The 115,343-nt window shown below is 72.1% G+C and carries 74 protein-coding genes, 1 tRNA gene and 1 pseudogene (1 of these 76 running past the window's edge); 47 read left to right on the forward strand and 29 right to left on the reverse strand.

Annotation, left to right across the window (positions count from 1 at the left end):
• The first annotated feature begins 283 nt into the window (after positions 1-283).
• Positions 284-1,168, forward strand: coding sequence for a tetratricopeptide repeat protein (locus QWJ13_RS12960; protein ID WP_316525137.1), 885 nt, complete (start codon positions 284-286; stop codon positions 1,166-1,168).
• Positions 1,169-1,258: 90 nt separating this feature from the next.
• Here the strand turns inward: QWJ13_RS12960 and QWJ13_RS12965 are convergent, their stop codons facing one another.
• The gene (locus tag QWJ13_RS12965; RefSeq protein ID WP_316524029.1) at positions 1,259-2,638 is read right to left on the reverse strand and encodes a DUF1015 family protein; all 1,380 of its coding nucleotides are present in this window, start codon (positions 2,636-2,638) and stop codon (positions 1,259-1,261) included.
• Positions 2,639-2,731: 93 nt separating this feature from the next.
• Here QWJ13_RS12965 and QWJ13_RS12970 point away from each other — a divergent pair, with 93 nt between their 5' ends.
• Both QWJ13_RS12970 and QWJ13_RS12975 read left to right on the forward strand, forming a co-directional pair.
• Positions 2,732-3,364 carry a tetratricopeptide repeat protein gene (locus QWJ13_RS12970; protein ID WP_316524031.1) on the forward strand — a complete coding sequence of 211 codons (633 nt, stop codon included), beginning with the start codon at positions 2,732-2,734 and terminating at the stop codon, positions 3,362-3,364.
• 123 nt (positions 3,365-3,487) lie between these two features.
• Positions 3,488-4,525 (forward strand): HAD-IIA family hydrolase, encoded by a 1,038-nt coding sequence (locus QWJ13_RS12975; protein ID WP_316524033.1) that lies wholly within the window; start codon positions 3,488-3,490, stop codon positions 4,523-4,525.
• Between the two features lie 155 nt (positions 4,526-4,680).
• On the opposite strand, the gene QWJ13_RS12980 is transcribed toward QWJ13_RS12975, so the two are convergent.
• Positions 4,681-5,028, reverse strand: a complete 348-nt coding sequence (locus QWJ13_RS12980; RefSeq protein WP_316524035.1) for an SCP2 sterol-binding domain-containing protein — start codon at positions 5,026-5,028, stop codon at positions 4,681-4,683.
• Between the two features lie 177 nt (positions 5,029-5,205).
• Between QWJ13_RS12980 and QWJ13_RS12985 the strand changes: the two genes are divergently transcribed.
• The 4 genes from QWJ13_RS12985 to QWJ13_RS13000 all read left to right on the forward strand — a co-directional run bounded on the left by QWJ13_RS12985 (position 5,206) and on the right by QWJ13_RS13000 (position 8,047).
• Positions 5,206-6,027, forward strand: a complete 822-nt coding sequence (locus QWJ13_RS12985; protein WP_316524036.1) for a histone H1-like repetitive region-containing protein — start codon at positions 5,206-5,208, stop codon at positions 6,025-6,027.
• A gap of 28 nt (positions 6,028-6,055) precedes the next feature.
• Positions 6,056-6,208, forward strand: coding sequence for a hypothetical protein (locus QWJ13_RS12990; RefSeq protein WP_316524038.1), 153 nt, complete (start codon positions 6,056-6,058; stop codon positions 6,206-6,208).
• A gap of 36 nt (positions 6,209-6,244) precedes the next feature.
• Positions 6,245-7,051, forward strand: coding sequence for a TlyA family RNA methyltransferase (locus QWJ13_RS12995; RefSeq protein ID WP_316524039.1), 807 nt, complete (start codon positions 6,245-6,247; stop codon positions 7,049-7,051).
• Between the two features lie 93 nt (positions 7,052-7,144).
• A complete protein-coding gene (locus QWJ13_RS13000; RefSeq protein WP_316524040.1) occupies positions 7,145-8,047 on the forward strand; it encodes an NAD kinase in 903 nt (300 codons plus the stop codon).
• Positions 8,048-8,070: 23 nt separating this feature from the next.
• On the opposite strand, the gene yczR is transcribed toward QWJ13_RS13000, so the two are convergent.
• A complete protein-coding gene (gene yczR, locus QWJ13_RS13005; RefSeq protein ID WP_316524041.1) occupies positions 8,071-9,570 on the reverse strand; it encodes a MocR-like transcription factor YczR in 1,500 nt (499 codons plus the stop codon).
• A gap of 212 nt (positions 9,571-9,782) precedes the next feature.
• Here yczR and yczE point away from each other — a divergent pair, with 212 nt between their 5' ends.
• From yczE to QWJ13_RS13020, 3 genes are all read left to right on the forward strand, one after another.
• Positions 9,783-10,403 carry a membrane protein YczE gene (gene yczE, locus QWJ13_RS13010; RefSeq protein ID WP_316525139.1) on the forward strand — a complete coding sequence of 207 codons (621 nt, stop codon included), beginning with the start codon at positions 9,783-9,785 and terminating at the stop codon, positions 10,401-10,403.
• Positions 10,404-10,491: 88 nt separating this feature from the next.
• The gene (gene recN, locus QWJ13_RS13015) at positions 10,492-12,225 is read left to right on the forward strand and encodes a DNA repair protein RecN (protein ID WP_316525141.1); all 1,734 of its coding nucleotides are present in this window, start codon (positions 10,492-10,494) and stop codon (positions 12,223-12,225) included.
• Between the two features lie 178 nt (positions 12,226-12,403).
• The gene (locus QWJ13_RS13020) at positions 12,404-13,630 is read left to right on the forward strand and encodes a glycosyltransferase family 4 protein (protein ID WP_316524042.1); all 1,227 of its coding nucleotides are present in this window, start codon (positions 12,404-12,406) and stop codon (positions 13,628-13,630) included.
• Positions 13,631-13,654: 24 nt separating this feature from the next.
• On the opposite strand, the gene QWJ13_RS13025 is transcribed toward QWJ13_RS13020, so the two are convergent.
• Positions 13,655-15,655: a glycoside hydrolase family 15 protein gene (locus QWJ13_RS13025; RefSeq protein ID WP_316524043.1), complete on the reverse strand. Its 2,001-nt coding sequence runs from the start codon at positions 15,653-15,655 to the stop codon at positions 13,655-13,657.
• 719 nt (positions 15,656-16,374) lie between these two features.
• Between QWJ13_RS13025 and pyrG the strand changes: the two genes are divergently transcribed.
• From pyrG to scpB, 8 genes are all read left to right on the forward strand, one after another.
• Positions 16,375-18,054 carry a CTP synthase gene (gene pyrG, locus QWJ13_RS13030; protein WP_316524044.1) on the forward strand — a complete coding sequence of 560 codons (1,680 nt, stop codon included), beginning with the start codon at positions 16,375-16,377 and terminating at the stop codon, positions 18,052-18,054.
• A gap of 124 nt (positions 18,055-18,178) precedes the next feature.
• Entirely contained in the window at positions 18,179-18,826 is a 648-nt protein-coding gene (locus tag QWJ13_RS13035) for an NUDIX domain-containing protein (RefSeq protein WP_316524046.1), read from the forward strand.
• 203 nt (positions 18,827-19,029) lie between these two features.
• Entirely contained in the window at positions 19,030-21,132 is a 2,103-nt protein-coding gene (locus QWJ13_RS13040; RefSeq protein ID WP_316524047.1) for a tetratricopeptide repeat protein, read from the forward strand.
• 261 nt (positions 21,133-21,393) lie between these two features.
• On the forward strand, positions 21,394-22,509 hold the full coding sequence (gene ald / locus QWJ13_RS13045; protein ID WP_316524048.1) for an alanine dehydrogenase: 1,116 nt from the start codon (positions 21,394-21,396) through the stop codon (positions 22,507-22,509).
• A gap of 425 nt (positions 22,510-22,934) precedes the next feature.
• Positions 22,935-24,002, forward strand: coding sequence for a ParA family protein (locus QWJ13_RS13050; protein WP_030245868.1), 1,068 nt, complete (start codon positions 22,935-22,937; stop codon positions 24,000-24,002).
• Positions 23,999-24,610: a hypothetical protein gene (locus QWJ13_RS13055; RefSeq protein ID WP_316524051.1), complete on the forward strand. Its 612-nt coding sequence runs from the start codon at positions 23,999-24,001 to the stop codon at positions 24,608-24,610. The genes QWJ13_RS13050 and QWJ13_RS13055 overlap by 4 nt, the downstream gene beginning before the upstream one ends.
• A gap of 221 nt (positions 24,611-24,831) precedes the next feature.
• Entirely contained in the window at positions 24,832-25,740 is a 909-nt protein-coding gene (locus QWJ13_RS13060; RefSeq protein ID WP_316524053.1) for a segregation and condensation protein A, read from the forward strand.
• A complete protein-coding gene (gene scpB / locus QWJ13_RS13065; protein WP_316524055.1) occupies positions 25,737-26,570 on the forward strand; it encodes an SMC-Scp complex subunit ScpB in 834 nt (277 codons plus the stop codon). The genes QWJ13_RS13060 and scpB overlap by 4 nt, the downstream gene beginning before the upstream one ends.
• Before the next feature lie 336 nt (positions 26,571-26,906).
• Here scpB and QWJ13_RS34345 read toward each other — a convergent pair.
• A pseudogene (locus QWJ13_RS34345) lies at positions 26,907-27,080 on the reverse strand (23S ribosomal RNA methyltransferase Erm); the annotation flags it as partial.
• 92 nt (positions 27,081-27,172) lie between these two features.
• Here QWJ13_RS34345 and QWJ13_RS34350 point away from each other — a divergent pair.
• Both QWJ13_RS34350 and QWJ13_RS13075 read left to right on the forward strand, forming a co-directional pair.
• Positions 27,173-27,916, forward strand: coding sequence for a pseudouridine synthase (locus tag QWJ13_RS34350; RefSeq protein ID WP_432277517.1), 744 nt, complete (start codon positions 27,173-27,175; stop codon positions 27,914-27,916).
• 268 nt (positions 27,917-28,184) lie between these two features.
• The gene (locus QWJ13_RS13075) at positions 28,185-29,192 is read left to right on the forward strand and encodes a helix-turn-helix domain-containing protein (protein WP_316524058.1); all 1,008 of its coding nucleotides are present in this window, start codon (positions 28,185-28,187) and stop codon (positions 29,190-29,192) included.
• Positions 29,193-29,215: 23 nt separating this feature from the next.
• Here QWJ13_RS13075 and QWJ13_RS13080 read toward each other — a convergent pair whose 3' ends face one another.
• The 3 genes from QWJ13_RS13080 to QWJ13_RS13090 all read right to left on the reverse strand — a co-directional run bounded on the left by QWJ13_RS13080 (position 29,216) and on the right by QWJ13_RS13090 (position 33,432).
• A complete protein-coding gene (locus QWJ13_RS13080) occupies positions 29,216-29,578 on the reverse strand; it encodes a DUF952 domain-containing protein (protein ID WP_316524060.1) in 363 nt (120 codons plus the stop codon).
• A gap of 128 nt (positions 29,579-29,706) precedes the next feature.
• Positions 29,707-31,254: a mucoidy inhibitor MuiA family protein gene (locus QWJ13_RS13085; RefSeq protein ID WP_316524062.1), complete on the reverse strand. Its 1,548-nt coding sequence runs from the start codon at positions 31,252-31,254 to the stop codon at positions 29,707-29,709.
• Between the two features lie 3 nt (positions 31,255-31,257).
• On the reverse strand, positions 31,258-33,432 hold the full coding sequence (locus tag QWJ13_RS13090) for a mucoidy inhibitor MuiA family protein (protein ID WP_316524064.1): 2,175 nt from the start codon (positions 33,430-33,432) through the stop codon (positions 31,258-31,260).
• Between the two features lie 327 nt (positions 33,433-33,759).
• On the opposite strand from QWJ13_RS13090, the gene QWJ13_RS13095 reads away from it, so the two are divergent.
• The 3 genes from QWJ13_RS13095 to der all read left to right on the forward strand — a co-directional run bounded on the left by QWJ13_RS13095 (position 33,760) and on the right by der (position 37,430).
• Positions 33,760-34,845 (forward strand): prephenate dehydrogenase, encoded by a 1,086-nt coding sequence (locus QWJ13_RS13095; protein ID WP_316524066.1) that lies wholly within the window; start codon positions 33,760-33,762, stop codon positions 34,843-34,845.
• Between the two features lie 199 nt (positions 34,846-35,044).
• Entirely contained in the window at positions 35,045-35,758 is a 714-nt protein-coding gene (cmk, locus tag QWJ13_RS13100; RefSeq protein WP_316524068.1) for a (d)CMP kinase, read from the forward strand.
• Between the two features lie 217 nt (positions 35,759-35,975).
• Positions 35,976-37,430 (forward strand): ribosome biogenesis GTPase Der, encoded by a 1,455-nt coding sequence (der, locus tag QWJ13_RS13105; RefSeq protein ID WP_316524070.1) that lies wholly within the window; start codon positions 35,976-35,978, stop codon positions 37,428-37,430.
• A gap of 141 nt (positions 37,431-37,571) precedes the next feature.
• Here the strand turns inward: der and QWJ13_RS13110 are convergent, their stop codons facing one another.
• Both QWJ13_RS13110 and QWJ13_RS13115 read right to left on the reverse strand, forming a co-directional pair.
• A complete protein-coding gene (locus QWJ13_RS13110; RefSeq protein WP_316524072.1) occupies positions 37,572-38,471 on the reverse strand; it encodes a hypothetical protein in 900 nt (299 codons plus the stop codon).
• Between the two features lie 253 nt (positions 38,472-38,724).
• On the reverse strand, positions 38,725-39,579 hold the full coding sequence (locus QWJ13_RS13115) for a DUF8842 C-terminal domain-containing protein (RefSeq protein ID WP_316524073.1): 855 nt from the start codon (positions 39,577-39,579) through the stop codon (positions 38,725-38,727).
• A gap of 591 nt (positions 39,580-40,170) precedes the next feature.
• Here QWJ13_RS13115 and QWJ13_RS13120 point away from each other — a divergent pair.
• From QWJ13_RS13120 to QWJ13_RS13145, 6 genes are all read left to right on the forward strand, one after another.
• On the forward strand, positions 40,171-40,965 hold the full coding sequence (locus tag QWJ13_RS13120) for a transglycosylase family protein (protein WP_316524076.1): 795 nt from the start codon (positions 40,171-40,173) through the stop codon (positions 40,963-40,965).
• A gap of 199 nt (positions 40,966-41,164) precedes the next feature.
• The gene (locus tag QWJ13_RS13125; RefSeq protein ID WP_432277518.1) at positions 41,165-41,854 is read left to right on the forward strand and encodes an alpha-ketoglutarate-dependent dioxygenase AlkB family protein; all 690 of its coding nucleotides are present in this window, start codon (positions 41,165-41,167) and stop codon (positions 41,852-41,854) included.
• Positions 41,855-41,996: 142 nt separating this feature from the next.
• Positions 41,997-42,866, forward strand: coding sequence for an acyl-CoA thioesterase (locus QWJ13_RS13130; RefSeq protein ID WP_316524078.1), 870 nt, complete (start codon positions 41,997-41,999; stop codon positions 42,864-42,866).
• A 182-nt stretch (positions 42,867-43,048) separates the two neighbouring features.
• Entirely contained in the window at positions 43,049-43,840 is a 792-nt protein-coding gene (locus tag QWJ13_RS13135; RefSeq protein WP_316524080.1) for a DUF1684 domain-containing protein, read from the forward strand.
• A gap of 75 nt (positions 43,841-43,915) precedes the next feature.
• Positions 43,916-45,274, forward strand: a complete 1,359-nt coding sequence (locus QWJ13_RS13140; RefSeq protein ID WP_316524081.1) for an MFS transporter — start codon at positions 43,916-43,918, stop codon at positions 45,272-45,274.
• A gap of 142 nt (positions 45,275-45,416) precedes the next feature.
• Positions 45,417-45,490 (forward strand) — tRNA-Pro (locus tag QWJ13_RS13145).
• Here the strand turns inward: QWJ13_RS13145 and QWJ13_RS13150 are convergent.
• Complete coding sequence (locus QWJ13_RS13150; RefSeq protein ID WP_316524083.1) at positions 45,456-46,898, reverse strand: tyrosine-type recombinase/integrase; 1,443 nt, start codon at positions 46,896-46,898, stop codon at positions 45,456-45,458. The two genes, QWJ13_RS13145 and QWJ13_RS13150, sit on opposite strands and share 35 nt — an antisense overlap.
• A gap of 254 nt (positions 46,899-47,152) precedes the next feature.
• Here QWJ13_RS13150 and QWJ13_RS13155 point away from each other — a divergent pair, with 254 nt between their 5' ends.
• Complete coding sequence (locus tag QWJ13_RS13155) at positions 47,153-48,007, forward strand: methyltransferase domain-containing protein (RefSeq protein WP_316524086.1); 855 nt, start codon at positions 47,153-47,155, stop codon at positions 48,005-48,007.
• Between the two features lie 352 nt (positions 48,008-48,359).
• Positions 48,360-48,719 (forward strand): hypothetical protein, encoded by a 360-nt coding sequence (locus QWJ13_RS13160; protein WP_316524088.1) that lies wholly within the window; start codon positions 48,360-48,362, stop codon positions 48,717-48,719.
• Positions 48,720-48,753: 34 nt separating this feature from the next.
• Here the strand turns inward: QWJ13_RS13160 and QWJ13_RS13165 are convergent, their stop codons facing one another.
• The 8 genes from QWJ13_RS13165 to QWJ13_RS13200 are packed head-to-tail and all read right to left on the reverse strand — an operon-like array spanning position 48,754 to position 58,573.
• Positions 48,754-49,287 (reverse strand): adenylyl-sulfate kinase, encoded by a 534-nt coding sequence (locus tag QWJ13_RS13165; protein ID WP_316524090.1) that lies wholly within the window; start codon positions 49,285-49,287, stop codon positions 48,754-48,756.
• Positions 49,284-50,018 (reverse strand): sulfotransferase family protein, encoded by a 735-nt coding sequence (locus QWJ13_RS13170; RefSeq protein ID WP_316524092.1) that lies wholly within the window; start codon positions 50,016-50,018, stop codon positions 49,284-49,286. Before QWJ13_RS13170 ends, QWJ13_RS13165 begins: the two co-directional genes overlap by 4 nt.
• Positions 50,011-50,808: a hypothetical protein gene (locus QWJ13_RS13175; protein WP_316524093.1), complete on the reverse strand. Its 798-nt coding sequence runs from the start codon at positions 50,806-50,808 to the stop codon at positions 50,011-50,013. The genes QWJ13_RS13170 and QWJ13_RS13175 overlap by 8 nt, the downstream gene beginning before the upstream one ends.
• 5 nt (positions 50,809-50,813) lie before the next feature.
• Complete coding sequence (locus tag QWJ13_RS13180; protein WP_316524095.1) at positions 50,814-52,466, reverse strand: pyridoxal phosphate-dependent decarboxylase family protein; 1,653 nt, start codon at positions 52,464-52,466, stop codon at positions 50,814-50,816.
• Positions 52,459-53,490, reverse strand: coding sequence for a radical SAM protein (locus QWJ13_RS13185; RefSeq protein ID WP_316524097.1), 1,032 nt, complete (start codon positions 53,488-53,490; stop codon positions 52,459-52,461). The genes QWJ13_RS13180 and QWJ13_RS13185 overlap by 8 nt, the downstream gene beginning before the upstream one ends.
• An 11-nt stretch (positions 53,491-53,501) precedes the next feature.
• Positions 53,502-54,701: a glycosyltransferase gene (locus QWJ13_RS13190; RefSeq protein ID WP_316524099.1), complete on the reverse strand. Its 1,200-nt coding sequence runs from the start codon at positions 54,699-54,701 to the stop codon at positions 53,502-53,504.
• An 11-nt stretch (positions 54,702-54,712) separates the two neighbouring features.
• Positions 54,713-56,725 carry a radical SAM/SPASM domain-containing protein gene (locus QWJ13_RS13195; RefSeq protein WP_316524102.1) on the reverse strand — a complete coding sequence of 671 codons (2,013 nt, stop codon included), beginning with the start codon at positions 56,723-56,725 and terminating at the stop codon, positions 54,713-54,715.
• A 48-nt stretch (positions 56,726-56,773) separates the two neighbouring features.
• Positions 56,774-58,573: a hypothetical protein gene (locus tag QWJ13_RS13200; protein ID WP_316524104.1), complete on the reverse strand. Its 1,800-nt coding sequence runs from the start codon at positions 58,571-58,573 to the stop codon at positions 56,774-56,776.
• Between the two features lie 353 nt (positions 58,574-58,926).
• On the opposite strand from QWJ13_RS13200, the gene argS reads away from it, so the two are divergent.
• Positions 58,927-60,687, forward strand: coding sequence for an arginine--tRNA ligase (gene argS, locus QWJ13_RS13205; protein ID WP_316524106.1), 1,761 nt, complete (start codon positions 58,927-58,929; stop codon positions 60,685-60,687).
• A gap of 181 nt (positions 60,688-60,868) precedes the next feature.
• Here argS and QWJ13_RS13210 read toward each other — a convergent pair whose 3' ends face one another.
• Positions 60,869-63,187 carry a GmrSD restriction endonuclease domain-containing protein gene (locus QWJ13_RS13210; RefSeq protein ID WP_316524108.1) on the reverse strand — a complete coding sequence of 773 codons (2,319 nt, stop codon included), beginning with the start codon at positions 63,185-63,187 and terminating at the stop codon, positions 60,869-60,871.
• Between the two features lie 552 nt (positions 63,188-63,739).
• Here QWJ13_RS13210 and QWJ13_RS13215 point away from each other — a divergent pair.
• The 5 genes from QWJ13_RS13215 (at position 63,740) to QWJ13_RS13235 (ending at position 71,237) form a co-directional block, all read left to right on the forward strand.
• Complete coding sequence (locus tag QWJ13_RS13215) at positions 63,740-64,918, forward strand: cysteine desulfurase family protein (RefSeq protein ID WP_316524110.1); 1,179 nt, start codon at positions 63,740-63,742, stop codon at positions 64,916-64,918.
• Between the two features lie 60 nt (positions 64,919-64,978).
• Positions 64,979-66,085: a DUF4007 family protein gene (locus QWJ13_RS13220; protein WP_316524112.1), complete on the forward strand. Its 1,107-nt coding sequence runs from the start codon at positions 64,979-64,981 to the stop codon at positions 66,083-66,085.
• Positions 66,086-66,087: 2 nt separating this feature from the next.
• Positions 66,088-69,699: an ATP-binding protein gene (locus QWJ13_RS13225; RefSeq protein WP_316524114.1), complete on the forward strand. Its 3,612-nt coding sequence runs from the start codon at positions 66,088-66,090 to the stop codon at positions 69,697-69,699.
• On the forward strand, positions 69,696-70,529 hold the full coding sequence (locus QWJ13_RS13230) for a phosphoadenosine phosphosulfate reductase domain-containing protein (RefSeq protein ID WP_316524115.1): 834 nt from the start codon (positions 69,696-69,698) through the stop codon (positions 70,527-70,529). The genes QWJ13_RS13225 and QWJ13_RS13230 overlap by 4 nt, the downstream gene beginning before the upstream one ends.
• A gap of 189 nt (positions 70,530-70,718) precedes the next feature.
• Positions 70,719-71,237, forward strand: a complete 519-nt coding sequence (locus QWJ13_RS13235) for a hypothetical protein (RefSeq protein WP_316524116.1) — start codon at positions 70,719-70,721, stop codon at positions 71,235-71,237.
• Positions 71,238-71,274: 37 nt separating this feature from the next.
• Here the strand turns inward: QWJ13_RS13235 and QWJ13_RS13240 are convergent, their stop codons facing one another.
• The 6 genes from QWJ13_RS13240 to QWJ13_RS13260 form a co-directional block, all read right to left on the reverse strand.
• On the reverse strand, positions 71,275-72,063 hold the full coding sequence (locus QWJ13_RS13240) for an adenine nucleotide alpha hydrolase family protein (RefSeq protein WP_432277519.1): 789 nt from the start codon (positions 72,061-72,063) through the stop codon (positions 71,275-71,277).
• A 482-nt stretch (positions 72,064-72,545) separates the two neighbouring features.
• Positions 72,546-73,373, reverse strand: coding sequence for a helix-turn-helix domain-containing protein (locus tag QWJ13_RS34355; RefSeq protein WP_432277520.1), 828 nt, complete (start codon positions 73,371-73,373; stop codon positions 72,546-72,548).
• Between the two features lie 10 nt (positions 73,374-73,383).
• Positions 73,384-73,632, reverse strand: a complete 249-nt coding sequence (locus QWJ13_RS13245) for a hypothetical protein (RefSeq protein WP_316524120.1) — start codon at positions 73,630-73,632, stop codon at positions 73,384-73,386.
• A gap of 411 nt (positions 73,633-74,043) precedes the next feature.
• Positions 74,044-75,405, reverse strand: coding sequence for a site-specific integrase (locus tag QWJ13_RS13250; RefSeq protein WP_316524121.1), 1,362 nt, complete (start codon positions 75,403-75,405; stop codon positions 74,044-74,046).
• 790 nt (positions 75,406-76,195) lie between these two features.
• A complete protein-coding gene (locus QWJ13_RS13255) occupies positions 76,196-76,711 on the reverse strand; it encodes a tyrosine-type recombinase/integrase (protein ID WP_316524123.1) in 516 nt (171 codons plus the stop codon).
• Between the two features lie 21 nt (positions 76,712-76,732).
• Entirely contained in the window at positions 76,733-80,104 is a 3,372-nt protein-coding gene (locus QWJ13_RS13260) for a S8 family serine peptidase (RefSeq protein ID WP_316524125.1), read from the reverse strand.
• Positions 80,105-80,416: 312 nt separating this feature from the next.
• Between QWJ13_RS13260 and QWJ13_RS13265 the strand changes: the two genes are divergently transcribed.
• From QWJ13_RS13265 to QWJ13_RS13275, 3 genes are all read left to right on the forward strand, one after another.
• Positions 80,417-80,950: a SigE family RNA polymerase sigma factor gene (locus QWJ13_RS13265; RefSeq protein WP_316524127.1), complete on the forward strand. Its 534-nt coding sequence runs from the start codon at positions 80,417-80,419 to the stop codon at positions 80,948-80,950.
• Positions 80,947-81,750: a hypothetical protein gene (locus QWJ13_RS13270; protein ID WP_316524129.1), complete on the forward strand. Its 804-nt coding sequence runs from the start codon at positions 80,947-80,949 to the stop codon at positions 81,748-81,750. The genes QWJ13_RS13265 and QWJ13_RS13270 overlap by 4 nt, the downstream gene beginning before the upstream one ends.
• A gap of 720 nt (positions 81,751-82,470) precedes the next feature.
• A complete protein-coding gene (locus QWJ13_RS13275) occupies positions 82,471-83,004 on the forward strand; it encodes a PH domain-containing protein (protein WP_316524131.1) in 534 nt (177 codons plus the stop codon).
• Positions 83,005-83,025: 21 nt separating this feature from the next.
• Here QWJ13_RS13275 and QWJ13_RS13280 read toward each other — a convergent pair whose 3' ends face one another.
• Complete coding sequence (locus QWJ13_RS13280; protein WP_316524133.1) at positions 83,026-83,172, reverse strand: hypothetical protein; 147 nt, start codon at positions 83,170-83,172, stop codon at positions 83,026-83,028.
• A gap of 251 nt (positions 83,173-83,423) precedes the next feature.
• Here QWJ13_RS13280 and QWJ13_RS13285 point away from each other — a divergent pair, with 251 nt between their 5' ends.
• Positions 83,424-88,787 (forward strand): sacsin N-terminal ATP-binding-like domain-containing protein, encoded by a 5,364-nt coding sequence (locus QWJ13_RS13285; RefSeq protein WP_316524134.1) that lies wholly within the window; start codon positions 83,424-83,426, stop codon positions 88,785-88,787.
• Positions 88,788-89,449: 662 nt separating this feature from the next.
• Here the strand turns inward: QWJ13_RS13285 and QWJ13_RS13290 are convergent.
• A complete protein-coding gene (locus QWJ13_RS13290; RefSeq protein ID WP_316524135.1) occupies positions 89,450-90,310 on the reverse strand; it encodes a pyrroline-5-carboxylate reductase family protein in 861 nt (286 codons plus the stop codon).
• 474 nt (positions 90,311-90,784) lie between these two features.
• Here QWJ13_RS13290 and QWJ13_RS13295 point away from each other — a divergent pair, with 474 nt between their 5' ends.
• The gene (locus QWJ13_RS13295; RefSeq protein WP_316524136.1) at positions 90,785-91,423 is read left to right on the forward strand and encodes a sugar O-acetyltransferase; all 639 of its coding nucleotides are present in this window, start codon (positions 90,785-90,787) and stop codon (positions 91,421-91,423) included.
• Positions 91,424-91,602: 179 nt separating this feature from the next.
• Here QWJ13_RS13295 and QWJ13_RS13300 read toward each other — a convergent pair whose 3' ends face one another.
• Positions 91,603-93,648, reverse strand: coding sequence for a dehydrogenase E1 component subunit alpha/beta (locus QWJ13_RS13300; protein ID WP_316524137.1), 2,046 nt, complete (start codon positions 93,646-93,648; stop codon positions 91,603-91,605).
• Here QWJ13_RS13300 and QWJ13_RS13305 point away from each other — a divergent pair.
• The 5 genes from QWJ13_RS13305 to QWJ13_RS13325 all read left to right on the forward strand — a co-directional run.
• Positions 93,631-93,993 (forward strand): hypothetical protein, encoded by a 363-nt coding sequence (locus QWJ13_RS13305; RefSeq protein WP_316524138.1) that lies wholly within the window; start codon positions 93,631-93,633, stop codon positions 93,991-93,993. The two genes, QWJ13_RS13300 and QWJ13_RS13305, sit on opposite strands and share 18 nt — an antisense overlap.
• Positions 93,994-94,857: 864 nt before the next feature.
• Positions 94,858-103,407, forward strand: a complete 8,550-nt coding sequence (locus QWJ13_RS13310; protein ID WP_316524139.1) for an SDR family NAD(P)-dependent oxidoreductase — start codon at positions 94,858-94,860, stop codon at positions 103,405-103,407.
• On the forward strand, positions 103,404-112,472 hold the full coding sequence (locus tag QWJ13_RS13315) for a non-ribosomal peptide synthetase (RefSeq protein WP_316524140.1): 9,069 nt from the start codon (positions 103,404-103,406) through the stop codon (positions 112,470-112,472). The genes QWJ13_RS13310 and QWJ13_RS13315 overlap by 4 nt, the downstream gene beginning before the upstream one ends.
• Positions 112,473-112,567: 95 nt before the next feature.
• Entirely contained in the window at positions 112,568-113,932 is a 1,365-nt protein-coding gene (locus QWJ13_RS13320) for a cytochrome P450 (RefSeq protein WP_316524141.1), read from the forward strand.
• Between the two features lie 509 nt (positions 113,933-114,441).
• Positions 114,442-115,343, forward strand: partial view of an SDR family NAD(P)-dependent oxidoreductase gene (locus QWJ13_RS13325; RefSeq protein WP_316524142.1) — the 5' portion only. The gene runs 13,945 nt beyond the window's last position; the window shows 902 of its 14,847 coding nt (coding positions 1-902); it begins with the start codon at positions 114,442-114,444; the stop codon falls past the right edge of the window.

The raw sequence follows: 115,343 nt of genomic DNA on the forward strand, positions 1-115,343 counted from the left end.
GTACGGCCGCGACCGTGACGACCGCGGTGGCGACCGTGGTGGTTTCCGTCGCGACGACCGTCCGGCCGGCGGCTTCAACCGCGACCGCGGCGACCGCGGTGGCGACCGTGGCGGTTTCCGCCGTGACGACCGCCAGGGTGGCGGCTACCGGGGTGGCGAGCGCCGGGACGACCGTCGTGACGACCGCGGCCGCCGGGACTACGACGACCGCCGGGGCAACTACGAGCCCGTCAAGCGGCTGCCGATCCCGGAGGACGTCACCGGCTTCGAGCTGGACGCGGACGTGCGCCAGGAGCTCAAGAGCCTGCCCAAGACCCTTGCGGACGATGTCGCCCGCAACCTGGTGATGGTCGCCCGCCTGCTCGACAGCGAGCCGGAGGAGGCCTACCAGTACTCGCGCGTCGCGCTCCGTCTGGCCTCCCGCGTGGCGGCCGTCCGTGAGGCGGCCGGGTTCGCCTCGTACATGACCCAGCGTTACTCCGAGGCGCTGACCGAGTTCCGCGCCGCCCGTCGGATGACCGGCCGGGCGGACCTGTGGCCGGTGATGGCCGACTGCGAGCGCGGTCTGGGCCGTCCGGAGCGGGCGCTGGCGATGGCCGGTGAGCCCGAGGTGAAGCAGCTGGACAAGGGCGGCCAGGTCGAGATGCGCCTGGTCGCGGCCGGTGCCCGCACCGACATGGAGCAGTACGACGCGGCCGTGGTCACGCTGCAGAGCCCGGAGCTGGCTTCCAGCGCCGTGCACCCGTGGACCGCGCGCCTGCGGTACGCCTACGCCGAGGCCCTGATCGCGGCCGGCCGGGCCGACGAGGCCCGTGACTGGTTCGCCAAGGCGGCCGAGGCCGACACCGATGGCACCACCAACGCCTCCGAGCGGCTGGCCGAGATCGACGGCGTGGAGTTCACCGACGCTCTCGACCCGGAGCTGGCCGAGGACGAGGCCGAGTCCGCCGACGCCCCGGCGAAGAAGCGCACCGGCGGCGACAACGCCGACGACCGCGTGATCTTCGAGGACGAGGAGGACGTCGAGGAGTACTACGACGAGGACGACCTCGAGATCGACGAGGACTTCGACGGCGTGGTCCCCGAGCGTGCCGAGAGCACCGAGGCGGAGGACGCCAAGGCTGACGAGACCAAGGCCGAGGCCGAGGCTGACGCCGACAAGAGCTGAGCACCCCCCTCGGCAACGCCGTGAGGCCCTGCCGTTCCCCGGGAATACCGGGAACGGCAGGGCCTCACGGCGTTCGGGCCCGTGGCCGGGTCAGCCCAGCGCGAGGTTGCGCAGCACCAGCCCGGTGGCCGGCTTCGGTCCGAACGACGTGGACTTGCGCGGCATGGTGACGCCCTGCTCGGCGAGCCGGCGCACCACCGATTCCCGGACCGGGTGGAGCAGGACGGCGGTGCCGCCGGTGCGCGCGGCCTCCTGTTCGGCGGCCACGGCGGTGTGCAGGTAGCCGATGTCGTCCGGGCCGTCGGGGACGTGCCAGGTGTGGTCCAGCAGGGTGGCGTGCAGGACGGTGGCGTCCAGGTGCCGCCACTCCTCGGGCCTGCCGTGCGGCACGGTCGCGTCGAGCAGGGACTCCTCGGGTTCGCCGAGCAGCCAGTAGACGCCGTCGCCGCCGGTCAGCACGAAGCCGTTGCCACCGTGCCGCTTCTGTTCGGCGAGTGCCTGGAGCGCGGCGGGCAGCGGGCCGGGGACCTCCTTGACCTTCCACTGGTCGCCGAGCCGGTCCAGTGCCTCGGCCACCGGGAGCCGGTACAGCACGCGGTGGATGGCGCGGACCCGCAGCGGGTAGCGGGCCGTGTCCACCAGGAGCACCATGCCGCGGTCCCACGGGCTGCGCGGCAGGTGGCGGTGCTCGCGCTGGAGGCGAAGGTACATCTCCCAGCGGTGGTGGCCGTCCGCGATCAGCGCCCGGCAGGTGGCGAGGTCGCGGCTGATCTCGGCGATCTCGGCCGGATCGGTGACCGCCCACAGGCGGTGGTGGGTGCCGTCGCTGGTCGCGGTGGAGAGCAGCGGGTCGTGCTCGACCGTGCGCTCGATCACGCCGGAGGCGCCGCCGTTGCCCCGGTAGGTGAGCAGTAGCGGTTCCAGGTTGGCCCGGGTGGTGCGCATCAGGCCGACCCGGTCGGCGACCGGCCGCGGCATCACGTCCTCGTGTGGGAGCACCACGCCGCCCTCGCGCCCGCTCACCGCGAGGGCGCCGATCAGGCCGCGCTGGAGCACCTCGGGGGAGTCGGCGGTGGCCGGTACCCGCTGCTCGTAGACGTAGAGCGCGGGCTGGGGGTCGGCGGCGAGGACGCCGTCGCGCTGCCAGGCGGCCAGCAGCCGGGCGGCGTGCCGGTAGCGGGTGTCGCGGTCGGGGCGGTGGGGGCGGTCGCCGGCGTCCTCGGGCTCGGGCCTGGGCAGGATCAGCCGGACCACGTTGTGCGGGTCGGCGGTCTCCAGGTCGAGCCGGCGGTTCGGGTCGACGACGTCGTACGGCGGGGACATCACGGCGGCCAGGGCGCCGACCCGGTCAGGGACGTAGCGCAGGCCGCGGAACGGGGACAGGGACAGGCCGGCGGTGGCGACGTGCCCGGGATCGCCGGGGCCGCCCTCGGGAGTCTCGACTCCGTTTTCTGCACTGGGTGTGCTCATTCTGGGCATCGTAACCGGGTACGCGTTGTTGAGAGATCGGAATGCCCGTGCTGAGCGGCGAGGACGGGTGTGCGACCGAGGGCGAGGTACGTCATGGAGGACGGGCAGGAACGGGTGGACGGCGGCGGCCCGGCCGATTCGGGCGGACCCGTCGGCGGCGCCCTCGGTGGTGCGTCGGGTGACGCTCCGGCGGACGGCGCGGTGGTCGGCGGGGTGCCCCGGCAGAGCCGTTCCGGGGAGCCCGTCGGGGACGTGTACGACTGGTTCCGCCGGGGAGCGCAGCTGCTGGCGCAGGGGCATCCCGGGGCCGCCGCGCAGCTGCTGGCCCGGGCGTCGGAGGCCGAGCCGCACTCGCGCAGCATCCGGGAGGCGCTGGCGCGGGCCCAGTTCGACGCGGGTTCGTACGCGGCGGCGCTGGAGAACTTCCGGGCCGTGGCGCTGGCGGATCCGGCGGACGACTACGCTCAGTTCGGGTGGGGTGTCGCGGCGGCCCGGCTGGGCGACTTCGAGACCTCCGCCGAGCACCTGGCGCTGGCCGTGGCGATGCGGCCGGAGGCCGACCACTACCGGCAGGCGCTGCGGCAGACCCGGGCGACCCTGGCGGCCCGCGCCGGGGCGTACGGTCCGCTGCTGCCGGGAGCACCCGGGTACCTGGCACCTCCGGCGGGCGCCGAGGACCGGGCCGAAGGCCCGTCGGAGGGCACCGGAGCCGACGGCGGCGCCTGACCGGCGACGGCGCCCGACCGGTCGCGGCACCCGACCGGTGACGAACGCCGTGACGCACGACGCGGTGCGTGCGCGGCACGACGACGCAGCGAATGACGACGCAGTGAATGAGGTAGCGCAGCCATGACCCAGACGGCCACCCCCGTGCGACGGACCGCCCCCGGCGGCAGCGAGCGTCCGCTGACCGACGCGTACGACACCGCGCTGCTGGACCTGGACGGCGTCGTCTACGCGGGCGCGCACGCGATCGAGCACGCGGTGGAGGCGCTGGACGCGGCCCGGACGGCCGGGATGCGCCTCGCCTACGTGACCAACAACGCCTCCCGCCCGCCGCGTGTGGTGGCCGAGCACCTGACCGAGCTGGGCGTCCCGGCCGAGCCGGCCGACGTGATCAACTCGGCCCAGGCCGCCGCCCGGCTGATCGCCGAGAAGGTGCCGGCCGGATCGAAGGTGTTGGTCGTGGGCGGTCTCGGGCTGGAGGAGGCGCTGGCCGAGCTGGGGCTGGTCGCGGTCCGCTCGCTGGCCGACGGGCCGCTCGCGGTGGTCCAGGGCTTCGATCCCTCGGTGGGGTGGTCGGACCTGGCGGAAGCCTCGTACGCGGTGCAGAGCGGCCTGCCGTGGGTGGCGTCCAACCTGGACCTGACGGTGCCGAGGGCCCGTGGCATCGCGCCCGGCAACGGCACCCTGGTCGCGGCGGTACGGGCGGCGACCGGTGTGGAGCCGGAGGTGGCGGGCAAGCCGCAGCCGCCGATGCACCGGGAGACCGTGCTGCGTACCGGAGCCAAGCGGCCGCTGGTGGTCGGGGACCGGCTGGACACCGACATCGAGGGCGCGTTCAACGGGGGCGTGGACAGCCTGCTGGTCTTCACCGGGGTGACCACCCCGGAGCTGTTGCTGGCGGCCCCGGTCGAGCACCGGCCGACCTACCTCGCCGCCGACCTGCGCGGACTGCTCGTCCCGCACCCGGCGGTGACGGCCGCGGACGGCGGCTTCGCGTGCGGCGGCTGGGTCGCCGGCGTCGAGGCGGGCGTGCTGGGGCTGTCCGGGACCGGGGACCGCTGGGACGGCCTGCGGGCGCTGTGCGCGGCGGCGTGGGCGGTGCTGGACGCGGGCGGCGCTCCGGTGGACGGGCGGAAGGCGCTGGCCGAGCTGGGGTTCTGAGAGCCAGCCGACGGTACCGGGTCCAAAAACGGGCCAGGTCCAAAAACGGGCCGAGCCTAAAAGCGTGTCGGGTGCAAAACCATGCCGAGCCTAAAAGCGTGCCCGGTCCAAAACCGTGCCGGGTCCAAAGTAGTACGGGGTCCGGCGGGACTGCTTCAGAGCAGGGTGCGTAGCCGCAGCAGGTCGCGGAAGCCCGCCTCCAGCCTGACTCGGCCGCCGGCCCACGCGGAGGCGAAGTTGAGCCGTCCGTCGACCAGCGCGACCAGATCGTCACTGCTCATGGTGAGCCGGATCGCCGCCTTCGTCGTGGGCGCGCCGGGGGCGGCCGAGACGTCGTGGATCCGGCCGTCGCGCAGCTGCCCGGTGAAGGTCAGGTCGAGGTCGGTGATCCGGCAGCTCAGGGAGCGGTCGAGGGCCGCGGCCTTGCGGACGTCGCCGGTGGACTTCGCCATGTTCCGGCTGAGCTGCTCCAGTGCCTCCCGGCACTCCTCGGCGTTCGCCATGGGGCGGCTCCCTCCCCTGGTCGCTACGGTCCTGACTGCGGGCCACGGTACCTCAGGATGGTTTTGGCGGTAGCGTCGTCCGTGGGGTGCCCGGAAACGCTCGGGTACTGAGGGCGACGGAGCGACGCGCGTAGGCGATTGGGAGGCACCCGGATGCTGTCGAGGACGGTTCGGGGAGTGGTGGAGACCGCGACCGGGGTGGTCGAGGAGGTCGGCAAGCGGGTCGTCGGGACGGCGGCCTCGCTCCTGGAGAAGGCCGGGGTCGACGTCGCCGAGGTCGAGCGTCGCCTGGGCGGCCAGTTCCCACCCTCGGTGGAGACCTTGCAGACCCTGGCCGGGGAGGCGGTCACCGCCGGGCGGGCCGGGGTGGACCTGGCGGTCGGTGTGGCGCGCAGCGAGGCGGAGAAGGTCTTCGAGAAGGTCGGCGACCAGGTGACCAAGGTCGGCGTGGTGCTGGCGTACCTGGAGACCAAGCTGCGTGAGGTCGAGGAGGAGTCTCCGGCGGCGACGTTCGGGCCGGAGTCGGACGAGGCCGAGGGGCCGGTGCCGGCGCCGCGGGCGGGCGACCTGTTCGGGCGCGGCTGGGAGTTCGAGGACGAGCGGTCGACGGGTGAGCCGATAGTCGCCGAGCGGGTGGAGGTGGACGAGCCGGTCGAGGTCGATCCGCCGGTTCCGCCCGTCTCGTCGGCCCCGTCGGCGTCCGTGGCCTCCCCGGTTCGGCGTGAGGAGCCCGCCGTCGAGAGCGGGTCGGCGCCGGCCGGGAAGCCCGCGGCGAAGAAGAGCACCGCGAAGAAGAGCACCGCGAAGACGGGCGCGGCCGAGAAGAGCGCGGTGGAGACGACTGCGGCGAAGAGGACCGCCGCGAAGAAGACCACGGTGAAGAAGACGGCCGCCAAGAAGACGGCGGCGAAGAAGACGGCCGCGAAGAGCGCCACCGCCAGGAAGACCACCGTCCGCAAGACCAGCAGCACGAAGAAGCCCGATGCCCGAGACGAGTGAACCGCCCCGGCGGCCCGAGCCTCTGGGGGTGGCGCCGACCCTCACCGGCCACCCCGGAGTGGATGCCGGGCTGGCCCGGCTGGAGGCGCTGGACGGGGTCCCGGCGGAGGCGCACGTCGCGGTGTACGAAGATGTTCACCAGCGGCTCGTCGACACGCTGGCCGCGCTCGACCAGGAATGATCCGTAGGACCCGTAGGAGCTGAAACACCAGTGGCAGTGGCACGACGTCGACTCGACGCGGAACTGGTCCGTCGCAAGCTGGCCCGGTCGCGTGAGCACGCGTCCGAGTTGATCGCGGCCGGCCGGGTGACCGTCGGCGGCACCACAGCGACCAAGCCGGCCACCCAGGTGGAGACCTCGGCGGCGCTCGTGGTGGCGAAGGACGAGAACGATCCCGACTACGTCTCGCGCGGCGGCCACAAGCTCGCCGGGGCGTTCGCGGCCTTCGTGCCGCAGGGCCTGGTGGTCGAGGGCCGCCGGGCGCTGGACGCGGGCGCCTCCACCGGCGGCTTCACCGACGTGCTGCTGCGGTCCGGGGCCGCGCACGTGCTGGCGGTGGACGTCGGCTACGGGCAGCTCGCGTGGTCGTTGCAGAGCGACGAGCGGGTCACCGTGATGGACCGCACCAATGTGCGAGAGCTGACCCTGGAGCTGATCGGCGGCACCCCGGTGGACTTGGTGGTGGGCGACCTGTCGTTCATCTCGCTGGGCCTGGTGCTCCCGGCCCTGGCCTCCTGCGCGGCCGCGGACGCGGACCTGGTGCTGATGGTCAAGCCCCAGTTCGAGATCGGCAAGGAGCGCCTGGGCAGCGGCGGGGTGGTGCGCAGCCCGGAGCTGCGCGCCGAGATGGTGCGCCAGGTCGCCGGGCAGGCGTGGGCACTCGGGCTGGGCGTGCGCGCGGTCACCGCGAGCCCCCTGCCGGGGCCGTCCGGCAATGTCGAGTACTTCCTCTGGCTGCGCCGGGACGCTCCGCAGCTGGACCCCGCGGACGCGGACCGGGCCGTCGCGGAGGGGCCCCGGTAGGGTGCCTTGCGAGCGTCCGGCCCGTCATGTTGTATGGCGCGGCCGCACCGGGGCCGAAGGCGACCCGGCAGGCGTTAGGGAGAGGGCAGCGGCATGAGTGGAGAACGTACGGTCTTCCTGATCGCGCACACCGGCCGGGAGGCGGCGCTGCGCAGCGTCGAGGCCCTGGTGCACGGGCTGCTGAAGGCGGGGCTCCGGATCAGACTGCTGGAGGCCGAGGCGGTGGACCTGGATCTGCCGGAGGGCGTCGAGAAGGTGGCCGAGGGCCCCGGGGCGGCGGACGGCTGTGAGTTGATCCTGGTGGCCGGCGGGGACGGGACGCTGCTGCGCGGGGCGGAGCTGGCGCGCTCGCACGGGCTGCCGATGCTCGGGATCAACCTGGGCCGGGTGGGTTTCCTCGCGGAGGCCGAGCGGGACGACCTGGCGGTGGTGGTCGAGCGGGTGGTGGACGCCGACTACGAGGTCGAGGAGCGGATGACGATCGATGTCATCGTCCGCACCAACGGCGATGTGGTGCACGAGGACTGGGCGCTGAACGAGGCTTCGATCGAGAAGGCGTCCCGGGAGCGGATGCTGGAGGTGGTGACCGAGGTGGACGGCCGTCCGGTCTCCAACTTCGGTTGTGACGGCGTGGTGTGCGCGACGCCGACCGGTTCCACCGCGTACGCGTTCTCCGGTGGCGGGCCGGTGGTGTGGCCGGAGGTGGAGGCGCTGTTGATGGTGCCGATCTCCGCGCACGCGCTGTTCGCCCGTCCGCTGGTGACGTCGCCGGAGTCGGTGCTGGCGGTCGAGGTGCAGCCCAAGACCCCGCACGGGATGCTCTGGTGCGACGGGCGGCGTTCGGTCGAACTGCCCGCCGGGGCGAGGGTGGAGGTCCGTCGGGGCCGGACGCCGGTGCGGTTGGCCAGACTGCACCGGGCGCCGTTCACCGACCGGCTGGTGGCCAAGTTCGCGCTGCCGGTGACGGGTTGGCGCGGTCGGGCCGACCATCACTAGGGCGTCCAGCCACTGACTGGCCGTCAGACCGCCAGCGGCTGGGCCTCGTCGGCCGGTTCGAGCCGCCCGCCGGACGCCGCCTGCGCGGCCAGTGCGGCGAGGCGTTCGACGGCGGCGGGGACGGTCGCGGCGGGCACGGTGAGCGGGATGCGGATGTGGTGCTCGAAGGCGCCGTCCGAGCCGAAGCGGTTGCCCGAGGCGATCCGGACCCCGCCGCGCTCCCCGGCCCGGGCCAGCGCCGCGCCGGACAGGCCGTCGGTGGAGACCCAGAGGGAGAGGCCGCCGGGCGGCATCGTGAAGCTCCACTCGGGCAGCCGCTCGGGCAGCGCGGTGGCGAAGGCCCGGGCGGCGGCCCGCAGCCGGGACAGCTGGTGCTCGCGGACGTCGGGCAGCGGCTCTCCCAGCAGCTCGGTGGCGATCAGCTGGTCCAGCACCGGGGTGCCGACGTCGCTGTAGACCCGCTCGCTGGCCAGCCGGCGCACCAGCGCGGGTGCGGCCCGCACCCAGCCGATCCGCAGCCCGCCCCAGAGCAGCTTGCCCGCCGAGCCGACGGTGACGACCTGGGCGGCGCGGTCCAGCGCCGCGGTCGGCCGCGGCAGCGGGGTGGACGGCGGCACGCCCCAGCCGAGCTCGGCGGTGGTCTCGTCGGCCAGCACGATGCTCCCGGCGGCCCGGGCTGCGGCCAGCAGCTCCCGGCGCTGTTCTTCGTCGATCAGCGCCCCGGTCGGGTTGTGGAAGTCCGGGATCACGTAGGCGATCTTGGGTCCGGCGCCGCGCAGCACCCGCCGCCACTCGTCGAGGTCCCAGGCGGGCCGCGGCGTCCAGGCGTACGGCACCGGGACCAGGCGCGCGCCGGTGAGCCGCAGCGACTGGAGGGTGTGGGCGTAGCTGGGCGCCTCGACGGCGACCCGGTCGCCGCGGCCGACCAGCGCGCGCTGGAGCAGGTGCAGGCCGCCCATGGCGCCGGTGGTGATCAGGATCTGGTCGGGGGTGGTGGGCAGTCCGCGCTCGGTGAAGCGGCGGGCGACGGCCTCGCGCAGCACCGGGACGCCGGTGGGGTAGTGGCCGTGCCCGGCGGCGTAGTACGGCAGCTGTTCGACGGCCCGGGCGGCGGCCTGGCCGACCCAGGGCTGCGGGGCGGGCGGGGCGGCGACGCCGAGGTCGAGGGTGCGGCCCTGTTCGTCCGGCGGGACGGGGTGCAGGGCTTCGCCGGGTGGCGGGGCGCCTTCGGGCAGGGCGGTCCAGCTGCCCGCGCCGCGTCGGCTGCGCAGGTAGCCGTCGCCGCGCAGGGTCTCGTACGCGGTGGCGACGGTGGTGCGGCTCATCGAGAGGACGGTGGCCAGCTCGCGTTCGGCGGGCAGCCGGGCGCCGACCGGCAGCCGGCCCTCGGTGACCAGCAGCCGGATCTGCCCGGCCAGGGTGCGGTACGCGGGGCGGCGGGTGGTGGCGGGCTCGGGGAGCCGGGCGGTGCTGAGCAGTCGCGCCAGTGCGGGCGGGGTGACGGTGGTGTGCCAGTCGACCATGGCCGAATCAGTCCACTTGCTCGGAATTGGCCCTGGAGTGGGCCGCTTTGGCCTGGCCATCATGGCAGGGCGGCCGGGTCGGCCGCCACCACCGGGAGCCCCGGTGGTGCAGCACCACCCCAGGAGCAGCCGTGGCCACCACGACCACACCGGGACCAGCCGCCACCGACGAACCGACATCCGCCACCGCTCGACCCGGCCTCGCCGTCCGGGTGTTCGGCGACACCCACGCCCTGGGCCGCCGGATCCCGCAACTCTTCGCCGGCCTCGCCCTGTACGGCGCGAGCATGGCGCTGATGCTCCGCTCCGGCCTCGGCCTCGACCCCTGGGACGTCCTGCACCAGGGCCTGCAGCGCACCGTCGGACTGTCGGTCGGCGCCTGGGTGACGATCTGCGGCGCCCTCGTCCTGCTGCTGTGGATACCGCTGCGCCAGCGCCCGGGCCTGGGCACCGTCGCCAACGTGCTGGTGATCGGCGCCTCCATGGACCTCACCCTGCGGGTGGTCGGCGACGTCACCGCCCTGCCCGTCCGGATCGCGCTGTCGGTCGGGGCGATCGCCCTCAACGGCCTGGCCACCGGCCTCTACATCGGCGCCCGGCTCGGCCCCGGCCCGCGCGACGGCCTGATGACCGGCCTGCACCGGCGCACCGGCCGCTCGCTGCGGCTGCTGCGCACCGGCATCGAGGTGACGGTCCTCACCGCCGGTCTGCTGCTCGGCGGCACCGCCGGGGTCGGCACCGTGGCGTACGCGCTGGCCATCGGCCCGATGGCGCAGTTCTTCCTGCGCTGGTGCACCGTGCCGGTGGCCGCCGGGGACTCCCGAAAGGAATGAACTTCCGGGCACGGAGTTGCCGCGCGCCGTTGCCGCTCGTCGCGCGCCCGGGGCGGAACCTCGTAAGGTCGTCTCCGTGTTGGACGAGATGCGGATACGGGATCTTGGGGTCATCGACGACGCGGTGGTCGAACTCGCCCCCGGCTTCACCGCCGTGACCGGTGAGACCGGCGCAGGCAAGACCATGGTCGTGACCAGCCTGGGCCTGCTGCTCGGCGGGCGAGCCGACCCGGGACTGGTACGCAACGGCACCGGGCGCGCCGTCGTGGAGGGCCGGCTGGAGCTGCCCGTCGGCTCCCCGGCGGCGGCCCGCGCGATCGAGGCCGGGGCCGAACTGGACGACGGCGCGCTGCTGATCAGCCGGACGGTGTCCGCCGAGGGCCGCTCCCGGGCGCACGTCGGCGGCCGCTCCGTGCCGGTCGGACTGCTCGCCGAACTCGGCGAGGACCTGATCGCCGTGCACGGCCAGACCGATCAGCAGCGCCTGCTGCGCCCGGCCCGCCAGCGCGGCGCGCTGGACCGGTACGCGGGCGCCTCGGTGGCCGAGCCGCTGGCCCGCTACCGGGAGACCTACCGCACCCTGCGCGAGGTCTCCGCGACGCTGGAGGAGCTGACCACCCGGGCCCGCGAGCGCGCCCAGGAGGCCGACCTGCTGCGCTTCGGCCTGGACGAGATCGCCGCCGCCGAGCCGGTGGCCGACGAGGACGTGGAGCTGGCCGCCGAGGCCGAGCGGCTCGGCCACGCCGACGCGCTGTCCTCAGCCGCGACCCTCGCCCACGCCGCCCTGGCCGGCGACCCGGCCGACCCGGAGGCGCTGGACGCGGGCACCCTGCTCGGCCAGTCCCGCCGCGCCCTGGACGCCGTGCGCCACCACGACGAGCGCCTCGCCGCCCTGGGCGACCGCCTCAACGAGGTCGGCTACCTGCTCGCCGACGTGGCCGGCGACCTGGCCGGCTACGCCGACGACCTGGACGCCGACCCGGTGCGCCTGGCCGCCGTCGAGGACCGCCGGGCCGTGCTGTCCCAGCTGCTGCGCAAGTACGGCGGCGAGGAGAACTCCCTCGCCGAGGTGCTCGCCTGGGCCGAGGCCGGGTCGGCCCGGCTCGCCGAGCTGGACGGCGACGACGACCGGATCGACGAGCTCGGCGCCCGGGAGACCGAGCTGCGGGCCGAACTGGCCGAGCTCGCCGCCGAGGTGTCGCGGGCCCGCCACACCGCGGCCGGGCGGTTCGCCGAGGCGGTCTCCGCCGAGCTCGCCGAACTGGCCATGCCGCACGCCCGGGTGACCTTCTCGATCGGCCGGGTCGACGACCTGGCCGGGATCGAGGTCGACGGGCGCACCGTCGCGTACGGCCCGCACGGCGTGGACGAGGTCGAGGTGCTGCTCGCCCCGCACCCGGGCGCCCAGCCCCGCCCGATCGCCAAGGGCGCCTCCGGCGGTGAGCTGTCCCGCGTGATGCTCGCCGTCGAGGTGGTCTTCGCCGGCGCCGACCCCGTCCCCACCTATCTGTTCGACGAGGTGGACGCGGGCGTCGGCGGCAAGGCCGCGGTCGAGATCGGCCGCCGGCTCGCCAAGCTGGCCGAGTCCGCCCAGGTCGTGGTGGTCACCCACCTCCCGCAGGTCGCCGCGTTCGCCGACCGGCACCTGGTGGTGGAGAAGACCCACGACGGCACGGTGACCCGCAGCGGCGTCAAGGTGCTGAACGACGAGGAGCGGGTGCGCGAACTCTCCCGGATGCTGGCCGGCCTGGAGGACTCGGAGCTGGGCCGCGCCCACGCCGAGGAACTGCTGGCCGCCGCCCGGGCCCCGCGCCGCCGGTAGCCGCCGCCCGCCGCCGGCCTCGGCGGCCCCTCGGATGTCGGCGACGCGCCCCGGCGGCGCCGACTGTCCAAGAGGGCCGCCGACCTGGCATGGTGGCGGCTGGACACTGGCTTCCCAGCCCCGAGCGCCGCCGGGCGGGCAATCCTCGCGAAGCGGCGCGCGAACCTGATCGAGTCGGATGCGAGACGACGTGGACCATTCCGCCGCCCGGGCCACCGCGGCCGTCCCCGAACCGGGGCAGCTGCACGTGGTACTCGTCCTGGCCGCCAGCACCGGCGGCATCGGTGCGCACGTGCGCTCCCTGGCCCAGGGCCTGGTCGCGCACGGGGTGACCGTCACGGTCTGCGCGCCGGACGGCACGGACGCGCTGTTCGGCTTCTCCCGTACCGGCGCCAGGTTCCACACCGTCGACATCACCCCCACCGCGGGCGCCCGCAGCGACGCCGCCGCGATCGGCGAGCTGCGCCGGGCCTTCACCGGCGCCGACGTGGTGCACGCCCACGGGTTGCGCGCCGGGCTGCTGTCCGACCTCGCGCTGCGCACCGCGGGCCGCTTCCCCGGGCTGCGCCCGGAGACCCCGCTGGTGGTCACCTCGCACCACGCGCTGCTGGCCACCGGCATGGAGCGCCGGCTGCAGCGGCTGATGGAGCGCCGGGTGGCGCGCGCCGCCGACCTGGTCCTCGGCGCCTCCTCCGATCTGGTCGCCCGGGCCCGCGAACTGGGCGCCACCGACGCCCGGCTGGGCCCGGTGGCCGCCCCGCCGATGCCCGAGGGCCGGCTCGGCCGCGCCGAGGCCCGCGCCGCACTGCTCGGCGACGGCGACGGCGGTGGCAACGGCGGCGCTGGCGCTGGCGCGGGTGACAGCGGTGTGGACCGTCCGCTGGTGCTGGCGGTCGGTCGGCTCGTCCCGCAGAAGGCCTTCGGACTGCTGCTGGACGCCACCCGGGAGCTGTCCGCGCTGGACCCGCAGCCGCTGGTGCTGCTCGCCGGGGACGGCCCGGAGGCGGGCGCGCTGCGTGAGCGGGCGGCCGCCGAGAAGCTGCCGGTGCGGCTGCTCGGCTACCGCACCGACGTGCCCGACCTGCTGGCCGCCGCCGACCTGGTGGTGCTCTCCAGCCGCTGGGAGGCCCGCTCGCTGGTGGTGCAGGAGGCGATGCGGGCCGGTGTGCCGGTGGTCGCCACCGCCGTCGGCGGCATCCCCGAACTGGTCGGCGACGCCGCCGTGCTGGTCCCGCCCGGCGACCCGGCCGCGCTCGGCCGCGAGGTGCGCGCCCTGCTGGCCGACCCGGCCCGGCGCGAGCGGCTGGTGGCGGCCGGCCGGCAGCAGGCCGAGACCTGGCCGGACGAGGCCGCCACCGTCGCCCAGGTGCTCAGCACCTACGACGAGCTGGTGCAGCGCGGGTAGCGCGCCCCCTCCTGACGGCCGGGGTCAGACGGTGGCCTGCTCGACCCGGTCGGCGGCCGGTCCGTCCGGCTGGGCGGACAGGTACGCGGCGCCGCAGGCCGTCAGCCGCAGGGCGGTGTCGATCAGCGGCACATGGCTGAAGGCCTGGGGGAAGTTGCCGACCTGGCGCTTGAGCCGCGGGTCCCACTCCTCGGCGAGCAGGCCCAGGTCGTTGCGCAGCGACAGCAGCCGGTCGAACAGCTCGCGGGCCTCCTGCACCCGGCCGATCATGGCGAGGTCGTCGGCCAGCCAGAACGAGCAGGCCAGGAAGGCGCCCTCGTGGCCGGAGAGGCCGTCGACGTTGTTCCCGGACTCGTCGTGGGTGGGGTAGCGGAGCACGAAGCCGTCCTCGGTGGACAGTTCGCGCTGGATCGCCTCGATGGTGCCGATCACCCGCTTGTCGTCCGGCGGCAGGAAGCCGACCTGGGGGATCAGCAGCAGCGAGGCGTCCAGCTCCCGGCCGCCGTAGTACTGGGTGAAGGTGTTGCGCTCCGGGTCGTAGCCCTTCTCGCAGACGTCCCGGTGGATGGTGTCGCGCAGCTCGCGCCAGCGCTCCAGGTGGCCGCCGGAGGGGTCGTCCTCGGGGGTCTGCTCCAGCAGCTTGATGGTCCGGTCGACGGCGACCCAGGCCATCACCTTGGAGTGGACGAAGTGCCGGCGCGGGCCGCGGACCTCCCAGATGCCCTCGTCCGGCTCCTGCCAGTGCTCCTCCAGGTACTCGATCAGGCGCAGCTGGAGGTGGTGGGCGTGGTCGTTGCGGACCAGGCCGGTCATGTGGGCCAGGTGCAGGGCCTCGACGACCTCGCCGTAGACGTCGAGCTGGAGCTGCCCGGCGGCGCCGTTGCCGACCCGTACGGGCTGGGAGCCCTCGTAGCCGGGCAGCCAGTCCAGCGAGGACTCGGTGAGCTCGCGCTCGCCCGCGATGCCGTACATGATCTGGAGGTTCTCCGGGTCCCCGGCGACGGCCCGCAGCAGCCACTCGCGCCAGGCGCGGGCCTCCTCGCGGTAGCCGGTGCGCAGCAGGGAGGAGAGGGTGATCGCGGCGTCGCGCAGCCAGGTGTAGCGGTAGTCCCAGTTGCGCTCGCCTCCGATGTCCTCCGGGAGGGAGGTGGTGGGGGCGGCGACGATGCCGCCGGTGGGGGCGTAGGTGAGGCCCTTGAGGGTGATCAGGGAGCGGATCACGGCCTCGCGGTAGGGGCCCTGGTAGGTGCACTGGTCGGCCCACTCGTGCCAGAAGTCGGCGGTGGCGTCCAGCAGCTCCTCGGCGGCCGGGGTCCTGGGCGGGTCGAGGTGGGAGGCCTGCCAGGTGAGGGCGAAGGCGATCCGCTCGCCGGCGCCGACGGTGAAGTCGGCGTAGGTGGTGAGGTTGCGGCCGTAGGTCTCGGCCTCGCCGTCCAGCCAGACCGAGTCGGGGCCGGCCATGGCGACGGTGCGGTGGGTGCCGTCGGCCTGTTCGACGCGGTGCACCCAGGGCACGATCCGGCCGTAGGAGAAGCGCATCCGCACCGCCGAGCGCATCCGTACGGTGCCCGAGACGCCCTCGACGATCCGGATCACCTGGGGGACGGCGTCCTTGCCGGCCAGTGGGCGCGGCGGCATGAAGTCGATCACCCGGACGGTGCCGCCCTGGGTGTCCCACTCCTGTTCCAGGATCAGCGAGTCGCCCCGGTAGCGGCGGCGGTCGGCGGGCAGCGCGGGGGCGGCGGCGGTGGGCGGGGGCACTCGCAGGTCGGCGGTGTCGGCCAGGCGGGGGCGGCCCGGATCGGAGGGCAGTGCGGCGGTGGCCGGGGCGGGGACCTCGGTCGGCACGGCCTCGGCCGGGCCGATCCGCCAGAAGCCGTGTTCATCGGTGCCGAGCAGGCCGGCGAACACGGCCGGCGAGTCGAAGCGGGGCAGGCAGAGCCAGTCCACCGCCCCGTCCCTGCTGACCAGGGCAGCGGTCTGCATGTCCCCGATGAGTGCGTAGTCCTCGATACGGCCGGCCACGTGGATCTCCAGTTCGCAATGTGGTCAGGGCATCGGCGAGCGGAGGGAGCGAGCGGTCTGCGGGGCCGGGAGTCCACCCCCGGGACGTCCGGCCCGCCGAGGGTGGTGGCGGGCCTTGCTGGAGTGTCCGCGGGGCTCGGTCGAGCCCCTGGAGTGGGTGGGGGAGGAGCGGGAATGACGAGGAGGTCCGGTCGCGCATCGGGGACCGGGAGTGTCCTGACCTCCCACGCCCTCCGCGTGCTCGTGCTGTCGGCGATGCGTCCGTGCAGCTTACGACGGACGAAAGGGGCGAAGCACGCGGGCGCAGCCCGGAGTGGCGCCGCAATTCGGCGGAAATGCGGCGCATCGCGAGGGCGCGGCGCAGGATGGTCCGGAAGGATCAGCTCCGTCTGGTCCGGCCGGATGAGTCGGCATGGTCCGTACGGAAGTCGCGTTCTGGCCCGGTCCGGCCGGTAGTGCGACCGGTGTGACGCGTGCGGCGGATGATGCGCCGGTGGTGCGCCCGGCGCGCGCTCCGGGTGAGGCGCGCGCGGGCCGAACGGCGTCCGGGTCGCGTCACTGATACCCTGGTATCCCGTGGACCGGCGGGATCAAACGCCCCGGACCAGCCGAACCGACGACCCCAAGAGCGCCGCGCACCGACGCCGGCCTCCGTCGCCCGGCGACCCCCGAGCTCCCGCCCACGTCTTCTTCGACACGCGACCCACGGGAGCCCCCTCTTGGCACAGCCCCATTCCGGCAAGGCAGCGAACGGCCGCGCCGTGACGACCAAGCACCTCTTCGTCACCGGGGGTGTCGCCTCTTCGCTCGGCAAGGGGCTGACCGCCTCCAGCCTCGGCGCGCTTCTCAAGGCCCGCGGCCTGCGCGTGACGATGCAGAAGCTCGACCCGTACCTGAACGTGGACCCGGGCACCATGAACCCGTTCCAGCACGGTGAGGTGTTCGTCACGGACGACGGCGCCGAGACCGACCTGGACATCGGCCACTACGAGCGGTTCCTCGACACCAACCTGCACGGTTCGGCGAACGTCACCACCGGCCAGGTGTACTCGACCGTCATCGCCAAGGAGCGCCGCGGCGAGTACCTGGGCGACACCGTCCAGGTCATCCCGCACATCACCAACGAGATCAAGTCCCGGATCCGCCGGATGGCGACCGAGGACGTCGACGTGGTGATCACCGAGGTCGGCGGCACCGTCGGCGATATCGAGTCGCTGCCGTTCCTGGAGGCCGTCCGCCAGGTCCGCCACGAGGTCGGCCGGGACAACGTGTTCTTCGTGCACGTCTCCCTGCTGCCGTACATCGGCCCCTCGGGCGAGCTGAAGACCAAGCCGACCCAGCACTCCGTCGCCGCCCTGCGCAACATCGGCATCCAGCCCGACGCGATCGTGCTGCGCGCCGACCGCGAGGTCCCGAAGGCGATCAAGCGCAAGATCTCGATGATGTGCGACGTGGACGAGGAGGCCGTGGTCGCGGCCATCGATGCCAAGTCGATCTACGACATCCCCAAGGTGCTGCACGGCGAGGGCCTGGACGCCTACGTGGTGCGCCGCCTGGACCTGCCGTTCCGCGACGTCGACTGGACCACCTGGGACGACCTGCTGCGCCGCGTCCACGAGCCGCAGCACATCGTCAAGGTCGCCCTGGTCGGCAAGTACATCGACCTGCCGGACGCCTACCTGTCGGTGACCGAGGCGCTGCGCGCCGGCGGCTTCGCCAACAACGCCCGCGTCGAGATCAAGTGGGTCACCTCGGACGACTGCGAGACCCCCGAGGGCGCCCAGGCGCAGCTCGGCGACGTCGACGCGATCTGCATCCCGGGCGGCTTCGGCGACCGCGGCGTCAACGGCAAGGTCGGCGCCATCACCTACGCCCGTGAGAACAAGGTCCCGCTGCTGGGCCTGTGCCTGGGCCTCCAGTGCGTGGTCATCGAGGCGGCCCGCAACCTGGCCGGCCTGCCGGAGGCCAACTCCACCGAGTTCGACGCCGCCGCCAAGCACCCGGTCATCTCCACCATGGCCGAGCAGCTGGCCATCGTCGACGGCAAGGGCGACCTGGGCGGCACCATGCGCCTGGGTCTGTACCCGGCCAAGCTCGCCGAGGGCTCGATCGTCCGTGAGGTCTACGGCGGCGAGCAGTACGTCGACGAGCGCCACCGCCACCGCTACGAGGTCAACAACGCGTACCGCGCGGACCTGGAGAAGACCGGCCTGGTGTTCTCCGGCCTCTCGCCGAAGGGCGACCTGGTCGAGTACGTCGAGTACCCGCGCGAGGTGCACCCCTACCTGGTGGCCACCCAGGCCCACCCGGAGCTGAAGTCCCGCCCGACCCGCCCGCACCCGCTGTTCGCGGGCCTGGTCAAGGCGGCCATCGAGATCAAGACCGCGGCCTCCGAGTAATCCCCGGACGTCATAGTCGGCTGTCGGTACCGACAGCGGTCGTTCACCGGACGGCGGCCCCGCGATTCCCGCGGGGCCGCCGTCCGGCGTTAGATTGTGTCGTACTGACGAAAAGGGGAGAGCGATGGACGAGCAGGGCCGGCAGGGGATCGCCGACGTGGCCGAGGAGTGGGAGGTCCGGGCGAGCGGGACGCCGTTCCAGGGCAAGGTCACCGGGGTGCGCAGCGAGGAGGTCCGGATGCCCGACGGCAGCTGGGCCCGCCGCGACTACCAGACCCACCCCGGGTCGGTCTCGGTGCTCGCGCTGGACGACCGGCAGCGGGTGCTGGTGCTGCGCCAGTACCGCCACCCGGTGCGCCAGCGGCTGTGGGAGCTGCCGGCCGGCCTGCTCGACGTGCCCGGCGAGAACCCGTGGCACGCCGCGCAGCGCGAGCTGTACGAGGAGGCGTACTGCAAGGCCGGCAGCTGGCGGATCCTCGCCGACTACTACACCTCCCCGGGCGGCACCGACGAGGCGCTGCGGATGTTCCTGGCGACCGACCTGGCGCCGGCCGAGGGCGAGCGCTTCGCGGCCCAGGGTGAGGAGCAGGAGATCGAGGTGGCCTGGGTGCCGGTGCCCGAGCTGATCGCGCTGATCCAGGCCGGGAAGCTGCACAACCCGACGCTGATCACCGGAACCCTCGCCGTGCACGCCGCGCTCACCTGCCCGGACGGGCTGGACGCGCTGCGCCCGGCGGACTCGCCCTGGCCGGCCCGGCCCTTCGAGGGCTGATCGGGCCTTTCGTCGGGTCGTTGAGTCGTTGGGGTGATTTGCGGATTCGTACGACCGGATGTCACCTCGGCTGAGCCGGACGGTCGAACTACGCTTCGCAGACAGGGCGCACGTCCCGGGCCGTCTCCGTCGATCCGCGGAGGCCGGGCACCGGAAGCCGAGCGTCGGTTGCCGAGCGCGGGATGACGTCGGGAGTGGCACGGGTGGCGAGGAAGACGGCGACGATGGACCCCGGCCCCGGCGCGCCCGCCGGGGCCGTCCCGGGCCTGGAGAGGCTGCCGGCCGGGCCCGCGCTCTTCGTCGGGCGGCGGGCCGAACTGGCCGCGCTGCGGGCGGCCGCCGCCCGTCCGGCGAGTGGGCGCTGCCCGGTGCTGGTGCTGGCCGGGCGCCCCGGCTCCGGGCGGACGGCGCTGGCCGCCCGCTTCGCCCGTACCGTCGTCGCCGACTACCCGGACGGCGTGCTGTTCGTCCGGCTGTCCGCGCCGGACGGCGGCCGGGTGCCGCCCGCCCGGGCCGCCCGGCTGCTGCTGGAGCAGCTCGACCCGCAGGCCGCCGTGCCGCTGCCCGGCGCCGGCGAGGACGGGCGGGACGAGCCGGGCTGCGTGGCGCTGCGCGAGGCGCTCGACGGGCTGCGGGTGCTGCTCGTGCTGGACGACGTCCGGGACGCCGGGCAGCTGTGGCCGCTGCTCGCCGACGAGCCCGGCTGCCTGGTGCTCGCCACCACGGCCGGGCCGCTCACCGGGATCGAGGACATCGACCCGGTGATCCTCGGCGGGCTGGACCGGCAGGCCTCCGGCGAGCTGCTGGCCGATCTGGTCGGCGGCACCCGGATCTCCTGCGACCCGGTCGGCGGGGTGGACCTGGCCGAGGCCTGCGCCGCCCGGCCGGCCGCGCTGCGGCTGATGGCGGGATGGCTGCGCGGGAATCCGAAGACGCCGGTCACCGAGGCGGCGCGCGAACTCAACCGGGTGGTGGAGGAGGAGACGGCGGCCGCCAGGGCCGCCGGGGCGGATCCGGAGGGGACGCCCGAGAACAAGAAGGGGACGCCGAAGAAGAAGAGGACGGCGAGGACGGGCGCTGCGACGGACGGGGTGCTCGACGCGGGCCCGATCCAGGGGGGCGGGCCCGGGAAGAAGGGGAAGGAGGAAGGGGAGGGCGCGGACGCTCCCGGAGTCGAGACGGCCGGTGACCCGGCGGACTGGGTGAAGCCCGACCCGGAGCCGGCCGAGCCGGTGCCCGTCCCCGACAACGACCCGCTGCTCGGCGCCTTCACCCTGCTGTACCGCGCGCTGCCGGCCGCCCAGGCCCGGATGCTGCGCACCCTCACCCTGGCCCCGGCGCAGACCGCCGACCTCCGCACCGCCTCCGCCCTGGTCGGCTGCCCGGCGCCGGACGCGGCCGCGACGCTGGCCGCGCTGGCCGAGCGGGAGCTGCTCGGCCAGGAGGCGCCGGCCGCCGACGGCACCCCGCGCTACCGGGTGCCAGGGCGGCTCTACCCGAGGCTGGTCCGGCTGCGCGAGCGGGAGGACCGGCCCGCCGAGACCGAGCTGGCCCGGGCCCGGCTGCTGGAGCGGCTGGTCCGGCTCGCCGAGTCGGCCCGCGCGCTGCTCGACCCGTCGGCCGGCCCCGGCCCCGACCCGCTGCCGGCCCCGCTGCGGCTGAACTCGGCCGCGCACGCCCGCGAGTGGCTGCTCGGTGAGCGGGAGCTGCTGCTCGGAGCGGTGGCCGACGCGATCGGCCAGGGCGACCTGGACGGTTCGGCCGGGCGGCTGGTCACCGCGCTGCTGCGGGCGCTGCCGCTGACCGGCGCCGCCGCCCCCGCCGACCTCTACCGGCTGCACGAGCTGGTGCTGACCGTCGCCGAGCGCAACGGCCGCCCCCGCCGGGCCTCGGCCGCGCTGCTCAACCTGGGCGACCTCCAGGCGACGGCGGGCCGCTGGGACCGGGCGACCGCGCACTACCGGGCCGCCCTGGAGCACGCCAGGACCGCCGACGACGAACCGCTCTGCGCCCGGGCCCTGGAGAGCGCGGCCAACTGCCACCGGGCGCTCGGCGACGCGGTGCGCGCCGCCGACTGGTACGGGCGGGCGCTCGGCCTGCGGCAGGCGCTCGGGGACCACGCCGCCGAGGCCCGGCTGCTCGCCCGGGTCGCCGAGGCGCACACCGCGCAGCGCCGCTTCGACGAGGCCGACCGGGAGTACCGGGCCGCGCTCGCGGTGCTGCGCCGGCTGGGCGACGAACACGGCCGGGAGGCCGTCGGGGCGGCCCTCGCGGACCTGCGGGAACGCGTCGACGCCGGGTGGTGAAGGGCGTTCCGGGAGTATCGTCGAATATGCCCGGTTGGGACGTCTTTGGTGGGTAAGTCGCAGGGGAAGCCTACGAACCTGCCAATGTGTGCGGGAAAATTATTCACTTTGGAAGGCTGACACGCCGACTAGGCTTCATTACACTCGGACTCAGTCGCGCAGCGATCCCCGCCCCGGGCTTTCCCGGAGGCTTCCCCACGTGCGCGTCGCCCACCGGTCTTCTCCGGTCGGGACCCCCATGGCAAGAGGACGTGTTCAGTCGTGAAGGTCGGCATCCCCCGCGAGGTCAAGAACCACGAGTACCGCGTGGCCATCACGCCCGCCGGCGTGCATGAGCTGGTCCGCAACGGACACGAGGTCTACATCGAGGACAACGCCGGTGTCGGCTCCTCGATCCCCAACGAGGAGTACGTGGCCGCCGGCGCCACCATCCTCCCCACCGCCGACGAGGTGTGGGCCACCGCCGACCTGCTGCTGAAGGTCAAGGAGCCCATCGCCTCCGAGTACCACCGGCTGCGCAAGGGGCAGACCCTCTTCACGTACCTGCACCTGGCGGCCGACCGTCCGGGCACCGACGCGCTGATCGCCTCCGGCACCACCGCCATCGCGTACGAGACCGTGCAGCAGTCGAACGGCGCCCTGCCGCTGCTCGCCCCGATGTCCGAGGTCGCGGGCCGTCTGGCCCCGCAGGTCGGCTCCTACCACCTGATGCGTCCGGCCGGCGGCCGCGGCACCCTGCCCGGCGGCGTGCCCGGCACCCACCCGGCCAAGGCCGTCGTCATCGGCGGTGGCGTCTCCGGCTGGCACGCGGCCACCATCGCCGTCGGCATGGGCTACGAGGTCACCCTGCTGGACCGCGACATCAACAAGCTGCGCGAGGCCGACCGCATCTTCGGCACCAAGGTCAAGACCATCGTGTCGAACGCCTTCGAGCTGGAGAAGGCCGTCCTGGAGGCCGACCTGGTCGTCGGTGCCGTCCTGATCCCGGGCGCCAAGGCCCCGAAGCTGGTCACCAACGAGCTGGTCTCCCGCATGAAGCCGGGCTCCGTGCTCGTCGACATCGCCATCGACCAGGGCGGCTGCTTCGAGGACTCGCACGCCACCACGCACGACGACCCGACCTTCAAGGTCCACAACTCGGTCTTCTACTGCGTGGCCAACATGCCGGGCGCCGTCCCGAACACCTCCACCTACGCGCTGACCAACGCCACCCTGCCGTACGTGCTGGAGCTGGCCAACCGTGGGTGGAAGGAGGCGCTGCGCCGCGACGCCGCGCTCGCCAAGGGCCTGAACGTGCACGAGGGCCAGATCACCTTCCCGGCCGTCGCCGAGGCCTTCGGCCTGGAGTCGGTCTCCCTGGAGAGCGTGCTCGCCTGAACCCCCTGACCGCACAGCGGTCGTTCGCCCCCGACCCGATCCCTTCGGGTCGGGGGCTTCGCCGTGCCCGTGAACGGCGGGTGGAGCGGGTAGGTCGCTCTGTCGTCAATATCCGTCGGTCATGTCACCCGCCCGCGGAAACACCTGGGCCGATTGCCCGCTGATCCCTTGACAGCAGCCCGCTGGATAGTCGACACATCGTGCCCACTACCGTGGATTGTGTTGCTGCGAACGCCTTGAACGGCCTAGAGTCGCAAACCGTCGGCATGCTGCCACGCTGACGAATCGACATAGAGTCCTGGATGCCCAAGGAGGTAAGACGACTTGTGAATGAGTCGACAATTGCTCCCGGGGGTGGTCAGCCAGGACTGGCGGAGCTCACCGCCGGCCAGCCGAGTGAGGAGCCCGGGGCCCGGCAGCCCTCCGTGGGCTCGGCCGAGGTCGGCTCGGTCGCACTCCGTACCTTCGAAGCACGCCAGAACACAGCACAGGTGACCACGGTGACCGATCACGACGCCGACTTGGCGGCCTACGGCCTGGCCTACGGCGAGTTCGCCTACGGCGCCTACGACGACCCGGACGCCGAGTACGAGCCGGACCCGGAGTACGCCGCCACGCTGGCCCCCGACGCCGCGCGCCAGCGCCGCGAGCGGGTCGGCCCGACCGGCCGTCCGCTGCCGTACTTCCCGATCCCCGCGCCGGTCGCCGAGCACGGCCCCGCCCAGATCATCGCCATGTGCAACCAGAAGGGCGGCGTCGGCAAGACCACGTCGACCATCAACCTGGGCGCGGCGCTGGCCGAGTACGGCCGCCGGGTGCTGCTCGTCGACTTCGACCCGCAGGGCGCGCTCTCGGTCGGCCTCGGCGTCAACCCGATGGAACTCGACGTCACCGTCTACAACCTGCTCATGGAGCGGGGCCTGACGGCCGATGAGGTGCTGCTCAAGACGGCCGTGCCGGGCATGGACCTGCTGCCGTCCAACATCGACCTCTCCGCCGCCGAGGTGCAGCTGGTCAGCGAGGTGGCCCGGGAGTCCGCGCTGGCGCGCGCCCTGAAGCCGCTGCTGCCCGACTACGACTACGTCATCATCGACTGCCAGCCCTCGCTGGGCCTGCTGACGGTCAATGCGCTGACGGCCGCTCACAGCGTGATCGTCCCGCTGGAGTGCGAGTTCTTCGCGCTGCGCGGTGTCGCGCTGCTCACCGAGACCATCGAGAAGGTGTGCGAGCGGCTCAACCCCGAGCTGCGCCTGGACGGCATCCTGGCCACCATGTACGACTCGCGCACCGTGCACAGCCGCGAGGTGCTGGCGCGCGTCGTCGAGGCGTTCGGCGAGCACGTCTTCCACACCGTCATCGGGCGGACCGTGCGCTTCCCGGAGACCACCGTCGCCGGCGAGCCCATCACGACGTACGCGACCAACTCGGTCGGTGCCGCCGCTTACCGCCAGCTCGCCAGGGAGGTGCTCGACCGGTGCCGCCCCGCCGAGTGAGTCTCCCGGGTGCCGACGAGCTGTTCCGGACCACCGGGGGGATGGCGCTGTCGCCCTCCCTCGCGCCGCGTCCGGCCGCCGAGGCACCCAGAGCGGAGACCGCGCGGACCGTCAACGGCCCGGACGGCGCCGAGGGCGCCGAGTCCGCCCAGGGGGCCCAGGACGACCGGCAGCCGACGCCGGAGCAGCTTGCGGCCGCCACCGTGCCGGGGCCCGCGCAGCCGCCCGTCCAGCGGCCCGGTGCGGCCACCGGGCCCGGCGCCGCCGGGAAGACCGTCCCGGGCGGCCGTACGGCCGGTGCCGCCCCGGCCGGCCGAACCCACCAGGGCGCCGCGGAAGAGCAGCCCGGTGCCGCCGGGCGGGCCCGGCCGCGCGGCCGCGCGCCGCGCCGGCCCAGTGGGCGCGAGCGGCACGACGAGAAGATCACGGTGTACGTGTCCGCCGAGGAGCTCATGGACCTGGAGCACACCCGGCTGGTGCTGCGCGGCGAACACGGCCTGGCCGTGGACCGCGGGCGGATCGTCCGGGAGGCCATCGCGGTCGTCCTGGCGGACCTGGAGCAGCGCGGCGAGGCCTCGATCCTGGTCCGGCGGCTGCGCGGACGGTAGGCAGCACGGTGCCGGGCGGGCGGCAGGGCGTCGAGGAGGCGCCGGGGAGGCCCTCGGCCGGATCGGAGCGCCGTCGCCGGCCCTGAGGGCCGTGGACGCGCGCCGAGGGCCCCGTGCGGGCCCGTGGGCGTCCGGGGGGACGTCGGCCCGGGCCCGGTGGGCGGCGTGTCGGTGGCCCCCGCGGCGGGGCCCGGGCCGAGGACGGGCGAAGATGGACCGCCATGCCCAGAACCGCCAAGCCCAGAACCGCCAAGCCCAGCACCGCCGAACCAGCCGCCACCGTCGCGAGCGCGACCGAGGACGAGTCGCGGGGCGGCTTCCGGGTCCGGCTGGACAACTTCGAGGGCCCCTTCGACCTGCTGCTCAGCCTGATCGTCAAGCACAAACTGGACGTCACCGAAGTGGCGCTGGCCACCGTCACGGACGAGTTCATGGCGCACATCCGGGCGATGGGCCCGGACTGGGACCTGGACGCCGCCACCGAGTTCCTGGTGGTGGCCGCCACCCTGCTCGACCTCAAGGCCGCCCGGCTGCTGCCCGCGGCCGAGGTCGAGGACGAGGCGGACCTCGCCCTGCTGGAAGCCCGTGACCTGCTGTTCGCCCGGCTGCTCCAGTACCGGGCGTACAAACGGGCGGCGGCGGTCTTCGGCGAGCGCTGGGCGGCCGAGCTGCTGCGCCGGCCCCGCAGCGCCGCCCTGGAGCCCCGGCACGCGCGGCTGCTGCCCGAAGTGGTCATCGGCGTCGAGGCGCGGCGGTTCGCCGAGCTGGCGGCCAGGGCGATGGAGCCCAGGCCCGAGCCGGTCGTCTACGTGGACCACATCCACACCCCGCCGGTGAGCGTGCGCGAACAGGCCTCCCTGGTGGTCGGGCTGCTCACCGAGCTGGGCGAGGCCTCGTTCCAGCGGCTGGTCGAGGACGCGCCGGACGACCTGGTGGTGGTCGCCCGCTTCCTGGCGCTGCTGGAGCTGTACCGGGAGCGGGTGCTCGCCTTCGAACAGCCGGAGGCGCTCGGGGAGCTGCTGGTGCGCTGGGTGGCCGAGGAGGGCCGGGTGGCGGTCGAGGTGACGGACGAGTTCGACCGGCCGCCGGGCGAGGGCGAGCGAGAGGCCGAGGAGGACGAGCGGCGATGAACGAGGGCAACGAGGGCGGGCGGCCGGTGCGGCGCCCGCTGGGGCTGCCGGGGCGGCCGCGCGCCGAGGACTGGCTGGAGCCGGCCTTCACGCTGCTGCCGGAGCCGGTGGAGCAGCTGGAGTCTGGGGAGTCGGTCGAGGAGGCGCGGGTCGTGCACCAGAAGTCGGCCCCGCCGACCTCCGGTGCCGGGCGGGCCGCCGACGCCGGGCTGCGGGCCGAGCTGGAGGCCGTCCTGATGGTCGTCGACGAGCCGGTGGGGGAGGAGCGGCTGGCCGGGGCGCTGGAGCGGCCCCGGGCCGAGGTGGCGGCCGCGCTGCGCGAGCTCGCCGCCGAGTACACGGCCCAGGGCCGCGGTTTCGACCTGCGGCAGGTCGCGGGCGGCTGGCGGTTCTACAGCCGGGACGCCTGCTCCGAGGCGGTCGACCGCTTCCTCCTGGACGGCCGCCAGGCCCGGCTCACCCAGGCCGCGCTGGAGACTCTGGCGGTGGTCGCCTACCGGCAGCCGGTGTCCAGATCTCGGGTTTCCGCCGTCCGCGGTGTGAACTGTGACGGCGTGATGCGTACCCTGGTACAGCGAGGACTGGTGGAAGAGGCCGGATCCGAGCCCGAAACAGGTGCGATCCTGTATCGGACGACGAACTACTTCCTGGAACGGATGGGGCTCCGCGGCCTGGATGAGCTGCCGGAGCTCGCTCCCTTCCTGCCCGAGGTCGACGACGTGGAAGCGGAGTCCCTGGAGGGCACGATGATCGCGGAGGCGGTCGCCGCCGCTGCCGCGCAGGCCGCGGACGGCAGTGGCGAGGCCGGTCGGGCCGGGCCCGATCGGTAGGGGGCGGTGAGGTCGGCCGAAACGACCGCACATCCCAGACGGAACGACGTACGGACACTTTGATGCGTAGCAGTGGCAACGGCAGGAACAGCAGCGGCGGCGGTAGCGGTCGCGGCGGACAGGGCGGGGGCCGGGGCGGCGGCTCCTACGGCGGCGGCAGCGGCTCCTACGGTGGCGGCCGCGGCGGCTCGGGCTCGGGCTCGCGCGGTGGTTCGTACGGCGGTGGCGGTGGCGGCGGCTCCTACGGCGGCGGCCGGGGCGGCTCGGGCTCGGGCTCGGGTTCCGGCTCGCGCGGCGGCTCGTACGGCCGTGACGACCGGCGCGAGGGCCGCCGGGACGACCGGCGCGACGACCGCCGCTACCCGGACCGCCCGCTGCGGCCCGAGGAGCGCAAGTACGACCGCCCCGAGTACGGCGGCGGCCCCAACGCCACCCCGGCCCGCGGCGGCTACTCCGGCCGTCGCCCCGGCCCGGCCCCGCGCCCGCGCCGCGAGGGCCAGGGCGCCCCGGGCGACCCGCGCCGCCAGCCGCAGCGCTCCCGCGAGCTCCAGGCCAAGATCGAGGACGCCGTCCTCGCCCGGCACGACAAGCCGGCCGTCAAGCTGCCCAAGACCTTCGGCGAGCCCGAGGGCGAGCGCCTCCAGAAGGTGCTGGCCCGGGCCGGCGTCGGCAGCCGTCGCGCCTGCGAGGAGCTGATCGAGCAGGGCCGGGTCGAGGTCAACGGCAAGCGCGTGACCGAGCAGGGCAAGCGGGTCGACCCGCAGAACGACGAGATCAAGGTGGACGGCCTGACCGTCGCCACCCAGTCCTACCTGTTCTTCGCGCTGAACAAGCCGGCCGGCGTGGTCTCCACCATGGAGGACCCGGACGGCCGCCAGTGCCTGGGCGACTACGTGACCAACCGGGAGACCCGGCTGTTCCACGTCGGGCGCCTGGACACCGAGACCGAGGGCATCATCCTGCTCACCAACCACGGCGAGCTGGCCCACCGGCTGACCCACCCGCGCTACGGCGTGACCAAGACCTACCTGGCCGCGATCCAGGGCCCGATCCCGCGCGACCTGGGCAAGAAGCTGGCCCAGGGCGTCGAGCTGGAGGACGGCTACGCCCGCGCCGACAGCTTCAAGGTGATCTCCAACGTCGGCAAGAACTACCTGGTCGAGGTGACCCTGCACGAGGGCCGCAAGCACATCGTCCGCCGGATGCTGGCCGAGGCCGGCTTCCCGGTCGAGAAGCTGGTGCGCACCCACTTCGGCCCGATCGCCCTGGGGGACCAGAAGTCGGGCTGGCTGCGCCGCCTGACCAACCCGGAGGTCGGCCAGCTGATGCGCGAGGTCGGGCTGTAGGCCCGTCCGCATCCTTGGAGCCCCCGGTCGCACGAGCTGCGGCCGGGGGCTCCGGCGTTCCCGGGGCGGGGGGTGTCCACGTTTCGGACAGGGCGTGTGAGCCGGGACGCAACCGCTGGTCATGGCCTTGTCAGTGCCATGACCCGTGGCCGAGGATGGCCACCGGGCGACCGCCCCGCCGGGTGGCGGGACCGCGCCAGCGCGGCCGTACGGAGCGGGGCGGAGCCGGGCCGACAGGGGAAACGGGCTAGCGGGGGGAGAGGGCGTCGTGTCCGATGCAGCACTGGGGCGAGCCGGCGGACGGGCCCTCGGCGCGCTGGGACTGGCCGAACCGGACGGGCGGGTCTACGCGGCGCTGGTGGCCAACCCGCAGTCCACGGCGGAGGAGCTGGCCGAGAGCTGCGGGCTGACGTTCCAGCAGAGCGTGCGCGCCCTGGACCGGTTGGCGCAGCAGGGCATGGCCACCCGGGCGCCGGTGGACCGGCACCGCTACCTGCCCGTCCCCCCGGACGTCGCGATCGGGACCCTGATCGGCCACCGGGAGTCCGAGCTGCGCTACGCCCGGGCCGAGATGCACCGGCTGATGGACGCCTTCCGGGAGGCCTCGCGGTACACCGACCCGGCGCATTCGGTGGAGGTGCTGACCGGCGGCGAGGCGATCGCCCAGCGGCTGGAGCACATCACCGAGACCAGCCGGCACCAGGTGCGCGGCTTCGACCGCCCGCCGTACATCCAGGACCCGGTGGCGCCGATGCCCCTGCAGCGGCGGCGGCTGCGCGAGGGCGTCAAGTTCCGGACGATCTACGACCGGGAGGCGGTGGCCTGGCCGGGGCGGCTGGAGAAGAACATCCTGGCCGGGGTCGCGGACGGCGAGGAGGCGCGGGTGCGACCGGCGCTGCCGATGAAGATGATCATCTCGGACGACCGGATGGCGATCATCCCGATCAGCGTCGGCGACAGCGTGCTGGACGCCGCGTACGTGATCCACCCCTCGGCGCTGCTCCAGGCGCTGGACACCCTGTTCGAGGCGGAGTGGGAGCGGGCGGTCCGGTTGCAGGCGGAGGACGGCGCGCAGGACGCCGCGTCGGAGCCGGAGGCGGACCATCGCAAGCTGCTCGGCCTGCTGGCGGCCGGGCTCACCGACGAGTCGATCGCCCGTTCGCTCGGCTGGAGCGCCCGCACCACCCAGCGCCGGCTCCAGAGCCTGATGCGCGCGCTGGGCGCCACCACCCGCTTCCAGGCCGGGATGGCGGCCCGGGAGCGGGGGTGGCTGTAGCGGGGGTGGCTGTGGCCGCCCCGTCAGCTCCAGGGGCTGAGCGAGGCCCAGCGGCCGTCCGGGCCGCGCTCGACCTTCTCCAGGCCGACCACGGCGGTGCGGTTCAGCCGCCCGTAGATGTGCGGGAACAGCACGCCGGGGGTGGCCCCGGGCGGCGGGGCGCCGTGCGCGGCCTCCCACTTGATCATCGGCTCCACCAGTGACTCCTCGATCAGCAGCACCATCAGCGGGTCGGGGGTGTCGGCGAAGAAGGCGTTGGCCACCGCGAGCGCCGTCTGCTCGTCCGCCGAGCAGTGGATGAACCCGTCGGTCAGCAGCGAGGCGGTGGCGTACGGGCGGCCAGGGTCGGCCAGCCAGTCGTCCAAGGGGGCGAGATGGAGGATCATGCTTCCTTTTCTACCCGTTGTCTCCGGTTTGGTCCTGAGCGGTCGTCATCGGCACGGCGGTGTCCGCCGCCGTGCCGCGCGGGGCGGCCGCAGCCCGGCCGCTCGGGCCGGAGCCCGGCGTCCCCGGGTCAGAGCCCGGCCACCTTGGCGGAGGCGGACACCTCGTACACCAGGGTGAGGGTGCGCCGGGCGCCCGGGGCGAGCGGGACGTCCCAGCGGACGATGCCCTCGGCGTCGAAGGCGTCCGGGGCCGGCGAGCACTCCTCCTTGCGCAGCCGCACCTCGACCGCGGACACCTCGGAGACCGGCACCCGCTCGCGCACCGTGACGATCCGCTCGTCGTGTTCGTCCGGGCCGGAGAAGCGGGACAGGTGCAGCCGGACCGTACGGCTGGTGGTCTGGCGGCCGGTGAGGCCGGCGGTGGCCTGGCGCTCCTGCGCCTCGCGGACCACCCGGTAGCCGTCCGAGCTGCCGAAGGACAGCTCGGCGTCGGCGCCGGCGGCAGTGAAGCGCAGCTCGCCGCGGCCGGAGAAGCCGCTGCCGCGGACCAGCTCGACCGGGCCGGCCAGCAGCGGGTGCCCGGCCGCGTTGCGGAACCGGACCACCTGGGTGACCAGCGGGGACAGCTCCGGGGCGCAGGCGTACTCGCTGCTCGCCGGGCCGGTGAAGGCGCCGAGCGGCACCCGGTGGGCGCGGCCGTCGCCGGGAACGGTCGCGGGAGCGGGGGCGGGCAGCACCCGGACCTCGCCACCGTCGTCCACACCCGGCAGCCGGGAGGCCGGGCCGAGGGTGGCGACCGCCTCCTCGCGCAGCTCGACCTCGACCGTGCGGCGCTCCTCGTCGGTGCGCTCGCGCAGCACCAGGACGTCCTCGGCGACCGCGGGCGGGTCGGTGGCGAGGGCGGAGCGGGCGGTGGAGAAGGTGAGCCGGACGTTCGTCCAGTCCTCGCCGGTGCGCTGCCAGACCACCGCCTCCGACTCCAGGCGCAGGCCGTCGCCGTCCAAGGTCGCCCGGTAGGAGGGCCGCCACAGGGCGCAGGGCACCAGGTGGGAGACGGTCAGCTCGGCCGGGCCGTCCTGCGCCGCCTCGACGGTGAGCTCCAGGTGGGCGGTCAGCTCCGCCGGGTCGTCCTCGGCTTCGTCCAGGGCGGTCAGGGCCTGCGAGTGCTCCTGCTCCAGGCGGCGCAGCCGGGAGTGGGTGGCGCGCAGCTCCTCGCCGTAGCGCTCGCGCTCGGCGTCCACCCGGCCGAGCTCGCGGGCCCAGCGGTTGGGTTCGAGCTCGCCGAGGCCGGCGCCCTCGCCGATCTCGCGCAGCAGGTCGGCGGAGAGCTGGGCGAGCAGGGCGAGCCGGGCCTCCAGGCGGGCGCGGGTCTGCTCGGCCAGGCGGGTCTCGGCCTTCAGCCGGTGCAGCCGGTGGCGCAGTTCGGAGTCCTGGGGGTCGGGCGGCAGCGGGGCGCGTGGGGTCCAGGCGCGCACCAGCCGGGCGTCCAGGACGCGGACGCCGTCGGTGGCGGACTCGGCGCGCAGGGTGCGGTCGACGGCGAGGGCGGTGAGCGGGCCCAGACGCAGCCGCCGGACGCCCGCGGCGAGCACGACCGTGGTGGTGCGCTCGACCTGGCTGCGGTCCTCCAGACAGGTCACGGCGGTGACGGGGAGGGGAAGGGTCTCGACGGTCATCGCTCAGTTCCTCCGGTTTCCGCCGACGATGGCCTTTCCGGCCGGGATCTTGATCAGGTAGCCGCCGTCCAGTTCGACGCGGCCGCCCGGCGGCAGGTCGACCCGCCAGAGCCGGGTGCTGGGCGGGCAGTCCGGGGTGGCGGCGGCCGGGGTGTGCCAGTCGGCCCGCTCCTCGATCCGGATCTCGGCGTCGGAGGTGACCGGCACCCGCTCGCGGACCTCCACCGTGACGGCGCGTGCGAGCCGGTTCGCCAGCCGGACGTGCACCCGGTGGTCGAGCGCGGTGGTGTTGCCCTTCAGCATGCCGCTGGTCGACTCGCGCAGCTCGGTGCGGCGCGCCACCTCGATGCTCTCGGCGACGCCGATGCCCAGGCGCCGGGTGCCGCCGGGCGCCAGGGTGGGCAGGGCGGCGGTGAGCAGGAAATCGTCGTCCACGGTGACCTCGACCGGTCCTGCCAGGACGGCCTGGTCGCCGCGGTTGGCGAGCACCAGGGTCGCGTACACCTTCTCCTCGACGGCGGGGACGGTGACGTACTCGGGGCGGACGGCGAGTGGGATCTCGGCGACGGTGACGGTGTGCCAGGTGCCGTCGGAGGGGATGTCGGCGGGGGCGGCCGCGTCGAAGCGGTGGTCGAAGGAGCCAGCCGAGACGCGGGGCGGGACGGCGTGGCGGGGCAGGGCGAGATTGCGCACCCGCGCTCCGCCGTCGCCGCCGGGCAGGGCCCAGGAGAGTTCCTCGCGCTCGGTCCGTTCGGGGCGGGGGTGCAGGGTGCCGCGCCGGGCGGCGGGTGCCTCGGGGCCGGCCAGGACGAGGTCGGGGTAGTCGAGCAGGGCGGCGTCCGGGACGAAGCCGGTCGGCGGGGGCGGGGCGGTGCGGCGGCGGGCTTCCCTCGGCGGGAGGCCGCCCGGGGCCTTCGGCATCGGTGTGGCGGGGGCGACGGCGGCGACGGGGACCGGGGTCGGCGCGGGGGCGCCGTAGCCGGCGAAGCCGCCGGGGGCGGCTGGGCCGCCCGGGGCCGGGGGCATCGGCTCGTCGGCGCTCAGCAGGCCGCCGCCGTGGGGGGTGCTCGCCTCGGCCGCCGCGAAGAGCTCGGCGCGGGGGCCGGCCGGCCCGCCGAAGTGGGCGGCTCGCGGTGCGGCGGCTCCTGACGGGACACCGGCCGACACCGGGACCGGGGCGGTGCGGCGGGGCGCGGGGCGGTCGGCGCCGGCCGCGTCGTAGCCGGTGAAGAGGTCGGCCAGGCCGGCCGGGGGCTCGCGCCAGCCGGAGGGCGCCGGGGCGGGCTGGCTGCGGCCGATCCGCAGCGAGGCGAGCCGGGGCAGGTCGGTGCGGCGGTCGAGGTCGGCGGTGGACAGGGCGAGGCGTACGCCCGTCCAGTCCTCGCCGGTGCGCTGGGCGACGGTGGCGCGCAGGACCAGGTGGGCGGTGTCGGAGCCGGTCCGGTAGGACAGGCGGTAGGCGGGCACCCAGCGGGCGGCGGGGACGCCGTACTCCAGTTCCAGGTCGACGGTGCCCGGGGCGGCGCTCTCGGTGGCGTTCCCGGTGGTGAGGGTCAGCAGGGCGGTGGTGGTGGTCCCGACCGGCTCGGCCAGGCCGGCGGTGGACTCGCGTTGCAGCCGGTCGGCGGCCAGGTCGCGCTCGTGGTCGGCCAGCTCCAGCTGCCGGGTGAGTTCCTCCGCGCGCTCCTGGAGCCGGGCCAGCCGCTGGTCGACGAAGTCGGCGAGCTCCAGCCAGGCGTCGGCGGGCGTGCGGCGCAGCGGCTCGTCGTGGCGGCGCTGCGGCGGGACGGCGCGCAGCGCGGAGGTCTCGGCGATCGCGGCCAGGACCAGTCGACGGCGCTCGGCGAGGGAGCCCCGGTGCTCGGAGGCCTCGTCCAGCGCCCGGCTCAGCTCCGGGAGCCGGTCCGGTTCGCGCAGTTCGGCGAGCAGTTCCAGCCGGGCCTCGGTGACGGCGGTGCCGGTCGGCCCGGCGAGCACCCGGGCGCGCAGCGAGCGGCCGTCCAGGGAGGAGGGCAGGCCGGTCAGCCGCAGCCGTCCGTCGGGCGGGAGCGGGACGGTGGCCCGCCGCCGGCACACCGCGCCCTCGGCGTACACCACGACGGAGTCCAGGACCGACGGGTGGGCCGGTACGGCGAGCGGTTCGGACCGCCCGCTCCGGTCGCTGTGCTGATCGTCCATGCGCAACCCCTTCGTTCGCGTGTCGCCCGCCGCCTGACGCCGGTCGTGTGGTGCGTGGTGCTGCCGTGCCCGCGCCTTCCCCGATCCCGGGCGGCCAGTCTGCCCCGCTCCGGGGCGGGCGTCGCCGGATTTCCGGGTGCGGCGCGTGCACCGTGTGGGACGGCGCCGGGCCCGGCGCGGTTGCCGGTGCCAGGCGCGGCCGGACGCCGTCGTCCCAGGTGCCGGGCGGTGGGGGCTTCGGCGGGGCGGATGAGGGAGGATGGGGCGCGGGTGCTCCCGGACGGTTCCGGCACCTGTCGAGAATCGTGATGAGGAGAGCGACCCGCCATGCGCACTGCCGTCGTCGTCGGCACCGGACTGATCGGCACCTCCGCCGCGCTCGCGCTGACCGCCCGCGGGCTGACCGTCCATCTGGAGGACGCCGACCCGGACGCGGCCCGCACCGCCGAGTCGCTCGGCGCGGGCGTCACCGAGCCGGCCGACGGCCCGGTGGACCTGGCGATCATCGCCGTCCCGCCCGCGCTGGTCGGCACGGTGCTGGCCGACTGCCAGCGCCGCAACCTGGCGCACCGGTACACCGACGTCGCCAGCGTGAAGGCCGGCCCGGGCAGCGACATCGCCGCGCTGGGCTGCGACACCGTCCACTACATCGGTAGTCACCCGATGGCCGGGCGGGAGCGCTCCGGCCCGCTGGCCGCCCGCGCCGACCTCTTCGAGGGCCGCCCCTGGGTGCTCACCCCGACCGCCGACACCGACACCGACACGCTCAACGTCGCGCTGGAGCTGGTCGCGCTCTGCGGCGCGGTGCCGATCGTGATGGACGCCGCCGAGCACGACCGGGCCGTCGCCCTGGTCTCGCACGCCCCGCAGCTGGTGTCCTCGCTGGTCGCGGCCCGGCTGGAGAACGCCGACGAGACCGCCATAAGGCTCTCCGGCCAGGGTGTGCGCGATGTCACCAGGATCGCCGCCTCCAACCCGGGCATGTGGGTCGACATCCTCTCCGCCAACGCCGGCGCGGTCGCCGACGTGCTGGAGGCGGTCGCCCGGGACCTCGGCGACACCGTCACCGCGCTGCGTGCCATGGACGCCGTCGAGGAGGGAGAGCGCGAGGCGGGCGCGGCCGGGATCGAGGCGGTCATGCGGCGCGGCAACACCGGTCAGGCCCGCATCCCCGGCAAGCACGGCGCGCCGCCCACCCGCTACGAGACCGTGGCGGTCGTGCTGGGCGACCAGCCGGGTGAGCTGGGCCGGCTGTTCGGGGAGGTCGGCGAGGCCGGGGTCAACATCGAGGACGTCGTCATCGAGCACTCGACCGGGCAGCAGGTCGGCTTCGTCCAGCTGTCGGTGGCGCCGGTGGCGGTGAAGCGGCTGATCAAGGCGCTGCGGGCGAGCGGCTGGAACGTCCGGGACTGAGAGGATCGACCGGCCGGGCCGACCGGCCGGGCCGACCGGCCGGGAGCGGCTGTTCGGGAGCGGCTGTTCGGGGCCATCGGCTGGGCCGGACGGGTGGCGGAGCGTGTCACGGCGGCGGTCCATTAACCTTGAGGGAGACAATCCCCGGCCGTCCGCCTGCCCAGGCTCCGGATCCCATGCTCAGAGAGAGGTTCGCCCCGTGGACACTGCCGACCGAGCGCACGCCCCGGTCGTCGTCGCCATCGACGGACCTTCCGGCTCCGGCAAGTCGACCGTCTCGCGGGCGGTCGCCGCCCGGCTGGGCCTGAGCTTCCTGGACACCGGCGCCATGTACCGGGCGATGACCTGGTGGATGCTGGCCAACGAGGTCGACGTCGACGACCCGGAGGCGGTGGCCGTCGCGTGCGGCAAGCCGGTGATCGTCTCGGGCACCGACGCCGACGGCCCCACCATCACGGTGGACGGCCAGGACGTGTCCGGCCCGATTCGCGGCCCCGAGGTGACCGCCCAGGTCAGCGCCGTCGCCGCGGTGCCGGCCGTACGGTCCCGGCTGGTCGAGCTCCAGCGCGGCTGCGCCGAGGTCGCCGAGCGCGGCATCGTCGCCGAGGGCCGGGACATGGGGACCGTGGTGTTCCCGGACGCCACCGTCAAGGTCTTCCTGACCGCCTCCGAGGAGGCCCGGGCCGCGCGCAGGGCGGCCGAGCTGCGCGCCAAGGGCGTCGACGAGGCGACCATCACCGCGATGGCCGCCGACCTCGCCCGCCGGGACGCCGCCGACTCCTCCCGGGAGACGGCCCCGCTGGCCCAGGCCGCGGACGCCGTCCTGGTGGACACCAGCGACCTCACCCTGGAGCAGGTGATCGACCGGATCGCCGGGCTGGTGGAGGAGCGGGCCGGGCTGTCCTCGGTCTGACCCTGTCAACGGTCCGGCCCTGTCGCCGGTCGGACCGGTGGCGAGCCGGTCGTACGTGCCGATCGTGCGGTGAGCCGATCAGCGAGCAAGCCGACCATCGAATGACACCGCGGGCCGTCGAGGCGCCGCGGAGACAACCATCGCGCTGCCCCGAGCGGGGCAGGTACGCACGGCACGCCCCTGGGAAGGGCCGGGCCGGGAAACGGAACAGACGAACATGACCGCAGAGCACTCCGCCACCGGCCCCGGTGAGCTGGACGCCGCCGACTACGCCGAGTTCATGGCGCTCGCCGCCGAAGAGGGCTTCGACCTCGACGGCTTCGACGCCGTGGACGGTGCCGAGCTCGTCCGACTGCCGGTGCTGGCCGTGGTGGGCCGCCCGAACGTCGGCAAGTCGACCCTGGTGAACCGCATCATCGGCCGCCGCGAGGCCGTCGTCGAGGACAAGCCGGGCGTCACCCGCGACCGGGTCACCTACGAGGCCAGCTGGAACGGCCGCCGCTTCAAGGTGGTCGACACCGGCGGCTGGGAGATCGACGTCCTCGGCATCGACGCCATGGTGGCCGCGCAGGCCGAGCTGGGCATCGAGCAGGCCGACGCGGTGCTGTTCGTGGTGGACGCCACCGTCGGCGCCACCGACACCGACGAAGCCCTGATCAAGATCATCCGCCGGGCGGGCAAGCCGACCGTTCTGTGCGCCAACAAGGTCGACGGCCCGTCCACCGAGGCCGAGGCCGCCTACCTCTGGTCGCTGGGCCTCGGCGAGCCGTTCCCGGTCTCCGCGCTGCACGGCCGCGGCTCGGGCGACCTGCTGGACGCCGTCATGGCCGCGCTGCCCGAGGCCCCGCCGCAGACCTTCGGCGACGCCGCCCCCGGCGGCCCGCGCCGCATCGCGCTGATCGGCCGGCCCAACGTCGGCAAGTCCAGCCTGCTGAACAAGGTCGCCGGCGAGGAGCGCGTCGTCGTCAACGAGCTGGCCGGCACCACCCGCGACCCGGTCGACGAGATGATCGACCTCGGCGGCAAGACCTGGAAGTTCGTCGACACCGCCGGTATCCGCCGCCGGGTCCACCTGACCGCCGGCGCCGACTTCTACGCCTCGCTGCGCACCTCCTCCGCGCTGGAGAAGGCCGAGGTCGCGGTCGTCCTGATCGACGCCAGCGAGACCCTCGCCGAGCAGGACACCCGGATCATCTCGATGGCCGTCGAGGCAGGGCGCGCCGTCGTCGTCGCCTACAACAAGTGGGACCAGCTGGACGAGGAGCGCCGCTACTACCTGGAGCGCGAGATCGAGCGCGACCTCGTCCAGGTGCAGTGGGCCCCGCGCGTCAACGTCTCGGCCAAGACCGGCCGGCACATGGAGAAGCTCGTCCCGGCGATCGAGACCGCGCTGGAGGGCTGGGAGACCCGCATCCCGACCGCGCGCCTGAACGCCTTCCTCGGCGAGCTGGTCGCCGCCCACCCGCACCCGATCCGGGGCGGCAAGCAGCCGCGCATCCTGTTCGGCACCCAGGCGGGCATCCGTCCGCCGCGCTTCGTGCTGTTCGCCTCCGGCTTCCTGGAGGCCGGTTACCGGCGCTTCATCGAGCGTCGGCTGCGCGAGGAGTTCGGGTTCGTGGGGACGCCGATCTCGATCTCGGTGCGGGTCCGGGAGAAGCGCAAGAAGAAGTAGTAGCAGTGGGTGAGGAGTGGCCGGTCGCCTGACCGGCCGGTCCGCCCACTGACGGCCGGAGGGCCTCGCCACGGTGGTGGCGGGGCCCTTTGGCGTTTCCGGGCCCCGCCGGGTGCCGGTCGGCGCTCATCGGCCCGGCTGTCAGTGGTGGTCGCCGCTGGGGCCCGGGGGCAGGGAGAGCATCTGGCGGTGGCGGCCGCGGGTGGACGGGGTGGTGGTGAGGCCGGTGGTGACCGTGCCCATCACCGGGGCGGGGGCGGGCGGCGCCGGCGGGGCGGGCGCGGGCACCGACATCGGGTGCGGGGGCGCGCCCAGGTAGCCGGCCGCGACCCAGCCCTGACCGTTGGTGAACTGGGCGACGGGGGCGACGGATTGCTCCGGGGCGGGGGCTCTGGTGGCGCGGCCGGGGTTCTCGCCGGTGAGGGCGAGGGCGGGGGCGGAGATGGGGACGGGAGCCGGAACGGGCGCGGGGGCGGCGGGCTCGGGGTGGCCGTGGCGATGGCCGGGGGTGTGGCTGCCGGGGGTACTGGTGTGGCTGCTCGGATGGGCGTTGGTGTGGATGCCGGTGTGACCGCTCGGGTGGCTGCCCGGGTGGCCGCTCGCATGGGTGCCCGGGGGACCGCTCGCGTGGCTGCCGGCGTGGCCGCCGGTATGACCGCCGACGTGGCCGGAGGCCTGGCCGTGCGGCTGGCCGCCCGTGGGCCCGGAGCCGTGGTGCTGATGGCCCGGCACGAACTGGGGGAGCCCCGGCGCCTGGCCCGCGAGGGTGTGGAAGGCCTGCTGCTGGGGCGGGTACGGGCGCTGTTCGCCGAGCACCGGGTAGCCGTCGCGGACCGCGAAGCCGGTGAACTTCAGGTCCTCCTCGCCCGACCGGTCGCCGGGCAGGGCCCGGAAGAGGCGCCGGTACTCGGAGTACAGCTCGTCGTAGATCGGCGTGGTGGAGTGCGGGTGCTCGGCGTCGTACGAGGGGCGCATGCCCGGGATCGAGCGGGAGGCGGTGGTGGACCGGCCGGGGGACGCGGAGACGTCGTAGCTGTACACGTAGGGGCCAACGAGCGAGAGGGACGGGGGATGCGGGGCGTGGAGGTACGGGGCGCGGGGGCGCCGTCGCGCCGGAGCGGGACGGGGAGGGCGCGCCGGGCGTGGTGTGGACGCGCCGGGGCGCGGTGCGAGCAGTGCGCCCCGTCCGGGGGCGCGGGCGAGCCGGGCAGGCGCGCGGCCGGTGCGCGCCCGCCCGCCGAAAGGCGGCCTCGGGGAAGGAGGCCGCCTTCCGGCGGGCGGGGCACCGGGCGGATCAGGTCCCGGCGAGCGGGAGGGAGGCGGCGACCACCTGACCGAGCGCCACCGCCCGCTCCAGCGCCTGGCGCAGCAGGTCCTCGCGGGGCTGACGGCCGACCATGCCGGCCGGTACGGCGTACATGGTCACCTCGGAGAGCTGGTTCGCGGCCATCCGCCAGGCGTCGGTGACCTGGAGCGGTTGGTGCGCCTGCCACCAGCCGGTGCTGCCACCGGCCGCGGCGGGTTGGAGGACCGCGTGCAGCTTGCCCATTGCGACCAGGACCGACCAGCCGGGCAGCTGCTCCGGCGTCTCGTCCAGGTCGGTGACGGGCTGGAAGCCGGCGTCCTGGAGCAGGTCGAGGAACTCGTCCTCGCCCGAGGTGCTGCCGGGGCGGCCGACCGGCCCGGTCGGCTCGACCACCAGCGAGGCGTGCCCGACCTTGCCGTGCAGGACCAGCCCGCAGGTGATGCCGAGGATGGCGGCCTGGCCGGGCGCGGTCGGCCGGCTCGGGTCGGGCCCGGCGGGGGCGGCCGGAGACGGCGCCGGACCGGGCTGCGCGAGGGCGGGGGCGGCCAGGTCCGGGCCGCCGGTGTGCGACTGGCTGATGCTGCGGACGGCGCCGGCCAGCTGCTCCTCGGAGACCGCGACGACCTGGGAGGGGATGCAGCGGGCGTGGGCGAAGGCGAGGACGGCGGTCTCGTCGCCGACGAACAGCACGGTGCTGGTGGGCTCCACATGGGTGTCGCCGGGCGTCCGGCAGGAGGTGCATTCGTAGCTGTCGGGGGCGCGGTCGCCGACTAGCAGGCGGTCGGCCTCGTCGTCGCCGATCTCGGACCGGACCTCGTCGCTGACGTCGAGCATGCGCGGCACAGGGTCTCCTCGGATGGGTGTGGATGGGGGTTCGGGGGCGGACACGGAGAGGTCGACATGCCCAACGGGTCCTTGTGTCAGGCGTCACGGGTGCCCATCGAGGCTGACGGGAATTGCTCCGGATCCGACCGCGAGGCGTGTTCTCGTGGTCGCAATCTGTCGATGTCGGTGCCGGGACTGCCGGAACGCGACGGTGAGGTGAGTCACGCCGCCGCGATGTTTGATCTAGGAATCGACGGCTAAAGCGGACAATTCGGGCATGATTCTGCGGGTCTTACCGCCGGTAACCCTTGGCTGAGCTGGGAAGACCTCCGGAGTTTTGGTTTCCCCGACGAACGACTCGTAGCTTCTTGGGCGGCGCAACGAGCGCCACCCGGGTTCACCCCCGACGCACAGCCCCCCGGCCCGCCGGGCGCGGCAGGTGCCCGCCGACACGACCGCTCGAACAGGTCGTCGGTGAGTGGCTGGGTGGCCGGGGCGGCAGCGGCACGTCCGACACGTGCACGGCCGTCCGACGGACGCGGCAAGCGATCGCGGCCCTTCCCAGGGCCTGGTTCCGCATGCCCGCCCGGGGCTGTCGAGAGGAACCCCATGACCTTCCGTCACGAGACCGCCGCTGCCACCACCTCCGCCGCCACCAAGCGCAACCGCGTTCGGATGGCTGTCGTGGCGGGCGCCGCTGTCGCGGCCCTGCCGGTGGCCGGCCTCGTCACGGCCACCTCCGCCTCCGCCGCTTCCGTCGCCACCTGGGACGCCGTCGCCCAGTGCGAGAGCGGCGGCAACTGGAGCATCAACACCGGCAACGGTTTCTACGGCGGCCTCCAGTTCACCTCCAGCACCTGGGCCGCCTTCGGTGGCACCGCCTACGCCCCGCAGGCCAACCAGGCCACCAAGGCGCAGCAGATCGCCGTCGCCGAGAAGGTCCTCGCCTCGCAGGGCCCCGGCGCCTGGCCCGTCTGCTCCGTCAAGGCCGGCCTGACCAAGGGCGGCACCCCCGCCGCCGTCGACACCTCGGCGGGCTCCACCTCCACCGCCGCCAAGCCGGCTCCGGCCCCGAAGCCCGCCGCCAAGCCGGCCGAGGCCCCGAAGGCCGCCCCCAAGGCCCAGGCCGCGCCGAAGAACGACGCCGCGCCGAAGGTCGACGCCGCGCCGAAGGCCGAGGTCCGGAAGTCCGCGCCGAAGGCCGACCAGGGTGCCAAGTCCTGGAAGGGCTCGAACGCCGCCAAGCCGGCCGCCAAGGGCGACTACACCGTCAAGGCCGGTGACACCCTGAGCTCCATCGCCGCCGCGCAGGGCCTGGACTGGCACGACCTGTACCAGAACAACGCCAAGGTCATCGGTGGCAACCCGGACCTGATCTTCCCGGGCCAGACCCTCAGCATCTGAGGTCCCCTGAGCCCTGAGCCCTGAGCCCTGAGCCCTGAGCCTTGAGCTCGGAGCCCCGGGCCCGGCTTTCACGGCCGCTCTCCCGCCGCGCGGATCACTCCGCCCGGCGGGGGAGCGGCCGCTTCGGCTTCGTGGGGTTGCCCCGGTGGTGGCGCCGGGCTGGGCCGGGGAGGGCGCGGTGCGGGAGGATGGCGGGGTGATCCAGGGCGAGCTGTTCGACGATCCGGGCGAGTCCTCGGGCGCGCGTCGGCGCTCCGAGCCGGCCCCCGGCGCCGTCCTGCTCCCCGGCTGGCTGGACCTCGACGCGCAGCGCCGCCTGGTCGGGGCCTGCCGGGAGTGGGCCCGCCCGCCGGCCGGTCTGCACGCCGTGCGGATGCCCACCGGCGGAATGATGTCCGTACGCATGGTCAGCCTCGGCCTGTACTGGTACCCGTACGGGTACCGGCGGGTCGCCGAGGACGGCGCGCCGGTCAAGCCGTTCCCGCCGCTGCTCCGGGAGCTGGCCCGCCGGGCCGTCGCCGAGGCCTACGGGCCCGCGCTGGGCGGGATCGCGGGCGCGGCGTCGTACGAACCGGACACCGCGATCGTCAATCACTACGCGCACGGCGCGAAGATGGGCCTGCACCAGGACCGCGACGAGCGGGCGGACGCGCCGGTGGTCTCGCTCTCGCTGGGCGACACCTGTGTGTTCCGGCTCGGGAACACCGAGACCAGGACCCGGCCGTGGACCGACTTCGAGCTGCGCAGTGGTGACCTGCTGGTGTTCGGCGGTCCGTCCCGGTTCGCGTACCACGGGGTGGTGCGGACGCTGCCGGGGACGGCCGATCCGGCGCTGGGGCTGGTCGGGCGGCTCAACGTCACGGTGCGGGAAACGAGGCTGGGGACGTAGCCGAAGGGGCTCCCGCCGACGGGTTCGTCTCCTCGTTCGAGTGAACTGGGGGTTCCGACCCGCCGCAAGGGAATGACCCAGGTCGCCAGAAGATTCGAGTGAGCTGGAGAATTCGTTCGGAGTCCGGAGAGGAAGCGTGAGCATGGGTACCCCCGTCGACGATCTCGTCGATCTGCTCGACCTGGAGCAGATCGAACTCAATATCTTTCGGGGGCGCAGCCCCGAGGAGGCGCTGCAACGGACGTTCGGCGGCCAGGTCGCCGGGCAGGCGCTGGTCGCGGCGGGGCGCACGGTGGACGACGAGCGCCCGGTCCACTCCCTGCACGCCTACTTCCTGCGCCCCGGGGTGCCCGGCGTGCCGATCGTCTACCAGGTCGACCGGATCCGCGACGGCCGCTCCTTCACCACCCGCAGGGTGCTCGGAATCCAGGGCGGCCGGTCGATCTTCGCGCTCACCGCGGACTTCCACCGGCCCGAGGAAGGCGGCATCGAGCACCAGTACCCGATGCCGCCGGTCGCCGCCCCCGAGGACCTGCCCAGCGCCCTGGACGAGGTCGGCTCCCGGCTCGGCGAGCTGCCCCCGTTCATCAGCCGCCGCCAGCCCTTCGACATCCGCTACGTGGAGCGGCTGCGCTGGACGGACGAAGAGCTGGAGGGCGTCGAGGCGCGCAGCGGCGTCTGGCTGCGCACCAACGGCCGACTGCCGGACGATCCGCTGATCCACGTCTGCGCCCTCACCTACGCGAGTGACATGACGCTGCTGGACGCCGTCCGCGCCCCGGTCGAGCCGCTGTGGGGCCGGCGCAACTTCGACATGGCCTCGCTCGACCACGCGATGTGGTTCCACCAGCCGTTCCGGACGGACGACTGGCTGCTGTACCAGCAGGAGTCCCCGATCGCGCACGGCGCGCGCGGCCTGGCCCGCGGGCAGATCTACGACCGGAACGGGCAGCTGGTGGTGTCCGTGGTGCAGGAGGGGCTGTTCCGGCCGCTGAAGCGCCAGGACGGGTAGGCGCCGGTTTCGGCCGGTGCCTCGCCCCGTGTTGCGGCCCGTTTCGGCGCGTTGCCGCGGTGTGGCGGTTTCGGCGACCCCGGGCCGGCGGGGATGATCCGTCCGCGCGGACAGCGTTGTGGAGACCGAGACGGGCGACCCGAACGGCGGGCCGTCCACGGACCGAGCGGGAGGGTGGACCGATGACGGAGACGGCCGCGGAGGACTGGAAGCACTGGAGCGACGGCCGGGCGGCGTCGGTGAGCGCGCCGCACGGCCAGCTCGCACTCACCGGCACGCACTGGCTGGGGCCCGAGCCCGCCGGGATCCCCGGCCTGCCCGGGCACTGGTGGGCCGACGCCGAGGGCGTGCGGGTCCGGGCGGCGGCGGCCGACGGCATCACGGTCGACGGCGCGGGCGCACCGCTGGACGGCGAGGCGCTGCTCCGCCCGGACAGCGACCCGGCCGCCGACACCGCCACCCTGGGCGAGGTGCTGCTCGTCCCGATCGAGCGGGAGGGCGAACTGGCCCTGCGGACCTTCGACCCGGCCGCGCCGCGCCGGACGGCCTTCGCGGGCATCTCCGCCTACCCGTACGCGCCCGAGTGGGCCGTGCCCGCCGTCTTCACCCCGTTCGCGGACGGTGACACGCGGTCGGTCGTGGTCCCGAACGCCGACGGCAAGGAGCGTCCGCTGGCCGTCACCGGGCAGATCGCCTTCACCGTGGCGGGCGAGCACCGCACGCTGACCGTCAGCCGGTCCGGCAACCGGCTCAGCGGTGTGATCGCGGACGCCACCAGCGGCATCGACACCTACCGCTTCCGCTTCATCACCCTGCCGGCGCCGGACGCCGAGGGCCGTACCGTTCTCGACCTCAACCGGGCCTACCTGCCGCCGTGCGCCTTCTCGGACCACTTCATCTGCCCGTTCCCGCCGCCGGGCAACCGGCTGGACTTCGCGGTGGAGGCGGGGGAGCGGCAGGTGCTGAGCCGGTAGTCGGCCGGCAGATGCCGAGCCGGTAGCGGGCCCCGGTGCGGGCCCGTCCGGGGGCGGGGCGGAGCATGGGTGGCTATGTCGGACCACCAGCATTCCACCCCGTCCCCCTCGCCCTCCCCTTCCTCGGCTGAACCCGAATCCGAACCCGAATCCCCACCAGGGGCGGAGGACGGGTCGGCGTCGGCGCCGGGCGCCGACTCGCCCTGGTACCGGCGGGCGTTCGCCGACCTCAGCCCGCTGCGCGACCACCCCGACTACCGCCGGCTCTGGGCGGGGCAGGCCGTCTCCTCCATAGGCCAGCAGATGACGGCCGTCGCCGTCTCCGTCCAGGTCTACGACCTGACCGGCTCCGCCTTCGCGACCGGCCTGGTCGGCATCTTCTCCCTCGTCCCGCTGGTCGCCTTCGGCCTCTACGGCGGCGCGATCGCCGACACCGTCGACCGCCGGCGGCTGGGCCTGATCGGCTCGGGCGGCCTGGCGGCCGTCTCCGCCGTCCTCGCCGCGCAGGCGCTGGCCGGCCTCGGCCTGGTCGCCGTGCTGTATGCCGCCGTCGCCGTCCAGGCCGGCTTCTTCGCGCTCAGCTCGCCCGCCCGCTCCGCGATGATCCCCCGCCTGGTGCCCAGCCACCAGCTCCCGGCGGCGAACGCCCTGAACACCGTCAGCATGAACCTCGGCCTCACCCTCGGCCCGATGCTCGGCGGCGTCCTCATCGGCGCGTACGGCGCCCAGGCCGCCTACCTGGTCGACACCGTCGCCTTCACCGCCACCCTCTACGCGATGTGGCGCCTGCCCGCCATGCGTCCGCTCGGCGAGCGCAAGGGCCGCGCCTCCGTCCTCGACGGCCTCCGCTTCCTGCGCGATCAGCCCAACCTGCGCACCAGCTTCCTCGCCGACCTGGCCGCGATGGTCTTCGGCATGCCGCGCGCCCTCTTCCCCGCCATCGCGATCACCTTCTACGGCGGCGACGCCGGCACCGTCGGCCTGCTGGTCTCCGCCCCGGCCGTCGGCGCCCTGGTCGGCGCGCTCTTCTCCGGCTGGGTCGGCCGGGTGAACCGCCAGGGCATCGCCATCCTCACCGCCGTCGCCGCCTGGGGCCTGGCCATCGCGGCCTTCGGCGCCCTCCACGACCTCTGGCCCGGCCTCGTCCTGCTCGCGGTCGCGGGCTGCGCCGACACCGTCAGCATGATCTTCCGCAACACGATGATGCAGGTCGCGGCCCCCGACGAGATGCGCGGCCGCCTCCAGGGCATCTTCATCGTGGTCGTGGCCGGCGGCCCCCGCCTCGGCGACTTCGAGTCCGGCACCGTCGCCGCCCTCACCAACCCCGCCACCTCCGTGATCACCGGCGGCCTCGCCTGCGTCGCCGCCGTCCTCCTCCTCGCCGCCCGCCGCCCCGCCTTCCTCACCTACGACGCCCGCCACCCGACCCCCTGACCCATCCGCCCTCCCTCAACCTGGCAGCGAGCACCCCCCGACGTGCTGTATTGTTTTCCACGTCGCCGGGACAACAACCGGAGACGAGGTCGAGAAGCCCACAGCAGAGCCCCCCAGGCTCCTGCCCAGGGCGCCGAGACCACGGGACGTGGCGCAGCTTGGTAGCGCACTTGACTGGGGGTCAAGGGGTCGCAGGTTCAAATCCTGTCGTCCCGACTTGCATAACTGCAGGTCGTAGGCCGTTTCCGCTTCTGGCGGGAGCGGCCTTTTTGATGTTCTGTCGGCTGGTGGTCGCAGTGTGGTCGCCGGGCCACATCGGCCAGGCGGTGGTCGGTTCGGTCTCTTGCGGCGTCTGATGGGCGGCCAGGCGGTGGTGGGGGCGCGGGTTCTGGTGCCATGGGCGGCGGGCGCGGCAGGCGGGCTCGCCGCGAACCGCGCGGTCCGCGGTGTTGAGGGTCCAGGAGATGGCGTCGACCGCCGCGCGGGCGGCGAGGTGCGTGAGCTCGGCGTAGATGTTCGCGGTGGTGGACAGGGTGCGGTGGCGCAGGGTCTTGGAGACGACTGGGAGCGGGACGCCTGCGGCCAGGGCGAAGCTGGCAGCGAGGTGGCGCAGGTCGTGCAGGGCGATGCGGGGGACGCCGGCCTTGTCGCAGAGCAGGTGGAAACGGTCGAGGACGGTCTTGGGATGGAGCGGACGGCCGTGGCGGTGGAAGACGTAGCCGCCGGCGGGGGTGATCTGGCCGAAGGCGCGTGACCCTGTTCGCTCGTCGAGGGCATCGACGACACGGTCGGACAGGGCAACCCAAGCGCGACTGCCCTTGGTCTTCGGAGCGGTGAGCAGGAGCTGGTTGTTGTCGATCGCGGAGAGCGTCGCGCGGATGAACAGGGTGCGCTCGGGCAGGTGGACGTCGTCCCAGCGCAGGGCCAGGACCTCGCCCTTGCGCATGCCGGTGCCGATCATCAGCTCAGCGAGGTCGGCATAAAGCGGGTCGACGAGATGGGTGAAGCGCAGGAAACGAGCCGCCTGCTCCTCGGTCCACAGGTGCCGTTCGGCTGCGGCGGGGCGCGAGATGAGCGGGGGCTTCGCGAGGTTGCGAGGGAGGCGTTCGCCGGTGACGGCGTCGCTGAGGGCGCTGGAGAGGGTGGACATGATCCGGTGGACGGTGACCCTGCCCCGGTGTCGGCGCAGCTGGTCGGTGACGAATGCGGCCAGGTGCTGGCGGGTGAGGTCGTCGAGAGGGATGGCGCCGAGGGCGGGGATGAGGTCCTGGGTGATGTAGTCGCGGTAGCGGGCGATCGTGGTGGGCTTGAGGTGGAGCTCCTTCTCGGCGAGCCAGCTGGTGAGGTAGTCGGCTGTGCTCTGCCTTGGGTCTGTGACGACGCCGAGGGGCAGGGACTCGTTGAAGCGCCTCAGCGCGATGCGAGCGTCGAGTTCGTCCGGGAAGCCGGAGCGGCGGATGGTGCGGCGGCGGCCGTCTGCAGAGGGAGCGTCGACAGCGAATGCCCAGCTGCCGTGGCGAGGGTCAGCGGCGAGGTGCGGGCAGCGGGTGCCGAGCTGGCGGTGGTGGTCGTCGCGGCAGCCGCAGCGCCGGTAGACGCGACCGCGGTCGGGTGAGGAACGCATGCTGATCGCCTCCGGAACGGAGCTTGTCCGGTCTCCAGTCTCCCGATGATGGCTCGCGACCACCACGCGACCGTCAGGGTCACTCCAGGGCTCTGACCAGGGGCATTCCCTTGGCAATCCGCAAAGGCCGCCACCGTGGTCGGCGTCTTCGCCCTCGGGATGAATCACCCCGAAATATGCTATATAGTGCAAACCTGAACCATCGGTACCGCCATCTCGGGCTCTGGCGCGGAACCACAGAAGAGGGCTGTGCTGTGTCGGACCGTGCTGAACCCATCCATGCGCGCATTGCGGAACTGGCTCGCCCGCAGCCGGGTGACCAGGTTGTCGACCTCGGGTGCGGTGCGGGGCCGACGCTGCGAGCGGTCAGTCGAATAGCGCCGGAAGCTGCTCTCATTGGACTCGACCGGTCCCCAGAGTTCCTGCGCCAGGCGGGCGCTACCCTGAAGGATCACGCCGGGGCAACGGCGACGATCGTTGCCGATCTTCGCGACCCCCTGCCGTGCACCGACGGCAGCGTGGACGTCGTCCTGTCGTACAACACCATCGAGTGCCTGCCGGACCCGCAGGCGATGCTGGCGGAGGTCGCACGAGTCCTGCGGCCGGGCGGTCGGGCGATCATCGCGCACGTCGACTTCGACTCCATGGTCATTGCCGGCGCGGACGCCGATCTCGACCGGCGGATCTGCCACGCGTTCGCCGACGATGCGCAGAGCTGGATGGACCACGCGGACGGCCGGATTGGTCGCAAGCTCGGGCTGCTTGTGGGCGGCAGTCCGCTAAGCCTTCTCCACGTAGAGCCCCTGCTGGTGTGGTCGACCGCGTTCACGGGACACGCGAAGGACCGGCTCGGGCAGATTCGGAAGGCGCTGTTGTCCGCGGCCAGGCACGGCCGCGGCACCGTCAGCCCCGAGGAGATTGAAGAGTGGTACGCCGCAGTGGGAGCGGCGGATCGCTCGGGCGGCTTCTTCTTCTCCGAGCTGGCGTTCATCGCTGTTGCGGAGCGCTCAAGGGTGCACCGTGGCGACAGCGCTGGGGGGTGCCAGGCTGGGGCGGGTATGCCGCCGGAGCGCGGGAGCCGGGTGCCAGACGGCTCGGTCGCAGCATGAAGCCGGCACGTCGGGCGCCCCGCAGGGACGGTAAGGCGCGTCGGTGCGGTGAGGTCTCTTACTGCCTCGCCGTGGGACAGCAGTAGGCAGGCGCGGTGATCGACCGCTGCCATGCGCCCGAATTAAATCCTCTCCGAAGTGTTGGCGAAGAAAGAGCCGTTCCTCTAATTGCGGAAACGAATTGCAGTCTTCGCCGGTGAAGTTAAATCGGACATGGGCCTGTCGGCAGAGAGGGCTCCCACCTGCTCGAATGTGGTCGGGTTCGCGCTTTGCGTCGAGTCGGTTGACGGACCTGCAGGCCGTGTCCTGTAATTGCGGAACGGCGCAGAGGAAATTCTTCATGGGGAGAGCCATGTCTGTCGACGTCCGGGTTGATCACGTGGTGGAGGTGCTCCGTGGGCGCCTCGCCGAGAACGATTCCGTACTCATGACCCGCCGAGATCTGACGAATACCTGGCGGGCGGCGGGCTTCAAGAGACTGGCGGAAGGCTGGACTGCTTCCCGCCCTGTCGAGAGGAGCACGCCCGAAGCCGGTGCCGATCCATTGGCCGAGCTGACGGCGGTGGCCCGGACTCGCCTGAGCAAGGGGCACGCCATGGAGCTTCAGCTCGCACTCGAAGAGAGCGGGATTCACTGCGAGCCGGCTCTTGGCCGTCTGGGCGCAGGCACCGACATCGTCCGCATCTACCGGAAGTGGCGCGTGCAGGAGTAGAAGGTGAGGTCCTGGCCCGATTCGCTGGGACTGCCTACGGTCCGGCGTCGTTGCCGAGAGCGGTAGCGGCGAAGGTGCACAGGGCGTTCACGGTGGTGCTGAGCGGGGTCGTGGTGTCCAGCGACAGCGCCGGCTGTTCGGGATCGGACCAGGACAGCTCCGGCGCGTCCGGTGCCGGGTTGGTTCGGTAGGCACGGACGGTGCGAAGGGCGTCGCGGGCGTGGCGCGCTGGTTCGGGTGCGTGGACGTGGATGAAGTGGAGGCGTTCTCCGAGGAGGTCTGCGGCGAGCTGTCGTTCCGCCTTGGTGGAGGTCACCAGGGTGACGATGCCGACTTGGTGTTGGCGGGCGGCGTGTGCGAGGGCGCGGATCGTGGCGATGCGGTCGGAGGGTGACCAGCCGAGATCTTGCAGGACACCGGTGGCACGCTCGACGTCCGCGTCGTAGAGCCCGCAGTCGGTGTCGTGCTCGGTGCGGAGGTAGTCGAGGAGGTGGCGGGCGAGGGTGGTCTTGCCGGATGCGGGCAGTCCGAGGAGCCAGAAGACGGCCGATGGCTGCAGTTGGTTCACGGGGCGTAACCCCATTTCTGGCACCAGGAGTTGAGCAGCGGCGGGATGTCGGCGACCGCAGGCGGCGGGGTGGCGGCCTGGACCTGTCCGGAGGCGATCTGGGGCGACCAGTCACCGATGCCGTAGACGAATGGGCCGTGGTCGTGGCGGCCGTAGTCGAGCATGCTCGGATCCCAGGAGATGCCGATGTGCTCGCACAGGGCCTTGCAGGTGGCTTCCGGATTGGCAGTGAGCTGCTCGTAGGTGACGTGGATGGTGCCCGGAAGGTTGGCGGCGGCTTCGTCGAGGGCGGTGGCGAACTTGTCGACGGTGACGGCCGCTTCGGCGAGGTCGTTGGCGTCGCCGGCGCGGCGGATGGAGTCGGCGATGGCGACCGGGTGCCGGCGCAGGACGATGTAGCGGGCCTGAGGCCAGCAGGCGGCGAGGCGTTGCCAGATGAACACGTTGCCCGGGGACTTCTCGACGAGAACGCTCTTGCGCGCTTCGGTGAGTTGGCGGTGCATCAGGCGGTCCCAGAGCAGGTGTTCGAGGTCGGTGGGGGCGAGGCCGAGGGTGTGCATGGACAGGTCCGTGAACTCGTCGTCGACGGTCACGGTGTAGCCGGCGAGATGGAGTTCGTGCGGGGCGTGGACATCGGGGTGGGAGCCGAGCAGGCAGCGCAGCAGGGTCGATCCGGAGCGGATCGGGGACAGAAGGAACACGGGCGAGGGGACGAGACGGTGGTCAGGCACCGAGTTCCTCCTTCACGGCGTGCTCGCGTTCGGCGAAGACACGCAGGCGGGTGGCGATGTCACGGCGGTAGTGGGCGGAACCGGGGGCGGTCTTCTCGTCGCAGTGGAAGACCCGGAGCGGGAGGCGGTGCAGGTAGCCGATGCCGGGGCCGGAGGGCTGGGCGAAGGTGTGGGAGAGCCAGTCCTCGTAGTTCATCCAGCGCTGGCCGTCGTCGTGGAACCGGTCGCCGGGGATGCCGCCGGCCGCGGCCATGACGGGGCGGGCCCGCCGGGTGTCGTAGATCAGGAAGTGGGAGGAGACACGGTTGACCGAGCGGGCGCGGTCGCTCAGCGGCGGGCTGACCTCTTCGAGCTTCCACTGCCAGCAGTCGTGGTCGTCGATGCGCTGGGCGAGCGCGAGCTGCGGGCACTGGTCGAACGTCTCGGCGACCTCGGCGAGGACATCGGTGGTGCTCGGGTCGCGGAAGGCGACGACGTCGCCTTCGATGGTGATCAGGAAGCGGCTCTTGTCGCTGACGAAGTGGGTGTGGATGTTGTTCGCCTGGTCACCGGAGGCCCGGTGGCGGGTGCGCCAGCGTAGCCGTACCTCGTCGAACCCCCAGGTGCTGTGGGCGAGTTCGACGATCTCCTCTGTCGGAGCGCTTTCTGTGCCGTCCACGACGAGCACCAGGTCGTATGGGTGGCGGGTGCCGCGGGTCAGGGCGTCCAGGGTGGTGGGGATGGTGCGGCGTAGGAGTTCGACGTCGCTGTGGACGAGGTAGGCGATCGTGAACGCGGGCGGATAGGTCACGGCGGTCACCAGCCCGCCGGTCCGGTCACGTCCGGCCCGGCGGTGCTGCTGGCCGGGTTCGCGGACGTCAACAGGGCGCGGAGGTCTTCCAGCATGCGGCCAGCGAGGTCGCGGGCGGCTTCGGTGATGTCTCGCTCGATTCCGTGCTCGATCTCGTCGGGGATGTGTGGGTGGCCCACGCACATTCCCATTGCCTGGTATTTGGCGCCGGTGCCGAGTCCGAGGCGGTCGGCGAGGTCCTGCAGCGCGAACAGGTCGAAGACGACCGTGCCGGCCCGGTACAAGCGGTCGGCGAAGGCGGCGGTGTAGTGGGAGATGAGGTCGCGCACCGCGGCGTGGTGCGCGGCCGGTAGGGCGGTCTGTTCGAGGGCTTCGGCGACCGGGGTGGGGAGGAAGACGAAGGCGCACCGGTAGAAGTCGGAGGTGCCGAGCATTCGGAAGCAGCCGGTGCGTTCGAGCAGGTCGACCATCTTCTGGAAGGTGGCCTGGCGGTCTTCGACGAGTCGGCCGATGCCGTCGACGCCTTGATGCTTCATCAGGGCCCAGAGCTTGAGCGATTCGAAGCCGCGGGAGCCGTAGAACGGGGTGATCAGTCCGAGGTCGAGGCAGTCGGGGTCGTGGGCGCGGTCCGGGTAGCGGGCGAAGCGGCCGAGCGCGGCGGGGTCGCGGAAGAGCACGTAGCTGGAGGGGTAGCTGACGAACAGGCCCTTGTGAGGGTCGAGGGCGATGGAGTCGGCGTTCTCGATGCCGGCGAGCCGCATCTTGAGCTTCTCGGAGAACAGCAGGCTGCCGCCGTGGCAGGCGTCCACGTGGAACCACACGTTGTGCAGCTCGCTGAGCTCGGCGAGTGCCTGCAGGTCGTCGATGCCGGTGGTGCGGCAGTTACCGGCGACGCCGACGACCATGAAGATCCGCTTTCCGGGAGGCGGCGAGGCCAGCAGGCGGGCGACGGAGTCGGGGTCGCTGGTGAAGTCCGGGGTGGCGTCCGCCCACAGGAGTCCGTCGGTTCCGAGGCCGAGGGCTTGGGCGGCGGCGAGGTAGGAGAAGTGCTCGACCCCGCCGGCGAGGAGGATCACCGGCTGCTCGGGAACGGCGCGCAGTCCGCTGCGGCGGACCTCGGGGTAGGTGTGGGTAAGGGCAGCGGCGATGGCTACGTGGTTGCTCATGTTCCCGCCGGAGGTCCACATCCCGCCGAGGCTGGCGAGCCCTTCGTAGTCGGCCAACGGGGTGACCGGGTAGCCGACAAGTTCCCGCAGCCAGGTGATCAGCTGGGCTTCGATCACGCTGGCGGCCGGCGCGCTGCGGTCGAAGGCGATCAGGTTCTGATTCAGGAAGGAGGCGACGATGTCGGCTGCGAGGGCGGCGATACTGTCGCCGGTGTCCGGGAACGCAAGATAGCGGGGGTCGGCCTGGGAGATCGACCAACTGGCGATCTCCGCCAGGGACTCCAGCAACTGCTCGTTGCCTGTCCCGGCCACGGGGACGGGCTCGGCGAAGCGGTCGATGAGTTGGCCGATCGTCGCGTGCCGCAGGACGAGGCCGTCCCTCAGCTCGCCCGAGGTGAAGTCGAGCCCGAGGTCGACCGCTCGGTGCAGCAGCGCGCGGCTGTTGTCCAGGGGCCGATGGCTCAGCAGGGCGGGCGGTTGGGCGTCAGACACGTCCGAACTCCATTCGATACACGCAGCCTTCGCACGACGGCCAGGAAGGGACCTGGGAGAGGAAGGAGCCCCGCAGGGCCGCGTACGGCTTCGAGGTCCAGATTTCGGCGATCGGCGCCTCGTGGATGTTGCCGAGCACGTTGCCCGGGGAGGACTCCATGTGGACACAGCACGGCGTGACGTCGCCGTCCTTGGTGATGTAGCTGGCGTCCCACGGCCACGGGCACACGGCGTGCGCGGCGGCGGGCGAGGCCAGGCGGGAGTAGTCGAAGATCGATAGTTGAAGGCCGCGTTCGTCGGCCCGGGTGAGACCGGCCTCCAACTGCGGGGCAACTTCCTGCGCGGGGAGCGCGAACAGGGACTCGGAGTTGAGGGTCTTGTCCTCGCCCCAGTGGTGCAGGCTCTCCACGCTGATGCGCGTGAGCCCGTGGTCGGCGACGAAGTCGATGATGGCGGGGAACTGCGCCAGGTTCGCCGAGGAGAGCGTTACTGCGGCGGACAGCCCCGTCTCCCGGCCCTCGGTCAGAGCAACTGCTCCGTGCAGGGCCCCGCTCAGCTGGCCGAGGCGAAGCCCGGACCGCATCCGTCCGAGGGTGGCGTCGTCCGCCCCGTCCACGCTGATCGCGATCAGCCCCAGTCCGGCGTCGAGGACAGGCTCGAGGCGTCGGCGCACGAGCAGGCCGTTGGTGTTTGTCGAGGTGAACACGGAGCGTTCGGTGCACGCCTGGACGTAGGCGGCGAAGTCGCGGACGATCAGTGCTTCACCCCCGCCGACGAACGAGACGTGGCCAAGTCCAGGCAGCTGCTCGAGGAGCGAGAGGAACGTCTCCAGCGACAGGTGCCGACCGCTGCTTTCGTGCACGGCGCGCAGGCAGCCGGCGCAGGCGAGGTTGCACAGGTCGGTGAGTTCGACCTGGAGGTACTGCGGTGTGGGTGTGGGTTGTCCGGGGACAAGTCCGTAGCGGTCGAAGTCGTCCGTGACGAGGAACTTTTGGAAGCGCTCTGGAACGACGATCAGGGACACAGGCTCGGGCATCACGCGGCCACCACCTTCCGGTAGACGGAGACGATCTCGTCGGCGAAGAGCTCGAACTCCTCTATGCGGTGACCCAAAGACGGCACCCGAGGTGCCTGGTGCCGGGACGCGGCGTCGAGTGCCCGCGTCCACGCGGCCGGATCCCGGTAGTCCTGGACCAGGTGGAGACCTGGTTCATCCGCGAGGTGGCGCATGGACGGCACGGCCGAGGACCACACCGGTACCCCCAACGCCCGCGCCTCGTGCGCGACCAGCGGATGGTTCTCCCACCACTGCGAGGGCACCAGCAACGCCCTGGCATCGGCCAGCACCGGCCCGACCTCGGTACGCGATACCCGCGGGAGCCAGCGCACCCGAGGATCGGCCGCGGCCAGGGATTGCATCCGCTCCTCGTGCGCCGTGTCGTCCGGCACGGTCGCGATCAACAGGGGGAGCTCGGTGTCGCTGGCACGGAAGCCGTCGAGGAGCAGGTGCAGTCCCTTCTCCGGAGAGCACCTGCCCAGGAATAGCAGGTACTGGCCGACCGCTCCTCCCGTGGCGAGTGGTGCCCAGGCGGAGGGCAGCCCGTAGCAGGCCCGGTCACGGACGACCTTGCCCAGATCGACGCCGGCCTTCGCCAACTCCGTTGCCTGGTGCGGCGTCTGCGTCCACAAAGCCCGTACTCGCTCGTTCAGCCAGGCCACGTTCCGCGCCCGCCAGCCCGCCACATCCCCGACTGCTTCCCACGGCGCTTCGAGGCAGCCGAGGCAGTCCCGGGAGGCCGCGGTGGCGGTGCACTGCGTGCCGGTGGATCGGACGACGAGCTGATGGTCGGGGCACACCGCGGTGTAGTCGGTCAGGGTGGCGACGACCGGCACCCCGTGCAGGGACGGCGCGTCGAGGAACTTCAGCCCGGTGCGGCTGAAGTGCAGCACGTGGACGAGATCCACAGGGGACCGCGTCGCGAGGAGCTGTTCGACGCGCCTGGCCTGCTCCGCCTCCTGGACGCGCCACCTGACCGGGTACTCGTCGGTGAAGACCGCCGGCAGGCTCAGGTATTCGTCGGCAGTGCGCTGGTGCGACGGTGGTGGATCACCTGCAGCGAGCCAACTGACGTGCAACCCGCGGGCCTTCAGTGCCCGGGCCACGTCGTCGGCCAGGATCTCCGTCCCGCCGGCGTTGTCGCCCGCAAACCGGTGCGTGGTCAAAAGGATGCGCACGAGCCACCCCCTCAGCAGGTGTTGCCCTGGAGACCGGCCCATCGGCCGATCGGTGTGAGGCCCGCGGGCATGCGGCCGTTCACGCCGGCCGCACCGGGTCGTCCCGCATCTTCCGGCCCGGAGAGGCGAAGTCGCCCGAGGCCGGTGCGGTCGAGCACGGCGAACGGCTCGTGGAGCGTGAGAGCGGTCCAGCCGCCGTCCTCGAAGTCCACGAGCACGTTCACCCCGAGGCCGGCCTCCGCGTCACCGTCCGCGGGCAGCGGCACGCGCAGTCGAACCTCCGCCCCCGCCCAGGACAGGTCGACATCGACGGCGTCCTCCCAGCCAGGGGCGGGGCGCGGAATCCGCCGGAAGCGCTCTGCGGGAGCGTCGAGCCACCAGGCGCCGTCACGGGTGCACCGCAACTGCCGCTCGCCAGGCCATTGCTGGGCGGCAAGGTCGTGCAGGGTGAAGGCGCCGGGGCCCAGCGGCTGCAGACGGACGCGGACACCGCGCACAGCGTCCGGCTGGCTGCCGAGGTCCAGCCGGACCTCCAGCCCGCCGTCCGCCGAGGCGAGTGAAGCGGACAGGCCGTCCGGATTCACGAGCCCGCCGCGCACCCGGCCTGGCCCGCCGAGTGCGATGGCCGCCTGCTCCTCGGCCGGGGCTGGGTGCAGGCGGGCAGCCGGCAGGTAGGCGGTCTCGGGAGCGGCGGCGAGCGCCTCGTCCGTGAGCCCGTACGGGGACGGCAGGGCGTCCAGCACCTCGGGGTGCTGCTCTCGGAGTGTGACGACGAGGCGCACCGCCAGATCGGTGATGAACCGGATCAGGTCGCACTTCACCTCGTCGGGCTTGGCGATGTCCCCGTTGACCAGGACCGCCTGGTAGTAGCAGCCCCCGCCGCAGACGTACCGCGAAGGGCAGGACGAGCACACGTCGCGGTCGTCGACCACCAGGTCGAGGTACTTGCGCCGTTCGCTGTCCTCGACGCCGGTGGTGGCGTGCCCGATGTGCCAGCCGGACTTGCCGATGAAGTGCGCGCAGGGGTAGAGGTTGCCGTTGGTGTCCAGGTAGGTGCCGCTCTTGCCGGCCCCGCACCGGTAGACCTGTGCTGCCCGGTCCTTCACGCGGTAGAAGAACCGCATGAAGAAGTCCTCGGAGTTCAGCGCGAGCAGCCGGGCCAGGATGCCCTCCGGCGGCTGGGCGAGGATGTGCTCCACGAGGTCGGAGTAGCCCTGCCGGAAGCGCGGCAGCGTCTTGGCGTTGAGGGCGTACTCCTTGTCGTAGGTGGCGTTCACCGGCTTCATGTAGATGTTGCGGGCGCCGACGTCCTCGAAGAGGTGCCGGAAGATCGCGGTGAAGTCGGTGCAGTACGCGGTGAGGACCGCGGAGACGCCCATGTCGGGGTGGCGGGCGAGCACCCGGTCCAGGACGGAGCGCACGTGGTCGTACGTGCCGCCGCGCCCGTTGGTGTAGAAGCGGACCCGGTCGTGGACATCCTTCGGGCCGTCGAGGCTGATGTCCTGGGGCGGGCCGAGCTTGTCGGCGAGTTCCGGGGTCATCGACAGGGTCGCGTTGGTGACCATGGGCCCGGCCCACACGACGCTGACCGGCGAGTCGGCGAGGCCCTCCTCGACCATGGCGTGGACTTGGTCGTGCATGTGGCGCACCAGCATGGTCTCGCCGGCCAGGCCGAAGTCGACGCGGCTGTAGCGCGCGTCCTCCTCGACGAGCCGCTTGCGGTGAGTCGCGAGGCCCTGCATCACGGTCTCGAGCGGGATCGTGACGGGCTTGCCGTCGGCGTGCACCCGGTCACGGAACGAGCAGTAGCTGCAGCCCATGTTGCAGGTGTCGGTCAGGGAGAGCTGAGCCTGCGGGTAGGCCTCGCGGTAGGCCGTGATCTGGTGGACCGGTTCCAGGTCGCCGCAGGGGCACGGCTGGTTCGGGGCGGTGATCTGACCGCCGCGGACGTGGAAGACGTAGCCGTCGGCGAAGGAGACGTGCAGGGCATCGCTGGTGGAGCGTGTAATCGCGTCGCTGATCACGGTTGACCTCTCAGGCTGAGATGGCGCGGATCGGGGCGGAACGGGAGATCATGAGGGTCGGGGACCAGGCAGCCCGAGTTGTTGGCGCAGCCGGTCGAGCCGTCCGGCGAGCCGGGAGTACTCGCGCTCCGCATGGCCGTCGGCCGGTTGAGATGGGTCGGCAGCCTCCCGCAGGGCGAACGTCTCCTGGATGAGGTCGCGCAGCTCGACGGCCTCGCGGTCGCCGATCAGCCCGGGCAGGACGGACAGCTGCTGCTCCAGCGTCACAGGCCGTGGAGGCAGTGCGGGGGTGGCGAAAACGAGCCGCGCCAGCGCGGCGCGGGACTCGAACCAGAGGTACTTGGCGGTGTGCTCGCGGCCCTTCTCCTCGTACTGGCTTGGTCGGTCAAGTGCGTAGGCAGAGGGGCCAGACAGGAAGGCTGCGGTCCAGCCCGGGTCGTGGTGTGCGGAGCCGGGCCGGCGGAGCTCGAACCCTTCGTGCAGGTCCCGGCTCACGCGGCCGTCAGCGCTGACGAGGTCGCGCTCGACCGGCCGCGCGGCGGACCCCTCCGCAGCCAGCCCGAGGCAGCCGAGCGCCTCGATCACCAGATCCTCCGCTGGCCGATGCCCGACAGGGAATTCGGCGGAGCTCAGCTCGAAGTCGACGTCACTGCTGAGACCCAGGACCCCCTGAGCACACGAACCGCGCAGGAGGAGATCCAGATCCTCGCGCCCCAGGACGGCCAGAACGACACGGGCAAGGCGGCTGGTGACCTCCTCGGCGACCTCGGCTCGCTCACAGGCCGCTGCCCACCCGCTCGTGGATGCCAACCCGGTCAGACGCCGCGCAAGCTGCCGTAGCGGCTGGGTCTCACTCGGAAGTTCGCCTTCGGCGGCGGAGAAAAGCGCGAGCACCCAACCCAGCTGAAGCGTATCCAGGCCGGAGCCGGTCGGCCGGGGACGCTCCACCAAAGCGTGCAGCTGCCCGAGCAGGGCCGCGTAGGCGGCGTCCCCGAGCTGCTTTCGCAGCCGCGCGGTCAGCACGGTGTGGAAGACGCCGAGCTGCGGTGGAAGGACGTCCTCGGCGAGGTGGCCCAGGTCGGCCGCGCTGGCCGGCGCAGCTTCGGGGAGCGGGAGCTCGCTGGCCAGCGTCGCCTCGATGCCGTGCCGGCGGACCTCGTGCCGCGACGTACCCGGAAGCAGCCAGGCCGCCAGAGTGGCCTCGAAGCTGTCCAGCTCGGGTTCGCCGCAGGGCGCGGAAGCAGGGAAGCGTTCCCTGAGCCGTAAGTCCTCCCCGAAGAGGTCCGACCAGGCGATGTCCCACTTCATCAAGGTCAGCCGGTCAGGTGCGGCGCTGGCCGGAACGAGGAGTGCGTCCTCCCAGTCGATCAGGACCGTCCGGCCGCCGTAGCAGAACATGTTCCGAGGGATGCACCCGGATGCTTCGACGCCGCGAGCGAGCAGCGCCACGAGGAGTTCCGCGACCGCCTCGGCGGACAGTCCCAAGGCAGCAGCCGACGGCGCGGACAACGGAGTGCCAAGGTAGGGGGACACCAACGCGGCCCTGCGGCCGGGAAGGTGGACCACTTCGGGCACACACACCGTCACAGCCCCGAAGCCGGTGCTCACCAGCCCGCTCAGGCGTAACGCAGCCTCAGCAGCCAGGCGCCGCTCGGAGAGCGCTGCCTCCGCGGAGCGGAGCTTCGCGACGACATCGCGCCCCTGATGGCGCAACCGGCGCACCAGCCCGCTGACATCGACGAATCCAGGGTGCTCGAAAGCCATTCCCTGGCCCGGCACATCGAACGCCCGCTGGACCGACACCGCGAGACCCTGCGAATCACCTGCACCCATCAACAAGCCGCTCACCTCGCTCCCCTCCCGAGCGCCGCATGCAGACTTGCCACCGTAGCCGCTCGGTCACGTTGTGTTCGATCGAATTATCGGATCCGCCGAACGGCTGTTGCCGGACGCCGCTGATGGCAAGCGGAATGAGTGGTGCGATTTGCTGATGATCAATCAATGCAGCTGGTGTGATGGATCGTTCGGTGGGCGTTGGGCCGGGCAGAGGATGCTCTGGGCCCGGGGTTAATGAGTCCGCCGGCCGAGAGGGCGTGGGATACTCAAGCTGCGGCGCCGACCGTCCTGGGGGTGCCGCGAGTGTTCGACTCCGTGCGGCTCGTTCACGGCTCCGCCTTCTCACAGAAGTGGTCTCTCCTTCTATGGCTACGGTCCTCTCCATCGCTGACGCAGTGCAGCAGCGCTTCACGCAGGCGCTGGCCACCGCGTTCCCCGACGCCGCGGATAGCGACCCCCAGCTGCGACGTAGCGACCGAGCGGACTTCCAGGCCAACGGCATCATGAGCCTCGCCAAGCCCCTGCGGGCCAACCCGCGCGAGGTCGCCGCGCGCGTCCTCGAGAACCTGGCCGCAGATGAGGTGATCGCGAGCCTGGAGGTCTCAGGGCCGGGCTTCATCAACGTCACCGTCACGGACGCCGCGATCCTCGACCGGCTGGCCGCCCGCGCGGCGGACACCCGCCTGGGCGTCGGCAGCACCGCCGAACCCGGGGTCACGGTGATCGACTACAGCCAGCCGAACATCGCCAAGGAGATGCACGTCGGCCACCTGCGCTCGACGATCATCGGCGACGCCCTGGTCCGGACCCTGGAGTTCTCCGGCGAGAAGGTCATCAAGCGCAACCACCTCGGCGACTGGGGCACCCAGTTCGGCATGCTCATCCAGTACCTCGTCGAACACCCCCACAAGCTGGACGAGGGCACCGAGCCGGCCGAATCCGGTCCGTCGATGTCCCGCCTCAACCGCCTCTACAAGGCATCGCGCGCCCTGTTCGACAGCGACACCGAATTCGCCGACCGGTCCCGTCGGCGCGTCGTCGACCTCCAGGCCGGCGACGCCGAGACCGTCGCCTCCTGGCAGCGCATGGTCGACGAATCGAAGCTGTACTTCGAAGCCGTCTACGCGAACCTCGACGTCCTCCTCGAAGACACCGACGCCATCGGCGAGAGCTACTACAACCACATGCTCGCCGACGTCTGCGCCGACCTCGAAGCCTCCGGCGTCGCCGTCCGCTCCGACGGCGCGCTGTGCGTCTTCTTCGACGACATCAAGGGCCCCGACGGCGAGCCGACCCCGCTCATCGTCCAGAAGAGCGACGGCGGCTACGGCTACGCCACCACCGACCTCGCAGCCATCCGCGACCGCGTCGGGATGCTCGGCGCCGACCAGCTCCTCTACGTCGTCGACAGCCGCCAGGCCCTCCACTTCCAGATGGTCTTCGAGACCGCCCGGCGCGCCGGCTGGCTCCCCGCAGGCGTCCGCGCCCTGCACCTGCCGTTCGGCACCGTCCTCGGCAAGGACGGCAAGCCCTTCAAGACCCGCTCCGGCGAGACGGTCCGACTGATGGACCTCCTCGACGAAGCCGTCGACCGGGCCCGCACCGTCGTCGCCGAGAAGAGCCCCCAACTCGGCAACGAGGAACTCGAGGACCGGGCACGGCAGGTCGGCATCGGCGCGGTCAAGTACGCCGATCTGTCGACCTCCCGCACCCGCGACTACGTCTTCGACACCGATCGCATGGTCTCCCTCAACGGCGACACCGGCGCCTACCTCCAGTACGCCTACGCCCGCATCCAGTCCATCCTGCGTAAGGCCCCCGAAGACGTCACGCCAGCCGCCCACCAGGACCTGACCCTGGAGCCGGCCGAGCGCGCCCTCGGCCTCCTCCTCGACGAGTTCGGCGCCACCATCGGCCTCGTCTCGGAGACCTTCGAGCCCCACCGCCTCTGCGCCTACCTGCACAGCCTGGCGTCGGCGTACACCACGTTCTACGAGCACTGCCCCGTCCTCAAGGCACCCAGCCCCGAGCTCATGGAGACCCGCCTGCTGCTCTGCCAGCTCACTGGCCAGACCCTCCGCCAGGGCATGGACCTCCTCGGCATCGGGACGCCAGAGCGGCTGTAGCTCTGGGCGAGCTTCGGGGCGGGCAGATATCACCTGCCCGCCCCGAAGGTGCGTTCGCGCCTGTGGTCAGGCTATCCCGCAGCCCTTGGGATTCGGGAAGCCCCGGAATCCCAAGGGGAGGTGCCTGCGATGTCTATCGACCCCGGTTGAGGGCTATCGGCAGTTCAGCAGTGTCCCCGGCTCAGAGCCCGAGCCAGGGGGCGAGCGAGTCCCAGGCCATACCGCACAGCCGCTGGGAGCGCTCGCGCACGAATTCGACGGTCCAGTCCTCCTCGCGCTCCGCGAGGGCTGCAACCAGAGGCAGATAGCGTGCTCGGCGGATGATGGCCTCCGCCCCTTCGCCGATTTCGATGCCCTCGTGGGCCGCCTGCGCGAGCGTCTTTTCCGCCTCCTCGACAGTCGTCGCGGAGAGCGCCCGGAACATCAGCCGCTTGATCGGCCACGAGCGCTGATGGGCGGAGGAGTTCTCGACCCTGGGAAGCAGCGTCAGGTTCCCCAGCATGTGGACGGTGTTCGACTCGTCATAGAGCCTTCCCTCCCACCCGCTCGCACCGGACCCCTTTGGGGCCACATGCTCGATCGTGGAGAACGCCTCGTCATGCCAGCGCTCCAGATTGAGGGTGCTCAGGACTCCCTGCCTGCCGATCGTGACCAGGCCGGGCCGCTCCCCGTCGGGAGTCGAGTCGTTGGAGGCCGCGAGGAGCAGGAGCTTGGTGAGCTGCCGCGAGCTCGAGTAGACAGGGATCTCGGCCGCGCGTGCCACCCATCGGTCCTTCTCGCCGAGCCCCTCCTCCTGGAGCTGTTGGCGGAAGTAGGCCAACAGCTCCTCGATCGGGGGAACCTCGGTGAGCTGCCGGCCGAACCGCATGAACCGCGGCGCACCTTCGTTGGATGCCGGGAGGCCCATGAGCTTGCGGTACTTGTTGTCGATGCCATTGGTGCTGCCGAAAGCGCCTCGCCAGAGGCCGTAGAAGGCGCCGCAGGCTCGGACGGCGGTGAGGAACTGACGGGCCCGCTCGTCGATGTTGTCCTGCGCCAGCCGGTGCGAAGCGTAGTACCGGGTGAGCGGCGCGACCACGATCTCGTGCTTGGCCTCGCTAAGCACCTGGGCACACAATGCAGCCTGCTTTCGCAGCGCGTCATCCGTGCATTCCGGCAACTTGTCCGGCTGAGCCCACGGGCCGGAGACGAACTTGGTGACCTGGGCCAGCGCCTGCAGGAAGACCCGCCGCTCGGACTGGCCGGCCTCCTTGTCGAACGAGGTGCGCAGGTAGTGACGCTGCTCGCTGAGGCGCTTGCTGAGCCGGGTTCCGTCATTGAGCAGAGCGAACGGGATGAGGATGTTGTCCGTTGCGGTCTGCCGCTTGTCAGCGGATGACGCACCCTGTGCATCGAGGTACTTCTCGATGGTGTCGAAGTGGTTGTACGACTCCGAGTCGTGCCACTCCTTGAGCGGCTCGTTCTTGATGGCCTTGGGCTTGAACGTCTCGATCGCGGTGAGCGGCTGCCCAGTGGTGTTCAGCGCTTCGAACATGTCGAAGCCGTAGTCCTCGTGCTTGGACGTCACGACCGCCACGGTCACGCGGTTGAGCAGGTAGTTGGCGAAGACGATCAGCCGGAGAAGAGCCCCCAGACGGTCGTCTTCCCGTGCCGCGTCGATCACGTAGTCGGGGAAAGGACTGTTGAACAGGCCCTCCTGGAGGATCTTGGAGTCCACCATGGCCTGAGCGGAGGGGAGCTCGGCCTCGTCTTCCCGGGCCTGCCGCGACAGCGAGACGGCCTGGCGCAGCGTGCGACGGATGAGGACGCGCGTGAGCTCGAGATGCCTGTGAGCCTGGGCGTTGGCGTCCTCGGCCTCGCCCTCGACGAAGGGAACGTGCTTGTAGTCCTGGGAGATCGGCTCGTCGCGGCGGAACTTGCCGTACTGGTGCAGGTAGTACCCGATCGGGGATTCGTACTGCGCTTCGCCCTTATTGCGGGACCACACGTCGTGGAACGAGCGGATCATGCGAGGGTAGAAACGGAAGCCGCCCTCGCCGTAGCGCATATCCTCCTCGAAGGTGTCGGTGAGACGGACCGTCACATCGACTGCCTGGTTGAAACACCAGTCTCGGGCCTCACCCCCGTTCTTGGGGAGCCGATTCGCGCGAAGGCTGATCTCTTCGTGCAGGACAGTGGTCAGCAGGAGAAGGGTGGTCATCCGCTGCTGGCCGTCGATGATGCTCATGACCTTCGCGGGCACCATCGGTCGGTGGATCGGATCCACGGTGCTGTACTGAAGGTCGCGCAGTGCGATTACCGAGCCGATGAAGCAGATCGACTCCGGGAACTTAGTGATCTGCTCCACACCGTGGGCGACGTCAGCGATGAGGCGCTTGACCTTGTTGGACTCCCAGCTGTATGCACGCTGGTACGGCGGGATATAGAGCCCCTGCCCGGTTTCACTGAGGTACTGCGCCACGGTGTAGGGGGCGGCGTCAAAGATTTCTCGGGTTTCCAAATGAAGCTCCCGTGCATTTCGCGGTTCCGTTTGCCAGCCAGGCTCTCTTCGCGCGTTTATCGCGGCTTTTCGGTTCCTCGGCTAACGCCGGGCAGCCTGCAACCCGGCGTCGCTGGAACACTTCACAGCTGCTGCGGTTCCTGCCGGCCCCCTCGCCCCGTGTCCCCGGATAAGGACACCTCTGCGTCCAACCGTCCCCCTCGGCGTATCCAACCCTGACCGTCGCGGCCTGCCGCTAATGGGTAGTCCACGACCAGCGATCACCCTAGACCGAGCGACTGACAAGCATCAGTTCCTCTCGGAAAATCGCATACAAAAAACCGGGCATATCTGACATATGCCCCAAAATTTCCATGACTTGATTGCGGTGCGCCGTTAGGGCGCTCGACAGGAGAGTGGCGCACCGTGTCCGGCCCGGGCGGTTTGCGTGAGCGCGCGTCGGCAGTCACTCCGGTTGGATAGGATCTCAGTGCACTCCTGGCGGAGCAGATCGGCCCGCCGAGGAGAGCCGCCAGGAGTGAGAGTCGGAACGCGCCGGAACGAGGGGGCAACATGGTCGAGGGCCGTGCCGCAGAAGCGAAGATCGTGTACCTCGACTACAACGCCACAGCTCCGCTGCGCCCGGAGGCCCTCGAGGCAACGCTGGCCGCGCTCAAGAGCGTCGGCAACGCCTCAAGCATGCACCACTTCGGCCGAGGCGCCGCCGCCAGGGTCGATGGCGCGCGCCGCCAACTTGCCGGCCTGCTCAACTGCTCCCCCGGGGAGATCATCTTCACCTCCGGAGCAACCGAGGCGAACAACCTCGCCCTGCGGGCCGCGCTGGCTCGCGGCGGTGCGCTGGTGACCACCGCGGTCGAACACCCTGCCGTTCTTGAAGCAGGGCGTGCGATCACTGGAGGGGAAGCCGGTGATCTTGTCGTACTCCCCGTCGACGGCGATGGCGTCCTCGACCTGGAGCCGCTCCACGACGCCCTCAACCAGCGGAACGTCGCCCTGGTGTCGGTCATGCTCGCAAACAACGAGACCGGAGTCCTGATCGACCTGGCCCCCATCGCCAAGGCCGCGCACGACGCCGGAGCCCTGGTCCACACCGACGCGACGCAGTACGTCGGGCGCCTGCCCCTGGACCTTGCCGAGCTGGACGTCGATCTGCTGTCCCTCTCCGCTCACAAGTTCGGCGGCCCGCAAGGAGCGGGGGCGCTTTTCGTCCGCCGCGGCACCAACCTTCCGCACCGCCCCCTCCTGATCGGAGGCGGCCATGAACGCGGATGGCGAGCCGGAACCCTCAACGTGGCTGGCATCGCCGCGCTCGGCGCCGCAGCGGAGGCTGCCCGACGCAACCTGCCCTCGGAAGCCGCCCGCGTGTCCGAGCTGCGCGACAAGCTGGAAGCCGGCCTGACCGCCAAAGTGCCCGGCTGCCAGATCAATGCCGCGAGGGCGCCTCGCCTTCCTGGCGTGACCAGTGTCACCTTCCCGGGAGTACCGGCCGACGCGGTGCTCGCCGCCATGCCACACGTAGCGGCATCGGACGGCAGTGCCTGCTCGTCGGGAGCGCCGAGCCCGAGTCACGTTCTGCTGGCAATGGGCCGCAGCCGTGAGGACGCGGACTCCACTGTGCGTTTCTCCCTGGGATACGCCACCACCGCGGAGGACGTCGACCGTGCAATCGACGCCACTGCTGCCGCAGTCGAGCAAACCCGATTGCTGATGGCCGCTACCGCCGAACAGTGACCGACGTTATCCCCTACTAGCCCTTCATTCCTGCGATTGACCACCGAGAGGCATCCCCGAATGTCAGACAGCCGGCTCGCTGAGGCCGTCGAGCTCAATTTCAACCGCCACGAGACCTTCGCGCCGCGGTTCGGTTGGATGCACAAGGCGTACACGCAGGTCAAGGACCACCCCGACATCTTCTACCGCGAGGACGCGCCCGTCCTCCTCGGCGTCGGTCGGAACATGGTCAACGCGATGCGCTACTGGTCGAAGGCGTTCAAGCTGACCCAGGAGCACGCGCACACCGACCCGTCCAAGAAGGCACGCCAGTCCGCACCGACATGGCGCGCACGTTGGCTGCTCGACGATCAAGGCGCGGACCCGTACCTCGAGGACACCGGCAGTCTCTGGCTGCTGCACTGGTGGCTGCTCTCCGCCGAACCGGACTCCAAGTGCCAAGCGCCCAGCTGGTACGTGATGTTCAATCTGGCATCCCGCTCCCGAGTCACGACCGCAGAGATGACGAGCGTTATCACGCGCTTCGTGCATGAGAACTTCGACGAAGAGAAGTGGCGGGCTGCGGAGTCGGTCAATCGTGACGTGGACTGCCTGGTCAAGATGTACGCCCTGGACCAGGAGTTCAACCCGCTATCTCCGGGGAGTTTCGAGGACCTGCTCATGTCCCCGTTCAGGGAGCTCGGACTGCTGGAGGGGCAGGGCAAGGGCAAGCAGCGGACCTGGCGCTTCACCAGCGGATCCCGATCGAACCTGCCGGCGCCGGTGCTCGCCTATGCCTGTCTGGACTACGCCTCTCGGCTCGCCCCGAACGCTGGCTCTATCACGCTGGCACGGCTAGCCGCAGAAGAAGGGTCACCGGGCCGTGCATTCCGTATGCGGGAGCCTGAGTTGACCAAGGCCATCGAGTCCCTGATCAATGATCACCCTGACCTCCAGTTGGTCGAGGCCCTCGGCCAGAGGAGCCTCGCCTACCTCAAGCCCCCACAGGCGCTCGCGTGGGACATCTTGGATGAGTACTACGGCCGTGTCCGGGATCGGGACGGATTCCCCAGCCCGGAGCAATGGACCGAGATGTACCCCGGGCTTGCCAAGACCGCGGTGAGCAGTCCGCGTAAGAAGACGTCCCAGCAGGCCGAGGAGCTGGTGTTCGGCGAGGAGAACTCCTGATCATGACGACGAAGACCAAGCAGCGCTCCCGCCAGAGCACCGACAGTTTCCAGCTCCCGAAGGGCATCGCCCTGGTCGGATCGGAGCTGCGGTCCACCAACCTCGAACGTGACGTCCGCGAGCGCCACCTGAACTCGCCCTACGTCGGCGCGCGTGCCCTCGATGTCCTCGAGCGCGTCACCAACGCCGTCGGCGACCTCGGACGCACCCGCGCGTGGTCATTCACCGGCCCCTACGGCTCCGGCAAGTCCACACTCTCCAATCTCTTCGACGCCTTCCTCGGACACGACAAGGCTCGCCGTGCCGAGGCAGAAGCGGCCGTTGCGGCAACCAGCCCCGGATACGCCGCCCGGCTGTCTCGCGTCCGGGACGAGCTGACCGCGGACGGCTTCCTCGGCGCTGTTGCCACAGCCCGTCGTGAACCGCTTGCCGCAACGATTCACCGAGCCCTGCAGACCGCCGTCGAGCGCAGGTGGAAGAAGCGGCCCCCGAAGGCCGTCGCCCAGGCCCTCGCCACGTGCGCCGAACGAGAAGTGCCAACGGCGCAGAGCCTGTTGGATGCCGTCACCGTGCTGTGTGACGCTGCCCCTGTCCTGCTGATCCTCGACGAGTTCGGCAAGACACTCGAGTACCTTGCCGCGGCCGGCGACACCGGAGACGCCGACAGCGACGTCTTCCTGCTCCAGATGCTGGCAGAGAAGGGAGCAAGCCGCTCAGGTCTGCCGCTGTTCATCTTCACGCTCCAGCACCTGGCGTTCACCGACTACGCAGCGCGATCCAGCTCAGTCCAGACCCAGGAATGGGCGAAGATCCAGGGCCGGTTCGAGGACATCACCTTCGCGCCGAACCTCGGCGACGCCGTCCACCTCATGCGTCGCCGTCTCGACCTGTCCGCCGTTGCCGAGCCGGGCCGCGCTCTTATCGAGGCCCAGGCAGAAGCTGCCGCGAAGGCGTGGAGGGAGGGCCACGCGCTCAACTCCGTCGTCGACATCTCGGCCGAGATGTTCGCTGGCCTCTACCCCCTGCACCCGCTGACCGCTGTCGCGGCCCCGCTGCTCGCATCGCAGATCGGGCAGCATGACCGCAGCCTCACCGGCTTCCTGGCCAGCGACGAGCCCCACACGGTCCGGCGGACAATGGAGACACTGTCCTCGGACGCGCCCGAGCGCGCCTCGACGGTTCGCCTCCCGCAGCTGTACGACTACTTCTTCGCATCGGGCCGCACCACCATCCTGGCCTCCGCGAACGCCAGCCGCTGGCTCGAGGTCGATATGCGGCTCAACGAGGCCCACGGCCTGCCCAGCGAGGACCAGGAAGTCCTCAAGGTCATCGGCATCCTGAACCTCATCGACGCCGACGGGCTCCTGCGTGCAACGCCCGGCATGATCCAGTTCGCGCTCAACGACCCGCTCGACGCCAACGACCCGGACCGCTTCGCGGCCCTGCAGAAGAAGCTGGACAAGCTCGTCCAAGACGGCTTCGTGGTTCACCGCGCCTACAGCAACGAGTACCGCGTCTGGCAGGGCACCGACGTCGACATCGAAGCCCGGGTCCGCGAAGTCGCCACCCGGATCCAGCCCGCGGACGTCGTCGACTACGTCAGCAAGCATCTCGGCACCGTCCTTCCCGCCGCTGTGGTGGCCGGCAAGCACAGCCAGCAGACCGGAATGCTGCGGTACTTCGTCACAGCGGTCAGCCACGAAGGCGAGAAGATCGACGGCCCCGAGGTGGTCAAGGACGCCGCAGATGGCCTCATCGTCTACCACCTCGGCACCCTCGACACTCGGCCTGCCGTCAACTCGCCCCTTCCGGTGCTGATCGGCGTCACCGAGAACCCCGAGCGGGTCCTTCAAGCTGGAATCGACCTCGTCGCACTCGAGGAACTCCTCGACGACGACACCATCGACCACGTCGCATCCCGGGAGATCGCCGAACGCGCAGCAGAGATCTCCCAGCTCATCGGAGCGCAGCTCGACGAGGCGTTCAACCCCCGTAGCCCGCAGGCCACCTGGCACCTCTGGAACACCGCTGCTGATGTCGGCAACGCGCCCGACGCAGCTCTCGAAGCGCGCAGCTACGCCAGCCTCGCCTCCCAGGCATGCGAACTCGTCTACCCGCACACTCCGCGCATCCGCAACGAGATGGCCGGCCGTCACCAGCTCACCAGCAACGGCTCGCGAGCCCGCCGCGAGGTGCTCACCGCCATGATCCAGCGATCGGGCGTGCACCTCCTGGGCTTCGACCCCGACAACTACTCCGCGGAACGCGCGATGTACCACGGAGTCGTCGAGTACCTCGGCCTCCACCGCGTCGCGGGGGAGAGCGGCAACGCTGTCGACGCCGACACCATCCTCACCCACGGAATCTCCAGGCCCAGCAAGGAGACCAACGCCGAAGCCAACGTCACCGAAGTCTGGGACACCCTCGAGGCAGCGCTGACCAAGGCCACCCGGCCGACCCCCCTAGGCGATATCTACGAGCAGCTCATGGCGCCGCCGTATGGTGTCAAGGCCGGCGTCGTCCCGATCCTCGTAGTGACTGCCCTGATCCTTCGCAGCGACGACATCGCACTGTTCGAGGACGGCAACTACTGCCAGCGGCTGACCCCGGAGATCATCGAACGGCTCAACGTCAACCCGGACCGCTTCATGGTTAAGGCCGCACCCGTCGGCCGCGGTCAGCGCCGCCTCGTGGTCGAAGGACTCGCTAAGTCCCTCAACATCACCGCGCCGCGATCGCGCTCGGCCCGTAACCCGATGCTCCTGGCCGTCACCCGGACGATCCTCGGGCGCTACATGGCCCTTGACGACTTCGCCAAGGCCACCAAGCGCCTGAGCGCGCCGGCGCTGAAGCTCCGGGACGTCCTGAAGGAAGCCACCGACCCCGACGAACTGATCTTCACCGCCCTGCCCCTCACTCAGGGAGTCGAGCCCGTCCGGGCCGAGACCGCCAAGGACGAACAGGCAGCCAAGACGTACGTCGCGGGCCTCGTCGCCACCCTCGACGAGCTTTCCGGCGCGAGCGCCGCCCTGCGCCAGCAGCTCGTCGCGGCCCTCGCGAAGGAATTCCGCCTCCCTGCTGAGATCGGCGAACTCCGCGCTGGTCTCGCCGAACGGCTTCGCGGGTTCGCTAACGCACCTCTCGAACTCAGCCTGCAGGGCTTCGTTTCGCGCGTTCTCGACGAGAACCTGCCAGACGAGGACTGGCTCGAGCCGATCACCATCCGTCTCCTCAACAAGGCCCTCGTCAACTGGACCGACCGCGACACGGATGCCTTCCCTGCCAAGGTGAAGGAGGTCGCCCGCGCCCTCGACCGAGTCAGCCACCTCTACGAGACGAATGACGAGCCGGAGGCCGTCCGGAAGCCTGCCTCGCCGCGGCAGATCGACACCCGCCTTCTCACGCTCACCACCCCTCAGGGCACCGAGGAACGCACCCTCATCCACGTGCCGAAGCAGTCACGCAAGGCAGCCGACAAGCTCGTTGTCAGTGTCATCAGGCAGGCTGAAGAGGCGCTCGGCCCGGACGGAGCCCGCATTCTGCTCGCCGCCCTCGCTGAACGCCTGGCCGCCGCCGGCACCGACGCGGCCCCCGAGACGAAGGAGAAGCTGTGAGCGACACCAGCTCCGGCACCAAGAAGCGCCACGTACTCGGCCTGTCCGGGGGCAAGGACTCCTCAGCCCTCGCCATCCACATGCGCGACCGGGTACCCGACATGGAGTACTTCTTCTGCGACACCGGCGCCGAGCTGCCCGAGACGTACGAGTACCTCAACCGCCTTGAAGCCGCAGTCGGCAAGCCGATCGTCCGGCTGAACGCCAGCCGAGACTTCGACCACTGGCTCGAGGTCTACCAGGGCACTCTCCCCAGCCCCCAGATGCGCTGGTGCACCAAGAACCTGAAGATCAAGCCGCTGGAAGAGTGGGTCGGCGACGACGAGGTGATCTCCTACGTCGCCATCCGGGCAGATGAGAACCGCCTCGGCTACGTCAGCACCAAGCCGAACATCACCGCAGTGTTCCCGTTCCGCGAAGACGGCATCGACCGCGCCGGCGTAGACAAGATCCTCGACGAGGCCGGCATCGGCCTGCCGGCCTACTACGAGTGGCGCACCCGCTCGGGCTGCTACTTCTGCTTCTTCCAGCGCAAGCACGAGTGGGTCGGGCTCAAGGACCGCCACCCGGAGCTCTTCGAGAAGGCCATAGCTTACGAGGAGAAGGTCAACTACCGGCACACTGCGATGCAGGGCAGGCAGTACACCTGGTCCCAGGGCGAATCCCTGCACGACCTGATCGAGCGCCGCGAGGAGATCGAAGCCAAGCACCAAGCAGCTCTGGAGAGGGCGGCCACCCGCATAAGGCCGAACCGACCGCTGCTCGAGATCCTCGCCGATGCCCACGACGAGGACGACGACGAGGCAGGCTGCTCCGTCTGCCACCTCTGAGAGAACACCCGAGCCCCGTTGCGACTGGCGACAGCCATCCGCAACGGGGCTCAGGTGCAGCCGACGGCGCTCGCAGCAACTCAGCCGCGCCGCCAAGATCCAGTACGGCACGTCGGAGAGCGCTATCGTTTGGGAGCCCGCACGTGAGCCGGGCCTGAGTAGACGATGCTCCCCGGAGAAACACTGGTCATGGCCGCACAGCTGCCCTACCTGGTCGGCCACACCGAGATCGCCGCCCTGTTTGGCATCGAGCGCCAGACGTCGCAAAAGTGGCGGACCGACGGCATCCTCGGCGAGCCCGACCTCATCGCGTCCGGGAACCCCTACTGGCTGCTCCACACGGTACTTCAGCTCGACGGGCACAGTGGCCGGGAGATCACCGAAGAGCGACTGGCGCAGTACAAGGCGACGATCCCCGGCGGATACAGCCTCGCGGACCCGAAGGATCTTCCGACGCTCGCAGGGATCAAGGAGGCGGCTCTCGTCCTGAGGGTCGACGAACGAGCCGTCGCTCGATGGCGGAACCGGCGAACGATTGCGGACGAGGATCTCAAGCTGTCGGGATCACCGCTCTGGCTCCTCGACACGCTCATCGCTGATGCCCAAGCCCGCGGCCGAACGGTTGACGCAGAAGCACACGCAAGGCTGCTCGCCGGTGAGCGGCTGAGCCAGAAGCCGCGAGGCCGTAAGGCGGCCTCGGGAACGTAGTCACGCTGGATGCCGCAGCCCAGGGACGTCGATGACGTTACGTCATGCACCAGCCGGAGTCGCACAACCCGTCGTCTTCGACGACGGGAGGCTCCACCGCTATCGCCTCGGCCAGCGGACGGCCGTAGCGAGTCAGGTACACCGGGTCCCGACCGAGAGCCTTCCGCCGGCGATTGACCAGTTCCTCGATGTGCACCGACTGAGCGAAGAGCTCGGGCTCCAGCGACCGTTGACGGCGCCAATCCCCAACTGTGCGAAAGGGACAGAAGAAGCACGAACTTTTCGGAGGGACGGGAAGCCCCGCTTCCTCAATGAGGCGCACACAGTCCGTCCTCCGAAGCCCGAGGTCCAAGAGCGGATACTCGATCAGTTCATAGGGTTCGCTACGCCTGCGGTTCGCACGATGGACCTCGTCGACGGAAATTCCGATGCCCACGCGCGCTGGCGCGCCGGGCGTGGCGCCGTGCGTGCGAAGCCATCGTCCGATCACCTTGATCTTGAAATCGGCTGTGCAGGACCTTCTCCCCGGTGCCCCGTTCGCCATGCGAACGGGGATCGGGATGGAGCGAGTGTCGGGTCTACTGAGGCGTTGCACCAGCGTTTCGGACTCGCCATCGCGCCGAAGCCGCCGGAGCTGCCTGAGATCAATCCCGGCGCTAGCAGCGAACGGAACTGCGACATCTCGCACATACGCGAGCGTGGCAGGGTGCTCGCTATCGTCACCGACGTTCGCGAACAAGAACGTCGGGTAGTCGATTTCACGGCGAGCTGCGAGGACGAGCAGTGCAGTGGACTGAACGCCGCCCCCGTACGACACCGCTCTCAACGGGCCGGCCGGCCACTCGCTACGCCCGGACATCGCATCTGCTGAAGGTTGACCCATGGAGGCTCCCAGGTTGATCACTCGAACCTGAGATACTCTATGGATGATGATCAAAGAGATCAAGTGTTTATCTCGCAGGCTCGATGCCCCGCGCCACCGACCCCTTGGGTGGCGAAGCGGGACATCGAGTGGACCTGCGAGTGCGGCACGGCGGCTGCTCGGCTTGGCACTACCGGCGGACCGCCTCAATGCCGACTCGGTGTTGGAGCCAGCCGCCAGGTAGCGAGCGCCAATGCTCGGAGGCCGGTCATGCCCGGGCCGGGCCCGCAAGTCGCTCAGGGGGTCTCGGTCGGGCGAGATGGGCCGTCATCGACCACGGGTCATGCCCTGCGGATCTGCCCGACTGGACGGCGGCCCGCCCTTTGATGGAGTGGCGTGCCCGCTTGATCAGATAATGAGCCGGAGGGCGTTAGCGTTTGTGGCGATTATTCAATCTCTCCCATATTTGAGACTGCGGGCGAGGCTGACTCATATGTATGACCGGGAATTCGCGACTGGCTCAGTTCGATGTCCCGGCGGCGAGTCTCTTCCACGTGTCGAATGAGGATTTCCTCCATGAGATCGAGATGAAGGCCATCCTTTCGATATTTCTCCAGGAGGCGTTGCGCATCATATCGAAATGACCGGGCGGTGTTTCCCTCTGTAAACGTCAGTGGCTTATCTGCCATGGTCTGCAACGACCGTCTGCGCTCCGCACGGTCCCAGCCGGCGAGCCACACGGCAGCCGCGCTCTCAGGGATCCCGCACGCTCTCACGAAGGATCCTACGAATCTCCTGGTCGGCACGCGGCGACCCTTCAGGACACCGTGGATCGTGCCGCGAGCGAGCTTATCGCCCGAGCTTTGAGCGCGACGCTCCAGCTCTCGCAGCGACAGCTCTCCCATCGCCTGATGAAGTTCGATCAAGGCGAGGCGAAGCGTGGCGTGATCTCTGATGTACTCGGGCCTCATTGGCTGAGGCGAGTTGACCCCACGCCCAGCCGCTCGCGCCCTCTCATGCCGTGCACGCTTCCACAATTCACGGCCAGGTGTGGGGTCAACTCTGCATACTGCCGCGAACGCTTCCACGATCTCCAAAGTGGGCACAATCTGCCCCGAGGCTGCGCGGGAGAAAACGGTTGCAGAAAATGGGGCCTGCTGGGCCATCTCGCGGTATGTCAGTCCGGACCGTTGCTTGTGTTCGCGGAGCCAGCGTGCCAGCTGAGCCCTGTGGTGCCATGCACCTCTGTCGAGCTTTCTCTGAGGTCGGCCCATCTTGACCGCCTCAGCGACGACGACCACGGGCCAGGGTCGCCATCTCCCTGGCGGCCGGCATCGCAATGGCGACCGCACCGGCCAGCAGCTCAAGGATGCTGGTGGTTGGGGTGCCGGCGAGAGCCAGAACCGCGGCGAGGAGCACGATCACAAGCACGATGACGACTGGAGCCGGCGGGAGCATCCTCCGGTTGCGCCAACGGGGCGTCCCGCTGGAGCACCGGAGCCCGGTCAGGTTCTGGCGGTTGTTCTTCATCATTTCCTCCCTGGCGGCGAGGCCGGCTGGAGCGGTCGACGAATGCCAACGTGTTGGTCCGTCAGGCCGCTTGTGTGTCCCCGATCCTGCTGCCGGCGAGGCCGCTCCGGCAATGATGATCATGGTCTGAGTGCTTCGTTGATGTGTGTGCGTCCCAAAACGGGGTGAGTGCCCAGGTTTTTTCGAAGCATGATCGAAAAGGGGGTCGCTGACACATCTGCCCAGGTCGGCAGATTTGATCTTGCCGAGCCGGTCGGAGTTGATGCACATCTGTCCGCAGCATCGTGCAAGGCCCTCACGGCGACAGAAGGCTGGGCGTCGGTGCGGTTCACAGATGCCGTCGCGTTCGGTAGGTCGGCCCGACCGACAGCGGGTGAGAGGCCTCAAGCCACGCCCGGACGGAGAGCGAGACCCTTACGCAGTGCAGCGCGCGGTGGCCGGACGGCCAGCGCTGCGCTGCGTCTCGGTCTGGTCGAGGGTGCTGCCGTGTACGGCGGCCGCCTTCCTTGGGGCTGGCGTTGGCTCGGGCACCCGGCGCGCGGCTGGGCCGGCGTCGATGGAGGCGATCCCGCAGCGGGCATCCGCACGGTCAAGCGCGGCGGCCAGGGCGACGACGGCATCGTCGGCGGAGTCCTTGAGGAGATGGCCGTAGAGATCGACGGTGATGGCGAGGTTGGAGTGGCGCAGGGTCTTGGAGACGACGGCGAGGGGGATGTTGGCGGCGATCATGATGCTGGCCGCGGTGTGCCTGAGGTCGTGAAGGCCGATCTTCGGCAGGTCGAGTTCGGCGGTGCGTTTGCGGAGCTGGTCGAGGACCCACTGCGGGCGCAGGGGTTCGCCGTCCGGACGGGCGAACACCAGCCCCTCCAGCCTGCCCTCCGGGTGGGCGGCCATCTGGAGGGCGGCCTGGCGGTGGAGGGCGGCCATGACTCTGGGGGAGAGGCTGATCCAGGCGCGGCTGGCCTCGGTCTTGGGCTCGCCGAGGTGGATCTTCCCGTTGTTCACGGCCGTCAGGGTCCAGCGGACGTAGAGCTGGCGGTCCATGAGGTGGACGTCGGACCAGTGCAGGGCGAGGACCTCGCCGCGGCGCATGCCGGTGCCGAGCATGACCTCGAACAGGTCGGTGAGCCGGTCCGCGTAGTGCTCGGCATTGTGGCGCAGGAACGCGGCGGCCTGGTCGGGGGTCCAGCAGACGCGTACGGCGGCGCGGGGCTTGGCGGGCACGGAGTGCTTGGCCGGGTTGTAGCGCAGCCGCCACGTCCGCACCGCGTGGTTCAGGGCGTTGCGCAGCATGGCCACCGCATGGTGAACGGTGGTGGGACCGCGGCCGGCGGCGAGCTGCGCACTCACCCAGGCGTCGATGTGCTTGGGCCGCAGATCGACCAGCAGCATGCCGCCGAACACCGGGACCAGGTCCCGCTCGATGCACGACCGGTAGCCCGACCAGGTGTTCGGCGCCAGTGATGGGCGCTTCGCCTCCAGCCACTCGTACAGAAACATGCCGACGCGCAGCGTGCGGTCCTCGTACACACCCCCGTACTCGGCATCCAGCACCCGCGCCATCTCCCGCGTCGCCTCCGCCCGACTGGCGAACCCGCCCCGCCGCCGAGTCCGGCGCTTGCCGTCCTCGGGGGCCAGGTCCACCGCGTACGTCCACCGGCCATGCGTGGCGTCGGCGGCCAGCCGCGGACACCACGAACCCAACTGCTTCCCGCTGCTCCCGTCCTTGCACCCACACCTGCGGTACACCCGACCACGCTTCGGACGCTGCGCCATGGGGGCTCCTCCTTGAACCAAGTGGTGATGGCGTGTCCAGAGTTGCGGGAGTGGTGAGTGCGGCGGAAGAGCGTGTGGAGCGGGGTGCGGAGCACGGGCAAGATCGACTGGCTGGGACACGCGCTGGCGACACGCCGCGAGGGTGATCACGGAGCACATTCGGTGGGTAGGGCAGCTTGATCGCGCAGCATCAGCCCCCACGGAGCCGCTGCTCGAAAGAGTGGCCGCGGACCGGGAGAAGGCGGTCTGACAGTCGGCCGTGGGTTGTTGGGCTCGTACAACCCGGAGCACACGCGGTGCGGTGGCGCCGAGCCTCGGACCGGTCTTTGGAACACGCTACGGCGAGCGCCGGAAATTCCGCGAGCCCGCGTTGAATTGGTGGGCCCGGGATTTGCGAGGGCTATTTCCTGGTTGGCTCTCGGCCGGGTCGGGTTGATCTCTCTCGGCGGTGATGGATTCCCTTTCCGGAGCGATCTGAGGGAATCGCTGGAACCTGGGTCGGAGTCGCGCTACCCTGGAGGCATGAACGCCACCCGGACCCTCCGTCAAGCCCCTGACCTGGGGACCAGCTGGGGACCACACGTCATGCGCGCTGCCGCACGGGGTGCGCGAAACGTGCTCATCTGCACACGCACGACGTGTGCGCGAGCGCATTTCAGGCAGGAATAGGGAAACCTCTCCTGACTGGGGGTCAAGGGGTCGCAGGTTCAAATCCTGTCGTCCCGACTGTGAAGTCGGTTGTGAGAGCCGGTACTTGGGAAACCGAGTGCCGGCTCTTTCTGTTGTCTGGTCAGCTGGTGGTCGCACGGTGGTCTCCGGGCCACATAGGCCAGGCCGCTGAGGATTCTTCTGTTCGTGTCTGCTGGTGTGCGGGCAGTTGCCGGTGCGGGCGCGGGTTCTGGCGCCAGGGGCGCCGGGCGCGGCAGGCGGGCCGGCCGAGGGCGGCGCGGTCGGCGTTGTCGAGGATCCAGGCTACGGCGTGGACGGCTGCGTGGTCGGCGAGGGGGATCTGGCCGAGGGCGGGGATGAGGTCCTGTTCGACGTAGGCGCGGTAGCGGGCCATGGTGGTGGGCTTGAGGCGCAGCTCCTTCTCGTCCAGCCAGTCCCGCAGGTAGTCGTCGGTGTGCTGCCTGGGGTCGGTGATGACGCACAGGGCCAGGTCCTCGTTGAAGCGCCGCAGCGCGGTGCGGGCGTGGAGTTCGTCGGGGAAGCCGGTGCGGCGGATGGTGTGGCGGTGGCCGCCGACGGACGCCGTTCGGCACCCGTCGGCGGCCCACGCGCCGTCCACCGGTGGCCCGCGGATCACCCGCGGGCCACCGGCGGGCCGTCAGGGTGCCAGGCGGTAGGCGCGCAGCACGGTCTGCTCGACGGTGGAGCCGTCGGCTGCGCGTGCGGTGGCCTTGAGCGAGACGAAGCCGCCGGCGCCCTGCGGCGGGTCGACGGCGACGCGGTAGCCGCCGTCGGCCGGGGCGACGGGGGCATCCTGCCAGGTGGCGCCGTCGTCGAAGGAGACCCGCACGCTCAGGCTCGCGGTGGCCGAGGCCTGGGCGCCGCTCTGCCGTTCGACGGCGGCGAGCAGGGTGTGCCGGCGGCGCGGGGCCTGGTTGTCCGGGTCGACGGGGGCGGTGAAGCGGACGGTGTCGACGGGCAGCGCCGTGCTGCGGGCCCGTCCGTCGGGACCGGGGGCGACGGCGGCCGAGCGGAAGGTCCAGACCGCCTCGACGGTGCCGGACAGTGCCGCCCAGGGTTCGGCCCGTACGGCCCTGGCGGTCAGCCGGTAGGCGGCGTCGGCGGCCGGTACGGCGAAGCGGGCCTCCTCCCGGTCGCTGCCGCCGACGCGCTGTCCGTCCCGTTCCAGTTCGAGGCGGACGCTGTCCTCCAGCAGGTGCGGCCACGGGGAGCCGATGTGGCCGGCTGCGGCGTCGCTGAACAGCTGCGGGTGCACGGTGAGGTAGCCGTCGCTTGTGCGGGCCATGGTGGCCGCGCTGCCCTTGCCCGGGGCCAGGCCCGGGCCGATGACGGCGGCGTTCCAGCGTTCCGCGCAGGTCGCGCCGGCGGCGCAGCGCACGGTGCCGCTCTGGCTGACGGCGGTGCGGGCCATCTCGCCGCCGGGGCCGGCGGTCTGGCCGAAGAGCGTCTCGCGGAGCTGGTCCTTCACCGTGAAGTACTCGGTGCGGGTGGCCGGCAGCGCGAAGGTGGGCTCGGCGATGCTGAGTGCGCCGAGGCCGCCCGCGGAGGCGAAGCTGCTGAAGGTGCCCGCGGTGCCCGGGCCCTGGGAGAGGTAGCGGGTGTTGAGCGTGGCGAGTTCGCCGGGTTCGACGGTCAGGGCCGGGTCGGGCAGCCGGCCGGTGGTGTGCACCAGCAGGTCGTAGCGGTCCGGCAGCCGTCCGTTCTGCCCGGCCGGGCCTTGCTGGATGCTCTGGGTGACGAAGTCGAGCCGGCCGGCGGTGGGCCGGGCGGTGGGGACGACGTACACGTTGCCGGGCCGGGCCACGACGGTGGCCGCGTCCGCGCAGTCACCGGCGCTGTTGTCGGTGGTGCGGTAGCAGTAGCCCGCGGAGACCGAGAGGCCGGTGGTGGCGCGGCCGGGGACGGTGACGTTCAGCTGCCGGCCCTCGCGGGCGTCGACGGTGAGCCGGGTGTCGCCGCGCAGCTCCAGCTCGGGCTGCAGGAACAGGGTCGCGGTGCGGTTCGCGGTGCCCGAGGCGGGGGTGACGAGCTGTCCGCCGAGGTTGTACCGGCCCTCGGGCACCCGCGCGGTGGCGGTGCCGTCGGTGAACCGCAGCTGGTAGACGTCGCGGGTGTCCAGGTTGGCCAGGCTGATCACCGAGAAGGCCTCCCGGTTGCCCGGCCCGAGCGGTGTCCCGTTGCGGTCGACGGCCGTCACGCTGATGTCGTGCCGCACGGCCTCGCGGGTGAGGGCGTAGGCGGTGGTGACGGCGGCTCCGCCGGGCCCGGTCGCGCGCACCCGCCCGGTCAGCGACGCCCCCGAGGGGACGCGGGCCGGATCGGCGGTGACGGTGGCCGACGCCGCGGCGCCCGCGGGCACCGTCAGGCGGACGGGGGAGACGGTGAACGCGCCGGCCGCCGCGGTGGTCTCGACGGCCAGGTCCAGGGTGACGGGCTCCCGGCCGTCGTTGTGGTACTGGACCGTACGGGTGAGCGGTTCTCCGCCGGGCGGGCCCTCCAGGTGGATCCCGGTGCCCTCGGCGGTGGCGTACACCTCCTGGGTGGTGGCCCGGACGAGGTCGACGCGCCCGGCGCCCTGCTCGTACGCGCCCTGGCCGGCGGCCGGTGACGCGGAGGAGGTGAGCGCGGCCTTGAGCTGAGGGCCCTTCCACTGCGGGTGCTGCTGGGCGAGCAGGGCCGCGGCCCCGGCCACGTGCGGGGCCGCCATGGAGGTGCCGGAGATGGCCGTGTACCGGTCGCCGACCGGCTCCTGACCGTCGGTTCCGGCCGCCCGGGCGGCGACGATGCCGACGCCGGGCGCGGTGAGGTCCGGCTTGACGGCCTGGTCGCCGACGCGCGGGCCCCGGCTGGAGAGCGAGGCGAGCGCGCCGTCCCGGTCGACGGCGCCCACCGTCAGCGCGGCGTCGGCCGACCCGGGGGTGCCGACGGTGCCGGGGCGGCCGCTGTTGCCGGCGGCGGCGACGAACAGGGTGCCGTAGCGGGCGGAGAGCGTGTTGACGGCCTGGGCCATCGGGTCGGTGCCGTCGGTCGGGGGGCCGGTGAGGCTCATGTTGACGATCGGCGCGCGGGCCGCGGCCCACTCCATGCCCTGGAGCACCCAGGACTCCTGGCCCTGGCCCTCGTCGTTCAGCACCCTGCCGACCAGGAGCTCGGCGTCGGGGGCGACACCCTTGAACCGGCCGTCGGAGGCGGCTCCGGTGCCGGCGACGATCGAGGCGACGTGGGTGCCGTGCCCGTCGGGGTCGGCGTTCACCGGTGTGCCGACGGGCCCGGTGAAGTCGGAGGTCTCGCCGAGGGAGCCGGCCACGTCGGGATGGCCCCGGTCGATGCCGCTGTCGAGCACCGCGACCTTGACGCCCTTGCCGGTCCAACCGGAGCTCCAGGCCTGCGGGGCGCCGATCTGGGCGGTCGAGCGGTCGAGCGCCGCGCTGACCTTGCCGTCCAGCCAGACCTTGTCCACGCCGCCCGCGGCGAGCCCGGTGCCGGGCCGCGCGACCAGCTGCCACAGCTCGCCCGCCCGCGCCTTCGGGGCGCGCAGGGCTGCGCCGTGCACGCTCTCCAGCGCCCGTACGGCGGTGGCGCCGGCGGGCGGCGCCACCGCGGCCAGGCCCGGGGCGCCGGCGTGCTCCGAGCCCAGGATCAGGGGCAGCTCGGCGGTGTGCGCGTCGTCGTAGCCCTGGGCGATCAGCCCGGCGACGTCGAACAGCCGGGGGTCCAGCTGCCCGGAGTCCAGGGGGCCGACCGCGTCCGAGGGGAGGAGATTCAGTGAGCCGGGGGCGCCGGAGCGCCGGAGGAAGGTCACGTCCTCGCGCCCGGGCCCGGGCCGCACTCCGGCCAGCGCCACCGCGCCGTCGGCGCCGACCAGGGCGGTGACCGTGTCGCCGGTGACCAGGGTGACCTGGACCGGACGGCCCGGCGCCGGCCCGTCCGCCCCCGCGTCGGGCGCCGGGTCGGGAGCGGCCCAGCCGGCCGGGGCGGCCAGCGTCGCGACCAGGGCCGCGCCGAGCACGGCGGCCGACCACCGTCCGGCCGTCCGTGGCCCTCGCCCACGTGTCCTGCGGGTTCCTCGCACAGGAGTCCTCTCGATCGGGCGGCACCACGGATCCCGGGGCCGCGCACTGGTTCTGGCGTGGAATCGACGGAACGGAGGGCAGCGGAAGATGTCATCCGATGATCAGAAAGTCGGAACGCCTCTCGCCCCTCCCACGACCGGTGGAGCCTCCCGCCCCTCGCGACCGGCGAACTTTTCCCGCCACCCGTGACATCCCGGCACCGGGTGCGCTCCGTCGGAGTGGGCAGAGACGAACGGAGGACACGCCCTGTGCGTAGCGCAGACCTGGAGGAGTTCCGCGGCTTCGCCGAGGACCGGTTGCCGCACCTGCGGCGGACCGCGTACCTGATGTGCGGCGACTGGCACCACGCCGAGGACATCACGCAGACCGCACTGACCAAGCTGTACGCGGTGTGGGGAAGGCGGCACCGGATCGCCAACCTGGAGGCCTACGCCCACCGCGTGCTCACCCGCACCTGCATCGACCACACCCGGCGCCGCTGGCGACGGGAGGACCCGACACCCGTGCTGCCCGACCGCCCCGGCCCGGGCACCGACCCATCGCTCGGCTTGCAGGTCCGCACCGCGCTCGCGGCCCTGCCGCCGCGTCAACGGGCCGTGGTGGTCCTGCGGTTCTGGGCCGACCTGGACATCGCGGACACCGCCAAGGCCCTCGGCTGCACCGCCGGAACCGTCAAGAGCCACACCGCCCGCGCACTCACCAAGCTGCGCGACCTGCTCGGCGACACCGACCCGTTCGACGAACTGGCCGCCGCCCCGACCCCCCTGAAGGAACTGCTGTGACCCACCACGACGCCCTCGACCCGCAGGACGACCTGCGCACCCTCCTCGCGGCCGGCCTCGGCGCCGAACCACCGCTGCGCCCCGGCACCGTGGACTCCGCGGTCGTGGCCGGCCGCCGCCGCCGCGGCACCCGGCTGGCCGTCCGCGCCGGAGCCGCGACGGCCGCCACCGCCGCCCTGGCCGCCCTGGTGGCCGCCCTGCCCACCGCCACCACCCCGGGCGCCCCCATGGCCGCCGCCGACCCCCTGGCCGGCCCGCTCAGCCTCGCCGGCTCGGGCGCGAGCGCCGAACCGCTGCGCCCGGACTCCTTCGGCCCCGGCAGCGGCCGGGCCACCGACTGGACCAGCGACCACCTGGGAACCACCCTGGCCTCCCTGCTCCCGGCCGGCGGCAAGACCGTGGGCGCCGGCGACATCCCGGGCCGCACCTTCCGGGTCAACTGGCAGTCCCCGGCCGGCCCGGTGGACTTCGTCGGCGGCGCCGACCGCACCGCCGACGCGCCGAAGGTCCCGCTCTGCGCCACCATCGCCCTGCCCAAGGTCACCCCGCGCCCCGGCATGCCCAGCCCGCAGGAGACCGCCCCGCGGACCGACTGCCACCTGGTCGACCTCCCCTCCGGCGCACACGGCGAAGCCGTGACACTGACCCACCCGCAGAGCGGCCATACCTCCCAGTACATCCGCCTCCAGCGCGCCGACGGCCGCACGGTGACACTCCAGCAGTGGGCCGAACAGCCGGACGCCGCCCTGGACGAGGCCGCCCTGCTGGCGATCGCCGACAATCCCGCCTGGCAGTTCTGACCCGCCCCTACACCGGTCGGCCGGGCCCGGCGCGGCTGTGCCCGCCCGGCTGGAAGCGGCTCCGATAGCGCCGGCCGCCGCCCGCTCCACTGTCAGGACTTCGACCGTGACGGGAAGACGCGGCTACCGGAGCCGGTGCACGCACCGTGGATCGACGAGGACTTGGTCGCCCACTGCCCCTCCGGGCCCGCATCGGCGACGGCATGGGCCCGGAGCAGCCAAAGCCCTGCGGCCAGTCCTCGTCGACGAGCCACGTGGGGAACCTCGCTTCTCGACGTACTCGGCGAAGACGACAACTGAACAGTCAGTGCCGAGGCTGGCTGAAGGCGCCTGACGGGTGGCCAATTCCCGGTGCACAAGAGGCGGGTGTCATTTGAATGCCCAGGGGCGGCCCTGGCTCTGGATCCCCCGCCCGTGCGGCGGAGGTGGCCGGTGTCCCTCCTCCAGGTGACGGAGGGGCTTCTGGCCTGGACTGATGGGGATCCAACGCCACGATGTTGCATTATGTGCCGGGTGCGTTCCGGCTGGTCGTCCCGGGGAACGTTCGGACGCTGGACTCGGCGCCGACGATGTTCGACGCGATGCTGCGCGGGTGGGAGCAACAGCAGCGGAGCCGGCTGCTGACGAAGAAGACGATCGGCGACCGCCTGAGCCTGGTGCGGCGCCTGGCGGGCGGTTCGCGTACCTGCGGGCGGAAGGCGGTGTGCCAGGATGCCCCTCATGCTTACTGTGGATCACCACCTCGCCGAGGATGAAGACCTCATCTACGCCACTCGCCAGCACTGGACTCAGCTTGTCGGCGAGTTCGCCGTGCTCTGCCTCACTTGGGCCGTGGCCGGCGCGATCCTGTGGCTGCTGCCCGGTGGCGACGGCTGGGGCAGGACGGCCTCCTACCTGGTGCTTGCCGCCGCTGGGATCATCTCCCTGTGGTTCTGGCTGGTCCCGCTGATGAAGTGGCGCGGCACCTACTACGTCCTCACCACCAAGCGGCTCCACCTGCGCAGTGGCTTCCTGACCAAGACCGGGCACAGCCTCCCGCTGCTGCGGGTGAACGACATCTCCTTCCAGGCCTCGCTGTGGGAGCGGATCATCCGCTGCGGGACGGTCAACGTGGAGTCGGCCTCCGAGCAGGGGATGCTGACCCTGAGGCACGTCCCGGACCCCGAGGGCCTGAAGAACATGATCTACGAGGCCATGGACGAGGCCCAGGAGCACCAGCACGGATCCGACGGGACGGCTTCGGTCACCCGCTGACCCGCCCGGGCCGATCGCCGCTCAGCGGCTGCCGCGCCGACGTGCGACGCGGGTGAGCACCGAGCCGGCGGCGAGGCTCCGGCCGGTGCCACCGGTGGCCGCGAGCTCGGCCGGGGTCGTTCCGTCGTGGCCGCCGCCGGCCGCTTCGCGGACACGCGCTGGCGACACGCCGCGAGGGTGATCGCGGAGCATGTTCGGTGGATAGGGCAGCTTGATCGCGCAGCATCGGCCCGCACGAGATCGCTGCTTGGAAGAGTGACTGCCGGACGGGGGAGAAGACAGTCGGTGCAGGGCGATGCCGGGGCCAAGGCGGTTGCAGCCATGGGCCCGAGGGCGCTGGTGGGCGAACTCGGAGCTCGCACCGCCACTGTCGTGGGCGTGCGATAGCGTCCGGATGGATTCTGGGTTGAGGGGGAGCGGTGAACGACGGCACGCACGCGGCCGAGCTGCGGCAGTACGCGCTGGACGTGCTCGAGGACGCGCTGGGGATGAAGCGTTGGCGGGGGCCGGAGCAGTTGCGAAAAGCCACGCTCAGCACCGCGCGCGACTACGCCGGCCGCTTCCTGCTGGAGCTTTTGCAGAACGGGCACGACGCGCACCCGAGGCAGCGGCACGACGGGCGGGTGCACGTTCTCCTAGACGAGGACGACGGCGAGTTCGGCACCCTGCTGGTCGGCAACGGCGGCACCCCCTTCACCTGGGACAGGGTCGAGTCGGTGTGCAACTTGGCGATGAGTGAGAAGGAGATCGGCGAGGGCATCGGCAACAAGGGCGTCGGGTTCCGCAGCCTCCTGCAGATCACGGACGCACCGGAGATCTACAGCGCCCGCAGCGCGGGGCCCGGCCCTGCGGTGCTGGACGGCTACTGCTTCCGGTTCGCCCAGGAGGAGGAGCTGGAGGTTCTGCTGGGGGACCGGAAGGCCGCGAAGCAAGCGGCGAAGAAGCTGCCGCCGTTCCAGGTCCCCTATCCGGTGGCCGAGGTGCCGGAGGCCTGCGCGCAGCTGGCCGAGGCGGGGAGCGTGACCGTCGTCAGGGCTCCGCTGCGCCATGCGGCCGCGCTCGGCGAAGTGCAGCGCCGCCTGGGGGAGTTGGCTGCCGTCAAGGCCCCGGTGATGCTCTTTCTGGACCGGCTGTCCCACCTGCTGCTGCAGCGGCGCGTCGCCGGTGTGGTGGAGACCGTCAGCGAACTGACCCGCGTCGAGCGGCCACTGGCGTCGATCGAACCTTCCGTGGCCGCTGCTGCTGTTTCGTTCGCGGAGGTCGATCTCGGCCCGGCCGGGCTCTTCGTGATCGCGCGGCACACCGTGGGCGACCAGCGGCTGCGATCCACCGTCAAGGCGGCGGTCGACCTGGGCCGGCTGGACGAGTCCTGGCTGGAGTGGGAAGAGCCGGCCGTGGTGGAGGCGGCGCTGCCGGTGGCGGCCGGCAGGCCGAGGCACGGGCAGACCTTCACCTTCCTGCCGCTGGGAGAAGGAGTCCAGGCGCCCTTCCCCGGCCATCTCAGCGCCCCCTTCTACACCAAGATGGATCGCACCGACCTGGACCACGAGCATCCCCTGAACAGGCTGCTGTACGAAGTGGCGGCGGAGACCTGCCTGGCGGCGTCAGAGCACCTGCGAACGCTGTCGGAGCCGCGGATGCGGCAGATGGCGGTGGACCTGGTGAGCTGGGAGACGACGCCCAAGTACGCGGGACTGCTGCCGGCGGCAGCCTGGCGGGTGCACGGCCGTGAGCTGGGCGAGGTGCCCATCGTTCCGACGGTGCGGAGCGAGGGCGCCCCGCCGGAGGAGGGCTGGACGACACCGAGGGGCGCGACGCTCTGGCCGGAGCGCGGACTCGCCCTGCTCACACCGGAGAAGGCACACGCGACCGGGATCGCCGTAGTGGATCCGGAGGTCGGCACCGAGCGGCTCAGGCGGCTGGCGGCGATGTGCCGCGCGCTGAAGTGCCGGCTGGAGCCCGAGCCGTCGGTGCTGGCGGACCTGGTGGAACGGATCGTGGCCACGCTGCCGCTGCCCCGGGCCGGCGGATCCGTCCGGGACTGGGACGCCCTGTACGCCGACCTCGCCACGCTCTTCGAATACGACGGAGAGGTACTGCGCGGCCGGAAGATCCTGCTGGCCGAGGACGGGACGCTGCGCAGCGCGAACGGCGGTGGCGACAACGGAAAGCCGGGGCAGCGGCGACAGGCGTTCTTCCAGCCCGGGCCCGCCGCACGCGGCGACAAGGGGACGCCCGCGGTGCCCGCGGTGCTCGGCAGGCGGCTCTTCTGCCTGCACCCCGACCTGAGCTGGGCCGAGAACGACGGCGGCGGGCACCGGCAGCGGGCCCGGTTCTTCCTGCAGTCGGCCGGCCTGGTCCGGCCGTTCGACCCCAAGGGCCTGCTGGAGCACGTCCGGCTGGCCCTCGTCGGCAGCAAGGACCAGAAGCTGCGCCTCCAGGCCCTCCGGTTCGTCTTCCGGCTGTGGTGCTCGAAGCAGCTCGCGGGGGAGCCGGGCCTGTCCTCGGTGGGGCTGCACGTGCCCTCGGCGGACGGGACGTTGATCAAGGCCTCCGGGGCGGCGTTCGGCGCGGGCTGGACGGGTACCACCGGGGACGACCTGGCGACGGTGGTGGCGGATGGGCGTCAGCGGTCGTCCGATCTCGGCTGGATCGCCAAGCGCCTGATCGCGCCGCCGGACACGGTGGTGAAGCGCGGCGAGACCCTGGACGAGTGGCGCGACTTCCTGACCGCCCTCGGGGTCACCGACGGACTGATACCCGTCAGCACACAAGGGGCCGGGCGCCGGGCCAATGGGAACGCCCTGACCACGGCCAACCTGCTCAGGATGGCGAATGTCCCGAAGGACGTCGGCGAGCAGTGGGAGGCGCACATGGGGCGACGGTGGTCCGGCGCGTTGTACCCCCAGACGCCCTACAACGGCGGCAACGCCTACCGGCTGCCGGGCCAGGACGTCGTGGGGCGGCTCGGCGAGGCGGCCCGGTTGGCGTACGCCAGGCTCGTGCTGCGCGGGCTGGCGATATGGGGGTCGGACCGCTTCAGGACGGTTTGGACGAGTGATGGCAGCCGCGGGACGGACTACGAGTCCGTACGGACGCCGTTGGAGGCCTTCGTCCACGGACAGCCCTGGCTGCCCGTGCGGGGCGCCGGCAGCGCGGTGCGCTGGGTGCGCCCGGCCGAGGCCTGGTACTGCCCGCCCGGGGCGGAGGAGGAGCCCGCGTTCGCGCCGACGGTCGACCGGCGGCTGCGCCACCTGCTGGAGCCGAAGGCCGTCCGGGACCGCCTGGGCGAGGCCGGCCTGTCCAGCTGGGGAGAGCCCGAGCACAGTGATCGCCTGATCGCGTCACTCGGCCGGTTCCTGCGGGACGGGGCGATGCGGAGCGACGACTGGCCCCTGGCCCAGCGCGCCAACGAACGTGCCTGGAACGAGCTCGTCGCACAGCCCGACCCCGAGCTCCCGTACGACGCCGTCCTGCTTGCCGAGGCGGGCGAGCGGATGGTGGCCGTGTCCCTGGCCGAACTCGCCGACGACATCGACGACATCGACGACATCGACGACATCGACGACAGGGACGACAGGGACGACAGCGCGGCGGTGTACGTCACCGGCGACCGCGACAGCCTCGCCGCCCGCCTGATCCGTGAGACGGAACAGCCGCTGCTCGTGCTCCCCGGCATCGCCCGGCAGGTCTGCGAGGTGCTCGAAGGGACCTGCCCCGGCGTGTTCCGGGTCGTGGACTCGCTGGAGTTCTCGGCCACCGTCGACGGCGAACTGGTGGACCCGGCGGCCATGGGCGAGCCGCTGGTCGACGAATTCCCCTGGCTGACCCTGGCGGTGGCCGCGCTCGCCGACCACGATCCGCACACGCCTCGGCCGAGCGACACCGCCCTCACCGAGCTGGCGGGCGCGCTCCGTGCGGTGCGACTGCGCCGCTACACCGACTGGGAGGTCACCCTCGACGAGGAACCGGTCACCGTACCGGACCGGCTGGAGGGAGTGCTGCCGCTGTCCGACCCCAAGCACCCGCTGCTGCTGACCCGGGAAGGCGACCGGAGCTGGCGCGAGGTCGCCCGGTTCGCTGTCGCCATGGCCGACCTGATCGGACACCGCGGCCTCGGCGACCGCCTGCAGTTGGCCGCGCTGAAACTCGGGGACGCCCACGCCGACCTGCGCGAACCGGTCGAACAGGAACTCGCCCGGGCCCTCGGCCTCTCCGTTCACCAACTCCAACAGACCGGCCGCCGGATCGACGGCGCGGTCGGAGGTGTCCTGCAACGCGGCTACCCGCTGCTCGTGCACCTGCTCGGCCGGGCGAAGGCGGACGAGCTGACCGACCCGACACCGCGCGACACCCAGGACCTCGCGACCGCGCTGCGCACCTGCGAGAACGAACTCACGCTGACGGCACAGCAGTTCATCGACGAGGCCCGCTCGGCCAGGTCGACCGACGAACTCCGGTCGGCGCTCGGGATCGACTTCGCCGCACTGAACCACACGCTGGCCGCGCTGGCTCCGCGCTACCGGCCGGTCAGCCGCGGCGAGGCCCACGAGGATGAGCTCCGGAGGTTCGTGGACCTGCACCGCAAGGAACTGGTGAACCGGCTCCGCTGGTCCGTCCTGGAGGAGTTCGACGCCCGGCGGCCGCTGAGCGACTGGCCGGAGCTCCGCACCCTCGACTGGATCACCGCGCCCTCGGCCTGGGCCCTGACCGTCGAGGTCGCCGACACCGCACTGCTGCGGGCGCACGTCGAGGAGGCACTCGCCGTGCGGCTGGGAGCGCCCGCCCCGGCAACGGGGGAGTCGCTGCCGGCGATCGACTCCGTGCGCGGCCGGAACAAGAGCGTCATCGCGGGTCGGGCGGAAGACCTCGTCGCCCTGGTGACGGCGTCCGGCCGGACGCTCCCTACGGCACTGCTGGCCGCCGCCCCGGCGGAGGAGATCACCAACCGGCTGGAGGCAGCCGGTGCGCTCGACTTCCGAATACTGGGCCCGGACGACGTGGTCGCCTGGCTGGCCGCGCTCGGACAGTGGCCGGCCGACCTGCCCCGCACGGCGGACCCCGATCGGCACGGGCTCACCCCGGAGGACCTGAACAAGGCCCGGACCGTCACGGACCAGGCCCGCGCGGCGCGCGAGCGCGCCCGGCGGCATATCTCGGTGGGAGACCGGGAACTCGACGTGCACTCGGGCGACTTCACCGAGCTCAACGCCGTGCTGCGCGAAGCGCTGGACGCCAGGCCCGAATTGGTCGACGGCCACCACCACTTCGCCCACCTCACCCCGCTCGGGCCGCGCAACAGCGGAAGCCGAACCGGGAACCGCCCGGGCGGCACCCGGAGGTGGGCGGACAGCGGGCTGTCCCAGGCTCAGCGGACGGCAATCGGGTACGCGGGCGAGTGGTACGCCTACCACTGGCTTTGCCGCCAGTACCCCGGCACCGACGAGAGCAGCTGGGTTTCCACCAACCGTCGCGGCGCGTTCCCTGGCCCCCAGGGGGACGACGGTCTGGGCTTCGACTTCCGGGTCGGCTCCGGCAAGCAACCGCTGTTGTTCGAGATCAAGGCCACCCAGGGGCAGGGCGGACAGATCGAACTGGGGGAGAGCGAGGTCCGGGCGGCCCAGCAGCACGCAGGCCACGACCGATGGCGGCTGCTGGTGATCACCTCGGTCCTCGACGCCGCCCAGCTGCAAGTGCACATGCTTCCCAACCCCTTCAGTGTGCGGGGCCGCGGGTACTACCGCGAGGAGGGCGGCGCTCTGCGCTTCACCTACCACTTGTGATCCGGGCAGGAGAGGCTCGCGAGCGACCAGCGCACACGCTGGCGACACGCCGCCAGGGTGATCACTGAGCCCGTTCGGTAGGTAGGGCGGCTTGATCGCGCAGCATTGGCCCGCACGAGATCGCTGTTCAAGGGAGCGACCGCAGACCGGCGGAGCGGTCGGCCCAGTCCATGTCGCCGACGTGCTCTCCCTGAGCATGCCCGGGTCATGGCGTCCCGATCAGCGTTTTCGCAGGTCGGAGGCCGTTTCCGCCGGATGGTGGGAGCGGCCTTTTTCCTTTGGTGGCCATTGGGTGGTCGTGAGCCGGGCATGGGTGGGCCTTCTTCTCTGACCTTCTCTCACGTCGCTTTGTCGTAGTGGCTGCCGGGGGACTCACGGCGACGCGGTGATGGAGCGGTGGCCGTTCGGCGGTTGTAGCGCTCTTCTTCGCGGTCGAGCCCGACGCCGTTGGTGAGGGTGAGGCTGAGGGTGGCGGCGAGCCGGCGTAGGTCGTGGATGTTGAGACTCGCCGACTGGATCGGCCAGGTCTGCGCCGCAGACCTGGCCCACCTGCAATCGCGAACGGTCTCGAACGCGACCGCGTCGCCCTTTCCTCCTCCGCCGGCGAGTCCGCTTCGATGATCAGCTCGAAGCGTCACCGCCGATCACGGGCCGGAGCTCCGTCAGGCCGAGCGTGGCGGCAGTTCCGGGACCACCTTGGCCGCGCGGGCGACGGCTGTCTCCACTGCCTCTGCGAGGTGCCGAGCAACGTTGTTCGACTGGAGGGAGCCGATGCCCGCTTCGGTGAGACCGCCCGGAGTGGCCAGCGCATCCCAGGGGTTCGGCCTGTGCGGGTCCGCCCGCCGGAGCAGCTCGGCGGCGCATGCGAGTGCCTCGGCCGCGAAGAGTGCTGCCTGACGGGCGTCGACACCGCCGTGGATTGCGGCGTCGGCGATGCCGCCGGCGGCAAACGCCAGAAAGGCGGCTCCACTCCCCAGGGTTGAGGCCGCCATGTTCTGCTGCGCTTCGGGAATCTCGACAACGGTGCCGAGCGGCCTCAGCAGAGTGGCGACATGCGCGCGGACGGCCGTGGACGCGGTGGGTGCCGGGGAGACGGCCAACACTCCGGAACGTTCCAGGGAAGCGACGTTGGTGGCCACGCGGAAGGCAGTGATGGCCGCGGGTGAGGCGGCCGCCTCGATCTGACCGAGCGAGTAGCCGGCGACAAAGGAGACGACCGAGGCCTGGCGCGCTGCGTGCGGGATCGCCTCGACCAGGACGGCGTCCGACTGGTCGGGGCGCACGGCCACCATGAGGACGTGCGCACCTGCTGCTGCCGCCGAGTTGTCCACCCCGGCCGCGATGCCGTGCCTGGCGGCGATGCCGGCGGCGTGCTCGCGGGATCTCGTCGTCGCTCGCAGGCGATCGGCGGGATGGCCGGCGGCGAGGAGTTTGGCTACGACTGTCTCACCGATGTGGCCCGCACCGAGGACGGTGATGATCGGTGGCTCTGATTTCGCGACAGTCCAGTTTCCGGCCGTCATTGACGTTCCCCCATAGATCGCGTGTGTGCCGTCGACGTGATGGTGATGCGGCGCATGGAGTGTCTCGTACGGCCTGGCGCTCACTCAACTGCGGTCTCTCCGGTCAATGCTGGCGACGTAGGCGAATTGAACCCTGGCGGGCGGGCCGTGAGCGGTCGTCATGTAGTGCGGGCATATAGCGTGTGGCGCCCGACGGCTGGGAGCCGTCGGAAAGCTCGCGGCGTACGGGCAGGACCGCGTCGGACGTGACGCGCCGCGGCCGCCTGCCGGCGCAGACCGTCATCGGACGCCAACACCGGTACCGCGCACCGGCGCTGGAGCCGGTCGTGACAGGGCCGGCGGTCTGTGCAGGTGCTTCTGCGGGATGGGTGTCACAAGCGGAATCCGGGATCCCGGAACCGGTGCGACCGGCGGAGCGGGGCGGTAGGCTGAGGCGGTGAGCTTGTGGCGGATGAGTCAGGAGTGCTGGACGGGATGAGTCTTGACCCCCGCGGACATCGGGCCAGAGAAGAGATGCTCGCCGGAGAGCTCTTCGTCTATGACGAACCCGTCCTGGCAGAGGATCGACTCCGCTCCGCCTTGCTCGTGGAGCGGTACAACGCGACCAGCGTGGCCGACCCGGGACGACGGGACTCGATCCTGAGGGAACTCCTGGGTGCGGTCGGTGAGGCCGTCGAGGTGCGGTCTCCGTTCCACTGCCTCTTCGGGCGGCAGATATCCCTCGGCGACAGTGTATTTGTCAATTTCGGTGCGGTTTTCCTGGATTCGGCCCGCATCACCATCGGTGACAAGACATTGATCGGACCGAACGTCCAGCTCCTCACCGCGACACACCCGCTCGAACCGGGGTTGCGGCGGGCCGGTTATGAGTACGGCGAAGAGATATCCATCGGCGAAAACGTGTGGATAGGCGGCGGGGCCATCATCTGCCCCGGCGTTACCATCGGCGATGACGCTGTGGTGGGTGCGGGCAGCCTGGTCACCGCAGATGTCCCGCCCGGGGTCCTAGTTTATGGAAGCCCGGCCCGGATCGTTCGATCGCTTCCAGGTGGTGCGGATCCCGGTACTACGGCGTCGGATCGTGAATACACGATCGCAGCCGATCGGGAGTGATGGAAGCACCACGGTGCTCCTCGACGTCTCCCGGAGATCGGTCGGGCAGTTCGACCGGAGGATTCACCTGGTCGTTGACCGGCGCTCGGTCCACCGCGGCGGGGGGGGGGGGGGGGGGGGGCCCCCCCCCCCCCCCCGCCCGGTGCGTCCTCGATGCGTCAGGACATCGGCGTTTCGGGTCAGTGCGCCTTGAGCAGGTTCCGGACGGCGTCCACGATGTCCGCCGGAACCACGATCGCCTGCCGTTCGAGGGCCGGCGTGACGGGCTGGACATCGGCACAAGCTATGTAGGACATGCGCGGGTGCCGCGTCCGACCGACGAGCTCCGCGATGATCCTCGGCGCGATCGACTGGCTTCGTGCGGCCGGATCGACGAACACGCCGTGCCCGGTCCGCGCCAGCGACGACTCCAGCGCGGCCCAGTCCGTTGACAACATGTCGAGAGCCCGGAGATCGACGATCTCGGCCTCGCAGCCGTCCGCGGCCAACTCCTCGGCTGCTGCCCGCGCCCAGCTCACGCCCACCCCGTAGGTGAAGATGCTGACATCGCCGCCCTCGCGCAGAACACGCGCCCCCTCCAGCGGGAGGCAGGACGAGAAGTCGCGCTCGCTCAGTTCGAACACCTCGTCGTAAAGCGAGGTGAACTCCACGAACAGGACCGGATCGTCGCATTCCAGCGCGGCGTTCAGCGTGCCCAGGTAGTCACGCGGATCGGCAGGGGCGAAGACCCGCCAGCCCGGGAACGACGCGAACAGCCCTGCGGGGTTGAGCCCGTGCTGCGGCCCGTACCCGCGTCCGATCGGCACCTTGGCCCGCACGATGACCGGCGCCTGCGCCGTGTTGCCGTAGAGGGCGCGGATCATGCCGATGTGGTTGAACAGCTGGTCGGCGGCGATCAGGGCGAAGCTGCCGTACATGAGCTCGACGATGGGGCGGAGCCCGGCCATCGCGGCCCCGCAGGACATTCCCACGAAGCTCGCCTCGGAGATGGGCATATTGACGATCCTGGAGCCCACGAGCTTCTCGTCGAGGTTCCCCGCCTGCCACAGCAGGCCGCCCGGCTTGGCAACCTCTTCACCCAGGAACACGACGTCTTCCGACCGGTGCAGCGCTCGTGCGATGCCTTCCGCGATCGCGTTCTTGAAGGTCCATTCGGTGCGTCCGCCGCTGTCCTCGTGCTCGGCGGCCGGGTCGAGTGCGGCGTGTCCGATGGATGCCGTCGGGCCCCGCAGCAGCGCGCGGGCGTCCAGCTGCGGCGTGACTCCGGTCGATCTGGGGACGGCGTCGAGAGCACGGGCGATCAGTGCGGCCGCAGCCGCACTGATGCGCTGCTCCTCTTCGTCCGTCAGCAGCCCCTGCCCCAGCAGCGTCCTCGGCAGCGAACTCATCGGGTCGAGCTCCAGCCATGCCGCTTCCTCGGCCGGGGTCCGGTACCCGGCCGCGCTGCCGGGGACACCGCCCACGTGGTCGCGATGCCGGTACGTCTGCACCTCGATGATCGCCGGTCCCGCGCCCTCGCGAATCGCCGCGACGAAGTCCTGGGCCGTTCGGTACAGCGCGGCCTGGTCGCCGCCCTTGATGCTGGCGGCCCTGAAACCGTGTGCGAGGCCCTGTGAGGCCAGTGGCAGGACGGCCGACGCCTCCTCGGGACGGGTCGCTTCCGCGTAGCCGTTGTTCTCGACGACGATGAGAAGGGGCAGGCGCAGGACGCCGGCCAGGTTGGCGGTCTCGTGGAAGGTGCCCTGGTTGACGGCCCCGTCGCCGATGAAGCACACCGCGCACCCGCCGGTGTCGCGCAGCGAGTCCGCGAACGCCAGGCCGGCGGCGATGGGGATGCCGCCACCGACGATGGCGCTCGACCCCATGAACCCGACCTCGGAGTGGCGCAGGTGCATGGAGCCTCCCATGCCCTGGTTGACTCCGGTCGCCAGTCCCAGGATTTCGGCGAACGCGGACGTCAGGAGATCCGCGGCCGCCGGCGGCAGGTCGTCGCTCAGCGGATCCCAGGTGTCGCCGATCGCATGAGCCAGCGCCTGGACGAGGAAATGATGGTGCGAGCGATGGTTCCCGATGACCTGGTCACCGTCGCGAAGATGCCTCAGCACCGCGGCCGGGACGCCCTCCTGGCCGAGACAGGTGTGCACGGGGCCGGACACCTCACCCCGCTCGGCGCAGGCCAGCAAGGTCAGCTCGAATTCACGCACCACATGCATGTCGAACAACATGCGCCGAAGCTCCAGCTTCCCTATGTGCGCGTAGTCCGAAGGATCGCTGCAGCGGTATTCGAGGCGCCCGAACGGTTCAACCGATTCATTCAGCACTGGTTACCTGCCCGTATTGACTGGGAGAAGATTCTTGATGGCGTTGGTGACGAGCTCCTTCTCGTGGGGAACGAGGTGGAAGTCGTCACCCTGGAACGCACGGAACTCGAAACCTGCCGTGCTCGCCGCGCCCCAGGCCTCGACGTCGGAAAGGGAGGCCTCCGGATCGCGCTGTCGTCGGCACGGCCGACGGCAGGGCTGTTGACCGCCTGGGTCCTGCGGGGACTGTCGGTGTCTACCAAGCGGTAGTCGGCGCGGATCGTCCAGCACGCCGCTGCTGTTCTTGTCGAGTCGCCTGACGTCGGAGATCAGCCCTGGTCGCTCTTCGGGTAGAGGTCATAGGTCCCGAGGAATTACGGGGCTGGTCGGGCCGAGAGCATCAGGCGATGGAATGTGAAGTCATGAACCGACTGGAGTCGGAGCGTGACCTTGTGTGCTCCACGATCCGGTCCGCCAAATCCGGCGTGAACGCGTCATCAGACCGATCGCGATCCGGTCCGACAACCGCTCGTCCGTCGCCGGCTTGACCTGCCCGAAACGTGGCATCCAGAGACCTCCTGGACGGGTAACCTACCAAGCGAAGATCCCTAAGTCACTGGCACAGTGATCATGATCTGTTCGAGTCAACGTTTCCGCAGGTCGCGGTGGCGACTGCGGGAGGTCCAGGGTCGGATTGCGACCCTTGGACAGTCGTTTCTGCGCCGACCATTGACAGCTTTTCGGTGATCATGATCGGATGACGCCCGGTCAGCGGGGGGCGAGAGGTAGGGGGCGCGGTACCGGTGGGCTCCACAGTGGAGGCCGGGGGGGACGGGTAGCCCGTCGCTCGGCCGAATTTCAGGAAGTCCCCACGCCCGTGTACGGGTGCTTCGCCCGCAACGGGGTGGGTGACCAGGCAGTGCGAAAGCCATGTGAAACCGGCGGCCCGGATCGTGGGTGCGGCCGGTATCCGGCATGAACCGAAGTCGGACGGTCGACCTCGCCTTCCGAGTCTGTTCAGTTGTGATTTCCAGTCAGTGCACGACGGGGCGAATGGGCCCCCGGATGCTTTCCTCCGGTTGGGCCCGGACCGGGTTCCCCAGTCGGTTCGACGCTGTTTGGGATGGATTACCGATGACCGATTCACCCACGTTCCTGGAGACCTTTACCGTCACCGCGGAGAATCCGCTGCTGGCCGGACACGTGATCTACGGGCGTCCACTGCTGCCCGGTGTCGGCTACGTGGACCTGGTGCTGCAGGTCCTCGCGCGCAACGGTCACGCCATGACGGACGTCGAACTGCGGAACCTCACCATCCTCGCCCCGCTCGTCGCCGTGCCCGGGGAGAAGGTGCTGACCACCGTGGAGGGGATTCCCGCCCCGACCGGCGGATGGAAGGTCGAGGTGCGCAGCCGGAGGCCGCAGGACACCGCCGACGTCGTGCACGCGGTGGCGAGCGCGCGGCTGCGGCCGTCGGAGCCCTTCACGGAACGGCTGGCCCTGCCGCTCGCCGGAACCACCAGACTCACCACGATGACCGAGATCTACGGCTGGTGCCAGCAGATCCGGCTCCAGCACTCGGGCCTGATGAAGCTCAGGGGCCAGGTTCACCACCGGCCCGCGGACTGGATCGCCGAACTCGAACTCGCTCCCGAGCACCAGGGCAGTACGGCCGCCTTCCTGTTCCACCCCGCACTGTTCGAGGCCGGGTTGCTCGGCGGCGGGGTGGCCATCGGCATGCTCCACGACGGCAACGACGGCCAGGGTCTGTACCTCCCGCTGATGTTCGAGGGGTTCCGGGCGACCGGGGCGCTCGGCAAGCGCTGTTACGTCCGGGTGCCGGTCGACTCGGTTCAACGGGACGACGAACTCATCAGGCTGTCAGTCGAGTTCTACGACGAGAGCGGCAGGAAGGTCGCCGAGGTCGACCGCTTCGTGGCCAAGCGGATCCGTGCGGAGGACGCTCTGGACATCCGCGGCGAGACGGCCCCGTCCTCGGCTCCGGCCCCGGCTCCGGCCTCGGTGCCGGTTCCGGTGCTGCCCGGGCCGGAGGTGTCGGGGGCTGCGGCTGTGGAGGTCTCGGGGTCGGGTGCGGGAGATCTGCAGGGCGTGGTGCTGGAGTCGGTGGCCGCGCGGCTGGGTGTGACGCCGGATCAGGTGGATGCGGATCTGGGGTACTACGAGCTGGGACTGGCGTCGGCAGATCTGTTGACGTTGGTGACGGATCTGGAGGGGCGGCTGTCGGTGGAGCTGTCGCCGACGGTGATGTTCGAGTACAAGACGGTCGGTGAGCTGGCGGCGTGGTTGGCGGAGCAGGTTCCGGTGGACGCCCTGGCGGCCCCGGTGCCGGTTCCGGTGCTGCCCGAGTCGGGGTCCGCGTTGCCGGGGTCCGCGTTGCCGGGGTCGGAGGCCGTGGAGGTCCCGGCGTCGGAGGCCGTCGAGACCCCGGCGCCCGCTTCGAGGCCGGCCGAAGCCCGGATCGACCTGGCGGGGCTGCGGGACGAGGTCGCCGCCCATGTGCGGGTGCCGGTCGAAGACATCGATCCGGACAGTGAGTTCGGCGACTTCGGCCTCGACTGGACGGCCCTCGCCCAACTGGCCGACCGGCTCAACGGGCGCTTCGGCCTCGCCCTGGCCCCGACGACCCTCTCCCAGCACCGCACCGTCCGCGCCCTGACCGCGTACCTCACCGGGACCGCCCGGCCGCCGCAGCCCGGTCCCCGGATCCAGCCGGTCCCGCCGGTCCAGCCGGTCCCGCCGGTCCTCGCGGAACCGGCGGCGGACCCCCATCCGATGCTGCACCGCGCCGTGCCCGAGCCCGACGGCGTCGCCTTCGAGACGCACATGGACGGCAATGAGCCCTGGCTGCGCGATCACCGGGTGCGCGGCGGCCGGGTGCTGCCCGGGGTCGCCCACCTGGAGATGGCGCGTGCCGCGGTCGCGGTCGCGCTCGACGCCGACCGGACCGGCGGGGTGCGGCTGGAGGACGTGGTCTGGCTGCGTCCGGTGATCAGCGGGCCGGACGGACTCGACCTGCGGGTGAGCGTCCGCACCCGCCCCGACGGCTGCGTGTTCGAGATCCACGGCGTGGACCGCGACGGCGAACGGACACTGTGCAGCCAGGGCCGGGCGAGCCTGCTCGCGGACGGAGACCGCCCGCTGCCGGTCGACCTCGCCGCGCTGCGCCGGGCCTGCGGCGGCACCGTCCTCACCGCGGCGGAGGTCTACGGCCACTACGACCGCATGGGTCTGGCGTACGGCCCCACCCAGCGCGCCCTGGTGGAACTGGGCGTGGGCGCGGACGCCGACGGCCGGCCCCAGGTGCTGGCCGAACTGCGCCTGCCGCCGGAGGCCGGGGACCCGGGCGGGCTCTCCCTGCACCCGAGCATCGTCGACAGCGCCCTCCAGGCGACCATCGGGCTCTGGCTGACCCCGGCAGCGGCCGGTGACGCCCCGATACCGCTGGCCCTGCCGTTCGCCGTCGAGCGGGTGCGGGCCCTGGCGCCGACCCCCGTCCGCTCGTACGCCTGGATCCGCCACCGGCCGGGCAGCGGTACGGACACCCGGTCGGCCAGGCTCGATCTGACCGTGTTCGACGAGCAGGGCCGGGTCTGCGTGGAGCTGACCGCGCTGAGTTCCCGCGCCCTCCCGGACGCGGCTCCGCAGACCGCCCCGAGCGGGCAGCCCCGTCCGGCAGTCGACGCGACCGGGTACGTCGGCCGGGCGACCACCACCCCCGCCGTCCCGGTCGACGGGCCCGCGGTCACCGCACCCGGGTACGCGGCCACCGACATCGCCATCATCGGCGTCAGCGGTCGGTACCCGGGGGCGGCCGACCTCGACGAGTTCTGGGAGAACCTCAGGGCCGGCCGCGACTGCATCAGCGAGGTCCCGGCGGAGCGCTGGGACCACCGCCGCTGGGCCGACGGCGCCGCCGGTGCGGAGATCAGCCGGTGGGGCGGCTTCCTCGACGACATCGACCGCTTCGATCCGCTGTTCTTCCAGATATCCCCGATGGAGGCCGACTACCTGGACCCCCAGGAGCGGCTGTTCCTGCAGACCGCGCACCACGCGCTGGAGGACGCCGGCTACACCGCCGAGCGGCTGGCCCGGTCGGTCGCCGACCAGGGGGGCGCCGAGGCCACCGCCGAGCCCGGGAGCCGGGTCGGCGTCTTCGTCGGGGTGATGTACCAGGAGTACCAGCTGCTCGCCGCTCACGCCCAGGAGCGCGGAGAGCCGGTCGCCCTGTGGGGCAGCGCGGCGACTGTCGCGAACCGGGTCTCCTACTTCTACGACTTCCACGGGCCGAGCATGGCCGTGGACACCATGTGCTCCTCCTCGCTGACCTCGATCCACCTGGCCTGCGAAGCGATCCGCAGCGGCCAGTGCGAGGCGGCCATCGCCGGCGGCGTGAACGTCAGCCCCCATCCGAACAAGTACCTGATGCTCAGCCAGCGCCACTTCCTCTCCGGCGACGGCCGGTGCCGGACCTTCGGTGAGGGCGGCGACGGCTACGTGCCCGGCGAGGGAGTCGGCGCCGTGGTGCTCAAGCCGCTGGCGCGGGCGGTCGCGGACGGGGACCGCATCCATGGTGTGATCAAGGGCACCGCCCTCAACCACGGCGGCCGGACGACCGGCTACTCGGTGCCCACCCCGGTGGCTCAGGGCGACGTGATCGCCCAGGCGGTCCGGGCGGCGGGCGTCGACCCGCGGGCCCTGAGCTACCTGGAGGCGCACGGCACCGGCACCTCGCTCGGCGACCCGATCGAGGTGTCCGGACTGACCAAGGCGTTCCACCACCTGGGCGCCGAACCGCGGCACCTGGCGGTCGGCTCGGTCAAGTCGAACATCGGGCACACCGAGAGCGCGGCCGGCATCGCCGGAATCACCAAGGTGCTGCTCCAGATACGGCACGGGGAACTCGTGCCGAGCCTGCACTCGCGGACGCTCAACCCGCACATCGACTTCGACCGCACCCCGCTGCACGTGCAGCAGCAGGTGGAGCCGTGGCGGCGGCCGACGGTGGAGATCGACGGCGAGCACCGGACGTTCCCGCGGATCGCCGGGATCTCCAGCTTCGGCGGCGGCGGATCCAACGCCCACGTGGTGATCGCCGAGTACCTGCCGCAGCAGGAACGCCCGCAGGACACCGCGGACGGCGGCCGCCCCGAGCTGCTCGTGCTCTCCGCCCGTAGCAAGGAACAGCTGGCAGCCCAGGCCGGCCGGCTGAGCGCCCGACTGGGCGAGTCGGACGAGGACCGGCTGGCGGACGTCGCCTGGACGCTCCAGACCGGCCGGATGTCCCTGGACGTGCGCCTGGCCCTCGCCGTGACCTCGAAGGCGCAGGCCCGGGGCCTGCTCGCGGAGTTCGCCGCCGACCCGGACCGGCCCGGCGCCTGGACGTACGGCACCGCCCGCCCGGCGCGGACGGTGGACCGGGAGGCCCTGGCGGCCGCGCTCGCCGAGTGGTCGTCGCGCGGCGCGTACGAGCGGCTGCTCGCCCTGTGGACCGAGGGCGCCGACCTGGACTGGGACACCGTCAACCCCGCTGCCGGCACCGCCCGGCGGGTGGGCCTGCCCGGCTACCCGTTCGCCCGGGAGCGCTACTGGCTGGACCTGGACACACCGGGCGCGCCCGCCCGCCGGTTCGCCGCCGGTCCGGCCGAAGTGCCCGAGGACCGGGCCGAGAGGGAGGAGGGGGACGAGATGCTGCTGCTGCGCCCCGAGTGGGTGCCCCAGGACGCCGTGTCGCAGACCGGCCCGGGGGAGCGGTTCGCCGAACGCCACCTCCTGGTCCTCGGCAGTCTGGCCGCCGAGGAGCGCCAGGCCCTGCTGGCGGCTCTGCCCACCGCCACCATCTGCGCGTTCGAGGAGCAACCCGACGCTCCACTGGAACACCGCTACACCAGCGCGGCGCGGCAGTTGTTCACGATGGTCCGCGCCGTCCTGGAGCGCGGCCCACGGCAGCCGATCCTGTTCCAGGTGGTCCTGGCCGGCGCCGACGCCGAGCGCTCGGCAGTGGCCTGCCTCGGCGGCCTGTCGGGTCTGCTGAAGAGCGCTCAGCTCGAACACCCGCTGCTGCGTACCCAGGTCCTGGAATGCCTGGACGGCTGCGCTCCGGCGGAGATCGCCGCCCGGCTGGCGGCCGAGGCGGTGGAGGACCCCGAGCCGGAGGTCCGCCACCGGGCAGGACGGCGGCTGGTCCTGCGGCCGGTCGAGGTGGCACCCGCCCGAGCCGTGGAACGGCCGTGGCGGGACGACGGCGTCTACCTGATCACCGGCGGCGCGGGCGGCCTCGGACTGATCGTGGCCCGGGACATCGCCGCCGCGACGTCCCGGGCGACCGTGGTGCTCACCGGCCGCTCTGCGCTGGACGAGCGGCGGCGCGCCGAGGTGAACGCCCTGCGGGCGGCCGGCCTGACCGTGGACTACCACCGTGTCGACGCGGCCGACAGGGAGGCCGTCACCCGGCTGCTCGGCATGGTCGCGGACAACCACGGGCCGCTGACCGGGGTGCTGCACAGCGCCGGGATCATCGACGACGGGTTCGTGCTGCGCAAGAGCCCCGGGCAGTTGGCGTCCGTCCTCGCGCCGAAGGTCGCCGGGCTGGTGAACCTCGACGAGCTGACCCGCGGGCTGCCGCTGGAGTTCTTCGTCGCGTTCTCCTCGATCGCGGGGACCTTCGGCAACGCCGGACAGAGCGACTACGCGGCCGGCAACGCCTTCCTGGACTCCTATGCCGCCCACCGCAACCGGCTGGTCGAGGCGGGCGAGCGCCGCGGTCGGACGGTGTCGATCGGCTGGCCGCTCTGGGACGAGGGCGGTATGGGCGCCACGGGCGAGGTCCGTGAGCAGCTGCGCGGTCTGGGCCTGGCGCCGCTGGGCACCGCCGACGGGCTGGCGGCGCTGCGCTGCGCGCTGGCGGGGGAGGAGAACGGCCTGCTGGACGGCCGGCTGCTGGTGGTCGCCGGTCGGCGCACCGCTCTGCTGCCCCGGCTGACGCGAGCGGCGGAGCCGAGCACGGCGACCGCGGTCCAGCCGGACGCCGCGGCCGCTCCGGTGGCCGACGGCCGGCGCCTGGAGGAGCGGGCGGTGGCCCACCTGCGGCGCCTGCTGGCCGGATCGCTGCGGCTCGGCGCGGAGCGCCTGGACATCGACACGCCGCTGGAGCGCTACGGAATGGACTCCGTGGTCGCGGTGAACCTGATCTCCGGGCTGGAGGAGTCGTTCGGACCGCTCTCCCGCACCCTGCTGTTCGAGGTGCAGACGGTGCGTGAGCTGGCCCGCTACTTCGTCGACGGCCACGCCCCGGCCCTGCGCGCCCTGGTCGGCGACTCCGCCGCTCCCGTGCCCGTTGCCGCCCCCGTGCCCGTTGCCGCTCCCGTACCCGTTGCCGCTCCCGCGCCCGTTGCCGCCGCCGTCCTCGCGCCGGAGGCCGGGCAGCCGCTGCCGCGGCACGCCGCAGCCGGCGAGGACGTGGCGGTCATCGGCATCGTCGGCCGCTACCCGGGGGCCGCGGACGTCGACGCGTTCTGGACCCTGCTGAGGGACGGCGAGGACTGCGTCACCGAGGTCCCGGCCGACCGCTGGGACCACGCCGCGACCGGCAGCCGCGGCCGCTGGGGCTCCTTCCTCGACGGGATCGACCGCTTCGACCCGCTGCACTTCGGCATCTCGCCGCGCGAGGCCGTGGCGATGGACCCCCAGCAGCGGCTCTTCCTGGAGAGCGTCTGGCACCTGCTGGAGAGCAGCGGCGTGACCAGGGACGCCATCGAGAGCCGGTACGCGCGGCGGGTCGGCGTGTACGTCGGCGCGGCGTACCAGATGTACCGGGCGGACGCCTCGGACCCGGTGCTGGCGGCGCTCACCTCCTCCGCCTCGTACAACCTGATCGCCAACCGGGTCTCGCACTTCTTCGGCCTGGAGGGCCCCAGCCTGGCCGTGGACAGCATGTGCACCTCCTCGGCGATGGCCGTCCACCTCGCCTGCGCCGACCTGCAGCGCGGGGACGCGGAGCTGGCCATCGCGGGCGGGGTCAACCTGACGCTCCACCCGGACAAGTTCACCGCGCTGTCGGAGATGCAGCTGCTCGGCACCCACCCGGGCAGCCGCAGCTTCCGGGACGGTGACGGCTACCTGCCGGCCGAGGCGGTCGGCGCGGTGCTGCTCAAGCCGCTGGGCGCGGCGCTGCGCGACGGCGACCCGATCCACGCCGTGATCAAGGGCACCGCCTCGATGCACAGCGGCCGGGCCAACGGCTTCATGACGCCCAGTCACCGCACCCAGGTGGGCGTCATGCGCCGCGCCCTGGAGCGGGCCGGCACCGATGTCGGCTCCATCGGGTACGTGGAGTCCGCGGCCAACGGGACGGCCTTCGCCGACGAGGTCGAGCTGGCGGCCCTGCGCGAGGTGTTCGGCCAGGCGACCGAACCGGTCGCGGTGGGCAGCGTCAAGTCCAACCTGGGCCACCCCGAGGCCGCCTCCGGCATCGCCCAGCTCACCAAGGTCGTCCTCCAGCTGCGGCACCGGCGCCTCGCGCCGCTGGTCGGGGCCGGCGAGCCCAACCCCAACCTGCCCCTGGACGGCACCGCGCTGCGGCTGTGTGAGGAGCCGGCCGACTGGGAGCCCCGCGGCGGTGCGCAGGCCCCGCTCCGGGCCCTGGTCAACTCCGTCGCGGCCGGCGGCAGCCATGTCGCCCTGGTGGTGGAGGAGGCCCCGCGCACCGTCGCCGCCGAGCCCGCCCCGGTGGCGCGGGGGCCGCAGCTGGTGGTGGTGTCCGCCCGCGACGCCGAGCGGCTGCAGGTGGCCGTGCAGCGGCTGCACGCCTTCCTGGGACAGGCCGAGGAGGTGGACCTGCCCGGTGTGGCCCGGACCACCCAGCTCGGCCGCGAGCACCTGCCCGAGCGGCTGGCCGTGGTCGCCGGCACCCCGGAGGAGCTGGTCCGCGCACTGGCCCGGCACCTGGCCGGCGAGGACCCCGATCCACAGGTGCCGCTGTACCGGGGCAACGCCGAGGAGGACACCGCCGCGCTGGCCTCGGTGCTGCTCGGCGCCCGGGGCAGGGAGTTCCTGGCCGGGTTGGCGGCCGACGGCGACCTGGAGCGCCTCGCCGACCTGTGGACGCGCGGCGCCGCCGTGCCGTTCGCCGACCTCCACGACGGCCGCCCCCGACTGGTGGCGATCCCGGCGACGGCCTTCGAACCGGGCCGCTACTGGCTGGGCGGCACCCCGCAGCGCCCCGGAGCCCCGGACCCCGGCCCCGCCGCCCCGGACCCCGCCGCCCCGGCGGAGGAGCCCGCGGCCGCGGCCGCCGCGGCGGGCGAGCGGTCGATGGCGGGCTTCTGGTCGGAGCTGCTCCAGATCGACGAGGGCCGGCTCGGCCCGCGGAGCAACTTCTTCTCCCTGGGCGGCAACTCGCTGCTGGCGACCCGCCTGATCAACCTGGTCAAGCAGCGGACCGGGGTCGACCTGCCGGTCCAGGCCGTCTTCAACGCGCCGCGGCTGGCCGAGATGACCGCCGAACTGGACCGCCGCCAACCGGCCGCCGGGGCCGCCGAGCCCGCCGGGGCCGTCGGCACGCTGGACGTCGACCGGATCCTCGCGGGCCTCGGCCTCGTCGAGGGAATGAGCGACGAGGAGCTGGACGCACTGGACACCGAGCAGCAGGCGAAGGGACGATCGTGACCACCCCCCAGGACGTTGGCCCCGAGCTGCTGGACCGGATCCGGTCCCTGCCCCCGAGGAAGCGGCGCGCACTGGTCGCGCTGCTCCGCCGGCAGGGTGTCGACCTCTCCGCCCTCGACGCGGTCCGCCCGCTCGCCCGGTCCGCCGACGAGCCGCCGCAGCTGTCCTTCACCCAGCAGCGGCTCTGGTTCCTCGACCGGCTCGACGGCGACAGCGCCGCGTACAACATCCCGCTTGCCGTGCGGCTGACCGGTCCGCTCGACCGGTCCGCCCTGCGGCGTGCGCTGGCCGCCGTCGTCGAGCGGCACGAGGTCCTGCGCACCCGCTTCGAGGAACGCGACGGCGTCCCCTACCAGCGCATCGGCGACGGCCGGGACTTCGTCGTCGGCGACGGGGAGGCGGCCGACCCGGCCGACCTGGCGCGGATCTGCGAGCAGGAGGCGGCCGCCCCCTTCGACCTGGAGCGCGGCCCGCTGGTGCGGGCCCGGCTGCTGCGCGAGTCCGAGCGGGAGCACGTCCTGCTGGTCACCATGCACCACGCGGTGTCCGATGGCTGGTCGGTCGGGGTGCTCGTGCGCGACCTGACCGCCCTGTACGAGGCGTTCCGCGGCGGCCGTCCGTCCCCGCTGGCACCGCTGCCGGTCCAGTACGCCGACTACGCGCACTGGCAGCGCCAGTGGCTCGGCGACGGGGTCCAGGCCCGCCAGGTGGAGTACTGGAAGGGCCGGCTCGCCGGGGTCGACCCGCGCCTCACGCTGCCGCCGGACCGGGAGCGCCCGCCGGTCAAGACCTACGCCGGCGCGAGCGAGGCGTTCCGCTGCCCGCCCGAACTGCTCGACCGGCTGCGGGAGATCGCCGGCGCGCAGGACGCCACGCTGTACATGCTGCTGCTCGCGGCCTACACGGTCGTCCTGCACCGCTGGACCCGGCAGAGCGACATCGCGGTCGGCACCGTGGTCGCCAACCGGAGCCGGGCGGAGGTGGAGGAGCTCATCGGCTTCTTCGCCAACACCCTGGTGATGCGCGCCGACCTGGATGGCGACCCGACCTTCCCCGAGCTGCTGGCCCAGGTGAAGCAGACCGCCCTGGAGGCCTACGACCACCAGGACGTGCCCTTCGAGGCGGTGGTGGACGCCCTCCAGCTGGAGCGCAGCCTCGCCCACTCGCCGGTCTTCCAGACCCTCCTCGTCCTCCAAGGCGCGCTGACCGGCCGCGAGGGCGCGCTCGGCGAGCTGGCGGTCTCCCCGGTCGACGTCGCGCTGACCCGGACCAAGTTCGACCTCACCCTGGACCTCCAGGAGACCCCGGACGGGCTGGTCGGCACGGTCGAGTACAACACCGACCTGTACGACCGGGAGACCGTCCTCCGGTTCACCGACCACTACGGCCGGCTGCTGGCCGCGATCGCGGCCGACCCGGACCGGCCCGTCGCCGCCCTCGACATGGTCGGGGAGCCGGAACGGCGCCGCGTGCTGGAGACGTGGAACGACACCCGCCGGCCGTACAGCGACGACACCTGCCTGCACCGGCTGTTCGAGGAGCGGGTGGCCCGCCACCCCGGACGCACCGCCCTGGTCGACGCCGAACGGTCCTGGACGTACGCCGAACTCAACGCCTGGGCGAACCGGATCGCCGACGCACTGCGCCGCCAGGGCGTCGGCCCGGACGGCCTGGTGGGCCTGCACACCGAGCGCTCCGCCGAGACGGTCGCCGCGATCTACGGCATCCTCAAGGCCGGCGGCGCCTACATGCCGATCGACCCGGCCTACCCGGCCGCGCGGATCGGCGAGCTGATCGAGGGCTCGGGCGCCACCGTGGCGCTCACCCAGCCGCACCTGGACGCCGGGCCGCTGGCCGGGGCCGCCGTGCTGGCGCTGCACCGCGACGGACGGATCGACGGCCCCGACGGCGCGCCGCTCACCGACCTGGCCGAGGACGACCCGGTGGTCGCCGTCGGGGCGGGGAACCTGGCGTACGTCATCCACACCTCGGGCTCCACCGGCCGCCCCAAGGGCGTCATGATCGAGCACCGGGCGGCGGTGAACCGCATCGAGTGGATGCAGAACGAGTACCGGCTCACCGAGGCGGACGTCGTCCTGCAGAAGACCCCGTTCAGCTTCGACGTGTCGGTGTGGGAGTTCTTCTGGCCGCTGCTGACCGGCGCCCGGCTGGCCGTCGCCGAGGCGGGCGGCCACACGGACCCCGGCTACCTGGTCGACGCGGTCGGCCGGTTCGGCGTGACCACGCTGCACTTCGTGCCGTCCATGCTCCGGGCGGTCGTGGAGGAGCCCGGCTGGTCGAGCCGCACCTCGGTGCGCCAGGTGTTCTGCAGCGGCGAGGCCCTGCCTCCGGACCTGGTCGCCCGCCACTACCGGAGCCACCGCGCGCCGCTCGTCAACCTCTACGGCCCCACCGAGGCCGCGGTGGACGTCACCCACTGGACCTGCCCCGCCGACCCGCTGCCGCGCGTGGTCCCGATCGGCCGGCCGATCCAGAACATCCGGATGTACGTCCTGGACGGCGCCCTCGGGCCGCAGGGCATCGGCTGCGTCGGCGACCTCTACATCGCCGGCGACGGCCTGGCCCGGGGCTACCTGAACCAGCCCGAGCTGACCCGCGAGCGCTTCGTCGACGACCCGTTCGTCCCCGGCACCCGGATGTACCGCACCGGAGACCTCGCGCGCTGGCTGCCGGACGGCACCCTGGAGTACCTCGGGCGCTCCGACGACCAGGTCAAGCTGCGCGGGCTGCGGATCGAACTCGGTGAGATCGAGCACCGACTGGCCGGCCACCCCCGGGTGCGCTCCTGCGCGGTGGTGGTCCGCGAGGACCAGCCGGGCGACCCGCGCCTGGTGGCGTACACCGTGCTGGAACCGGAAGCGGAACCGGAGCCGGGAACGGTCGAGGACCCCGCCGCCCTGCGCGGCGAGCTGGTGCGCCACCTGGAACGCACCCTGCCCGAGTACATGGTCCCCGGCGCCTTCGTGGTGCTGGAGGCGCTGCCCGTCACCACCCACGGCAAGCTCGACCGCCGGGCGCTGCCCGCCCCCGGCATCGAGGCGTTCGCCCAGCGCGCGTACCTCGCCCCGGCCACCCCCACGGAGCGGCTGCTCGCCTCGCTCTGGGCCGACCTGCTCGGCTTCGACGGCGCGCGGATCGGCGCCGGGGACCACTTCTTCGCGCTCGGCGGCCACTCGCTGATGATCACCGTGCTGGTCGCCCGGCTGCGGGAGGCCGGCCTGCACGCCTCCGTCCAGGACGTGTTCCGCGCGACGACCCTCGCCGACCTCGCCGCCCGGATCGACGCGGCCGCGGACGGCACCCGGTACGAGGTGCCGCCGAACCGCATCCCCGCGGACTGCGAGCGGATCACCCCGGACCTGCTGCCCCTGGCCGCGCTGGACCAGGCCCAGATCGACACGATCGTCGCCTCCGTCCCCGGGGGCGCCCCCAACATCCAGGACGTCTACCCCCTGGTCTCCGCCCAGGACGGCATCCTCTTCCACCACCTGATGGACCCGGAGCACGACCCGTACCTGGTCTGCACCCTGTACGTCGCGGACGACGAAGCCGCGGCCGACCGGTTCGTCGAGGCGCTGCAGGCCGTGGTCGACCGGCACGACGCCATGCGCACCGCCGTGCTCACCGCCGGCCTGCCCGAGCCCGTGCAGGTCGTCCACCGCGTCGCGCCGCTGCCGGTGGAGCGGGTCCTCCTCGACCCCGACCGGGACGCCGAGGAGCAGGCCCGCGAGCTGCTGGTCGCCCCCCGCCCGATGATGGTCGACCGGGCCCCGCTGCTGCGGCTGGTCGTCGCCCGGGACCCGCACTCCGAGCGGCGCTTCCTGCTGCTGAACGTCCACCACCTGATCGAGGACGCCACCTCGCTCCGGCTGACCCTGGAGGAACTGGGCCTGCACCTGACGGGCCGCACCGACCTGCTCCGGCCCCCGGCGCCGTACCGCGACTTCGTCGCGCACACCCTGCACCACCAGGCGACGGACGAGGTGGAGGCGTACTTCCGGGCCGCCCTCGGGGACGTCACCGAGCCGACCACGCCCTTCGGCCTCGCCGACGTGCACGGCGACGGCCGCGGCGTGGAGCGGCTGCGCCGCGCGCTGCCGGACGGCCTCACCCGAGAGGTGCGCGCCCAGGCGCAGCGCCTGCGGCTGAGCCCGGCCGTGCTCTTCCACGCGGCCTGGGCCTGCGTGGTGGCGGCCGGCAGCGGCCGCGACGACGTCGTGTTCGGCGCCATCATGTCCGGCCGCATGCAGGGCGTGCCCGGCGTCGAGCGGATGCTGGGCAACTTCATCAACACCCTGCCGATGCGGGTCCGCCTGGCCGAGCGCAGCGTGCGCGAGCTGATCGAGGACGTCGACCGCGGCCTGAAGGAACTGGTCGCCCTGGAGCAGAGCCCGCTCAGCGTCGCCCAGCGCTGCAGCGGCCTGGAGGGCGACGCCCCGCTGTTCAGCGCGGTCGTCAACTTCCGGCACTTCGAGGCGTCCGGCGGCGAGGACGCGGCGACCACCCGGATCGACGACGGCGGCGTGCACTTCGTGGCGGCCTCGGACGGCATCAACTACCCGGTGGCCGTCTCGGCCGACGACTTCGGCAGCGAACTGTCGCTGGACATCCAGGTCGACGAGTCGCTGGGCTGCGAGGCGGTCGCCGGCTACGTCGAGACCGCGCTCGCGGGCATCGTCGCCGCCCTCGCCGCCGACGACGGCCTGGCCACCGCGGCGCTCGACGTCGAGGTGCTGCCCGCCGCGGAGCGCCGGCGCCTGCTGACCGAGTGGAACGACACGGCGGCCGAGGTGGCCGGGGAGTCGCTCGTCGAGGCCTTCGAGGCCCAGGTGCGGCGCACCCCCGAGGCGACCGCGCTGGTCTTCGAGGGCGACACCCTCAGCTACGCCGAGCTCAACGCGCGCGCCAACCGCCTCGCCCACTGGCTGATCGAACGCGGCGCCGGGCCCGACCGCCTGGTGGCGGTCCGGATGCCGCGCTCCTTCGACCTGGTCACCGCGATCTACGCGGTGGTGAAGTCGGGCGCCGGGTACCTCCCGATGGAGCCCGACCTGCCGGCCGACCGGGTCGAGCAGATGCTGGAGGACGCCGCGCCGCTGCTCGTGCTGGAGGACCTCCCGGACACCTCCGGGCAGCCCGAGACCGACCCGGTCAGCGGGGTGACGGCCGAGAACATCGGCTACGTCATCTACACCTCCGGGTCGACCGGCCGCCCCAACGGCCTGGTCATCCCGCACCGGGCCGGCCTCAACTGGATCGCCTGGAACCAGCACCGCTTCCCGATGGGCCCCGGGCACCGGATGCTCCTGAAGACCTCGGTCAGCTTCGACGTGTCGGTGCCCGAGCTGTTCTGGCCGCTCCAGTCCGGCGCCAGCCTGGTCATCGCCCGTCCCGACGGGCAGCGCGACCCGGCCTACCTCGCCCGGCTGATCCGCGAACAGGGCGTCACCGACGTCGACTTCGTCCCGTCCATGCTGGCCGCCTTCCTCGCCGAGCCGCAGGCCGCCGAGTGCACCAGCCTGCGCAGGGTCGAGGCCGCGGGCGAGGCGCTGCCGGTGGAACTCGCCGAGCGCTTCACCCGGGTGCTGCCCGGCGCCGAGCTGTACAACGGGTACGGGCCGACCGAGGCCGGCCCCGCCACCGCCTGGCGCTACCGCACCGAGCCGGGCGCGACCAGCGTGCCGATCGGCACCGTGGTGTGGAACACCCGGGCGTACGTCCTGGACGGCGCCGGGCGGCCGACCCCGCAGGGGGTGCCCGGCGAGCTCTACCTGAACAGCGTGCAGCTGGCCCGCGGCTACCTCAACCGCCCCGACCTCACCGCCGAGCGCTTCGTCGACGACCCCTTCGCGCCGTCGCCCGGCGGCCGGATGTACCGCACCGGCGACCTCGTCCGCTGGCGCGCGGACGGCGTGATGGAGTACCTGGGCCGCGCCGACGACCAGGTGAAGGTACGCGGCTTCCGGGTGGAGCCCGGCGAGATCGCCGACGCGCTGCTCGCCCACCCCGCGGTGCACCGGGCCGTCGTCGTCCCGTACGAGTCCGGCCAGGGCGTCGCGCTCGCCGCCTACCTGAGTCCGACGGCCGCGTGGGTGGCGGAGAGCTCCCCGGCGGCGGTCGCCGACCACGCCGACCGGTGGCGGAGCGTCCTCGACGAGCGCCGCGCGGCCGACCGGCCGTGCGGGAACCTCGCCGCCCTGATCGAGGAGCACCGCCCCAAGCGCGTCCTGCAGATCGGCGGCGCCGACGGGCCGCTGCTGCGGCGCTACGCCCCGGCCTGTGCCGCGGTGGAGGTCCTCGACCCGTCGCAGGAGGCCCTGGACCGCCTCCTGGCGGACGCGGCCGAGCAGGGGTGGCCGCACGTCACGCCGCGCCGCGGGGAGGTTGCGGCCGCAGCGGCGGAGCTCACCGCCGGGACCTTCGACGCGATCGTGCTCGACGGAGTGGTCCGGACCTTCCCGGACCTCCACCACCTGGAGCAGGCCCTGGCCGCGCTGGTGCCGCTGCTGGCGGACGGCGGCCGGATCCTGGTCGGGGACGTCGACGACCTGGACCTGCACACCGCGCGGACCGCGGCGCGGGAACTGCGCCGCGCCGACGGCCCGGTGACGGTCGGCGAGCTGGCCCCCCGGGTGCGCGGCGCCCTGCGCCACGAGGAGGAGCTGCTGGTCAGCCCCGGCTGGTTCGCCGGGCTGTCCGAGCGCCTCCCCGGGCTGGCCGGGTTCGACGTGCTGGTCGGCGGCCCCGCCGGGCCCGCCGAATCCGCCCACGGCTACGACGTGGTCCTCACCAAGGGCCCGGTCGGGGAGCCGGAGCCGCACCCGTGGCTGGAGGCCGCGACCCCGGAGCGGCTGCGGGAACTGCTGGACGCCGGGACGCCCGACCGCTTCGGCGTCAGCGGCCTGACCGACCCCCGGCTCGCCGGGGACGTCCTCCTCGCCGAGGGACTGACGCGCTGGGACCCCGCCCGCGAGCTGGCCCCGCCGGCCGACGGCGCGGGATCGACGGCGGGCGAGTCCCCGCAGGCCCGCGCCCTGGAGGACGTGCTGCGCCACGCCGAGGAGCTCGGCTACCGGGTGGCGCTCACCCGCGCGCAGGACCGCCCCGACGGGCTGGACGTCCTGCTCGGCCGGGGCGCCCCGCCCCCGGCCCAGGCTCGGGCCCCCTACCGGGCCGCGAACCTGGCCAACGCCCCGCTGATCGACCGGATCAGGCCTGAGCTCGCGCGCGTGCTCAAGGACCACCTGGCGGCCCGGCTGCCGCACTACATGGTGCCCGGCGTGTTCGTGGTCCTGGAGGACCTGCCGGTCACCGCGAACGGCAAGGTCGACAAGCGGGCACTGCCGCTCCCGGACGAGGAGGACCTGGCCAAGGAGGCCTACGTCGCCCCGCGCACCGAGATCGAGCGCGCGCTGTGCCGGATCGTCGGGGAGGTGCTGGGCGTCACCGAGGTCGGGCTGCGGGACAGCTTCTTCGACCTCGGGGGGCACTCGCTGCTGGCCACCCGGCTGACCCTGCGGGTGATGCAGGAGCTGCACCGGGAGCTGCCGCTCCAACTGGTGTTCACCGGCGCCACCGTCGAGGCGATGGCCGAGGCGCTGGAGCGGACGCCGGCCGCCCAGGGGGCCCCGGCGCACGACCGCCCCGCCGACCCGTCCGGGGAGGCCGGGTACGGACCCGGGGAAGCACCGCTGGCACCGGCCCAGGCCGACCTGTGGTTCCTCACCCGGCCCGAGCACCTGGCCGCCGCGCACGACAACGTCCAGCTGGCGTTCCGGATCGAGGGAGCACTGGACCGGGACGCCTACCGGCGGGCGGTCCAGGCGCTGGTCGACCGGCACGCGGTGCTGCGCACCGGCTACCTCCACCGGGACGGTGAGGTGGTCCAGCGGGTGCGCGAAGGCGTCGAGGCGGTGGTGGACGTGGTCGAGACGGGCGACGAGGAGCAGACCGCGGCCTGGCTGCGGGCCGAGCGGGCCCGTCCCTTCGACCCGGAGGGGGAGCTGATGGTCCGCGCCCACCTCCTGGCCCACTCGGCGGAGGAGCACACCGCGGTCCTCACTCGGCCTTGGGGCGTCTTCGACGGCTGGTCCGTCAACCTCGTCCTGGCCGAACTGCTGGTGCTCTACCGGGCGATGAGCCGCGGCGAGGAGCCGCCGCCGGGGCCCCCCGCCGAGGGGTACGCCGACTTCGCCCGCCGGCAGCGCCGCACGGTCGGCCCGGCGGAGCTGGAGCGCCAGCGGGCGTACTGGCGGGAGCGGCTGGCGGGCCTGCCCGCGCGGCCGCAGCTGCCGACCGACTACCGGCGGCCCCCGGTGAAGACCTATCAGGGCTCCTCGGTGGGCCTCCAGGTGCCGGCCGAGCTGCTCGCCGAGCTCCGGCGGTTGAGCCGGGAGCAGGGTGCCACGCTGTACCTGACGCTGCTGTCGGCCTTCGCCGTCCTGCTGGGAGGCTGGTCGGGCGCGCGGGAGACCGCGGTGGGCACCGCGGTGGCGAACCGTCCGGAGGCCGAACTGGAACAGCTGGTCGGCTACTTCACCAGCACCCTGGTCCTGCGGCTGGACGTGGCCCCCGAGCGCGCCTTCACCGAGGTGCTGGCCCTGGCCAGGACGGTCACCGCGGAGGCGCACGAGCGCAAGGACCTGCCGTTCCAGGACCTGGTCCGCACCCTGGTGCCGGAACCCGACCCGGCGTGGTCCCCGCTGTTCCAAGTGATGTTCAATCTGCTTCCCGCGCCGCAGGACACGGCCGGCACGGCGCCGGAGCCGGGCGACCTGACGGTCGTTCCGCTCACCGCCGAGACCGGCACCGCGCACTTCGACCTCAACCTGGTGGTGCGGGAGGAGTCCGACGGGCTGCACGGCTACCTGGAGTACAGCACCGACCTGTTCGGGCGGGCGACGGCCGAGCGGATGGCGCGTGCCTACGAACGACTGCTGGGCACGCTCGCCATCGACCCGGAGGCGGACGTCCTGACGCTGCGTTCGGTGGCCGAAACCTCCGAAGTCTGTGATGTGCGCAACTCTTCTCCGCAGGGCTACTGATGATCAATCAGGTATCGCCAGGGTCTGTCAATCGGCGACGGTTCATGATCGACTAGGCGTCACTTCCACCACTCTTCCGCACAGGAGACACTCCCTTGTCCGTCCAGCCCCCGACGATGGCCGGTCACCCGCTGCTTGGTTCCCTGCTCGACCTCCAGAGCGACACCCTGGGCACCTACCTGCGGGCGCGTCGTGAGCACGGCGACGTGGTGCGCTTCTCGGTCGGCCCGCCCGGCCTGCGCGCCTCCTATGTCGCCGTGCTCTCCGCGGCCGGCGCCCAGCAGGTGCTGGCGACCTCCTCCGACACCTTCAGCAAGGACAGCCGCTTCCTCGGTGAGATGCGCCAGTCCTTCGGCAACGGTCTGCTCACCAGCCTGGGCGACGAGTACTTGCGCCAGCGCAGGATGCTGCAGTCGCTCTTCACTCCCAAGCAGGTGGACAAGTACGGGAGCGACATCGTCGCGGAGTCCCTGCGGCTCGCCGACCGCTGGGCGGCGGTGCCGGACGCCACCGTCGAGGCCGCGGAGGAGATGACCGAGCACACGCTGCGCACCATCTGCCGCATCCTCTTCGGCGCCTACGAGGACATGGACGTGATGATCCGCTCGGTGCAGCGGAACTTCCCGCTGATCAACGACTACGCGGTGAAGCGGGCGTTCTCCCCCATCCGTATGTCCCGGACGTTCCCCAGTCCGTCCAACCTCAAGGCCGCCAAGGCCCACCGTGAGCTGTACGCGATCTGTGACGAGATCATCGCTCGGCGCCGGGCGGCCGAGACCTCGGCCCCGTCGGACCGGCAGGACATGCTCAGCCTGCTGGCCAAGGCGGTCTCGGACGACGGCGAGCCGATCACCCCGGAGGAGACCCGCGCCCAGGTCCTGACCTTCCTGGTCACCGGCCACGAGTCCACCGCCACCACGCTGGCCTTCGCCATGCACCTGCTGGCCTGCAACCCGCAGGCGCAGGCGCGGGCCCACGCCGAGGTGGACGGGCTGCTCGGCGGCCGGGAGCCCGCCTCGGCGGACGTGGACGCGCTGCCCTACCTGTCCGCGGTGATCAAGGAGACGCTGCGGCTGTACCCGGCCGCTCCCGCGCTCGGCCGGGTCCCCACCTCGAACGTGCGGGTCGGGGACTTCGAGATCCCGGCCGGCACCGATGTGGTGGTGAGCGCGGGCGTGGTCCAGCGCGACCCCGAGATATGGCCGGAGCCGGACCGGTTCGACCCCGAGCGCTTCCTGGGGGAGGCGCAGAACCAGCGGCCCCGGTACGCCTGGTTCCCGTTCGGCGGCGGGCCCAGGGCCTGCATCGGCCAGCACCTGGCGACGCTGGAGTCCATCCTGACGCTCACCGTGCTCCTGCAGCGCTTCAGCTTCACCGCGGTCGACACGGACGTTCCCTTCAGCTCGGCCATCACGCTCCGCGCGGAGGGCCCGGTCCGCTGCAAGATCGCCGCGCGCTGACCGCTCGGGGCGACGCGGAGCCGGCGCAGGCCGCGGAGCGCGAGTTCGGCGGCGCCTTCGCGGCCGGCCGGGACTTCTCCCCCCCTGTTCGGAACGCGATTTTGATCATTGCTCAGATGAATTCATTGCGCCCCGTGGGTGCGGCGGACTAGGCTCCCGAAGGGCAGCCGACCAGGGGGATTCATTAATGATCCGCCCATGTCAAACTGCCAGCGCAGAAGGCGCACTTCGGATCGCCCCGGGGGAAAGGGTGGCTTGATTCCACCGGAATCCGATGTCGTGCAGAAATCACCGACATTCATTGATCCGGTGGAATTCAGGTATGCCCGCGCGAGGGTGGATCCAGTCCATCCGCATGCGATCAAACTGTTGGAAGGCCGGTTCTCCGGACCTGCCCCGGCAAACCGCCCGCCCGACAACGGAGCCGGCCCCGGGGCGGCGGGTTCCCGGTGTGCACTGATCCAGCCCGGCCCTCCGGCCGGGCGCACGTGAGAGGGAGGGTCGGGCCGGTGACTACCCCCGAGGGGCCGATGGCGGCCGAGACGGATGTCGCGATCGTCGGTATGGCGGGGCGCTTCCCTGGCGCCGACGACGTGGAGTCCTTCTGGCGCCTGCTCAGCGAAGGCCGGGAGGGCATCACCAGGTTCACCCGCGAGGAACTGGACCGGGCCGGAGTGCCCGCCGCCCTGTCGGACGACCCCGACTACGTCCCCGCGCACGGAGTGATCCCCGACGTCGACCTCTTCGACACCGGGTACTTCGAACTGACGCCTTCCGAGGCCGAGTTCATCGACCCTCAGCACCGCATCCTGCTGACAGCCGGTCATGCCGCCCTGGAGGACGCCGGGTACGACCCGCGCCGCTACGACGGCCTGATCAGCGTGTACGCCGGCGCTGCCATCAACACCTACCTCCAGCAGCAGGTGCTGCCCAACGTCGACCAGACCACCACGTCCCGGCACTTCTCGGTGATGGTCGGCAACGACAAGGACTTCCTGGCGACCCGGCTGTCCTACAAGCTCGACCTCAGGGGCCCCAGCTACAGCGTCCAGACCGCCTGCTCCACCTCGCTGGTGGCCATCCACCTGGCCTGCCAGGGCCTCATCAACGGCGAGTGCGACCTCGCCCTGGCCGGCGGCGTGACCGTCAAGCTGCCGCAGGAGAAGGGCTACCTCTACGAGGAGGGCGCGATCCTGTCCAAGGACGGGCACGTTCGCACCTTCGACGCCGAGGCCAGCGGCACCGTGCTCGGCAACGGCGTCGGCGTGGTCGTCCTCAAGCTGCTGCGCGACGCCATCGCCGACCGCGACACCATCCACGCGGTCATCAAGGGCACGGCGACCAACAACGACGGCTCGGGCAAGGTCAGTTTCGCCGCGCCCAGCGCGGCCGGGCAGACCGCGGTGGTCCT

Source organism: Kitasatospora brasiliensis (genome assembly GCF_032654805.1).
In the GTDB taxonomy this organism is placed as follows: domain Bacteria; phylum Actinomycetota; class Actinomycetes; order Streptomycetales; family Streptomycetaceae; genus Kitasatospora; species Kitasatospora brasiliensis.

Coding starts and splice junctions, on each gene's coding strand:
- QWJ13_RS13135 (WP_316524080.1), top strand. CDS start 43,049: ATGACGGAGACGGCCGCGGAGGACTGGAAGCACTGGAGCGACGGCCGG.
- der (WP_316524070.1), top strand. CDS start 35,976: ATGACCGCAGAGCACTCCGCCACCGGCCCCGGTGAGCTGGACGCCGCC.
- yczR (WP_316524041.1), bottom strand. CDS start 9,570: ATGGTCGACTGGCACACCACCGTCACCCCGCCCGCACTGGCGCGACTG.
- QWJ13_RS13035 (WP_316524046.1), top strand. CDS start 18,179: ATGGACGAGCAGGGCCGGCAGGGGATCGCCGACGTGGCCGAGGAGTGG.
- QWJ13_RS13060 (WP_316524053.1), top strand. CDS start 24,832: ATGCCCAGAACCGCCAAGCCCAGAACCGCCAAGCCCAGCACCGCCGAA.
- QWJ13_RS13160 (WP_316524088.1), top strand. CDS start 48,360: ATGTCTGTCGACGTCCGGGTTGATCACGTGGTGGAGGTGCTCCGTGGG.
- QWJ13_RS13020 (WP_316524042.1), top strand. CDS start 12,404: ATGCGAGACGACGTGGACCATTCCGCCGCCCGGGCCACCGCGGCCGTC.
- QWJ13_RS13290 (WP_316524135.1), bottom strand. CDS start 90,310: ATGACGGCCGGAAACTGGACTGTCGCGAAATCAGAGCCACCGATCATC.
- QWJ13_RS13220 (WP_316524112.1), top strand. CDS start 64,979: ATGTCAGACAGCCGGCTCGCTGAGGCCGTCGAGCTCAATTTCAACCGC.
- QWJ13_RS13120 (WP_316524076.1), top strand. CDS start 40,171: ATGACCTTCCGTCACGAGACCGCCGCTGCCACCACCTCCGCCGCCACC.
- QWJ13_RS13140 (WP_316524081.1), top strand. CDS start 43,916: ATGTCGGACCACCAGCATTCCACCCCGTCCCCCTCGCCCTCCCCTTCC.
- QWJ13_RS13250 (WP_316524121.1), bottom strand. CDS start 75,405: ATGGCGCAGCGTCCGAAGCGTGGTCGGGTGTACCGCAGGTGTGGGTGC.
- QWJ13_RS34355 (WP_432277520.1), bottom strand. CDS start 73,373: ATGGGCCGACCTCAGAGAAAGCTCGACAGAGGTGCATGGCACCACAGG.
- QWJ13_RS13275 (WP_316524131.1), top strand. CDS start 82,471: ATGCTTACTGTGGATCACCACCTCGCCGAGGATGAAGACCTCATCTAC.
- scpB (WP_316524055.1), top strand. CDS start 25,737: ATGAACGAGGGCAACGAGGGCGGGCGGCCGGTGCGGCGCCCGCTGGGG.
- QWJ13_RS13130 (WP_316524078.1), top strand. CDS start 41,997: ATGGGTACCCCCGTCGACGATCTCGTCGATCTGCTCGACCTGGAGCAG.
- argS (WP_316524106.1), top strand. CDS start 58,927: ATGGCTACGGTCCTCTCCATCGCTGACGCAGTGCAGCAGCGCTTCACG.
- QWJ13_RS13300 (WP_316524137.1), bottom strand. CDS start 93,648: ATGTTGTTCGACATGCATGTGGTGCGTGAATTCGAGCTGACCTTGCTG.
- QWJ13_RS13085 (WP_316524062.1), bottom strand. CDS start 31,254: ATGACCGTCGAGACCCTTCCCCTCCCCGTCACCGCCGTGACCTGTCTG.
- QWJ13_RS13095 (WP_316524066.1), top strand. CDS start 33,760: ATGCGCACTGCCGTCGTCGTCGGCACCGGACTGATCGGCACCTCCGCC.
- QWJ13_RS13235 (WP_316524116.1), top strand. CDS start 70,719: ATGGCCGCACAGCTGCCCTACCTGGTCGGCCACACCGAGATCGCCGCC.
- QWJ13_RS13150 (WP_316524083.1), bottom strand. CDS start 46,898: ATGCGTTCCTCACCCGACCGCGGTCGCGTCTACCGGCGCTGCGGCTGC.
- QWJ13_RS12980 (WP_316524035.1), bottom strand. CDS start 5,028: ATGGCGAACGCCGAGGAGTGCCGGGAGGCACTGGAGCAGCTCAGCCGG.
- QWJ13_RS12970 (WP_316524031.1), top strand. CDS start 2,732: ATGGAGGACGGGCAGGAACGGGTGGACGGCGGCGGCCCGGCCGATTCG.
- QWJ13_RS12965 (WP_316524029.1), bottom strand. CDS start 2,638: ATGAGCACACCCAGTGCAGAAAACGGAGTCGAGACTCCCGAGGGCGGC.
- QWJ13_RS13310 (WP_316524139.1), top strand. CDS start 94,858: ATGACCGATTCACCCACGTTCCTGGAGACCTTTACCGTCACCGCGGAG.
- QWJ13_RS13090 (WP_316524064.1), bottom strand. CDS start 33,432: ATGGACGATCAGCACAGCGACCGGAGCGGGCGGTCCGAACCGCTCGCC.
- QWJ13_RS13305 (WP_316524138.1), top strand. CDS start 93,631: ATGCATGTCGAACAACATGCGCCGAAGCTCCAGCTTCCCTATGTGCGC.
- QWJ13_RS13080 (WP_316524060.1), bottom strand. CDS start 29,578: ATGATCCTCCATCTCGCCCCCTTGGACGACTGGCTGGCCGACCCTGGC.
- QWJ13_RS13245 (WP_316524120.1), bottom strand. CDS start 73,632: ATGATGAAGAACAACCGCCAGAACCTGACCGGGCTCCGGTGCTCCAGC.
- QWJ13_RS12975 (WP_316524033.1), top strand. CDS start 3,488: ATGACCCAGACGGCCACCCCCGTGCGACGGACCGCCCCCGGCGGCAGC.
- QWJ13_RS13295 (WP_316524136.1), top strand. CDS start 90,785: ATGAGTCTTGACCCCCGCGGACATCGGGCCAGAGAAGAGATGCTCGCC.
- QWJ13_RS13225 (WP_316524114.1), top strand. CDS start 66,088: ATGACGACGAAGACCAAGCAGCGCTCCCGCCAGAGCACCGACAGTTTC.
- recN (WP_316525141.1), top strand. CDS start 10,492: ATGCGGATACGGGATCTTGGGGTCATCGACGACGCGGTGGTCGAACTC.
- QWJ13_RS13215 (WP_316524110.1), top strand. CDS start 63,740: ATGGTCGAGGGCCGTGCCGCAGAAGCGAAGATCGTGTACCTCGACTAC.
- QWJ13_RS13000 (WP_316524040.1), top strand. CDS start 7,145: ATGAGTGGAGAACGTACGGTCTTCCTGATCGCGCACACCGGCCGGGAG.